107 protein-coding genes and 1 riboswitch (1 of these 108 running past the window's edge) are annotated in these 110,721 nt (G+C 69.7%); of the genes, 43 read left to right on the plus strand and 64 right to left on the minus strand.

Going from position 1 to position 110,721, the window contains the following annotated elements:
* Window positions 1-83: 83 nt before the first annotated feature.
* The 9 genes from AB3X07_RS19380 to AB3X07_RS19420 all read right to left on the minus strand — a co-directional run bounded on the left by AB3X07_RS19380 (window position 84) and on the right by AB3X07_RS19420 (window position 8,661).
* Window positions 84-1,154, minus strand: a complete 1,071-nt coding sequence (locus tag AB3X07_RS19380) for a class I SAM-dependent methyltransferase (RefSeq protein ID WP_369940420.1) — start codon at window positions 1,152-1,154, stop codon at window positions 84-86.
* Window positions 1,151-1,789 (minus strand): CatB-related O-acetyltransferase, encoded by a 639-nt coding sequence (locus AB3X07_RS19385; protein WP_369940422.1) that lies wholly within the window; start codon window positions 1,787-1,789, stop codon window positions 1,151-1,153. The genes AB3X07_RS19380 and AB3X07_RS19385 overlap by 4 nt, the downstream gene beginning before the upstream one ends.
* Window positions 1,776-3,140: an ABC transporter ATP-binding protein gene (locus AB3X07_RS19390; RefSeq protein ID WP_369940423.1), complete on the minus strand. Its 1,365-nt coding sequence runs from the start codon at window positions 3,138-3,140 to the stop codon at window positions 1,776-1,778. Before AB3X07_RS19390 ends, AB3X07_RS19385 begins: the two co-directional genes overlap by 14 nt.
* Complete coding sequence (locus AB3X07_RS19395) at window positions 3,130-3,969, minus strand: ABC transporter permease (RefSeq protein WP_369940424.1); 840 nt, start codon at window positions 3,967-3,969, stop codon at window positions 3,130-3,132. The genes AB3X07_RS19390 and AB3X07_RS19395 overlap by 11 nt, the downstream gene beginning before the upstream one ends.
* Window positions 3,966-5,162: a cystathionine gamma-synthase gene (locus tag AB3X07_RS19400; RefSeq protein ID WP_369940426.1), complete on the minus strand. Its 1,197-nt coding sequence runs from the start codon at window positions 5,160-5,162 to the stop codon at window positions 3,966-3,968. The genes AB3X07_RS19395 and AB3X07_RS19400 overlap by 4 nt, the downstream gene beginning before the upstream one ends.
* An 81-nt stretch (window positions 5,163-5,243) precedes the next feature.
* Window positions 5,244-6,614, minus strand: coding sequence for a pyridoxal-phosphate dependent enzyme (locus AB3X07_RS19405; RefSeq protein ID WP_369940427.1), 1,371 nt, complete (start codon window positions 6,612-6,614; stop codon window positions 5,244-5,246).
* Between the two features lie 199 nt (window positions 6,615-6,813).
* Window positions 6,814-7,038: a YdcH family protein gene (locus tag AB3X07_RS19410; protein WP_263110973.1), complete on the minus strand. Its 225-nt coding sequence runs from the start codon at window positions 7,036-7,038 to the stop codon at window positions 6,814-6,816.
* Window positions 7,039-7,375: 337 nt separating this feature from the next.
* The gene (locus AB3X07_RS19415) at window positions 7,376-8,272 is read right to left on the minus strand and encodes an OmpA family protein (RefSeq protein ID WP_369940428.1); all 897 of its coding nucleotides are present in this window, start codon (window positions 8,270-8,272) and stop codon (window positions 7,376-7,378) included.
* Window positions 8,269-8,661 (minus strand): DUF4398 domain-containing protein, encoded by a 393-nt coding sequence (locus tag AB3X07_RS19420; protein ID WP_369940430.1) that lies wholly within the window; start codon window positions 8,659-8,661, stop codon window positions 8,269-8,271. The genes AB3X07_RS19415 and AB3X07_RS19420 overlap by 4 nt, the downstream gene beginning before the upstream one ends.
* Window positions 8,662-8,760: 99 nt before the next feature.
* Between AB3X07_RS19420 and AB3X07_RS19425 the strand changes: the two genes are divergently transcribed.
* Window positions 8,761-9,900 carry a PilT/PilU family type 4a pilus ATPase gene (locus AB3X07_RS19425; protein WP_369940431.1) on the plus strand — a complete coding sequence of 380 codons (1,140 nt, stop codon included), beginning with the start codon at window positions 8,761-8,763 and terminating at the stop codon, window positions 9,898-9,900.
* Window positions 9,901-10,035: 135 nt separating this feature from the next.
* On the opposite strand, the gene maiA is transcribed toward AB3X07_RS19425, so the two are convergent.
* Window positions 10,036-10,695, minus strand: coding sequence for a maleylacetoacetate isomerase (gene maiA / locus AB3X07_RS19430; protein WP_369940432.1), 660 nt, complete (start codon window positions 10,693-10,695; stop codon window positions 10,036-10,038).
* Window positions 10,696-10,785: 90 nt separating this feature from the next.
* Complete coding sequence (locus tag AB3X07_RS19435; RefSeq protein ID WP_369940434.1) at window positions 10,786-11,775, minus strand: fumarylacetoacetate hydrolase family protein; 990 nt, start codon at window positions 11,773-11,775, stop codon at window positions 10,786-10,788.
* A 372-nt stretch (window positions 11,776-12,147) separates the two neighbouring features.
* Between AB3X07_RS19435 and AB3X07_RS19440 the strand changes: the two genes are divergently transcribed.
* The 3 genes from AB3X07_RS19440 (at window position 12,148) to AB3X07_RS19450 (ending at window position 14,646) form a co-directional block, all read left to right on the plus strand.
* A complete protein-coding gene (locus AB3X07_RS19440) occupies window positions 12,148-13,509 on the plus strand; it encodes a DEAD/DEAH box helicase (protein ID WP_369940435.1) in 1,362 nt (453 codons plus the stop codon).
* A 133-nt stretch (window positions 13,510-13,642) separates the two neighbouring features.
* Window positions 13,643-13,999, plus strand: a complete 357-nt coding sequence (gene queD, locus AB3X07_RS19445; RefSeq protein WP_369940437.1) for a 6-carboxytetrahydropterin synthase QueD — start codon at window positions 13,643-13,645, stop codon at window positions 13,997-13,999.
* A 269-nt stretch (window positions 14,000-14,268) separates the two neighbouring features.
* Window positions 14,269-14,646, plus strand: coding sequence for a phasin family protein (locus AB3X07_RS19450; protein WP_369940438.1), 378 nt, complete (start codon window positions 14,269-14,271; stop codon window positions 14,644-14,646).
* A gap of 305 nt (window positions 14,647-14,951) precedes the next feature.
* Here the strand turns inward: AB3X07_RS19450 and bioD are convergent, their stop codons facing one another.
* Entirely contained in the window at window positions 14,952-15,641 is a 690-nt protein-coding gene (bioD, locus tag AB3X07_RS19455; protein WP_369940439.1) for a dethiobiotin synthase, read from the minus strand.
* Window positions 15,642-15,787: 146 nt separating this feature from the next.
* Between bioD and AB3X07_RS19460 the strand changes: the two genes are divergently transcribed.
* The 3 genes from AB3X07_RS19460 (at window position 15,788) to btuB (ending at window position 19,058) form a co-directional block, all read left to right on the plus strand.
* Window positions 15,788-16,270: a GAF domain-containing protein gene (locus AB3X07_RS19460; RefSeq protein WP_369940440.1), complete on the plus strand. Its 483-nt coding sequence runs from the start codon at window positions 15,788-15,790 to the stop codon at window positions 16,268-16,270.
* A gap of 7 nt (window positions 16,271-16,277) precedes the next feature.
* Complete coding sequence (locus tag AB3X07_RS19465; RefSeq protein ID WP_369940442.1) at window positions 16,278-16,691, plus strand: TfoX/Sxy family protein; 414 nt, start codon at window positions 16,278-16,280, stop codon at window positions 16,689-16,691.
* 163 nt (window positions 16,692-16,854) lie between these two features.
* Window positions 16,855-17,073: riboswitch (cobalamin riboswitch) on the plus strand.
* A gap of 113 nt (window positions 17,074-17,186) precedes the next feature.
* Window positions 17,187-19,058, plus strand: coding sequence for a TonB-dependent vitamin B12 receptor (gene btuB, locus AB3X07_RS19470; protein ID WP_369940443.1), 1,872 nt, complete (start codon window positions 17,187-17,189; stop codon window positions 19,056-19,058).
* Window positions 19,059-19,235: 177 nt separating this feature from the next.
* On the opposite strand, the gene gph is transcribed toward btuB, so the two are convergent.
* Entirely contained in the window at window positions 19,236-19,889 is a 654-nt protein-coding gene (gph, locus tag AB3X07_RS19475) for a phosphoglycolate phosphatase (protein WP_369940444.1), read from the minus strand.
* 326 nt (window positions 19,890-20,215) lie between these two features.
* A complete protein-coding gene (gene dinB / locus AB3X07_RS19480; protein ID WP_369940446.1) occupies window positions 20,216-21,277 on the minus strand; it encodes a DNA polymerase IV in 1,062 nt (353 codons plus the stop codon).
* A 207-nt stretch (window positions 21,278-21,484) separates the two neighbouring features.
* On the opposite strand from dinB, the gene fabA reads away from it, so the two are divergent.
* Window positions 21,485-22,000: a 3-hydroxyacyl-[acyl-carrier-protein] dehydratase FabA gene (gene fabA / locus AB3X07_RS19485; protein WP_369940447.1), complete on the plus strand. Its 516-nt coding sequence runs from the start codon at window positions 21,485-21,487 to the stop codon at window positions 21,998-22,000.
* Entirely contained in the window at window positions 22,000-23,208 is a 1,209-nt protein-coding gene (fabB, locus tag AB3X07_RS19490; RefSeq protein ID WP_369940449.1) for a beta-ketoacyl-ACP synthase I, read from the plus strand. Before fabA ends, fabB begins: the two co-directional genes overlap by 1 nt.
* A 55-nt stretch (window positions 23,209-23,263) precedes the next feature.
* Here fabB and AB3X07_RS19495 read toward each other — a convergent pair whose 3' ends face one another.
* The 6 genes from AB3X07_RS19495 to AB3X07_RS19520 form a co-directional block, all read right to left on the minus strand.
* Window positions 23,264-24,184 carry an SH3 domain-containing protein gene (locus tag AB3X07_RS19495; RefSeq protein ID WP_369940450.1) on the minus strand — a complete coding sequence of 307 codons (921 nt, stop codon included), beginning with the start codon at window positions 24,182-24,184 and terminating at the stop codon, window positions 23,264-23,266.
* Between the two features lie 327 nt (window positions 24,185-24,511).
* A complete protein-coding gene (locus tag AB3X07_RS19500; RefSeq protein WP_369940451.1) occupies window positions 24,512-26,536 on the minus strand; it encodes a M3 family metallopeptidase in 2,025 nt (674 codons plus the stop codon).
* 62 nt (window positions 26,537-26,598) lie between these two features.
* Window positions 26,599-27,702, minus strand: a complete 1,104-nt coding sequence (locus tag AB3X07_RS19505) for a PLP-dependent cysteine synthase family protein (RefSeq protein ID WP_369940453.1) — start codon at window positions 27,700-27,702, stop codon at window positions 26,599-26,601.
* A 139-nt stretch (window positions 27,703-27,841) separates the two neighbouring features.
* Window positions 27,842-28,054: a heavy-metal-associated domain-containing protein gene (locus tag AB3X07_RS19510; protein ID WP_369940454.1), complete on the minus strand. Its 213-nt coding sequence runs from the start codon at window positions 28,052-28,054 to the stop codon at window positions 27,842-27,844.
* A 48-nt stretch (window positions 28,055-28,102) separates the two neighbouring features.
* A complete protein-coding gene (locus AB3X07_RS19515; protein ID WP_369940456.1) occupies window positions 28,103-30,550 on the minus strand; it encodes a heavy metal translocating P-type ATPase in 2,448 nt (815 codons plus the stop codon).
* Window positions 30,547-30,987, minus strand: a complete 441-nt coding sequence (locus AB3X07_RS19520; RefSeq protein WP_369940458.1) for a heavy metal-responsive transcriptional regulator — start codon at window positions 30,985-30,987, stop codon at window positions 30,547-30,549. The genes AB3X07_RS19515 and AB3X07_RS19520 overlap by 4 nt, the downstream gene beginning before the upstream one ends.
* Before the next feature lie 241 nt (window positions 30,988-31,228).
* Here AB3X07_RS19520 and AB3X07_RS19525 point away from each other — a divergent pair, with 241 nt between their 5' ends.
* From AB3X07_RS19525 to AB3X07_RS19540, 4 genes are all read left to right on the plus strand, one after another.
* The gene (locus AB3X07_RS19525) at window positions 31,229-31,663 is read left to right on the plus strand and encodes a CopL family metal-binding regulatory protein (protein ID WP_369940459.1); all 435 of its coding nucleotides are present in this window, start codon (window positions 31,229-31,231) and stop codon (window positions 31,661-31,663) included.
* 112 nt (window positions 31,664-31,775) lie between these two features.
* Window positions 31,776-33,605, plus strand: coding sequence for a copper resistance system multicopper oxidase (locus AB3X07_RS19530; protein WP_369940461.1), 1,830 nt, complete (start codon window positions 31,776-31,778; stop codon window positions 33,603-33,605).
* A 272-nt stretch (window positions 33,606-33,877) separates the two neighbouring features.
* Complete coding sequence (locus AB3X07_RS19535; RefSeq protein WP_369944819.1) at window positions 33,878-34,978, plus strand: copper resistance protein B; 1,101 nt, start codon at window positions 33,878-33,880, stop codon at window positions 34,976-34,978.
* Between the two features lie 335 nt (window positions 34,979-35,313).
* Entirely contained in the window at window positions 35,314-35,478 is a 165-nt protein-coding gene (locus AB3X07_RS19540; protein WP_369940463.1) for a hypothetical protein, read from the plus strand.
* 95 nt (window positions 35,479-35,573) lie between these two features.
* On the opposite strand, the gene AB3X07_RS19545 is transcribed toward AB3X07_RS19540, so the two are convergent.
* Together AB3X07_RS19545 and AB3X07_RS19550 are read right to left on the minus strand one after the other, a co-directional pair.
* The gene (locus AB3X07_RS19545; RefSeq protein ID WP_369940464.1) at window positions 35,574-36,047 is read right to left on the minus strand and encodes a hypothetical protein; all 474 of its coding nucleotides are present in this window, start codon (window positions 36,045-36,047) and stop codon (window positions 35,574-35,576) included.
* Between the two features lie 319 nt (window positions 36,048-36,366).
* A complete protein-coding gene (locus AB3X07_RS19550; protein ID WP_369940465.1) occupies window positions 36,367-37,266 on the minus strand; it encodes a TetR/AcrR family transcriptional regulator in 900 nt (299 codons plus the stop codon).
* Between AB3X07_RS19550 and AB3X07_RS19555 the strand changes: the two genes are divergently transcribed.
* On the plus strand, window positions 37,240-38,325 hold the full coding sequence (locus AB3X07_RS19555) for an FAD-dependent oxidoreductase (RefSeq protein ID WP_369940467.1): 1,086 nt from the start codon (window positions 37,240-37,242) through the stop codon (window positions 38,323-38,325). The genes AB3X07_RS19550 and AB3X07_RS19555 overlap by 27 nt on opposite strands.
* 164 nt (window positions 38,326-38,489) lie before the next feature.
* Here the strand turns inward: AB3X07_RS19555 and glmS are convergent, their stop codons facing one another.
* A complete protein-coding gene (gene glmS, locus AB3X07_RS19560; protein ID WP_369940469.1) occupies window positions 38,490-40,322 on the minus strand; it encodes a glutamine--fructose-6-phosphate transaminase (isomerizing) in 1,833 nt (610 codons plus the stop codon).
* 290 nt (window positions 40,323-40,612) lie between these two features.
* On the opposite strand from glmS, the gene AB3X07_RS19565 reads away from it, so the two are divergent.
* The 11 genes from AB3X07_RS19565 to AB3X07_RS19615 all read left to right on the plus strand — a co-directional run bounded on the left by AB3X07_RS19565 (window position 40,613) and on the right by AB3X07_RS19615 (window position 54,580).
* The gene (locus tag AB3X07_RS19565; RefSeq protein ID WP_369940471.1) at window positions 40,613-41,884 is read left to right on the plus strand and encodes an efflux RND transporter periplasmic adaptor subunit; all 1,272 of its coding nucleotides are present in this window, start codon (window positions 40,613-40,615) and stop codon (window positions 41,882-41,884) included.
* Window positions 41,885-42,043: 159 nt separating this feature from the next.
* Entirely contained in the window at window positions 42,044-42,757 is a 714-nt protein-coding gene (locus AB3X07_RS19570; protein WP_369940474.1) for an ABC transporter ATP-binding protein, read from the plus strand.
* A 28-nt stretch (window positions 42,758-42,785) separates the two neighbouring features.
* Window positions 42,786-44,108: an ABC transporter permease gene (locus AB3X07_RS19575; RefSeq protein ID WP_369940476.1), complete on the plus strand. Its 1,323-nt coding sequence runs from the start codon at window positions 42,786-42,788 to the stop codon at window positions 44,106-44,108.
* Between the two features lie 14 nt (window positions 44,109-44,122).
* Window positions 44,123-45,337: an ABC transporter permease gene (locus AB3X07_RS19580; protein ID WP_369940478.1), complete on the plus strand. Its 1,215-nt coding sequence runs from the start codon at window positions 44,123-44,125 to the stop codon at window positions 45,335-45,337.
* A gap of 13 nt (window positions 45,338-45,350) precedes the next feature.
* Window positions 45,351-46,649, plus strand: a complete 1,299-nt coding sequence (locus tag AB3X07_RS19585) for an ABC transporter permease (RefSeq protein WP_369940480.1) — start codon at window positions 45,351-45,353, stop codon at window positions 46,647-46,649.
* 65 nt (window positions 46,650-46,714) lie between these two features.
* Window positions 46,715-47,941 (plus strand): ABC transporter permease, encoded by a 1,227-nt coding sequence (locus AB3X07_RS19590; protein ID WP_369940482.1) that lies wholly within the window; start codon window positions 46,715-46,717, stop codon window positions 47,939-47,941.
* A gap of 52 nt (window positions 47,942-47,993) precedes the next feature.
* Window positions 47,994-49,295, plus strand: a complete 1,302-nt coding sequence (locus AB3X07_RS19595; protein ID WP_369940483.1) for an ABC transporter permease — start codon at window positions 47,994-47,996, stop codon at window positions 49,293-49,295.
* Between the two features lie 38 nt (window positions 49,296-49,333).
* Entirely contained in the window at window positions 49,334-50,560 is a 1,227-nt protein-coding gene (locus AB3X07_RS19600; protein WP_369940485.1) for an ABC transporter permease, read from the plus strand.
* 16 nt (window positions 50,561-50,576) lie between these two features.
* The gene (locus AB3X07_RS19605) at window positions 50,577-51,758 is read left to right on the plus strand and encodes an ABC transporter permease (protein ID WP_369940486.1); all 1,182 of its coding nucleotides are present in this window, start codon (window positions 50,577-50,579) and stop codon (window positions 51,756-51,758) included.
* A 135-nt stretch (window positions 51,759-51,893) separates the two neighbouring features.
* Complete coding sequence (locus tag AB3X07_RS19610) at window positions 51,894-53,231, plus strand: sigma-54-dependent transcriptional regulator (RefSeq protein WP_369940487.1); 1,338 nt, start codon at window positions 51,894-51,896, stop codon at window positions 53,229-53,231.
* The gene (locus AB3X07_RS19615; RefSeq protein ID WP_369940488.1) at window positions 53,228-54,580 is read left to right on the plus strand and encodes a sensor histidine kinase; all 1,353 of its coding nucleotides are present in this window, start codon (window positions 53,228-53,230) and stop codon (window positions 54,578-54,580) included. The genes AB3X07_RS19610 and AB3X07_RS19615 overlap by 4 nt, the downstream gene beginning before the upstream one ends.
* Window positions 54,581-54,772: 192 nt before the next feature.
* Here AB3X07_RS19615 and AB3X07_RS19620 read toward each other — a convergent pair whose 3' ends face one another.
* Window positions 54,773-55,741: a right-handed parallel beta-helix repeat-containing protein gene (locus tag AB3X07_RS19620; protein WP_369940489.1), complete on the minus strand. Its 969-nt coding sequence runs from the start codon at window positions 55,739-55,741 to the stop codon at window positions 54,773-54,775.
* Between the two features lie 109 nt (window positions 55,742-55,850).
* On the minus strand, window positions 55,851-57,215 hold the full coding sequence (glmU, locus tag AB3X07_RS19625; protein WP_369940491.1) for a bifunctional UDP-N-acetylglucosamine diphosphorylase/glucosamine-1-phosphate N-acetyltransferase GlmU: 1,365 nt from the start codon (window positions 57,213-57,215) through the stop codon (window positions 55,851-55,853).
* Window positions 57,216-57,354: 139 nt separating this feature from the next.
* On the opposite strand from glmU, the gene AB3X07_RS19630 reads away from it, so the two are divergent.
* Entirely contained in the window at window positions 57,355-57,738 is a 384-nt protein-coding gene (locus AB3X07_RS19630) for a GtrA family protein (protein ID WP_369940492.1), read from the plus strand.
* Window positions 57,739-57,867: 129 nt separating this feature from the next.
* On the opposite strand, the gene AB3X07_RS19635 is transcribed toward AB3X07_RS19630, so the two are convergent.
* From AB3X07_RS19635 to AB3X07_RS19680, 10 genes are all read right to left on the minus strand, one after another.
* Window positions 57,868-58,446: a chorismate mutase gene (locus AB3X07_RS19635; protein ID WP_369940493.1), complete on the minus strand. Its 579-nt coding sequence runs from the start codon at window positions 58,444-58,446 to the stop codon at window positions 57,868-57,870.
* A 383-nt stretch (window positions 58,447-58,829) separates the two neighbouring features.
* Window positions 58,830-59,252 carry a F0F1 ATP synthase subunit epsilon gene (locus AB3X07_RS19640; protein WP_369940494.1) on the minus strand — a complete coding sequence of 141 codons (423 nt, stop codon included), beginning with the start codon at window positions 59,250-59,252 and terminating at the stop codon, window positions 58,830-58,832.
* Window positions 59,253-59,396: 144 nt separating this feature from the next.
* Window positions 59,397-60,803: a F0F1 ATP synthase subunit beta gene (atpD, locus tag AB3X07_RS19645; protein WP_369940496.1), complete on the minus strand. Its 1,407-nt coding sequence runs from the start codon at window positions 60,801-60,803 to the stop codon at window positions 59,397-59,399.
* Between the two features lie 119 nt (window positions 60,804-60,922).
* Complete coding sequence (gene atpG / locus AB3X07_RS19650) at window positions 60,923-61,786, minus strand: F0F1 ATP synthase subunit gamma (RefSeq protein WP_369940498.1); 864 nt, start codon at window positions 61,784-61,786, stop codon at window positions 60,923-60,925.
* Window positions 61,787-61,903: 117 nt separating this feature from the next.
* Entirely contained in the window at window positions 61,904-63,451 is a 1,548-nt protein-coding gene (atpA, locus tag AB3X07_RS19655) for a F0F1 ATP synthase subunit alpha (RefSeq protein ID WP_369940499.1), read from the minus strand.
* Between the two features lie 147 nt (window positions 63,452-63,598).
* A complete protein-coding gene (locus AB3X07_RS19660; protein WP_369940501.1) occupies window positions 63,599-64,126 on the minus strand; it encodes a F0F1 ATP synthase subunit delta in 528 nt (175 codons plus the stop codon).
* A gap of 1 nt (window position 64,127) precedes the next feature.
* Window positions 64,128-64,598 carry a F0F1 ATP synthase subunit B gene (locus tag AB3X07_RS19665; protein ID WP_369940504.1) on the minus strand — a complete coding sequence of 157 codons (471 nt, stop codon included), beginning with the start codon at window positions 64,596-64,598 and terminating at the stop codon, window positions 64,128-64,130.
* Window positions 64,599-64,713: 115 nt separating this feature from the next.
* On the minus strand, window positions 64,714-65,013 hold the full coding sequence (atpE, locus tag AB3X07_RS19670) for a F0F1 ATP synthase subunit C (protein WP_046978353.1): 300 nt from the start codon (window positions 65,011-65,013) through the stop codon (window positions 64,714-64,716).
* 77 nt (window positions 65,014-65,090) lie between these two features.
* Window positions 65,091-65,885 carry a F0F1 ATP synthase subunit A gene (atpB, locus tag AB3X07_RS19675; protein WP_369940506.1) on the minus strand — a complete coding sequence of 265 codons (795 nt, stop codon included), beginning with the start codon at window positions 65,883-65,885 and terminating at the stop codon, window positions 65,091-65,093.
* Between the two features lie 26 nt (window positions 65,886-65,911).
* Window positions 65,912-66,277 carry an ATP synthase subunit I gene (locus tag AB3X07_RS19680; RefSeq protein WP_369940507.1) on the minus strand — a complete coding sequence of 122 codons (366 nt, stop codon included), beginning with the start codon at window positions 66,275-66,277 and terminating at the stop codon, window positions 65,912-65,914.
* Window positions 66,278-66,715: 438 nt separating this feature from the next.
* Here AB3X07_RS19680 and AB3X07_RS19685 point away from each other — a divergent pair, with 438 nt between their 5' ends.
* Window positions 66,716-67,543: a hypothetical protein gene (locus AB3X07_RS19685; RefSeq protein WP_369940508.1), complete on the plus strand. Its 828-nt coding sequence runs from the start codon at window positions 66,716-66,718 to the stop codon at window positions 67,541-67,543.
* A gap of 153 nt (window positions 67,544-67,696) precedes the next feature.
* On the opposite strand, the gene AB3X07_RS19690 is transcribed toward AB3X07_RS19685, so the two are convergent.
* The 3 genes from AB3X07_RS19690 to aceF all read right to left on the minus strand — a co-directional run bounded on the left by AB3X07_RS19690 (window position 67,697) and on the right by aceF (window position 71,746).
* The gene (locus AB3X07_RS19690; RefSeq protein ID WP_369940511.1) at window positions 67,697-67,969 is read right to left on the minus strand and encodes a hypothetical protein; all 273 of its coding nucleotides are present in this window, start codon (window positions 67,967-67,969) and stop codon (window positions 67,697-67,699) included.
* Window positions 67,970-68,063: 94 nt separating this feature from the next.
* A complete protein-coding gene (gene lpdA / locus AB3X07_RS19695) occupies window positions 68,064-69,875 on the minus strand; it encodes a dihydrolipoyl dehydrogenase (protein ID WP_369940512.1) in 1,812 nt (603 codons plus the stop codon).
* A gap of 131 nt (window positions 69,876-70,006) precedes the next feature.
* Complete coding sequence (aceF, locus tag AB3X07_RS19700) at window positions 70,007-71,746, minus strand: dihydrolipoyllysine-residue acetyltransferase (RefSeq protein ID WP_369940513.1); 1,740 nt, start codon at window positions 71,744-71,746, stop codon at window positions 70,007-70,009.
* Between the two features lie 233 nt (window positions 71,747-71,979).
* Between aceF and AB3X07_RS19705 the strand changes: the two genes are divergently transcribed.
* Window positions 71,980-72,738, plus strand: a complete 759-nt coding sequence (locus AB3X07_RS19705; protein WP_369940515.1) for a hypothetical protein — start codon at window positions 71,980-71,982, stop codon at window positions 72,736-72,738.
* 5 nt (window positions 72,739-72,743) lie between these two features.
* Here the strand turns inward: AB3X07_RS19705 and AB3X07_RS19710 are convergent, their stop codons facing one another.
* A complete protein-coding gene (locus AB3X07_RS19710) occupies window positions 72,744-73,283 on the minus strand; it encodes a DNA-deoxyinosine glycosylase (RefSeq protein ID WP_369944820.1) in 540 nt (179 codons plus the stop codon).
* Between the two features lie 188 nt (window positions 73,284-73,471).
* Here AB3X07_RS19710 and AB3X07_RS19715 point away from each other — a divergent pair, with 188 nt between their 5' ends.
* Complete coding sequence (locus AB3X07_RS19715) at window positions 73,472-74,101, plus strand: OmpW/AlkL family protein (RefSeq protein WP_369940516.1); 630 nt, start codon at window positions 73,472-73,474, stop codon at window positions 74,099-74,101.
* Window positions 74,102-74,180: 79 nt separating this feature from the next.
* Here AB3X07_RS19715 and AB3X07_RS19720 read toward each other — a convergent pair whose 3' ends face one another.
* The 5 genes from AB3X07_RS19720 to AB3X07_RS19740 all read right to left on the minus strand — a co-directional run bounded on the left by AB3X07_RS19720 (window position 74,181) and on the right by AB3X07_RS19740 (window position 78,460).
* Entirely contained in the window at window positions 74,181-74,744 is a 564-nt protein-coding gene (locus AB3X07_RS19720; RefSeq protein ID WP_369940517.1) for a DUF1453 domain-containing protein, read from the minus strand.
* A 12-nt stretch (window positions 74,745-74,756) separates the two neighbouring features.
* A complete protein-coding gene (locus AB3X07_RS19725; protein WP_369940519.1) occupies window positions 74,757-75,560 on the minus strand; it encodes a MetQ/NlpA family ABC transporter substrate-binding protein in 804 nt (267 codons plus the stop codon).
* A gap of 197 nt (window positions 75,561-75,757) precedes the next feature.
* A complete protein-coding gene (locus tag AB3X07_RS19730; protein WP_369940520.1) occupies window positions 75,758-76,453 on the minus strand; it encodes a methionine ABC transporter permease in 696 nt (231 codons plus the stop codon).
* Complete coding sequence (locus tag AB3X07_RS19735) at window positions 76,450-77,457, minus strand: methionine ABC transporter ATP-binding protein (RefSeq protein WP_369940521.1); 1,008 nt, start codon at window positions 77,455-77,457, stop codon at window positions 76,450-76,452. Before AB3X07_RS19735 ends, AB3X07_RS19730 begins: the two co-directional genes overlap by 4 nt.
* A 106-nt stretch (window positions 77,458-77,563) precedes the next feature.
* A complete protein-coding gene (locus AB3X07_RS19740; RefSeq protein WP_369940522.1) occupies window positions 77,564-78,460 on the minus strand; it encodes a DMT family transporter in 897 nt (298 codons plus the stop codon).
* Between the two features lie 109 nt (window positions 78,461-78,569).
* Between AB3X07_RS19740 and AB3X07_RS19745 the strand changes: the two genes are divergently transcribed.
* Together AB3X07_RS19745 and AB3X07_RS19750 are read left to right on the plus strand one after the other, a co-directional pair.
* Entirely contained in the window at window positions 78,570-79,052 is a 483-nt protein-coding gene (locus AB3X07_RS19745) for a YajQ family cyclic di-GMP-binding protein (protein WP_369940523.1), read from the plus strand.
* 60 nt (window positions 79,053-79,112) lie between these two features.
* A complete protein-coding gene (locus AB3X07_RS19750; RefSeq protein WP_369940524.1) occupies window positions 79,113-79,673 on the plus strand; it encodes a DUF1415 domain-containing protein in 561 nt (186 codons plus the stop codon).
* A 344-nt stretch (window positions 79,674-80,017) separates the two neighbouring features.
* Here AB3X07_RS19750 and AB3X07_RS19755 read toward each other — a convergent pair whose 3' ends face one another.
* Window positions 80,018-80,725, minus strand: coding sequence for a pseudouridine synthase (locus AB3X07_RS19755; protein ID WP_369940525.1), 708 nt, complete (start codon window positions 80,723-80,725; stop codon window positions 80,018-80,020).
* Window positions 80,722-81,795, minus strand: a complete 1,074-nt coding sequence (locus tag AB3X07_RS19760) for a class I SAM-dependent methyltransferase (RefSeq protein WP_369940526.1) — start codon at window positions 81,793-81,795, stop codon at window positions 80,722-80,724. The genes AB3X07_RS19755 and AB3X07_RS19760 overlap by 4 nt, the downstream gene beginning before the upstream one ends.
* Before the next feature lie 142 nt (window positions 81,796-81,937).
* On the opposite strand from AB3X07_RS19760, the gene AB3X07_RS19765 reads away from it, so the two are divergent.
* On the plus strand, window positions 81,938-82,201 hold the full coding sequence (locus tag AB3X07_RS19765; RefSeq protein ID WP_369940527.1) for a hypothetical protein: 264 nt from the start codon (window positions 81,938-81,940) through the stop codon (window positions 82,199-82,201).
* Between the two features lie 355 nt (window positions 82,202-82,556).
* Here AB3X07_RS19765 and AB3X07_RS19770 read toward each other — a convergent pair whose 3' ends face one another.
* The 5 genes from AB3X07_RS19770 to AB3X07_RS19790 form a co-directional block, all read right to left on the minus strand.
* Window positions 82,557-83,891 (minus strand): PQQ-dependent sugar dehydrogenase, encoded by a 1,335-nt coding sequence (locus AB3X07_RS19770; protein WP_369940528.1) that lies wholly within the window; start codon window positions 83,889-83,891, stop codon window positions 82,557-82,559.
* 77 nt (window positions 83,892-83,968) lie between these two features.
* The gene (locus AB3X07_RS19775; RefSeq protein WP_369940530.1) at window positions 83,969-84,292 is read right to left on the minus strand and encodes a DUF3247 family protein; all 324 of its coding nucleotides are present in this window, start codon (window positions 84,290-84,292) and stop codon (window positions 83,969-83,971) included.
* 69 nt (window positions 84,293-84,361) lie between these two features.
* On the minus strand, window positions 84,362-86,362 hold the full coding sequence (locus AB3X07_RS19780) for an ATP-binding protein (protein WP_369940531.1): 2,001 nt from the start codon (window positions 86,360-86,362) through the stop codon (window positions 84,362-84,364).
* Window positions 86,363-86,516: 154 nt separating this feature from the next.
* Entirely contained in the window at window positions 86,517-86,780 is a 264-nt protein-coding gene (locus AB3X07_RS19785) for a hypothetical protein (RefSeq protein ID WP_369940532.1), read from the minus strand.
* Window positions 86,781-86,793: 13 nt separating this feature from the next.
* Entirely contained in the window at window positions 86,794-87,264 is a 471-nt protein-coding gene (locus tag AB3X07_RS19790; RefSeq protein WP_369940534.1) for a hypothetical protein, read from the minus strand.
* 197 nt (window positions 87,265-87,461) lie between these two features.
* Between AB3X07_RS19790 and AB3X07_RS19795 the strand changes: the two genes are divergently transcribed.
* Window positions 87,462-88,031, plus strand: a complete 570-nt coding sequence (locus AB3X07_RS19795) for a DUF3016 domain-containing protein (protein ID WP_369940536.1) — start codon at window positions 87,462-87,464, stop codon at window positions 88,029-88,031.
* Between the two features lie 408 nt (window positions 88,032-88,439).
* On the opposite strand, the gene alr is transcribed toward AB3X07_RS19795, so the two are convergent.
* Window positions 88,440-89,513, minus strand: coding sequence for an alanine racemase (gene alr / locus AB3X07_RS19800; RefSeq protein ID WP_369940537.1), 1,074 nt, complete (start codon window positions 89,511-89,513; stop codon window positions 88,440-88,442).
* Window positions 89,492-90,799, minus strand: a complete 1,308-nt coding sequence (locus AB3X07_RS19805; protein ID WP_369940538.1) for a D-amino acid dehydrogenase — start codon at window positions 90,797-90,799, stop codon at window positions 89,492-89,494. The genes alr and AB3X07_RS19805 overlap by 22 nt, the downstream gene beginning before the upstream one ends.
* A gap of 146 nt (window positions 90,800-90,945) precedes the next feature.
* Between AB3X07_RS19805 and AB3X07_RS19810 the strand changes: the two genes are divergently transcribed.
* A complete protein-coding gene (locus AB3X07_RS19810) occupies window positions 90,946-91,425 on the plus strand; it encodes an Lrp/AsnC ligand binding domain-containing protein (RefSeq protein ID WP_263111051.1) in 480 nt (159 codons plus the stop codon).
* A gap of 510 nt (window positions 91,426-91,935) precedes the next feature.
* On the opposite strand, the gene AB3X07_RS19815 is transcribed toward AB3X07_RS19810, so the two are convergent.
* Both AB3X07_RS19815 and AB3X07_RS19820 read right to left on the minus strand, forming a co-directional pair.
* Window positions 91,936-92,313, minus strand: a complete 378-nt coding sequence (locus AB3X07_RS19815; protein ID WP_369940540.1) for a host attachment protein — start codon at window positions 92,311-92,313, stop codon at window positions 91,936-91,938.
* Between the two features lie 143 nt (window positions 92,314-92,456).
* Window positions 92,457-92,870, minus strand: a complete 414-nt coding sequence (locus AB3X07_RS19820) for a hypothetical protein (protein ID WP_369940541.1) — start codon at window positions 92,868-92,870, stop codon at window positions 92,457-92,459.
* A 135-nt stretch (window positions 92,871-93,005) separates the two neighbouring features.
* Between AB3X07_RS19820 and msrB the strand changes: the two genes are divergently transcribed.
* The 3 genes from msrB (at window position 93,006) to motB (ending at window position 96,166) form a co-directional block, all read left to right on the plus strand.
* A complete protein-coding gene (msrB, locus tag AB3X07_RS19825; protein ID WP_369940542.1) occupies window positions 93,006-93,470 on the plus strand; it encodes a peptide-methionine (R)-S-oxide reductase MsrB in 465 nt (154 codons plus the stop codon).
* A gap of 577 nt (window positions 93,471-94,047) precedes the next feature.
* Window positions 94,048-94,902 (plus strand): flagellar motor stator protein MotA, encoded by an 855-nt coding sequence (gene motA / locus AB3X07_RS19830; RefSeq protein WP_369940544.1) that lies wholly within the window; start codon window positions 94,048-94,050, stop codon window positions 94,900-94,902.
* 7 nt (window positions 94,903-94,909) lie between these two features.
* The gene (motB, locus tag AB3X07_RS19835) at window positions 94,910-96,166 is read left to right on the plus strand and encodes a flagellar motor protein MotB (protein ID WP_369940545.1); all 1,257 of its coding nucleotides are present in this window, start codon (window positions 94,910-94,912) and stop codon (window positions 96,164-96,166) included.
* 255 nt (window positions 96,167-96,421) lie between these two features.
* Here the strand turns inward: motB and AB3X07_RS19840 are convergent, their stop codons facing one another.
* Window positions 96,422-97,258 carry a hypothetical protein gene (locus AB3X07_RS19840; RefSeq protein ID WP_369940546.1) on the minus strand — a complete coding sequence of 279 codons (837 nt, stop codon included), beginning with the start codon at window positions 97,256-97,258 and terminating at the stop codon, window positions 96,422-96,424.
* Window positions 97,259-97,539: 281 nt separating this feature from the next.
* Between AB3X07_RS19840 and AB3X07_RS19845 the strand changes: the two genes are divergently transcribed.
* Window positions 97,540-98,064 carry a hypothetical protein gene (locus AB3X07_RS19845; RefSeq protein WP_369940547.1) on the plus strand — a complete coding sequence of 175 codons (525 nt, stop codon included), beginning with the start codon at window positions 97,540-97,542 and terminating at the stop codon, window positions 98,062-98,064.
* Between the two features lie 8 nt (window positions 98,065-98,072).
* On the plus strand, window positions 98,073-98,357 hold the full coding sequence (locus AB3X07_RS19850) for a DUF4031 domain-containing protein (RefSeq protein ID WP_369940548.1): 285 nt from the start codon (window positions 98,073-98,075) through the stop codon (window positions 98,355-98,357).
* A gap of 327 nt (window positions 98,358-98,684) precedes the next feature.
* On the opposite strand, the gene AB3X07_RS19855 is transcribed toward AB3X07_RS19850, so the two are convergent.
* Complete coding sequence (locus AB3X07_RS19855; protein WP_369940549.1) at window positions 98,685-99,230, minus strand: DUF6630 family protein; 546 nt, start codon at window positions 99,228-99,230, stop codon at window positions 98,685-98,687.
* A 148-nt stretch (window positions 99,231-99,378) separates the two neighbouring features.
* On the opposite strand from AB3X07_RS19855, the gene AB3X07_RS19860 reads away from it, so the two are divergent.
* The gene (locus AB3X07_RS19860) at window positions 99,379-99,621 is read left to right on the plus strand and encodes a DUF3297 family protein (protein WP_369940550.1); all 243 of its coding nucleotides are present in this window, start codon (window positions 99,379-99,381) and stop codon (window positions 99,619-99,621) included.
* A 180-nt stretch (window positions 99,622-99,801) separates the two neighbouring features.
* Here AB3X07_RS19860 and AB3X07_RS19865 read toward each other — a convergent pair whose 3' ends face one another.
* The 3 genes from AB3X07_RS19865 to AB3X07_RS19875 form a co-directional block, all read right to left on the minus strand.
* Window positions 99,802-100,563, minus strand: a complete 762-nt coding sequence (locus AB3X07_RS19865) for an ABC transporter permease (protein ID WP_369940551.1) — start codon at window positions 100,561-100,563, stop codon at window positions 99,802-99,804.
* Complete coding sequence (locus AB3X07_RS19870) at window positions 100,560-101,507, minus strand: ABC transporter ATP-binding protein (protein WP_369940552.1); 948 nt, start codon at window positions 101,505-101,507, stop codon at window positions 100,560-100,562. Before AB3X07_RS19870 ends, AB3X07_RS19865 begins: the two co-directional genes overlap by 4 nt.
* 299 nt (window positions 101,508-101,806) lie before the next feature.
* Window positions 101,807-103,444, minus strand: coding sequence for a Na+/H+ antiporter (locus AB3X07_RS19875; RefSeq protein ID WP_369940553.1), 1,638 nt, complete (start codon window positions 103,442-103,444; stop codon window positions 101,807-101,809).
* 294 nt (window positions 103,445-103,738) lie between these two features.
* Between AB3X07_RS19875 and AB3X07_RS19880 the strand changes: the two genes are divergently transcribed.
* The gene (locus tag AB3X07_RS19880) at window positions 103,739-104,407 is read left to right on the plus strand and encodes a class I SAM-dependent methyltransferase (RefSeq protein ID WP_369940554.1); all 669 of its coding nucleotides are present in this window, start codon (window positions 103,739-103,741) and stop codon (window positions 104,405-104,407) included.
* 47 nt (window positions 104,408-104,454) lie between these two features.
* On the opposite strand, the gene AB3X07_RS19885 is transcribed toward AB3X07_RS19880, so the two are convergent.
* The 3 genes from AB3X07_RS19885 to AB3X07_RS19895 all read right to left on the minus strand — a co-directional run bounded on the left by AB3X07_RS19885 (window position 104,455) and on the right by AB3X07_RS19895 (window position 108,168).
* A complete protein-coding gene (locus AB3X07_RS19885; RefSeq protein ID WP_369940555.1) occupies window positions 104,455-105,903 on the minus strand; it encodes a UdgX family uracil-DNA binding protein in 1,449 nt (482 codons plus the stop codon).
* Window positions 105,904-106,013: 110 nt separating this feature from the next.
* A complete protein-coding gene (locus tag AB3X07_RS19890; RefSeq protein ID WP_369940556.1) occupies window positions 106,014-107,258 on the minus strand; it encodes a putative DNA modification/repair radical SAM protein in 1,245 nt (414 codons plus the stop codon).
* A gap of 103 nt (window positions 107,259-107,361) precedes the next feature.
* Window positions 107,362-108,168 carry a DODA-type extradiol aromatic ring-opening family dioxygenase gene (locus AB3X07_RS19895; RefSeq protein ID WP_369940558.1) on the minus strand — a complete coding sequence of 269 codons (807 nt, stop codon included), beginning with the start codon at window positions 108,166-108,168 and terminating at the stop codon, window positions 107,362-107,364.
* Between the two features lie 183 nt (window positions 108,169-108,351).
* Here AB3X07_RS19895 and AB3X07_RS19900 point away from each other — a divergent pair, with 183 nt between their 5' ends.
* Window positions 108,352-109,263, plus strand: coding sequence for a LysR family transcriptional regulator (locus AB3X07_RS19900; protein ID WP_369940559.1), 912 nt, complete (start codon window positions 108,352-108,354; stop codon window positions 109,261-109,263).
* Between the two features lie 130 nt (window positions 109,264-109,393).
* Window positions 109,394-109,963, plus strand: coding sequence for a flavodoxin family protein (locus AB3X07_RS19905; protein WP_369940562.1), 570 nt, complete (start codon window positions 109,394-109,396; stop codon window positions 109,961-109,963).
* A gap of 80 nt (window positions 109,964-110,043) precedes the next feature.
* Here AB3X07_RS19905 and AB3X07_RS19910 read toward each other — a convergent pair whose 3' ends face one another.
* Window positions 110,044-110,721, minus strand: partial view of a LysR family transcriptional regulator gene (locus AB3X07_RS19910; protein WP_369940564.1) — the 3' portion only. The gene runs 237 nt beyond the window's last position; only the last 678 of its 915 coding nucleotides appear in the window; its start codon lies beyond the right edge, outside the window — the gene reads right to left on this strand; it ends in the stop codon at window positions 110,044-110,046.

Genomic DNA, 110,721 nt, shown 5'->3' on the forward strand with positions numbered 1-110,721 from the left:
CTAATCGTACACGGCCCAGCGTGCCGGGCCTCGCTCAAAGCAGATGCCGAGTAGGTCGCCGGCTTGGCTAGCCGCCGATACGCTCAGCGGCCAATCAAACGGCGCCACCACCTTCGCGGCAGCAACAACTGATCCAGCTTCTGCTCGTTACCCTCCAAACGCGGAACCACAACGGCCATCACTTCGCTTAGCGCCTGTGCACGCTCCTCGACAATGGTGCGCCGCAGCTCAGCGGACGATACCGCGTCCTGCGAGAGCTGCTGTACCCGCAGCTCGAGTTGCTGGGCATGGTCCTGCTGCTGCAGCAGTTCCTGCTGCTGTTGCTGCAGCAGTGCCTGCTGCTGCTGCACCTGCTGCTGCAACTGCTGGGCATGCTCCTGTTGCGCTTGCTCCCGCTGGGCAAGGTCAACCACCTGACCGCGCGCGTCGGCAAGACCTGCATAGACGCGCTCGATCTCCTCCATGTTTTTGACGTTGCGACCGAACGCGTCGAACAACCGATTGATCAATGCGAATCCACCGGAGGCCGCCGCTTCAGCCAGCTTCAACAGCGCAGGATCGCGTTGCTCCCCCACCAACAGCACGCCCAGTCCATGCGTGTGAGTGAACTCGAACGCGGGATACTGCCGGCTGATTTCGGCCCAGTACTGCCAGACACCGAAGCCACGCTCGCGCACGCACGTGTCGTGGAACAGCACCACGCCGCGACCGGAAAGTTTCGGCAGCCACGTTTCGAAATCTTCCCGGACGGCCTCATACGTGTGCAGGCCATCGATGTGCAACAGGTCGACTGAGCCGTCGGCGAAGTACTCCAATGCCTGACTGAACCGCATGCGCAGCATTTCAGAGATGCCGGCATAGTGACGCTGCTGATACTCGCGCAATTCGTTATAGATGTCATCGCCGTAAAAGCCAGCGTGCTCGTCGCCCTCCCAACTATCCACCGCGAACACGCGCGAGGTCAGTTGCTGCTCCTCGACCGCCTGGCAAAAGGCCAGGAAAGACGCGCCGCGATGCGTACCCAGCTCCACGATCGACTGCGGGCGAAGCTGCTCGACCAGCCACGATGCGAACGGAACATGCCCCAACCAGGCGCTGAAGGGCACCGATCGCGGGGCGATCAACATGCTGGGAGACAACGGAATATCGATCATGGAGAAATCTGATGCTTAGAGGAAGAAATGGAGTCGTCATCGCGCGATGCCGCTGCAATGAAGGCAGCGATGTCGCCGGAGCACAGCAGGGATTCGAAGGAACGGATCTTCTCGATCGGCCAGCGCCACCAACGGATCTCCAACAGTCGCGCGACGACCTGCTCGTCGAACCGCATGCGCACCACGCGCGCGGGGTTGCCGGCGACAATTGCGTAAGGCGGTACATCCTTGCTGACGACCGCGCCAGCGCCGATGCATGCGCCGTCGCCTACAGTGACACCGGACAACACCATGGCGCCATGGCCGATCCAGACGTCATTACCGACGAACGTGCGGCCCTTCGTGTGCGGAAGCCCGTCTTGCCCGGCACCCGGGGAGTTAAATGCAATCCGCAGCGGATAGGTGGTAACCCAGTCCGGGCGATGTTCGCCCCCACCGAAGATGATCACGCCGTCGGCGATCGAACAGAACGCGCCAATATCGATCCGCTCGCCTTCGCTCCACACTTTGAACTGCGGATTGCCGTAGGTGAAGCGGCCCACGGATATACGCGGATCGCTCGACACCAATGGCGGGATGAATCCGTGCCGTTCTGTCACCGACAGCGCCGAGACGGCGTGCTCATTGCCTGACACTCGTGCGCTCCATCTTCACTTCATCGAAAGGAATCCCGACCAGCCCATAGCGCAGACGGGGCGATGCGACCCGGATCAGCACCGCGTCATGCAACCAGGCGTGCTGCGTATTGGCGTAAGGATCTCCATCGGCGATGGAGACTGTCATGGAGTACTCGCCGTTAGGCAAAAGCGGCAGGGTAAAACGGAAGGACGCTTCCAGGCCGGTATCGGCCTCCACCTGGATCGGCGGCTGCACATAGGTATAGGTGTGTTCGCCGAACAACGACTGGCCAAGCCGGTCCTTGACGAAGAAGCCGATCAGCGGACTCTGCATCGGCTCGTGAGCGGTGGCGCGGATCTTCAGCACCACGTCTTCGCCACCGGCGAAGGTGGTGAAGGGTTCGCCCTGGTCGTTGCACAGCGTCACCGAATCGATGCTCGCCACGCCAGACTGCCAGCCTCCAGAGTTGGCTACGTTATCGAAGAGTTCGACCTTCAGATCCTTCTCTACGCGAGCCAGCGACGCCGTCTTCGGCTCGGCCTTGCCGGCCTGCCGCGACCGCAGCTTGACCGTATCGCCATAGACCTCCTGGGAGCAGTACTCGATGTAGGCGTTGCATGTCTCCTGTGCGGTGCCATGCATCCGCATCTCGCCCCGATCGAGCCACACCGCGCTCTGACAGAAATTCAGCACCGAGGACGTGTCGTGGCTGACGAACAGAAGTGTGCCGTTCTCGCGGAATTTGCGCAGGAAGCGCATGCACTTCTGCACGAAGATGGCATCCCCCACCGCCAGCGCTTCGTCGATCACCAGGATGTCGGCATCGACGTGGGCGATCACTGCGAACGCAAGCCGCACATACATGCCGCTGGAATAGGTCTTGACCGGCTGTTCAAGGAAGTCGCCGATATCGGCAAATGCCACGATGTCGTCGTACTTTCGATCGACCTCCTCCTTCGACAGGCCGAGGATCGAGGCGCTCATGTAGACGTTCTCGCGGCCGGTGAACTCGGGATTGAAGCCCGCGCCCAGTTCCAGCAACGCCGCGACGCGGCCACGCACGGAAACCTCCCCGCTGGTCGGCTGTAGCGTACCGCAGATGATCTGCAGCAAGGTGGACTTGCCCGAACCGTTACGCCCGATGATGCCCACCGTGTCGCCGCGGCGCACTTCGAAGTTGACGCCCTTCAACGCCCAGAATTCGCGATGGTAGTTGCGGCCGGGCTTGCGCAGGAAACGTGACAGGCGCGGCAGGATGGCCTGCTTGAGCCGATCCTGCGGCTGCGAATAGACCTGGTAGCACTTGGTGACATCCGATACGCGGATGGCAAGCTCTGCCTGGTCTTGCGCCGGGTGCTTAGATGACATCGGCAAATCCTCGGCGCATCTTCTGGAAGCACGCGTAGCCGATCCACGCGACGAACGCGGCGAAGACGGTGTACTTACCCAACCCGATGAAATCGGGCGCCTTGGCCCAGATCAGCACGTCGCGCGATTCCTCGATGATGAAGGTAAGAGGATTGAGATAGATCCACCTGCGGAGGCCCTCGGGCAGCGACGTGACAGGGTAGAAAACCGGCGCCAGGAACAGCAGGATCGTGGTCAGGATGCCGGTCATCTGCCCGATGTCGCGCACGAATACGCCCAATGCCGACAGCAGCCAGGCCAGGCCCATGGTCAGCAGCACCAGCGGGAGCAGCACCAGCGGGAGGTATACGACGGTCAGCGGCAGGACACCGCGAATGAGCAACTGCGCAAGCAGCAATACCGCCAGCGATACCAGTGCATGGAATAGCGCCGCCCCCATTGCCACCCAGGGCAGCGTCTCCAACGGAAACACGACGCGCTTGACGTAGCTCGCGTTGCCAACGATCAGGCTGGGCGCGCGGTTGACGCATTCGGCGAAGATGCCATGCACCAGAATGCCGACGAACAGAATGATGGCGAAATCGCCCTTGTTCGCTGTTTCAACGCCCCAGCGCGCATTGAAGACCACAGAGAACACGAACGTGTAGACGGCCAGCATCAGCAGCGGATTGAAGAACGACCACGCCAGGCCCATCAACGAGCCGCGATAGCGACTGATGACCTCGCGCTTGGCCAATTGATAGATAAGGGCGCGATTGCTGACGAAGCTACGGATCATCGCCATCGGCGAACCGGAGGCAGCGACGGAGGACGAGATCATCTGGTTCATGCGGAAGCGACAGCCAGCGCCAGGTCCAGATCCCTCCGCAAATCCCCCACATCCTCCACCCCGACGCTCAACCGCACCAACCCATCGCTGATGCCCAGCTGCGCGCGACGCTCCACCGGGATCGAGGCGTGGGTCATCACCGCCGGATGGTTGACCAGGCTTTCCACGCCGCCCAGCGATTCGGCCAGGGTGAACAGTTCGGTCTTTTCGCAGAAGCGCTTGGCCGCGTCGAAGCCGCCCTTGAGCACGATCGAGACGATGCCGCCGAAGCCGGACATCTGCCGCTGCGCCAGCGCGTGTTGCGGGTGCGAGACCAGGCCGGGGTAGATCACCTTCTCGATCGCCGGATGGGTGTCCAGCCACTGCGCCAGCGCCAGGGCGTTCTCGCAATGCGCGCGCATGCGCAGCGGCAAGGTCTTCAGGCCGCGCAGCGCCAGGAAGCTGTCGAACGGACCCTGCACGCCACCCACGGAGTTCTGCAGGAACGCCAGTTGCTCGGCGAGTTCGGCGTTGTGGCCGACCACGGCGATGCCGCCGACCATGTCGGAATGGCCGTTGAGGTATTTGGTCGCCGAGTGCACGACGATGTCCGCGCCCAGCGCGAGCGGGCGCTGCAGCATCGGCGAGGCGAAGGTGTTGTCCACCACCACCAGCAGGCCGTGCTGGCGCGCGATCGCGGCGATCGCGGCGATGTCCACGATCTTCAACATCGGGTTGGTGGGGGTTTCGATCCACACCATCCGGGTCTTGGGCGTGATCGCCGCTTCGAACGCGGCCGGATCGGTCAGGTCGACGAAGCTGAATTCCAGCGCGGCCGTGCGCTTGCGCACGCGCTCGAACAGGCGGTAGCTGCCGCCATACAGGTCGTCCATCGCCACCACGTGGCTGCCGCTGTCCAGCAACTCCATCACCGTGGAGGTGGCGGCCATGCCGGAGGCGAAGGCGAAACCGCGCGAGCCGCCTTCCAGCGCGGCCACGCAGCGCTCGTAGGCGAAGCGGGTCGGGTTGTGGGTGCGCGAGTACTCGAAGCCCTGGTGTTCGCCGGGGCTGGACTGGGCGTAGGTGGAGGTCGCATAGATCGGCGGCATCACCGCGCCCGTGGACGGGTCCGGATGCTGGCCGCCATGGATCGCCAGGGTCGCCAGCGACAGCGCAGGGCCGTCGCCATGGGGGTTGGACGTGTGGTCCGTCATGAGGGGTTCCCGGAGAAGGGGCGTGATTCTAGCAGCGAGGTCTGAACGGCCCCATGCACAGGGGCCGTTCCTGAACGGGCGTCACTGCACGCGGCGGCGCAGGTAGTTGAGCAGGTCGATGCGGGTGATCAGCCCCAGGAAGGCGCCCTCGTTCATCACGATGGCGACCTGCCCACGATCGAACACCGGCAGCAGGGCCTCGATCGGCGATTTGACGTCGAGCCGGTCGAGCTTGCTGACCATGGCCGTGGAGACCGGATCGCGGAACCGCGCCTCGTCGCCGTACACGTGCAACAAGACATCGCTTTCGTCGACGATGCCGACCAGTTGGTCGCCATCCATTACTGGCAGCTGCGACACGTCGTACAGCTTCATGCGCTGGTAGGCGGTGGTCAGCAGGTCCCTGGGGCCGACCACCACGGTGTCGCGCTGGCTGTACGGGCGCAGGATCAGGTCGCGCAGGTCGCCGTGCTGCGGGCGCTCCAGGAAGCCGTTGTCCAGCATCCAGTAGTCGTTGTACATCTTCGACAGGTATTTGTTGCCGGTGTCGCAGACGAACACCAGCACGCGCTTGGGCTCGGTCTGCTCACGGCAGTACTTCAGCGCGGCGGCCAGCAGGGTGCCGGTGGAGGAGCCGCCGAGGATGCCTTCCTTGGCCAGCAGCTCGCGCGCGGTATGGAAGCTCTCGGCGTCGCTGATCGAATAGGCCTTCTTCACCCGGGTGAAATCGGAGATGTCGGGCAGGAAGTCCTCGCCGATGCCTTCCACCAGCCAGCTGCCGGACTTCTCGCTGACCGTGCCCTGCTCGATGTACTCGGTCAGGATCGAGCCGACCGGGTCGGCCAGCACCAGTTCGGTGTGCGGCGAGGCGGCGGCGAAGGCGCGCGACAGGCCGGTCATGGTGCCGGAGCTGCCGCAGCCGAACACGATCGCGTCCAGCCGGCCGTCCATCTGCCGCAGGATCTCCGGGCCGGTGCCGAACTCGTGCGCGGCCGGGTTGTCGGGGTTGCCGAACTGGTTGATGAAATAGGCGCCCGGGGTCTCGGCGGCGATCCGCGCGGCCAGGTCCTGGTAGTACTCGGGGTGGCCCTTGGCCACGTCGGAGCGGGTCAGCACCACCTCGGCGCCCATCGCCTTGAGGTTGAAGATCTTCTCCCGGCTCATCTTGTCCGGGACCACCAGGATCAGCTTGTAGCCCTTCTGCTGGGCCACCAGGGCCAGGCCGATGCCGGTGTTGCCGGCGGTGCCCTCGACCAGCACCGCGCCGGGCGTGAGCTCGCCGCGGCGTTCGGCCGCCTCGATCATCGACAGGCCGATGCGGTCCTTGATCGAACCGCCGGGATTGGCGCTCTCCAGCTTCAGGTAGAGCTCGCACACGCCGGTGTCGAGCTTGCTGGCCTTGACGATGGGGGTGTCGCCGATCAGGTCGAGTACGGAGGAGTGAATGGCCATCGAGTCCGGGAGCATCGCGCCGTCGTAGCGGCTGGACCGGTGATTATCCGCGCTATGCGCCGGAATGTCAGACACGGCGCCCGCGCGGGCAAGAAAAAAGCCGCGATCGCGGCTTCGGAGAGGATGACGCGGACGGTGGCAGGCCGACGAGGAGGCCGGCCACCGCCCGCGACAAGTGAACCTGTCGTGGGAGGGTGGATCAGTGCGGCTTCTGCTGCTCGTCGTAGAGCCGCAGGAGCTTTTCCTTGGCTGCGAGCTTCTCCCGCTTCATCTGGGACAGGGTGAGATCGTCGATCGGCAGCACGCCGAGTTCGGCATCCATGCACTTCTTGTCCAGGGTCTTGTGCCGCTGGTAGAGCTGCTTGAACTCGGGATCGGATTTGATCAGCGCGTCGATTTCGGTCTGCGATTGCCCTTCGAACATAGGATGAGCCTCCTTCAGCTGGAAACGAGAACGCCCCGGCCGGAACGGCGCGGGGCGTTGCCTGGGAGCGGAGCCGCGCGGGCCGCCAGCGTTACCACCACAGCGCCCGGGCCTGCGGCCCTGGGTCCATCGTGCTGCGCTGCGTGCCACTGCTTCATCGGCCCGGTGTCTCCGTGGGACCAGGCGACGAAACTGCCGCCTGGGACTTGACCCTACGCCACCCCACCGCTTCCGACAAGGGACCTTCGCCCGCTTTTCCGCATTCAGTTGCTTGCCGCTCAGGCCCAGGGAAAAACCGCGTTAAAACCGTTTCCAGGACCATGACGGCGATCCCGGCTCACGGCGCGATCACCACCTCGGCCGCACGCGCCTTGGTGGCCGGCGCCTTCTTGCCCACCGCCTGCAGCCGGCTCGCCGCGACGCCGCCGCCCACCAGGGCGTCGCGCAGGGCGTCGGCGCGCTTCTGCGCCACCCCGGCGTCGGCGTCGTAGGCCTCGATCCGCACCCGGCCCTTGGACGCGATCTGCAGGTACTGCGCCAGCGCCTTGGCCTGGCCGGCGGCGTCGGCGGTCAGGGCCGACTTGCCGGCGGCGAACGCGCCGCCGGTCACGGTGAACACCTCCCCGCGCGCCTCGAAGCGCGACGCCGGCAGCTTGGCCCCGGCGACCAGTTCGGCCTCCTCGCGCGCCAGCTTGGCCGACTTCTGCTGCGCGGCGCTGAGCTTGGCGGTCTGCTGCCCGGCCACGCTGGTCAGCGCCTGCTCGGCGTCCTGCCGCGCCAGTTGCTCGGCCTCGGCCGCCTGGCGCAGGCTCTCGGCCTCCTCGGCCTGGATCTGCGCCTGCACCCGCAGCCGCTCGGCTTCCTGGCGCGCGCGCGCGGCCTCGCGGCGGCTGGCTTCGACCAGCAGCTCGCTGCGGGTGCGCTCCAGCCGGTCGACCTCGCGTCGCGCCAGCGCCGCGCGGGCGCTGGTCTCGGCGATCTCCACGCGGCGCTCGGCGATGTAGCGCGCATCGTCCTGCTCCTTGCGCTTGGCCGCGGCGAACGCGGCCACCGCCTGCTGCGCCTGCAGCCGCTCGTAGGCGGCCACGTCGGCGCTGAGCGGATCGGCCTGCAGCGCGATCAGGCGCTGGTTGAGCACGGCCACTTCCGGATCCTCGGCGGCGAACGCCGCCAGCGGCGCGACCAGCAACAGCAGCGCGGCCAGGCGGCCGGTCATGCCAGGGCGGCGGCTCATGGACGGCCCTCCCCGGTGCCCAGCGTGCGTTGCAGCTCGGCGACCTCGGCCTTGCGCTGCTGCAGTTGCGCATTCGCCACCGCCTCCTCGCTGCGTGCCCGCGCCAGGTCGGCATCGGCGGCCACGCGCAGCGCCAGCTGCGGGGCGGTCTTGCGCTGGCGGCGGTCCAGCGCCGCCTGCTGCGCCTGTTCCAGACCCTGGCGGGCGGTGGCGATGAGGTCGGGGGCGTACTGATCGGCGTCGGCCTGGATCGCGCGCTGCACCGCCTGCTGCGCGGTCAGCAGCTCCGGCGAGGCGACCTGGGCGAACGCGGCGGGCGCGGCAAACAGCGCCAATGCGCACGCCATCACGTACAGCGGGCAACGGATTTGTGCGAAGCTAGTTTTCATCAAGGGGGGCCGTAGGCGGAGACGTCGAGCGCGGCCATTGTCGGAAGCCTGTGGCGCGCTTGCAACGGGCGGCCGCGGATCGTTGGGGAACCATTGCGCATGGATATCGGCTACTTCCTGAAGCTGATGACCGAAAAGAACGCCTCGGACATGTTCCTGACCACGGGAGCACCGGTCTACATCAAGATCGAAGGCAAGCTGTACCCGCTCGGCGCCACCGGCCTGCCGCCGGGCATGGTCAAGAAGATCGCCTATTCGCTGATGGACGAGGGCCAGGTGCCGCAGTTCGAGCGCGACCTGGAGTTGAACATGGCCATCGCCCTGCAGGACGCCGGGCGCTTCCGCGTCAATGTGTTCAAGCAGCGCGGCGAGGTCGGCATGGTGATCCGCGCGATCCGCAGCAAGATCCCCAGCATCGAGGAACTGCACCTGCCGCAGGTGCTCAAGGATGTGATCATGACCCCGCGCGGGCTGGTCCTGGTGGTCGGCTCGACCGGCTCGGGCAAGTCCACCTCGCTGGCGTCGATGATCGACCACCGCAACAGCACCACGACCGGGCACATCCTCACCATCGAGGACCCGATCGAGTACCTGCACAAGCACAAGATGTCCATCGTCAACCAGCGCGAGGTCGGCCTGGACACCCACGCCTTCCACAACGCGCTGAAGAACGCGATGCGCGAGGCGCCGGACGTGATCCTGATCGGCGAGATCCTGGACGCGACCACGATGGAGGCGGCGATCGCCTTCGCCGAGACCGGCCACCTGTGCCTGGCCACGCTGCACTCCAACAACGCCGACCAGACCATCGAGCGCATCCTCAACTTCTTCCCGGAAAGCGCGCACAAGAACGTGCTGATGAACCTGGCGCTGAACCTGCGCGCGGTGATCTCGCAGCGCCTGGTCAAGGACAAGAACGAGCGTCGCCGCCCGGCCACCGAGGTGCTGCTGAACACGCCGATGATCCGCGACCTGCTGCGCCGCGGCCAGGTCCACGAGATCAAGGCGGCGATGGAGGAGTCGCTGGAGGAAGGCATGGAGACCTTCGACCAGTGCCTGTTCCGAATGGTCAAGCAGGGCCAGATCGAGCAGGAGGAAGCGCTGCGCGCGGCCGATTCGCGCGACGGCCTGGCGCTGAAGTTCCGCCTGTCCGAGGGCTCCAGCGGCGAGCACGATCCCTACGCCGACTACGACGCCGGCGCCGCCAGTTCGCCGCGGATTACCCACGGCTTCGGCTGAGCCGCGCGCACGGCGCCGCGGTGTAGGAGCGGCTTCAGCCGCGACAGGGACCCGCGTCGTCGCGCCACGCACCTGCCGGCGCCTGATGGTGCCTGTCGCGGCTGAAGCCGCTCCTACGACGGCGGTGCGTTGCGCTCAGACTTGCGCGTCCGGCTGCCGTTCCGGGCGCGCCGCGTCGAACGCCGGCAAGGCCAGGCAGGCCTGTTCGATCCGCTCCAGGGTCGGGTAGGCCTGCAGGTCCAGGCCGAAACGGCGCGCGTTGTACACCTGCGGGACCAGGCAGCAATCGGCCAGCCCCGGCTGTTCGCCATGGCAATAGCGGCCGGTGTCGGGCGATTCGGCGAGCAGTTGCTCCAGCGCATCGAAGCCCAGTGCGAGCCAGTGCAGCATCCATTCCTCGCGCTCGGACTGCGGCACGCTCCACACGTTCTCGAAGAACTGGCCCACGCGCAGGTTGTTGAGCGGGTGGATGTCGCAGGCGATCAGTTGCGCCAGCCCGCGCACCCGCGCGCGGTCGATCGCCGCGTCGGGCAGCAGCGGCGGCTCCGGCCAGCGTTCGTCCAGGTACTCCAGGATCGCCAGCGACTGGCGCAGCGGCTGGCCGTCGTGGCACAGGGTCGGCACCAGTTCCTGCGGATTGAGCCGCGCGTACTCCGGCGCGTGCTGCTGGCCGCCGTCGCGCACCAGGTGCACCGGGATCGCCTGATAGGCCAAGCCCTTCAGGTTCAGACCGATGCGCACGCGGTAGGCGGCGCTGGAGCGCCAGTAGGTGTACAGCTGCAACGCCTCTTCCACGCCCCATCCCCTCGTCCCCGGAACACCGAAGATACCGCGGACGCGGCAACGCGCGCGCCGCCGGTCGTCCGGTTGCCGCCGCCGGCCGGCTCAGGGCCGGGACGCGGGCTCGATGCGCTGCTCGATCGCGCCGAAGATGCTCGCTCCGTCAGGGTCCAGCATCTCGATCCGCACCACGTCGCCGAATTTCATGAACGGCGTGCTCGGCTTGCCGTCGCGCAGGGTTTCCACGGTGCGCTGCTCGGCGAAGCAGGACGCGCCACGCGCGGTGTCCTGGTTGGCGATGGTGCCCGAGCCGATCACCGCGCCGGCCGCCAGCGGCCGGGTCTTGGCGGCGTGCGCGATCAGCTGCGCGAAGTCGAACTGCATGTCCTCGCCGGCCTCGGGCGCGCCGAACCAGGCGCCGTTGATGTGGGTCAGCAGCGGCAGATGCACCTTGTTGTCGCGCCAGGCCTCGCCCAGCTCGTCGGGGGTCACGAACACCGGCGACAGCGCCGAGCGCGGCTTGGACTGCACGAAGCCGAAGCCCTTGGCCAGTTCGGCCGGGATCAGGTTGCGCAGCGACACGTCGTTGACCAGCCCAACCAGTTGGATATGCGCGGCCGCCTGCTGCGCATCGACCGCCATCGGCACGTCGTCGGTGACCACCACGATCTCCGCCTCCAGGTCGATGCCGTAGTCCTCGCTGACCACCTTGACCGCATCGCGCGGGCCGTAGAAGCCGGCGCTGACCGCCTGGTACATCAGTGGGTCGGTGTAGAAGCTCTCCGGCACCTCGGCGCCGCGCGCGCGGCGCACCCGCTCCACGTGCGGCAGGTAGGCGCTGCCGTCGAGGAACTCGTAGGCGCGCGGCAGCGGTGCCGCCAGCGCCGCCATGTCCAGGTCGAACTGGCCGTCGGCGCTGCCGTCGTTGAGCGACTCGAACAGGGCGTTCAGGCGCGGGGCCAGGTTGCTCCAGTCCTCCAGCGCGCGCTGCAGGGTCGGGGCGATGCCGGTGGCGCGCACCGCGCGGGTCAGGTCGCGCGACACCACGATCAGGGTGCCGTCGCGGCCGCCTTCCTTCAGGGAACCTAGCTTCATGTCCGTCCAGTGCTGGGGAGCCGAGCGGGCGATTGTACGGCCACAGCGGAGATTGGTTGCAAGTGAAACGGAGGCGCCGGCCGTCGGCCCGATCGCGACGCCTTTTGTGCAATGCGCCAATTCAGCGTAGACTGCGCCGGTCTGCATGCGGCCGTCCGTTTCCCTCAGGGACCGCCGGCGAGTCCAGGATCGCGAGGATCCGCTCGCCCGCCCCGCCCGACGCCTTTCGTGGTGCCGACGAACCCGAGCGCTGTTGCTCCGGGTTGATCCACCCTCTCGCAGCGCGGTTCACGGGAACGCTCCGAGCCTCACCCTACTTGCGTCTGCACGCCGGGCACGTCCCGGCGACGGCGCGTTATCTGGAGCGTCCTGATGTCGTTCGAATCCCTGGGCCTGGCGCCCTTCCTGCTGCGTGCGTTGGCCGAGCAGGGCTATGAAACCCCCACCCCGATCCAGTCGCAGGCGATTCCGCTGGCGCTGGAAGGCCACGACCTGATGGCCGGCGCGCAGACCGGCACCGGCAAGACCGCCGCGTTCGGCCTGCCGCTGCTGCAGCACCTGGGCACCTCGCCGCAGCCGGTCAGCAGCGGCGGCCCGCGCAAGCCGCGCGCGCTGATCCTGACCCCGACCCGCGAGCTGGCCACCCAGGTGCACGACAGCCTGCGCGGCTACAGCAAGTACCTGCGCATCCCCAGCGCCACCATCTACGGCGGCGTGGGCATGGGCAACCAGCTCGACGCACTGCGCCGCGGCGTGGACCTGCTGATCGCCTGCCCGGGCCGCCTGCTCGATCACCTCGAGCGCCGCAGCGTGGACCTGTCGGGCATCGAGATCCTGGTGCTGGACGAAGCCGACCGCATGCTCGACATGGGCTTCCTGCCCTCGATCAAGCGCATCCTGGCCAAGCTGCCCAAGCAGAACCGGCAGACCCTGCTGTTCTCGGCGACCTTCGAAGAAGGCATCAAGCAGCTGGCGCGCGAGTTCATGCACGACCCGCAGGAAATCCAGGCCACGCCGAGCAACACCGTCGCCGACACCATCACCCACCGCGTGCACCCGGTCGACGGCGCCCGCAAGCGCGAGTTGCTGCTGCACCTGCTGGCCGCCGATTCGCGCATGCAGACGCTGGTGTTCGCGCGCACCAAGCACGGTGCCGACAAGCTGACCATGTTCCTGGACAAGTCCGGGATCAAGACCGCCGCGATCCACGGCAACAAGAGCCAGGGCCAGCGCCTGCGCGCGCTGAGCGACTTCAAGGCCGGCCGCATCACCGTGCTGGTGGCCACCGACATCGCCGCGCGCGGCATCGATATCGACCAGTTGCCCAAGGTCATCAACTACGACCTGCCGATGGTCGCCGAGGACTACGTGCACCGCATCGGCCGCACCGGCCGCAACGGTTCGACCGGCGAGGCGATCTCGCTGGTGGCGCAGGACGAGGCCAAGCTGCTGCGCGCGATCGCGCGCATGCTCAAGCGCGACATGGACATCCGCGACGTGCCGGGCTTCGAGCCGGTCACGCCGATCCGCTGGGGCAACAACAACCCGCCGGACGAGCGTCCGGGCGGCCAGCGCCCGCCGCGCCGCGGCAGCCACGCGCGGCGTCCGCACGGCGATGCGCCGCGGCATGCGCATGCCCATGCCGGGGCCAAGCCGGCCGGCGGCACCCAGCCCGGCGGCGCGCGCCGCCAGGGCGAGCGCCGGCGCGGCGGCGGCCAGCCCGGCGCGCGCTGAGCCACGTCAGCCCGCCCCGCCACGAACGCCGCCTCCGGGCGGCGTTCGTGTTTCGATGACGCGACGCCCTCGCGTCTCCAGCACCCGCGCGCCGGCCGACGTCGGCGCGCGCCCTGCCACCTACAATGACCCCATGGACATCTTCAAGATCTTCACCCTGGAGGCGGCGCACCGCCTGCCCAACGTCCCGCCCGGCCACAAGTGCGCGCGCCTGCACGGCCATTCGTTCCGCATCGAACTGCACGTCAGCGGCGAGCCCGGCGCGCAGACCGGCTGGGTGATGGACTTCGGCGACATCAAGGCCGCGTTCGCGCCGATCTACGAACAGCTCGACCACCACTACCTCAACGACATCGCCGGACTGGAGAACCCGACCAGCGAACGCCTGGCGATGTGGATCTGGGAACGGCTCAAGCCGGCACTGCCGTTGCTGAGCGAGGTCGTGGTGCATGAGACCTGTACGTCGGGGTGTCGCTATCGGGGGGCTTGAGGGCTTGGAGCGGGGAATGGGGAATGGGGAATCGTAAAAGCGGCTCCTCGGCACCTGATGGGCTTCGTGGTGGCAGGCTTCCCCGGCGCAATGGGTGCCTGGCGGGTGTGTTGGCGGCTTGCGGAACAGCCGGTAGTGGATGGGCAAGTCACTGATCCGAAAAGCAGTTTGAACGAATCCTGAGCGGCTTCAGAAAATTTTGTTGCATCGCAGCAGAATCGGCGTATGTTGCACTGCAACAGCAAGTCGGCATTCCCTGGAGTCGCACGATGTCCGCTCAGTTCAACGATCAGTTCAGCAGCTATACCCAGCAGTTCGCCGCCGCCGCCGCGCGGGCCAATCGCCTGGCGCTGGAAAGCGCCGAGAGCGTGTTCGGCGTGCAGTTGAAGACCTTCGAGAAGAACGTCGCCGCCACCACCGGGTTCCTCGGCGAGCTGACCGAAGCGCGCGACCTTGGCAGCGTCCAGTCGCTGTGGCCGAAGGGCCTGCAGGTCGCCCGCGACAACTTCGAGCGGCTGGCCACGGCCAATCAGGAAGTGTTCGGTCTGAGCCTGAAGACCTCCGAAGCCATCGGCCAGCTCGCCAAGAGCCAGTTCGAGGCCGCCACCGAGCAGGCCGCGCCGAAGGCGAAGAACACCGCCAAGTAACCCCGTATCGCCGTCGCCGCGGCACGCCGCGCGACGCACGCTCGGTTTGCATGGGTCCCTCCCCCCGTGCAACCCCCAGGCCCGGTAGATCCCTCCCTCTACCGGGCCTTTTTATGGGCGGGATTCGGGATTCGGGATTGGGGATTCGCTGCTGTACCGCGCGCGCCGGCAACGCTGGGCGAACTGGGGTTTCGTTGTAGGAGGGGCTTCAGCCCCGACACCTCGGCAGCGGGGCGCTAGGGCTGAAAGCCACTTTTCGACAGCATCTTCGGCATGCCAGCGGCGCGACGCGCGCCCCTCCCGGCTCAGCCCGCCGGCATTCCCGCCCACGGCTGCAAGGCCGCCGCGAGGTGCGCGGCCTGCGGCTGCGGTCGGTGCGGCAGGCGCCCCCAGCACGGCATCGGCAGCCGTTCGCGCAGCATCGCCATGTTGTCGTCGATGCGCTCCATCGCCGGGTCGATCTCGTTGCCGATCCAGCCGATGCACCGCAGGCCGTCGGCGGCGATCGCCGCGGCGCTGAGCCGGGCGTGGTTGATGCAGCCCAGGCGCAGCCCGACCACCAGCAGCACCGGCAGGTCCAGGGCGCGCGCCAGGTCGGCCTGGTCCAGCGTCGCCGACAGCGGCGCCGCCCAGCCGCCGACGCCTTCGACCACCACCACGTCGGCCTGCGCGCGCAACCGCGCGAAGGCGGCGGCGATCGGCGCCAGTTCCAGCTCGACGCCGGCATCGGCGGCGGCCAGTTCCGGCGCCAGCGGCGCCGGCAGCGCATAGGGATTGAGGTCGGCATAGTCCGGGCGCGGCGCGCTGGCCGCCTGCAGCGCCAGCGCATCCTCGTTGCGCCAGCCGTCGGCGCCGCGCTCGCAGCCGCTGGCGACCGGCTTCATGCCTACCGCGCTTTGTCCGTGCGCGCGCAATGCGTGCAGCAGCGCGGTGCTGGCGATGGTCTTGCCGATACCGGTATCGGTGCCGGTGACGTAGAACGCGGGAACAGCCATCGCAACACATCCTCTCTTCGAGTCCGCTACATGCGGCGCGGCCGCGCAGGATAGCCGGCGCCGTGCGCCGCGTCAGCGCCGCCGCAGTCGGCGATAGCGACCGCGTTGGCGCCCAAGCCATGAGCAGCCGCTGCTAGACTCGCCGGATGTTCGCTTCCTCCACGCTCACCGGCAGCAAGCCGGAACAGTACGCCCAGTTGCTCGATCAGGCCCGCGCCCTGGTCGCCGGGGAGCCCGACCGCATCGCCAATGCCGCCAACCTGGCGGCGCTGGTGTACCACGCGCTGCCGCGGCTGAACTGGGTCGGCTTCTATCTCTACGACGGCAAGGAACTGGTGGTCGGCCCGTTCCAGGGCCTGCCGGCCTGCGTGCGCATCCCGCTGCACAAGGGCGTGTGCGGCGCCGCGGCCAGCACCGGCCAGACCCAGCGCATCGACGACGTCGAGGCGTTTCCCGGGCATATCGCCTGCGATGCGGCCTCGCGCTCGGAACTGGTGGTGCCGCTGCAGCGCGACGGCACCCTGATCGGCGTGTTCGACCTGGACAGCCCGGATCTGGCGCGCTTCGATGCCGACGACCAGCGCGGCCTGGAAGCGATCGCCCGGGTCTTCGTCGACAGCCTGCAGTGAGCCGGCGATGAGCACCGAAAAGCTGCGCAACATCGGTCCCAAGAGCGCGGCCTGGCTGCGCCAGGTCGGCCTGCGCACGCAGCAGGACCTGGCCGCGGCCGGGGCGGTCGGCGCCTTCCTGAAGGTCAAGCGCGCCGGCTTCAAGCCCAGCCTCAACCTGCTGTACTCGCTGGAGGGCGCGCTGACCGGCTGCCACTGGCAGGAACTGCCGGAGGCGCGGCGCACGCAGTTGCTCGCCGAGCTGGACCTGGCGGCGGCGCAACTGCCGGCGCAGCGCGGGCTGCCGGTGGCCGGACCGGTGGCGACCACCCATTTCGATCGCGACGGCGACGGCGGCGATGCGCCGTCTACGGACGACGCCCCGTTCGGCGGCCATGCGTTCGACGCCGACCACCATGCCGGCGAGCGCGACGACGACTGATCCGCGCACCGCGTGCTATCGGCGACAACCGGCGGCGGCTTCGCCACAGCGAGGCCGCCGCAAGGCCCGGGCAAGCGCATCTCCGCCCTGGCCTCTTGCGCCACCAGCCCCCAAGCGCCGGCGCGATCCGGCCGCACTCGGCGCCACGCCCCGGCAATCGCGTACAATCGCGCCGCTTCAAGGTGACCTGCCGGCCCCGGCCTGCAGGTTGAAACGGGAAGCCGGTGCGTCTTGCGACAAGGCCGGCGCTGCCCCCGCAACGGTAAGCGATCCGCGCTGACGACTTGCGCCACTGTGCCTTGGGCATGGGAAGGCGTCGCAGCCGGGAGTTTCGGCTCCCAGATCGCCAGCCCGGAGACCGGCCTTGCAGTTCACTGGTTGCGATGCGGAGGGCGTCGCGGCGTGCCGCGCCGCGTTTGGCGCCGTCCGCTTGCACCTTCCGTTCGCGACTCCCTTGCCGTCACAGCGCGCCGCCGCGCGCCGGAGTTGCCACCCATGTCGTCCCGCCTGCTTTCGGTCGCGATCGCGTCCGCCCTGTCCCTGCCCTCGCTGGCGCTCGCCGCCGATGCCGCCACCGACCTGGACCAGGTCCTGGTCACCGCCACCCGTACCCAGATCTCGGTGGAGGACAGCGTGGTCCCGGCGCAGGTCATCGACCGCGCCGAGATCGAGCGCAGCCAGGCCACCTCGTTGGCGCAACTGCTGCAGGGCCGCGCCGGCATCGGCATTTCCAACCAGGGCGGCCTGGGCAAGCTGACCACGCTGAACCTGCGCGGCAGCGAATCGGACCACGTGCTGGTACTGGTGGACGGCGTGCGCATCGGCTCGGCCAGCGCCGGCCTGGCCGCGTTCCAGGATCTGCCGCTGAGCCAGATCGAGCGCATCGAGATCGTGCGCGGCCCGCGCTCGAGCCTGTACGGCTCCGATGCGATCGGCGGCGTGATCCAGATCTTCACCCGCCACGGCGGCCAGGGCCTGCAGCAGAACCTGAGCCTGGGCGCCGGCAGCGACGGCCTGCGCCAGGCCAGCGCCGGCTTCAGCAACCGCGGCGAGCGCGGCTGGTTGTCGGTGCAGGGCGGCTACCAGAAGACCGACGGCATCAACGCCTGCAACGGCTCGGCCACGCTGTTCGCCGGCTGCTTCGTCGACGAGCCGGACCGCGACGGCTACCGCAACGTCTCGCTCAGCGCGCGCGCCGGCTATGCGCTCAGCGACACCCTGCGCATCGAGGGCCAGGCGCTGAACATCGACAGCCGCAACGAATACGACGGCGATGCGCTGTTCGCCGGCAACGAAGCCGACAACACCCAGCAGGTGTTCGGCGGCAAGCTCGACTGGACCCCATCCGAGCGCGTGCACCTGGCCGCGCAGGTCGGCCGCAACACCGACAAGGCCGACAGCTACTACCACGCCGCCGGCAGCGACACCCGCAGCTTCGTCAGCACCTTCGACAGCCGCCGCGACACGGCCGCGCTGCAGGGCGACTTCGGCCTGGCCGACGGCCACCTGCTGAGCGCCGGCGTGGACTGGCAGCGCGAGCAGGTCACCGGCACCACCGCGTTCGACGTGGACGAGCGCGACAACACCGGCGTGTTCGCCGAGTACCAGGGCCGTTTCGGCGCGCAGCAGGTGCAGGCCAGCGTGCGCAGCGACGACAACGAGCAGTTCGGCGAGCACACCACCGGCAGCCTCGGCTGGGGCCTGGCGCTGGACGGCGGCTTCAAGCTCACCGCCAGCATCGGCACCGGCTTCAAGGCGCCGACCTTCAACGACCTGTACTTCCCGTTCTCCGGCAACCCGGACCTGAAGCCGGAGAAGTCAAAGAGCGGCAACCTGGGCGTGGCGCAGTACGCCGATACCTGGAACTGGACCTTCAACGTCTACGAGACCCGCGTCGACGACCTGATTTCCTACGACGCCGCCACCTTCCTGCCGGTCAACGTGGACGAGGCGCGGATCCGCGGCGCCGAACTGACCGGCTACGCCGATCTGGCCGGCTGGGAACTGTCGGCGCAGCTCAGCCACACCGACCCGCGCAACCGCAGCGACGGCGCCAACCGCGACAACTGGCTGGCGCGGCGCGCGCAGAACACCGCGCGGCTGGACGTGGACCGCGGCTTCGGCCCGGTCAAGCTGGGCGTGACCGCGTTCGGCAGCGGCCACCGCTTCGACGACGCGGCCAACCGCACGCGTCTGGCCGGCTACGGCACCGTCGACCTGCGCGTGGAGTACGCCTTCGCGCCGGACTGGACGCTGCAGGCCAAGGCCAGCAACGTGTTCGACCGCGATTACCAGACCATCAACTGGTACAACCAGCCGGGCCGCGAGTACGCGCTGACCCTGCGCTACGCGCCGGCGGCACGCTGAGTAGGCAAGGGCTGCGCCGTGCGGCGCAGCCCTTGGGTTGGCTCCCTGGCCTCCGCGCCAGCGCATCCAGTAGGAGCGGCTTCAGCCGCGACCGGGCGTTACCGGTAAAGCGTCGCGGCTGAAGCCGCTCCTACACAAGATCCTGCCGGGTAGTGCGGCACCGGCACCACACTGGCCTCAGCGCAGGTGCAACAGCTCGCGCATGTCGTCCATCAGCAGCACCACGTCGGCGGTGGCCAGGTCCAGGTCGCGCGGATAGCCGTAGCGCACCAGCGCCACCGGCATGCCAGCGGCGTGCCCGGCCTGCAGATCGGTGGGCGAGTCGCCGACCATCAGGCAACGCGCCGGCGCTTGACCGAATTGTTGCGCCAGATGCAGCAGCGGTTCCGGACGGGGTTTGCGCTCGGGCAGGCTGTCGCCACCGAGCACCGCGGCGAAGGCATCGGCCACGGCGAGATGGTGCAGCAGCGGCTGCACGAACGCCGATGGTTTGTTGGTGCACAGCGCCAGCGTCACGCCGCGCGCGCGCAACTGCGCCAGCGCCTCGGCCACGCCCGGATACAGCTGCGGGCTACGCAGCAGGCATTCCTCGTAGTGGCGCATGAAGGTCGGCATCACCGCGTCGAGCGGCGTGGCGTCGCCGGCGTGCCGCCATGCGGCCTCGACCAGCTTGCGCACGCCATCGCCGATCCAGCCGAGCACGGTGGTTTCCGGCACGCGCGGCAGGCCGAAATCGGCAAGCGTGCGGTTGAGCGCTTCGGCGATGTCCGCGCCGCTGTCCACCAGGGTGCCGTCCAGATCGAACACCACCAATGCGTACGGGAATGTCATCGCATACCTGCGCGGGGAAGGAAGCGCGCATTTTAGCGGCGGCGCAGCGTTGCGCCGTCGCGCCGCCTACGCGGCCGGCGGCATGGCCGCAGCGCCCCTGTTTCGCAGCACGCGCCGGCACGGCGTGCAGATCGTCTGCGACCACGCACCAATCAGGGCGCTGGCTTTACCTCGACGGCAACGCCGCACTCCACGCCTCTACCAGGACGCCTGCGGTCCGCGCGCGCTCGCGATCGTGCGAACGCAGCGACCGGCAACGTGGCGATGACAGCGCCGAGGCGTCGATCCAAGCAGCCGGCGCTGCACACATGCCCACCTCCACCGGATCAGCGGAACAGCCGCCCCTGCGTCTGCACCGGCTCGGGTTCGTGAAAGCCGGACAGGCCCACGCCGACCAGGCGATAGCGCGTGGTCGCGGGCAGCTCCACGCGCTGGCGCAAGGCCAGCGCGATGTCGGTCAGCGCCTGCAGCGAGTCCGGCGGTTGCTCCGGGGTGAAGCTGCGGGTCAGGATGCGGAACTGGGCGGTCTTCAGCTTCAGCACCACGGTGCGCGCGACGCGCTCGGTGCGGCGGGTCGCGCTCCAGGTCTTTTCCGCCAGTTGCCGGATCGCCGGCTCCAGCGCCTCCAACGCCAGATCCTCGGCGAACGTGTCTTCGGAGGAGATCGACTGCACCGGCTGGTCCGATTCCACCGGGCGCTCGTCGATGCCGCGTGCGCGCTGGTACAGGCGCAGGCCGAAGCTGCCGAAGCGCGCCTCCAGTTCCGCCTCGCTGCGCGCGCGCAGGTCGCCGACGGTGGCGATGCCCAGTTCCGCCAGCTTGGCCTCCATGACCTTGCCCACGCCGGGCACCTTGTTCACCGGCAACGGCATCAGGAACGCTTCCACGCGATGCGGGCGGATCACGAACTGACCGTCGGGCTTGCGCCAGTCCGAGGCGATCTTGGCCAGGAACTTGTTCGGCGCGATCCCGGCCGAGGCGGTCAACCGGGTTTCCTCGCGGATCTGCGCGCGGATGGTCTGCGCGATCTCGGTGGCGGTGGCGAGTTCGCCCTTGGGCACGGTGACGTCTAGATACGCCTCGTCCAGCGACAGCGGTTCGATCAGGTCGGTATGGCGCTGGAAGATCTCGCGCACCTGCCGCGATACCGCTTTGTAGCGCGCGAAATCCGGCGGCACGAAGATCGCGTCCGGGCACAGCCGCTCGGCGCGCAACGCCGGCATCGCCGAGCGGATGCCGAACACGCGCGCCTCGTAGGACGCGGCGCACACCACCGAGCGCATCCCGCGCCAGGCCACCACCACCGGCTTGCCGCGCAATGCGGGATCGTCACGCTGCTCCACGGACGCGTAGAACGCATCCATGTCGACGTGAATGATCTTGCGCATCGGCTCTGCACCCTACGCCAGCGAACGGTATTGGCATGATAAGCCACGCCTGCGCACGGACCGAGAACGCGCGCCTTGATTTCGCGCAGCGCGCCGCGGCGCAGCAGCGCCTACGCTACGCGTGCGTACGGATAAAACGTTTGATTGAACGCGCGCGCATCGTGCACGCTTGCGCGCCTCGACTGTCTGCCCTGGGAACTGTTGCTCATGAGCCGTCTCACTTCGTATTCACGCGAACAGCTTCTCGCCAGCGCACGCGGCGAACTGTTCGGCGCCGAGGCTGGACGCCTTCCCAACGATCCGATGCTGATGTTCGACCGCATCGCCGCGATCGACGAAACCGGCGGCGCGCACGGCAAGGGCGCGATCCGCGCCGAACTGGATATCCGTCCGGACCTGTGGTTCTTCGGCTGCCACTTCATCGGCGACCCGGTGATGCCCGGCTGCCTGGGCCTGGATGCGATGTGGCAGTTGACCGGCTTCTTCCTCACCTGGCTGGGCGCGCCCGGTCGCGGCCGCGCGCTCGGCGTGGGCGAAGTGAAGTTCACCGGGCAGGTGCTGCCCAGCGCCAAGCAGGTGGTCTACGAGATCGACATCAGCCGGGTGATCAACCGCAAACTGGTGATGGCGGTGGCCGACGGCCGCATGTCGGTGGACGGACGCGAGATCTACACCGCCAAGGATCTGCGCGTGGGCCTGTTCACGTCGACGGAGGCGTTCTGATGCGCCGCGTCGCGATCACCGGCATGGGCATCACCTCGTGCCTGGGCAACGACCTGGACACGGTGTCGCGCGCGTTGCGCGAAGGCCGTGCCGGCATCCGCGCCAACCCCGAGGCAGCCGAACACGGCCTGCGCAGCCAAGTCGCCGGCGACGTGCAGCTGGACCTGGATGCGCTGATCGATCGCAAGCTCAAGCGCTTCATGGGCGATGCATCGGCGTACGCTTACCTGGCGCTGCGCGATGCGATCGCCGATGCCGGCCTGGACGAGGCCGCGGTCAGCGACGTGCGCACCGGCCTGATCGCCGGTTCCGGCGGCGGCTCCAGCCATTGGCAGGTGGAAGCGGCGGACCTGCTGCGCAACCGCGGCGTGCGCAAGGTCGGCCCGTACATGGTGCCGCGCACGATGTGTTCGGCGGTCTCGGCCAGCCTGGCCACCGCGTTCAAGATCAAGGGCGTGAGCTATTCGCTGTCGGCGGCGTGCGCGACCTCGGCGCACTGCATCGGCGCGGCCGCGGACCTGATCCGGCATGGCCAACAGGATGTGATGTTCGCCGGCGGCGGCGAGGAACTGGACTGGACCATGAGCCTGATGTTCGACGCGATGGGCGCGCTGTCCAGCGGCTTCAACGATCGTCCCGCGGTGGCCTCGCGTCCCTACGACGCCGAGCGCGACGGCTTCGTCATCGCCGGCGGCGGCGGCATGCTGGTGCTGGAGGACTACGAGCGCGCGGTGGCGCGCGGCGCGCGCATCCATGCCGAGCTGCTCGGCTACGGCGTGACCTCCGACGGCGCCGACATGGTCGCGCCGTCCGGCGAAGGCGCGGTGCGCTGCATGCACATGGCGATGCAGGGCGTGCAGGCGCCGATCGACTACCTCAACACGCACGGTACTTCCACGCCGCTGGGCGACGTCACCGAACTGGACGCGGTGCGCGCGGTGTTCGGCGACTCGGTGCCGCCGCTGTCCTCGACCAAGGCGCTGTCCGGGCACTCGCTGGGCGCGGCCAGCGTGCACGAGGCGATCTACTGCCTGCTGATGCTGCGCGACGGCTTCATCGCCGGCTCGGCCAATATCGACGCGCTCGATCCGCGCGCCGAGGGGTTCCCGATCGTGCGCGAGACGCGCGAGGCGACGTTGCGCACGGTGATGTCCAACAGCTTCGGCTTCGGCGGCACCAATGCCGCGCTGGTGTTCGGCAAGGTGTGATCGCCGCGGCGCGTGGCGGCGGCAGGTGCGTCCTGTCGCCGGCCGGCGGTGCGATTCAGCGCTCCAGTTGCTTGCCGTCGCGGCGCCGTGACGCGTCTTCGTCGCGCACGTGGTCTTTCTTCGGCGGCGGCGGCGTGGAGGGCGCCTGGGGTTGCGCCGGAGCAGGTGGCGACGGCGGTGGCGGGGTGTGCTTGACGGCCAACGCGACCGCCTCCGGCGTCGGCGGCCACCCTGACGACGACGATGACGTTGGCTGAGTCGGGTTCTGCACGGACTCGCGCCAGCGTCGTTCGTCGTCTGCGCGTCGCTGCTGCGGCGACGGAGACGACGCCCATGGCGTTGGCTCGATCGTGCCGTGCCCGGACTCGCGCCAGCGCCGTTCGGCTTCGTCGCGCCGCTGCTGCTCGGCCAGTTCCTTGTTGCGCTTGGGGTTGAGCGCATCCGGTGGCGGCACCTGGTACATGCGTTCGCCCGGCGGCACCCACTGCGGCTGCACCGGCGCCGACGCGGGCGGCGGCGACGGCTGGGCATAGGCGTCGGCGATGCGCGCGGGAATCAGTTGCCGCTTGAGCGCCTCGGGCACGGGTGCCGCCGCGGACGGTGCGGCCTGCGGTGTCTGCCGCCAGCGCGCGCGCTCGCGCGCCCACGGCTTGCCGCGGTAGTGCGCGTCCCAATAGGGATCGACGGCGAACGCGACGACAGGCGGCACGCCGCCGTCGCGCCGGTTGAACTCGACCACGCCGGCCGGCAGCCAGCCGCGCGCCTCGCGCCAGCGCACGTCGCACCATGACCAGTCGTTGACGCAGCCATAGACGGTGAGGCTGTCGCCGCCCACCACCGTCGCCACGCGCGGATAGGCGTTGGCCGGGCCCGCGCGCAGATTGGCGCCACTGCGGGCGAAGCCGCTGTCGTCCTGCGCCAGGACCGGCGCGGCCATCGTCAACAGCAACAGCGTCCACCACATTGCGCGCTTCATGCGGTCCTCCTTGTGCGGTGCGGCTGCGTTCCTGGCCGCGATCGCGGTGGCGAACATCGCCGCTCCGCTGCGCCATGTTCTAGCACAGTGGCGGGAGGGCGGGAGGCCGGGAATCGGGAATCGGGAATCGAAAGGCAGCGTGCCGCGCTGGCGTTGGCAAGCGATTCCTGGATTCCTGTAGGAGCGGCTTTAGCCGCGACGGGCTTTAGCGGGAACGCTTCGTCGCGGCTAAAGCCGCTCCTACAGCTACGCCGGAACCGCCGAAGATGCCGCACACTCGCGAAAAATCCCGAATCCCGAATCCCGAATCCCGAATCCCGAATCCCGCTATCCAGCCATGCCGCTATGCCGCAGCAACGCCTCCAGCTCCGGCGCGCGGCCGCGGAAGGCGGTGAAGTTCTCCAGCGCCGGGCGGCTGCCGCCGCGCGACAGGATCTCCTGCAGGAAGCGCGCGCCGGTGGCGGCCAGTTGGTCCGGCGCTTCCTCGAACGCGGCATAGGCGTCGGCGCTGAGCACCTCGGCCCATTTGTAGCTGTAATAGCCAGCCGCGTAGCCGCCGGCGAAGATGTGGCTGAACTGATGCGGGAAGCGGTTCCAGGCCGGCGGCCGGTTGACCGCCACTTCGTCGCGCACGCGCTCGATCAACTGCAGCACGCTATCGGCCTGCGCATCGAAGCCGTGATGCAACTGCATGTCGAACAGCGCGAATTCCAGTTGGCGCACGGTGAACATGCCGCTCTGGTAGTTCTTCGCCGCCAGCATCCTGTCGAACAGCGCGCGCGGCAACGGCTCGCCGCTGTCCACATGCGCGGTCATCGCCTGCAATCGCGGCCATTCCCAGCAGAAGTTCTCCATGAACTGGCTGGGCAGCTCCACCGCATCCCACTCCACGCCGTTGATGCCGGCCACGCCGAGTTCGCCGACCTGGGTCAGCAACTGGTGCAGGCCATGGCCCATTTCATGGAACAGCGTGGTGACCTCGTTGTGGGTGAACGTGGCCGGCTTGCCGTCGCCGCCACGGCCGAAGTTGCACACCAGGTACACCAGCGGCGTCTGCACGCCGTCGGCGCGGTCGCGGCGGTTGCGGCAGTCGTCCATCCAGGCGCCGCCGCGCTTGCCCTCGCGCGCATACAGGTCCAGGTAGAACTGCCCGACCAGGCGCCCCTGCGCATCGCTGAGACGGAAGAAGCGCACGTCCGGATGCCACACCGGCGCGCTGTCGGCCTCCACGCGCAAGCCGTACAGGTCGTGGATCAGGCCGAACAGGCCCTCCAGCACCTTCGGCTCGGTGAAATAGCGCTTCACCTCCTGCTCGGAGAAGCTGTAGCGCGCCTGCTTGAGCTTTTCGCTGGCGTAGGCCAGATCCCAGGCCTCCAGCGTGTCCAGGCCCAGGTGCTCACGCGCGTAGGCCTCCAGTTCGGCGCGATCGCGCTGCGCGTACGGCTTGGCGCGCGCGGCGAGGTCGCGCAGGAAGCCCAGGACCTCGTCCGGACTCTGTGCCATCTTCGTTGCCAGCGAGTACTCGGCATAGCTGGCGAAGCCGAGCAGGCCGGCCAGTTCGGCGCGCAGCGCGAGGATGCGTTCGATCGCGGCGCTGTTGTCCAGCGCCGCGTCGCCGAATTCCGAGGCGCGGACGGCGTTGGCGCGGTACAGGGTCTCGCGCAGCGCGCGGTCGTCGGCGTACATCTGCACCGGCAGGTAGCACGGCATCTGCAAGGTCAGCTTCCAGCCGGCCTGGCCGTCCTGCTCGGCGGCCGCGCGCGCCGCGGCCACCACGTCCTCGGGCAGGCCGGCCAGGCGCGTCGGGTCGTCGATCGACAGCGACCATGCGTCGGTGGCGTCGAGCACGTTCTGCGAGAACTTGGCCGACAGCGCCGACAGTTCCTCCTGGATCGCGGCGAAACGCCGCTTGTCGGCCTCGCCCAGTTCGGCGCCGCCCAGGCGGAAGTCGCGCAGCGCGTTGTCCAGCACCTTGCGCTTGGCGGGCGTGTACGCCGCGGCCTCGGGCGCGGCGGCGAGAGCGCGGTATTGCGCGAACAGCGCCAGGTTCTGTCCCAGCGCGCTGGAGAAGCGCGTCACCTTGGGCAGGTTGGCGTTGTAGGCCTCGCGCAGCGCCGGGGTGTTGACCACCGCCTGCAGGTGGCTGACCTGGCCCCAGGCGCGCCACAGGCGCTCGGTGGCGTCGTCCAACGGCGCCAGGAAGCTATCCCAGTGCGGCGGCGTCACCTGCTCGGCATGGGCGACCGCCGCCTCGGCCTGCGCCAGCAGCGTGTCGATCGCCGGGCCGACGTGCTCGGGCTGGATCGCGTCGAAGCGCGGCAGGCCGGAAAAATCGAGCAGGGGATTGGTCATCGCGGAAGTCTCGGTCGCAAGGGGGAAGGCCGACGGCGCCGGCCATGGTGCAGAGATGGCGGTCAGTTCAGCGCGGCACAAGGCAGCGGCGGCAACCCGGCGCCGGCCACCGCCGCGGCCAGTTGCGCGTCGGCCTGGTCCACGTCGATGCCGTGCTCGGCGTACCACTGCGGCCGGTAGTAGCTGTGCACATAGCGCTCGCCGCTGTCGCACAGGATGGTGACGATGGCGCCGCCACGGCCCTGCTCGCGCATGCGCGTGGCCGCCTGCAGCACGCCGACGAAGTTGGTGCCGGTGGAACCGCCCACGCGCCGGCCCAGGCGCGCGCTGACGTAGCGCATCGCCGCCAGGCTCAGCGCGTCGGGTACCTTGACCATCGCGTCGACGCAACTGGGGATGAAGCTCGGCTCCACCCGCGGCCGGCCGATGCCTTCGATGCGCGAACCGCCGGTGCTTTCCAGGCCGGCGTAGTCGCGCCCGGCCAGCGCCTCGCGGTAGCCGTCGAAGAACAACGACACTTCCGGGTCGGCGCACAGGATGCGGGTGGGATGGCGCCGATAGCGCACGTAGCGGCCGAGCGTGGCCGCGGTGCCGCCGGTACCGGGGCTGCACACGATCCACTCCGGGATCGGATGCGGCTCTTCCTGCATCTGCCGGAAGATCGATTCGGCGATGTTGTTGTTGGCGCGCCAGTCGGTGGCGCGCTCGGCGTACAGGAACTGGTCCATGAAGTGGCCGCCGGTCTCGCGCGCCAGTTGCACCGAATCGGCATGCAGGTCGCAGGCGCGCTGCACCAGGTGGCAGCGGCCGCCCTGGAACGCGATCGCCGCGATCTTCTCCGGCGACGTGCTGGCCGGCATCACCGCGATGAACGGCAAGCCCAGCAGGCGCGCGAAATACGCCTCGGAGACCGCGGTGGAGCCGCTGGAGGCCTCGATCACCGGCCGTCCCTCGCGCAGCCAGCCGTTGGCCAGCGCGTACAGGAACAGCGAGCGCGCCAGGCGGTGCTTGAGGCTGCCGGTGGGGTGGCTGGATTCGTCCTTGAAGTACAGGTCGATGCCGGGGAAACCGGGCAGGTCCAGCGGGATCAGATGGGTGTCGGCCGAGCGGTTGAAGTCGGCTTCGATCTTCTGGATGGCGGCGGCCACCCAAGCGCGATGGGTCATGGCGGTGTGCAGGGCGGAAACATCGCGCCCACGATACACGCCCGCTCCCGCCCTGGGGTGCCGCGCGACCGCGCGGTCGCGGCGGCGTTCACCCGACGGCCCGCGCCGCCATGGCGGCGGGCATGCCGCGGCGCCGCGTTCAGTGCGCCGCGACCTCGAACCCGGCATCGGCGATGGCGCGCGCGATCGCTGCCGGGTCGATGCGGGCGTCGTCGTACTCCACGCCCACGCGGCCGCCCTCCAGCACGACCTCGGCCGCGGCGATGCCGGGGCTGGCTTGCAGCACCCGTTGCAGCCGCGCCGAGCAGCCGCCGCAGGTCATGCCGTGGACGATGAGGTCGAGATGGCGCATGCAGGAATCCTCCTTCAGGAAAAATCGCGGTGTTCGGCGGCGGCGCGCTCAGCGCGGCCGCCAGCGGTTCAGCAGCAGCGAGTTGCCGAGCACGGACACCGAACTCAGCGCCATCGCCGCGCCGGCGATCACCGGGTTGAGCAGGCCGAACGCCGCCAACGGAATGCCGAGCACGTTGTAGACGAAGGCGAAGAACAGGTTCTGGCGGATCTTGCGCAGGGTCGCCGCGGACAGGTCGATGGCGGTCGCCACGCCGTCCAGGTCGCCGTGCACCAGCACCACGTCGGCCGCTTCCACGGCCACGTCCGAGCCGGCGCCGATGGCGAAGCTGACGTCGGCCGCGGCCAGCGCCGGCGCATCGTTGATGCCGTCGCCGACCATACCCACGTGCGCGCCGCGTTCGGCCTGCAGGCGCCGCACTTCCGCGGCCTTGTCCTGCGGCAGCACCTCGGCCAGCACCCGCTGGATGCCGGCCTGCGCGGCCACCGCCTGCGCGACCTGGCGGTTGTCGCCGCTGAGCATCGCCACCTCGATGCCGCGCGCCTTGAGCCGCGCGACCGCCTCGACGGCGCCGTCGCGCAGCGGATCGGCGATGGCGACGATCCCGGCGAGTTCGCCGTCCAGCGCCACGCCGACCACGCTCTGCCCGCGCGCCTGCGCCGCCGCTGCCGTCTGCAGCAGGGCCGCGTCCGGTACCTGCACCGCCAGGTCGCGCATCCAGGCCAGCGACCCCAGCGCCACGTCCCGGCCCTCGATACGGCCGCGCACGCCCTGGCCGGGCAGCGTCTGCACCGCCTGCGGCCGTGGCGCGGGCACCGCGCCGCGCACGCCGGCGTCGGCCGCACGGCGCACGATCGCCTGCGCCAGCGGATGCGTCGACCCGGTCTCCAGCGCCGCGGCCAGGCGCAGCAGCGCCGCGGCGTCGCCGCCCTGCGCCACCTGCAGCGCGGTCACCTGCGGCCGGCCCTCGGTCAGGGTGCCGGTCTTGTCCAGCACCAGCGTAGTCAGCGTGCGGGCGCGCTCCAGCACCTCGGCGTTGCGGATCAGGATGCCGGCGCGGGCGCCGACCCCGGTGCCGACCATGATCGCGGTCGGCGTGGCCAGGCCCAACGCGCACGGGCAGGCGATCACCAGCACCGCCACCGCATGCACCAGCGCGGTGGCGAAGCTGCCGCTCAGCCCCCAGGTCGCGGCCAGGGTCAGCGCGGCGATGGCGATCACCGCCGGCACGAACACCGCGGCGATGCGATCGACCAGACGCTGCACCGGCGCCTTGGAGCCCTGCGCGGCATCGACCATGCGCACGATCTGCGCCAGCAAGGTGTCGGCGCCGACGCCGGTAGCGCGCGCGCGCAGCATGCCGAGCTGGTTCACGGTGGCCGCGAACAGGCGGCTGCCCGGCGCCTTGGCCACCGGCATGGCCTCGCCCGACAGCATCGCCTCGTCCACGCTGGAGCGGCCCTCGAGCACCTCGCCGTCCACCGGCACGCGCTCGCCGGCGGCGACCACGAAGACGTCGCCGACCGCCAGTTCGGCCACATCGACCTCCACGATCGCGCCGTCGCGCTCCACCCTGGCCGTGGTCGGCTTGAGCGCGAGCAGGGCGTGGATCGCCGCCGAAGTCCTGCGCCTGGCGCGCGCTTCCAGCAGGCGCCCGAGCAGGATCAAGGTGATGATCGCGGCGCTGGCCTCGAAATACACGTGCTGCCCGGCCAGGCCGAACACGGTGACCGCGGCGCTGTACAGATAGGCCATGCTGGTGCCGAGCGCGACCAGCACGTCCATGTTGGCGCGGCCGTTGCGCAGCGCCGCGACGCCGCCGCGGTAGAAGCGCGCGCCGAGCCAGAACTGCACCGGCGTGGCCAGCAGCAGCTGCAGCCAGCGCGGCAACGGCTCGGCGTGCCGGCCATCGAGCGCGTGGCCGATGGCGGAGAGGTCGAACATCCCGGCCATCTGCGCGACCAGCGGCAGGGTCAGCAGCAACGCCGCGGCGAACCGCACCAGCTCGTGCCGCCAGGCGCGGCGCTCGGCCTGCGCGCGCGCCGCCGTCTGCGCCTGGTCCAGTTCGCGGACCACGCTGGCGCCGAAGCCGGCCTTGCCGATCCGCGCGATCAGCTCGGCCGGGGCGACCGTGTCGGGCACGTAATCCACGCGCGCCCTGGCCGAGGCCAGATTGACCGCCACGGCGATCACCCCGGGCGTGCGCGCCAGAACCGTGTCGATCGCGGCCGCGCAGGAGGCGCAGCTCATGCCCTCCAGGTCCAGCGTCGCGGTCTGGGTCGGCACCGTGTAGCCGGCCTGGCCGATGTGCTGCAGCAGGGCGCGCGCGTCCACCTGGTGCGGGTCGTAGTCCAGGCGCAGGCGCGCGGCGGCGAGGTCGGCCTGGGCGCTGACCCCGGGCACGCGGTTGAGCGCCTGCTCCAGGTCGGCGGCGCCGGCGGCGTCGCGCAGGCCGGGCACGGGCAGGCTCAGCGTGATGCTGGCGGACGCGTTCATGCCGGCGCCTTGGCGGGCGCGGCGCCGCGAATGTCGCCGAGAATAGGGCAGCCCTCGGGCGCGCCGCGGCCCGGGCATTCCTCGACCAAGACCGCCAGCGCATCGCGCATCTCGGTCAGTTGGGCGATGCGCTGGTCCAGCGCGTGCAGGCGTTCGCTGGCGCGCTGCTTGATGCCCTCCACGCCGTGCAGGCGATCGTCCTGCAAGGCGAGCAGGTCCGCGATCTCCTCCAGCGAAAACCCCAGCTCCTTGGCGCGGCGGATGAAGCGCACCCGCTGCACGGCGGCGACATCGTAGTCGCGGTAACCGGAGGCGCGCCGCGGCGGCGCCGGCAGCAGGCCCTGGCGCTCGTAGTAGCGGACCGTGTCGATGGCGACGTCGGCCTGGCGCGCCAGCGTGCCGATGGTGAAGCGGGACGGAGGAGTGACCGGTTTCATGCGCCCACGCTACTCCCTGGAGCGTGGTCCAGGGTCAAGACGGGATCGCCGACGCACGCGACGCGTTCATTGACCGCTCACATGGGAACGGCGCCTTGCCGGACAAGCGCTTGCGGGCACGCACGGCCGCCCTGGAGCCGGGTCCAGGGTGAGCGGAACGGGCGCCCCTTCGGCGCCGATGCGCTTGCCGGCGGCGATCGCTCCAGTATCCTGCGTGCATCGCCCGCTTCGCTCGTCCTCCGTGCCGATCTTCGCCCTGCTGACCCGCCTGCTGTTGTGCCTGAGCCTGGTGCTCAATGGCACCGGCGTGGCCGTGGCGATGCCGGGCATGAGCGCCGCGCCGCACGCAGCGGCCGAGGCGGATGTCCCACGCCACGCCGCCGCGCCCGCGCATGACGCACGCAGCGCGGATGCGGCGATGCCCTGCCACACGCAGGACGCGGCCGCGGCGCCCGCCGCGGACCCGGACGCCGCGCCCCACCACGCGCATTCCGGCAAGCCTGGCTGCTGCGGCAGCGCCGCCGGCTGCCAATGTCCGCATGCGCAGCCGCTGCCGGCACTGATCGCACTGCCCATGGCAATGCCGATCGCCGCGCAACGCCTGTTCCCCGCCGGCCGCGCCGATGGCCGCGGCGCCCCCGGCCTGCCGCGCCTGGAACGACCTCCCAGCGCCTGATCGCGACGCGGCCGCCCGCCGGCGGCACCGCCGTGGCCGCGCGCCTGCGCGCCGCCGCTCCCTGCGCGCATCGCCCTGGCGGTGGCGCATCGCATCGCATCGAGGTTCGTCCATGACATTCCCCTCCTCCGGCCAGCCGGCGCTGCCGTCGCGGCGCCGTTTCGTCACCGGCCTGGCGCTGGGCGCCGCCGCCGGCCTCGGCGGCCTGTCGCTGCGCCCGGCCCAGGCCGCGGCGCTGGCGCGCAACGGCGCCCTGCCCTACCAACTGCACGGCACCGCGTTCGACCTGAGCATCGGCAGCGCACGGGTCAACTTCACCGGGCGCGAGCGCCCGGCCATCACCGTCAACGGCAGCCTGCCCGCGCCGATCCTGCGCTGGCGCGAAGGCGACACCGTCGAGGTGCGCGTGGCCAACCGCCTGCCCGGCCACACCCAGACCTCCGTGCATTGGCACGGCCTGCTGCTGCCGGCCGACATGGACGGCGTGCCCGGCATGAGCTTCGACGGCATCTACCCGGGCGAGAGCTACCAGTACCGCTTCACCCTGCGCCAGTCCGGCACCTACTGGTATCACAGCCATTCGCTGCACCAGGAGCAGGCCGGCCTGTACGGCGCCATCGTGATCGAACCGCTGCAGCCGCCGCCCTACCACTACGACCGCGAGCACGTGCTGTTGCTGTCGGACTGGACCGACCTGGACCCGGCCGCGCTGTTCCGGCGGCTGAAGAAGATGCCGTCCTACGACAACACCTACCAGCGCACCGTCGGCGACTTCCTGCGCGACGCGCGAACGGACGGACTGCGCGCCACCCTCGCCGACCGCGGCATGTGGGGACGCATGCGGATGACGCCCAGCGACCTGTCCGACGTCAATGCCAACACCTACACCTACCTGCTCAACGGGGTCGCCCCCGGCGGCAACTGGACCGGCGAATTCCGCCCCGGCGAGAAGCTGCTGCTGCGCCTGATCAACGCGTCCAGCATGACCTACTTCGACGTGCGCATCCCCGGCCTGAAGCTGACCGTGGTCGCCGCCGACGGCCAGTACGTGCATCCGGTGAGCGTGGACGAACTGCGCATCGCCGCGGCCGAGACCTTTGATGTGCTGGTCGAACCCGACGGCCAGGACGCCTACACGGTGTTCGCGCAGGACATGGGCCGCACCGGCTACGCGCGCGGCACCCTGGCGGTGCGCCAGGGACTGGAAGCACCGGTGCCGGCCAACGATCCGCGCCCGCTGCTGCGCATGCAGGACATGGGCCACGGCATGGACATGCATGCGGGCATGGCGCACGGCACTGGCGGGGCGGCGGGAATGAAGGGCATGGAAGGCGGCTGTGGCGCCAGCATGGGCATGGCCGGCATGGACCATGCCGCGATGGAGCACACGGCGCACGCGGCGGCCGCCACCGGCGCCGCGCCCCGGCATCCGCGCAGCGAGCGCGGCAATCCGCTGGTGGACATGCAGTCCTCCGCCACCGCGCCGAAGTTGGACGATCCCGGCATCGGCCTGCGCGGCAACGGCCGCCGCGTGCTGACCTACGCCGACCTGCACAGTCTGTTCGACGATCCCGACGGGCGCGACCCCGGGCGCGAGATCGAACTGCACCTGACCGGCAACATGGAGAAGTTCGCCTGGTCCTTCGACGGCATTCCGTTCGCCGGCGCCGCGCCGTTGCGGTTCAACTACGGCGAGCGCCTGCGCATCGTGCTGGTCAACGACACGATGATGCAGCACCCGATCCATCTGCACGGCATGTGGAGCGACGTGGAGGACGCCGCGGGCCGCTTCCAGGTGCGCAAGCACACCGTGGACATGCCGCCGGGCACGCGCCGCAGCTACCGCGTGCGCGCCGACGCGCTGGGGCGCTGGGCCTACCACTGCCACCTGCTGTACCACATGGACGGCGGCATGATGCGCGAAGTGCGGGTGGAGGCATGAGCGCCACCACGCGCGCCACGCTGACGCAGGCGGTCGGCCTGGCACTGCTGCTGGTCCATGGCGTCGCCCCCGCGCAGCATACGCACCCACATGAGCAGATGCAGATGCCGGCAATGTCTGACGCAGGGAGTACTGTGGCCCCAGCCGAAGGCACCACTGCGCCTGTCGTCGCGGCGGCGCCGATGGCGGCTGCGTGTGTCTGTCCGGATGCCGACGCTGCGACGCGCCCGCAGGCCCAAGCGGCGCCGAGCGCCGTCGCCGACCACACCGGAATGGTGCATGCGCACGACGCCCAAGCGGAAGGGGTGGCGCACGGCGATGTCCATGCGCGCGCTGTGCGGGGCGACGCCACGCCTGCCGACACGGCATCGACGGCACCGATGGCGCGCGGCAAGGCGTTGCGGCGCGCGGACGTGGGACACGCTGCTCACGCCGTGACGATGCACGCTGACATGCCGCCAGCCGACGCGGATCCTGCCGTTACCCCGGTTGGCGCGGGTCAAGCGGCGGACTCAACGCATTCCGACCACGCCGATCACACGACGCGGGATCGCGCCATGCCGGACCACGGCGGAAGGCAACACCCCGCGACGGCACCGGCAGCGCCGACACAGCCCAGGACCGCCTGCACCTGCGCCGCCGCAGCCACCACGGCGCTGCCGCGCGAGCCGATCCCTCCGATCACCGACGCCGACCGCGCCGCCGCGTTCCCGGTCCTGCGCGAGCACACGATGCAGCACGGTCCATCGCGCGTCGGCTACCTGCTGCTCGATCGTCTCGAGGGCTGGGACGCCGAACGCGGCAACGGCCAGGGCTGGGAAGCCAGCGCCTGGTATGGCGGCGACATCCATCGCCTGTGGTTGCGCAGCGAAGGCGAGCGCAGCGGCGGCCATACCGAGGCGGCGGACCTGGAAGCGCTGTACGGTCGCGCGGTGTCGCCGTGGTGGGATGTGCTGATCGGCGTGCAGCACGCCATCGCCCCGGGCGACGCGCGCACCTCGGCCGCGTTCGGCGTGCAGGGCATGGCGCCGTACAAGTTCGAGGTCGCCGCCACGCTGTACGTCGGCGAGGATGGCGACGCCAGCGCGCGCCTGCAGGGCGAGTACGACGTGCTGCTGACCAATCGCTGGATCCTGCAGCCGCGACTCGAAGCGGACATCGCCTTCGCCGACGACCGTGCGCGCGGCGTCGGCAGCGGCCTGTCCACGCTCGAGGCCGGCTTGCGCCTGCGCTACGAGGTCAGCCGCCGCTTCGCGCCCTATCTGGGCGTGGTCCACGAGCGCGCGTTCGGCGCCACCGCCGACTATCGCCGCGACGCCGCGGAAGCCGCGCGCGACACGCGCGTGGTGGCAGGCGTGCGCGTGTGGTTCTGAGCGCACGTCGCCCCTGTAGGAGCGGCTTCAGCCGCGACAGGCCCGACCGATGGCACCTGTCGTGGCTGAAGCCGCCCCTGCAGCACTTCGCCTGCGTTGCGGGATCAACCGCCGCATGGTCCACGAACGCACGTTCGGCGCCACGGCCAAGCATCGCCGCGACGCGGCGGAAGCGGCACACGACACGCGCGTGGTGACGGGCGCGCGGATGTGGTTCCAGGCGCACGTCGCCCCTGTAGGAGCGGCTTCAGCCGCGACAGGCCCGACCGATGGCACCTGTCGTGGCTGAAGCCGCCCCTGCAGCACTTCGCCTGCGTTGCGGGATCAACCGCCGCATGGTCCACGAACGCACGTTCGGCGCCACGGCCAACCATCGCCGCGACGCGGCGGAAGCGGCACACGACACGCGCGTGGTGACGGGCGCGCGGATGTGGTTCCAGGCGCACGTCGCCCCTGTAGGAGCGGCTTCAGCCGCGACAGGCCTGACCGATGACAGCTAGCGCCTGTCGCGGCTGAGGCCGCTCCTGCAGCGACGCGCGCGATATGTCGGCTCACCGTCGCCGCAGGGCACGAACCGATGCCGGCGCCAAGCTCCTCAGGCGTGCAGCGAACCCTCCATGCCGACCCGCCACCCACGCGGCGGGCGCAGCGCGCCCAGCGTGCGCACCAACTCCTGGTAGCTGCGCGCCAGTTGCGCGAACAAACCGGCGTCGCTGGCGCGGGTTTCGGCGACTTCGTAGTAGGCGCCGCGGCCCAGGTCGATGAAGTAGTCCACGCTGACCCGGCGCCGCGCGGCGACGCCCGGGAACAGGCCGGCGATCAGCAGGCAGCCGTCGCCGACTTCGCGCAGTGCGTCGGCGCGGGCGCGTCCGACCTGCTCCTGCGCATGCAGCCAGGCCAGCGCCTGGGTGCGCGACAGCAGGTGTCCATCGGCCTGGTAGCGCAGCAACACGAACACCAGGTAGCTCTCGCGCGATTCGTCCAGCGGCCGGCCCAGCCGCTGCCCTGCCTCGTGCACCAGCGCCTGCCACAGTTCGGCCGGCGCCCCCTGTCTGAAAGACTCGTACATGCGTCCTCCTGCGTGGTGGGAACCCTCGCCAGGAGCTTATGCATAACCCGGGCCACTGCGTTGGCAGCCGGCCGCCGCGGCTGCCAATCCGGCGTGCGTGCACCGCGAACGCGCCGCGCAACCCCGGCGGAGACGCGGAGGCGATGCGCATCGCCATCACCCGAACCTGCGCGCAGGACATCGGTGCGGCACGCCGCGACGCGCAGCGACGATCCGGTAGCCGCAGGCTCGCGATCACGGTGCGGGCATGGGGCGCCATGCATGTCGCCCGGAACCTGTCCTTTTCACGCGCCGACACCGCGACGCGGCGGCAACCACGCTACTTCTTCCTGGCGGCGACCTTGCGGCCCGAGACAGGGGCCGGCGGCGCCTGGGCGCGCCGTGCCGCCAGACCGTGCAGGATCAGGTCGATGCCGGCCAGGAAATCCATCCGGTCGTCATGCGTGCGCAGTTGGACGGCCATGCCGCGCACGAACGGGTAAGCGTCCGCATCCAGCCGCGACCACGCGTCCGCCACCGCATCCAGGAACTCGGACCTGACGATGCCGCGCACGCGCGCGATCTGGGTGTTGGCCGCGTTCTGCCCGGCAACGCCGAGGATGTAGCTCAACAATGCGGCGACCGCCGCCCACTGCGCGTGCTCCGGCACGCCGAGCGCGCGCACCTGTTGGCCGATGCGCTCGACGACGCGCACGATCGGCAACTCGCCGGGCGCGCGGGTGAGCGCCGAGCCCATCCACGGATGCGCATCGATCGCATCGAACATGCCCAGCGCCAGCGCACGCAACGCCGCCTCCGGCGTGGCGTCGGCGCACGGCGCCTGCAAGGTGCGCGCGACGATGGCGTCGCAGGCGGCGGTCAGCAGATCGCGCTTGTCGGCGACATGCCAGTAGAGCGCGCCGGGCCCGGTGGCGAGCCGTTCGGACAGCGCGCGGAAGGTCAGCCCGCCCTCGCCGCCGCTGTCCAGCAGTGCGATCGACGCGTCCACGATCTGTTCGCGCGAGAGCGATGCCTCGCGCCGCGGGGTACCGCGGTTTGTCTTGGCCATGCCCCATGTTGACACGCATGGAACGACATTCCAATATATTGGAATGACGTTCCATGCCTCCTCGCGTCCATCCCGGCGCCTCCTCGACCAAGGATTCAGATGCACACTCCCATCGCGATCATCGGCGCCGGGCTGGGCGGGCTCATGCTCGCCCGCGTGCTGCACGTGCACGGCATCGCCGCGACGCTCTACGAAGCCGAGGCCTCGGCGGAGGCCCGCCCGCAAGGCGGCCTGCTCGATATCCACACCTACAACGGCCAGCGCGCGCTCCAGGCCGCCGGCCTCTACGACGCGTTCCTCGACCTCGTGCTTCCCGGCGCGGACGCAAAGCGGATCGTCGACAGCCAGGGCGCGATCCTGATCGACCGGCCCGACACGGGCGGCGGCACCCGCCCCGAGGTGGATCGCGGACACCTGCGCCGGCTCCTGCTCGACGCGCTTCCCGCGGACACCATTCGCTGGGGACGCAAGCTGGCCACGGCCACCCCGCTCGCCGGTGGGCGCCACCTGCTGCGCTTCGCCGACGGCGCGGCCGTGACCACCGACCTGCTGGTGGGCGCGGACGGCGCCTGGTCGCGCGTGCGTCCGCTGCTGTCCGCCGCGGTGCCCGTCTACACCGGCACCTCGTTCATCGAGACCTACCTGTTCGACGGCGAGACCCGCCACCCCGCCAGCGCGCGGACGATCGGCGGCGGCACGCTGATGGCAGTCGCGCCGGGCAAGGGCATCCTCGCCCACCGCCATGCCGACGGGACCCTGCAGGGCTACGTGTCGCTGAACCGGCCGGAAGACTGGTTCGCGCGCCTGGACTTCGCCGATCCGGCGACCGCGCTGGCCCGCGTCGCCGCGGAATTCGATGGCTGGGCCCCGGCCTTGACCGCACTCGTCACCGACAGCGACACCGCTCCGGTGCTTCGCCCGATCCATGCGCTGCAGATCGAGCACCGCTGGGAGCGCCGGCCCGGCGTGACGCTACTGGGCGATGCGGCGCACCTGATGTCGCCGTTCGCCGGCGAGGGCGCCAATCTGGCGCTCCACGACGGCGCCGAACTCGGCAAGGCCATCGCCGCCCATCCCGACGCGCTCGACGCCGCGCTCGACGCCTACGAAAGCGCGCTGTTCCCGCGCAGCGCGGCCTTCGCCGAAGAGTCGGCGCAGAACCTGGCGATGTTCTTCGACGCCGACGCGCCACGGGGCCTGGTCGCGTTCTTCGACAGCGTGACCAGGTAACCGCAGCGGCTACGCAGAAGCGGTCGTGCCGCCTCGCGCCGGCGCGACGGCATCGGCCAACGGCTGCGGACGTCTCACACCAGCGCTGCGTCAGCGCAATCCATGCGCGGCGCGTGCCAGCCTGCCAAGGCGCGCAGGCCGGCCCGGGCGACGCACACCGGCAATTATTCCACCGTCACCGACTTGGCCAGGTTGCGCGGCTTGTCCACGTCGGTGCCGCGCGCCAGCGCGGTGTGGTAGGCCAGCAACTGCACCGGGATGGTGTGCACCACCGGGCTCAGCAGGCCGGCGTTGCGCGGGGTGCGGATCACGTGCACGCCTTCGGATTCGCTGAAGTTGCTGTCCTGGTCGGCGAACACGAACAGTTCGCCGCCGCGCGCGCGCACTTCCTGCATATTAGACTTCACCTTCTCCAGCAGCGCGTCGTTGGGCGCGATCACCACCACCGGCATGTTCGCGTCGACCAGCGCCAGCGGGCCATGCTTGAGTTCGCCTGCCGGGTAGCCCTCGGCGTGGATGTAGGTGATCTCCTTGAGCTTGAGCGCGCCTTCCAGCGCGATCGGGTAATGCAGGCCGCGGCCCAGGAACAGCGCGTTGTGCTTGTCGGCGAAGCGCTCGGCCCACACCGCGATCTGCGGCTCCAGGTTCAATGCGTGCTGCACGCTGCCCGGCAGGAAGCGCAGTTGCTCCAGGCACTCGGCCTCCTGCTCGGCGCTCAGCCGGCCGCGCAGCTTGGCCAGCACGCAGCTCAGCTGGAACAGCGCCGCCAGCTGCGTGGTGAAGGCCTTGGTCGAGGCCACGCCGATCTCGGCGCCGGCGCGGGTGTACAGCACCAACGCACTGGCACGCGGAATCGCGCTCTCGGGCACGTTGCAGATCGACAGGGTCTTGGCGTGGCCCAGCGACTTGGCGTATTTCAGCGCCTCCATCGTGTCCAGGGTTTCGCCGGACTGGGAAATGGTGACGATCAGTTGCCGCGGGTTCGCGTAGGCGGCGCGGTAGCGGTATTCGCTGGCGATCTCCACGCTGCACGGCAGGCCGGCGATCGACTCGACCCAGTAGCGCGCGGTCAACCCGGCGTAGTAACTGGTGCCGCAGGCGATGATCTGCACGCCCTCGACGTCGGCCAGCAACGCATCGGCCTTGCCGCCGAACAGCGCGGTATCGAAGCCGCCGGCGTCGAACAGCGCCTCCAGCGTGTCGGCCAGCGCGCGCGGCTGCTCGTGGATCTCCTTCTGCATGAAGTGGCGGTACGGGCCCAGTTCCAGCGAAGCCAGCGACACTTCGGACATGTGCACGTCGCGCTGCACCGGCCGGTCCTCGGCGTCGTAGACCTGCACCGCGGTGCGGCTCAGTTCAGCGGTGTCGCCCTCCTCCAGGAACATCACCCGGCGCGTGGCCTGGATCACCGCCGACACGTCGGAGGCGATGAAGTTCTCGCCCTCGCCCAGGCCGATCAGCAGCGGGCAGCCCATGCGCGCGCACACCAGCACGTCCGGGCGCGACAGGCTGACCGCGGCCAGCGCATAGGCGCCGGTCAGTTCCTTCACCGCGGCCTGCAGCGCCGCCAGCAGGCTCAGGCCCTGCGCCGCGTGGTGGTGGATCAGGTGGGCGATGACCTCGGTGTCGGTCTGCGACTCGAACACGTAGCCCAGCGCGCGCAGGCGCTCGCGCTGCTGTTCGTGGTTCTCGATGATGCCGTTGTGCACCAGCGCCAGGTCGCCGTGGCTGATGTGCGGATGCGCGTTGGCCTCGGTGACGCCGCCATGGGTGGCCCAGCGGGTGTGGCCGATGCCCAGCAGGGCGTGGACGTCCTCGGCCAGCGCGGCGCTCTCCATCTCCGCCACGCGCCCGGTGCGGCGCACCCGGCGCACGCCGTCGGCGGCGACCACGGCGATGCCGGAGGAGTCGTAGCCGCGATATTCCAGACGCTTCAGGCCCTCGATCAGGACCGGCACCACGTCCCGTTCCGCTATCGCCCCCACGATCCCGCACATAGCCGCATACCCTGCATCGAAAGATCGCCATTCTAGCTTTGTCCGCTGAATGTCCCATGCGGCCCGCCGGCGCGACTCGACCAGGCCATGGCGTGGTCGCGGCCGGCGCTGGCGCGCCGCGCGCGCGGCGTCCGTCCCCGCCGGCGGACGCGGACAGGGTGTCCGCGAACGTGTCCGCGGACACGCGGACAGCCGTCCGCCGCAAAAATAATTCAACCCTTTCAATCGCTTGCGATTGGCACGCGGCGTGCTTTGGAAACGTTCATCCTTCCACTGCGCGACCCGACCCGATGATCCGCGACACTTCCGCCCAGGACCAGGTTCTCGCCCGCCCCCGCTCCGCCGCCGTCTGGCGCCGCTGGTTGTGGCCGGGGCTGATCGGCCTGGCGGTGCTGGTCGGCATCGTCTTCGCCGCGCGCGGCTGGATCGCCGGCAGCCGCTCGTTCGACGCGCAGCGCGTGCGCATCGCCACGGTGACCCGCGGCGATCTGGTCCGCGACATCTCCGCGGACGGCCGCCTGATCGCCGCCAACAGCCCCACCCTGTACGCCATCTCCGGTGGCACCGTGACCCTGAAGGTGGTGGCCGGCGACGTGGTCAAGCAGGGCCAGGAACTCGCCGAGATCGACAGCCCGGAACTGCGCAGCAAGCTGGCCCAGGAAGAGGCCACCCTGGCCGGCCTGGAAGCCGAGGCCGGCCGCGCCGACCTGGATGCGGTGCTGGCGCGCGCCAATGCCAGCAAGCTGGTCGACCAGGCGCAGATCGAGCGGCAGGCCGCCAGCCGCGACCTGGAGCGCTACCAGCGCGGCTTCGACGGTGGCGCGGTGCCGCAGGTGGAACTGGCCAAGGCGCAGGACGCGCTGAAGAAGGCCGACATCGCGATGAGCCACGCGCAGAAGGACTCCGGCCTGCAGAGCCAGGGCGCGGGCCTGGATGCGCGCAACAAGCGCCTGCTCGCCGAACGCCAGCGCGCGGTGGTCGCCGAGGTGCGGCGCCAGGTGGATCTGCTGACCCTGCGTTCGCCGTTCGACGGCCAGGTCGGCCAGGTGCAGGTGTCGCAACACACCAATGTCGCCGCCAACGCGCCGGTGCTGAGCGTGGTCGATCTGTCCAAGTTCGAACTGGAGATCAAGGTGCCGGAGAGCTTCGCCCGCGACCTGGCGATCGGCATGCCGGCGCAGTTGACCAGCGGCGCCGGCGAACCGTTCGCCGGCGCGATCTCGGCGGTGTCGCCGGAAGTGGTCAACGGCGAGGTCAATGCGCGCATCCGCTTCACCGACAAGCAGCCGCCGGGCCTGCGCCAGAGCCAGCGCATGAGCGCGCGGGTGCTGCTGGACACCCGCAGGAACGTGCTCAAGGTCGAGCGCGGCCCGTTCGTCGAGCAGTCCGGCGGCCGCTACGCCTACGTGATGGACGGCAGTTCGGCGATCCGCCGTCCGGTCGAGCTGGGCGTCACCAGCCTGGGCGAAGTCGAGGTGCGCTCGGGCCTGCAGCCCGGCGATCGCGTCGTCGTCTCCGGCAGCGACCTGTTCGGCGATGCGCCGCAGGTGACGGTGCATTGAAAGCTGGGATTGGGGAATCGGGAATGGGGAATTGGAAAAGCCAAGGCCGTTGCTGCTTCAGCCTCTCCCTTTCGATTGTCGTGCCGAGTTCCGATCCTTCGTCGTAACCATCGCAGCGGTTCGTCGGCTGCAACCAACCACCACTCCAAGGACTACGTCATGCTGGAAATGCGCTCCGTCTCCAAGGTCTTCCGCACCGAACAGGTCGAGACGCACGCGTTGCGCTCGCTGGACCTGCATGTCCGCGAGGGCGAGTTCGTCGCCGTCACCGGGCCGTCGGGTTCGGGCAAGACCACCTTCCTCAACATCGCCGGGCTGCTGGAGACCTTCACCAGCGGCCAGTACGTGCTCGATGGCCAGGACGTCAGCAACCTCAACGACGATGCGCGCTCGCGCATGCGCAACCAGAAGATCGGATTCATCTTCCAGGGCTTCAACCTGATCCCCGACCTCAACCTGTTCGACAACGTCGACGTGCCGCTGCGCTACCGCGGCATGGCCGCGGCCGAGCGCAAGCAGCGCATCGAGGAGGCGCTGGGCCGGGTCGGGCTGGGTTCGCGCATGAAGCACTACCCCTCCGAACTGTCCGGCGGCCAGCAGCAGCGCGCGGCGATCGCGCGCGCCCTGGCCGGCAGCCCGCGCCTGCTGCTGGCCGACGAACCGACCGGCAACCTCGACTCGCAGATGGCGCGCGGGGTGATGGAACTGCTGGAGGAGATCAACGCGCAGGGCTCGACCATCGTCATGGTCACCCACGATCCGGAACTGGCCGCGCGCGCGCAGCGCAACGTGCACATCGTCGACGGCCAGGCCACCGACCTGCAGCGCGAGCCGGTGCTGGCGCGCGGCGGCGACGCGACGGCGCGTCCCTGACCGGCCCGGCGGAAGGCGAGAACGAGGCATGTTCGGCTATCACCTGCAGCTGGCGCTGCGCAGCCTGCGCCGCAGTCCGGTGCTCACCGCGCTGATGGTGCTGTCCATCGCCGTGGGCATCGGCGCGGCGATGACCACGCTGACGGTGATGCGGCTGCTGTCCGGCGATCCGCTGCCCGGGCACAGCCAGCGGATCTTCTACCCGCAGCTCGATCCGCGCCCCGCCGGCGACGTCGGCGCGCAGCCGTACGACAAACTCGACTACCGCAGCGCGATGGACCTGTGGCAAAGCGCGCGCGCCGATCGCCAGGCGATCGTCGCCGAGAGCCAGATCAAGCTGCGCGCGCCCGAGCGCGGCGGCCCGGCGTTCATGGCGCAACTGCTGTCCACGCAGGCCGACTTCTTTCCGATGTTCCAGGTGCCCTTCGCGTACGGCAGCGGCTGGCGCGCGCAGGACGACCGCGACCGCGCGCGGGTGGTGGTGATCTCCTCCGATCTCAACAACGCCCTGTTCGCGGGCCGCAACAGCGTCGGCCGCAGCCTGCTGGTGCGCGGCAACGCGGTGCGCATCGTCGGCGTGCTGGCGCCGTGGCGGCCATCGCCGCAGTTCTACACGCTGGCCGGCGGCAGCTTCGCCCATGGCGATACCGGCAGTTTCTACGGCAAGCCGCAGGACGTGTTCGCGCCGCTGTCCACCAGCCTGGAACTCAACGACGGCCACATCCAGCCGTGGACCTGCTACGGCGATCCACCGCGGCCGCTCGACCTGCGCAGCGCGCCGTGCGTGTGGGTGCAGCTGTGGGTGCAGTTGGACACGCCGGCCAAGGTCGCCGACTACCGGCGCCTGCTGGCCGACTACGCCGCGCAGCAGCGCGCGGCCGGGCGCATCGGCCGCAGCGACACGGCGCGGCTGCTGTCGCTGCCGCAATGGCTGGACCACAACCGGGTCGTGCCCGGCGACGTGCGCCTGCAGAGCTGGCTGGCACTGGCGTTCCTGGGCCTGTGCCTGTTCAACAGCGTCGGCCTGCTGCTGGCCAAGTTCCTGCGCCGCGGCGGCGAGATCGGCGTGCGCCGTGCGCTCGGCGCAGCACGCGGCGCGATCTTCGCCCAGTGCCTGACCGAAGCCAGCGTGATCGGCCTGCTCGGCGGCGTGGGCGGATGGCTGCTGACCCTGCTCGGCCTGTGGAGCGTGCGCCAGCAACCGACCGCCTACGCCGATCTGGCGCATCTGGATCTGCCCGCATTCGCCGGCACCTTCGCGCTCGCCATCGGCTGCGCCCTCGCCGCCGGACTGTTCCCGGCCCTGCGCGCCAGCCGGATCGCCCCGGCGCTGCAACTCAAGAGCCTGTGACCGGGACCCCCACGATGCACATCCGCCCCATCCTGCGCGCCCTGTCGCGCCACCGCATCGCTGCCAGCCTGATCGCGCTGGAAGTGGCATTGGCCTGCGCGGTGCTGTGCAACGCGTTCTTCCTGATCGGCAACCGGCTGCAACTGGTGCAGTTGGACAGCGGCATCGACGAAGCCGCGCTGGGGCTGGTGTCGCTGTCCGGCTGCGATGGTTGCAGCGACGCCGATCTCAACGCGCGCGTGCTCGATGCGCTGCGCCGCATTCCCGGGGTCCGCGCGGCCGGGACCATCAACACGGTGCCGTTCGCGCCGGCGGCCGGCAACAGCGGCGTGTGCCTGGACCAGGCCTGCACCCAGGTCGGTGGCGTGCCGCACTTCTACACCGCCAGCGCGGGCGCCATCGCCGCGCTGGGCCTCAAGCCCGACAGCGGCCGCGCGTTCGGCGCCGGCGACTACCAGGCATTCGAGCATTTCGCGCCGGCCACCGCCGACGTGTGGATCACCCGCGCCCTGGCCGAGCACCTGTGGCCGGGCCAGGACCCGCTGGGGCGCGACCTGTGGGCCGGCGGCCACTATCGCGTGGTCGGCATCCTGCGCCACCTGGCGCGGCCCGATCCCGGCCGCAGCGAGGACGGCGCGATCGGCGGCGACTGGTCGGTGCTCATCCCGGTACGCGAGGCCTCGCAATCCGGCACCTACGTGCTGCGCGCCGATCCGCGCGAACTGCCGCGCGTGGTCGCGCAGGCGCGCAGCGCCGTGGCCCGCGCGGCGCCCGATGCGGTGCTGGATGGCGAATACAGCAAGCCGCTGGACGAACTGCGCCAGCGCTATTTCCAGAGCGACCGGGCGATGGCCAAGCTGCTGCTGGCGGTCATCGCCGCGATGCTGTTGGTCACCGCGCTGGGCATCGTCGGGCTGGCCAGCTTCTGGGTGCAGCAACGCACCCGGCAGATCGGCGTGCGCCGCGCATTGGGCGCCACCCGCCGCGACATCCTGCGCCACTTCCAGACCGAGAACCTGCTCATCGTCGGCGCCGGCGTGGCGCTGGGCATGCTCCTGGCCTACGCCGGCAACGTCGTGCTGATGCGTTTCTTCGAACTGGAACGGCTGCCGGCAGCCTACCTGCCGGTCGGCGCGGCCTTGCTGTGCGCGCTCGGCCAACTCGCCGTCCTCGGCCCGGCGCTGCGCGCCGCCGCCGTCCCTCCCGCTACCGCCACCCGCAGCGCCTGAACCCGGAGCTCCTATGTTCGGCTATTACGTCCGCCTCGCCTTGCGCAGCTTCCGCCGCAACAAGGTCCTCACCGCCCTCATGGTGCTGGCCATCGCCCTGGGCATCGGCGCCAGCATGACCACGCTGACCGTGTTCTACGTGCTTTCCGGCGATCCGATCCCACAGAAGAGCGACACGTTGTTCTACGTGCAGGTCGATGCCGATTCCAAGGCCGGCTTCCAGCCCGGCGACGAGCCCGACTTCCAGATCCGGCGCTTCGACGCCGAGACGCTGCTGCGCGAGAAGCGGGCCAAGCGGCAGGCGATGATGACCGGCGGATCGGTGGCGGTCGAACCGAGCAGGAGCGGACTGAAGCCGTTCAAGTCCGAAGCGCGCTTCACCTCGGCGGACTTTTTTCCCATGTTCGATACGCCGTTCCTCTACGGCCACGGCTGGAGCGGCACCGAAGACGAACGCCACCAGCGCGTGGCGGTCATCAGCAAGAAGCTCAACGAAAAGCTCTACGACGGCGCCAACAGCGTCGGCCGCGAACTGCGCATCGACCAGAACACCTTCCGCATCGTCGGCGTGCTGGATACCTGGGAACCCAACCCGCGCTTCTACGACATCACCAACACCTACGGCGCGAACGAACAGCTGTACGTGCCGTTCGCGGTGGCGATGGACCTGAAGATGGACCGCAACGGCAGCATGAACTGCTCCGGCGAGAACGACGGCGACCCGACCGCGCTCAATGCGCCCTGCACCTGGATCCAGTACTGGACCGAACTGGAGAACGCGACCCAGGTCGCCGACTACAAGGCCTACCTGGAGAACTATTCCAACCAGCAACGCGCCGCCGGCCGCTTCCAGCGCCCGAACAACGTGCGCCTGCGCAACGTGATGCAGTGGCTGGACCACAACGAAGTGGTGCCGGGCGACGTGCGCCTGCAACTGTGGCTGGCGATGGGTTTCCTGCTGGTGTGCCTGCTCAACACCGTCGGCCTGCTGTTGGCCAAGTTCCTGCGCCGCAGCGGCGAGATCGGCGTGCGCCGCGCCCTGGGCGCGTCGCGCCGCGCGATCTTCGCGCAATGCCTGGTGGAGGCCGGCACCATCGGCCTGGCCGGCGGCATCGGCGGACTCGGCCTGTCCCTGCTCGGCCTGTGGGCGGTGCGCCAGCAGCCCACCGGCTACGCCAAGCTGGCCCACCTGGATCCCACGATGCTGGCGATGACCTTCGCCCTGGCCCTGGTCGCCAGCCTGCTGGCCGGCCTGCTGCCGGCCTGGCGCGCGATCCAGGTCGCACCGGCGCTGCAGCTCAAATCGTCCTGACTCCCACGCGCGGCCGTCACCCGCCGCGCAGACCGCCATCCAAGGTCCCCTACAAGGTTATCGCCATGGACATCCGCCCCATCCTCTCCACCCTGCGCCGCCACAAGACCGCGGCCGCGCTGATCGTGCTCGAGATCGCGCTGGCCTGCGCGATCGTGTGCAACGCCCTGTTCCTGATCGGCAACCGCATCGAGACCCTGCAGCGGCCCAGCGGCATCGCCGAGTCGGAACTGGTGACGATCTCGCTGGGCGGCATCGGCCAGCAGGTCAACGCCGCCGCGCGCACCCGCGAGGACCTGGCCGCGTTGCGCGCGGTGCCCGGCGTGCGCGCCGCGACCTTGCTCAACCAGGTGCCGTTCGTGAGCTACTCCTGGAACACCGGCCTGGCGCTGACCCCCGACCAGGAGCGTTCGACGCTCAACGCCGCGCAATACATGGCCGAGGAAGGGTCGCTACGCACCCTGGGCCTGCGCCTGATCGCCGGGCGCGACTTCGCCCCCGACGAGTACATCGACTTCGAGGCCGCGATGACCGACAAGACGGTGCACGACAAGGGCACCGCGGTGATCCTCAACCGCGCCACGGCGGAAAAGATGTTCCCCGGGCAGAACGCCCTCGGCAAGACCGTCTATACCGGGCCGATCGCATTGCGCGTGGTCGGCATCGTCGACACGCTGGCGCGTCCCAACATGGCCGGCGGCCTGGCCCAGATCGACTACGCGATGCTGATGCCGCTGCGCCTGAACTACACCGACGGCCTGTACGTGCTGCGCGTCACCGACCCGGCGCGGCGCCAGGAAGTGCTCGCCGCGGCGACCGCGGCGCTGATGAAGGTCGACAGCAGCCGCCTGGTGCTCAAGCAGCAGACCTACGACGAGATCCGCGAGGCCTACTTCCAGGGCGACCGCGCGATGGTGTGGCTGCTGGGCGCGGTGTGCGTGGCGCTGCTGATCGTCACCGCACTGGGCATCGTCGGCCTGGCCAGCTTCTGGGTGCAGCAGCGCACCAAGCAGATCGGCATCCGCCGCGCGCTCGGCGCCACCCGCGGGCAGATCCTGCGCTACTTCCAGACCGAGAACTTCCTGCTGGCCAGCACCGGCATCGTGCTCGGCATGCTGCTGGCCTACGCGATCAACCAATGGCTGATGGGCAGGTACGAACTGCCGCGGCTGCCGCTGTACTACCTGCCGTTCGGCGCGGCGACGCTGTGGCTGCTCGGCCAGCTCGCGGTGTTCGCCCCGGCGCGGCGCGCCGCGGCGGTGCCGCCGGCGGTGGCCACGCGCAGCGCCTGACCGGTCCCCTTGGCCGGCGTCGCCGCCGGCCTTTTTTCTTCAGGACATCCCGATGTTCGGCTACTACTGCAAACTGGCGCTGCACAGCTTTCGCCGCAACCGGCTGCTGACCGCGCTGATGGTGCTGGCCATCGCCGTGGGCATCGGCGCATCGATGACGACGTTGACCGTGTTCCATGTGCTGGCCGCGGATCCGATTCCGGGCAAGAGCGCGCAGCTGTTCTATGTGGAGATGAACGTCTATCCGGACGAAAAGTACGAACCGGGCGCAACCGAACCGTTGCAGCTGACCAGACGCGACGCCGAAGCGCTGTTGCGCGACAAGCGCGGCGATCGCCAGGCGATGATGTCCGCCGGCGGCGTCAGCGTGGTGCCGGCAGACCCGCAGCAGACCCCGTTCTCGCTGGAAGCGCGCTACACCAGCGCCGATTTCTTTCCGATGTTCGGCGTGCCGATGCGGTACGGGCATGCCTGGACCGCCGAGGACGACGGCCGGCGCGCGCGGGTCGCGGTGATCTCGCGGCGCCTGAACGAAAAGCTGTTCGGCGACGTCGACAGCGTCGGCAAGGACCTGCAGATCGGCGACGCGGTGCTGCGCATCGTCGGCGTGGTCGACGACTGGAGCATGAATCCGCGCTTCTACGACATGACCAACGAAACCTATGCCGACAGCGAGGACGTCTTCATTCCCTTCTCCACCTCGCGCGACCTGGAGCTCGGCACCAGAGGCACCATGGATTGCTGGAGCGACAGTCCCGATGGCCCCACCGGCGAGAACGCTCCTTGCGTGTGGATCCAGTACTGGGTGGAACTGGCCGATGCGGCCAAGCATGCCGATTACCGCGCCTATCTCGAACGCTACGCCCGCCAGCAGCACGATGCCGGGCGCCTCAGCCATCCGGCCGACAACCGGCTGAGCGACGTGATGACGTGGCTGGACAGGAATCACGCCGTGCCTGCAGACGTGCGCCTGCAACTGTGGCTGGCACTCGTGTTCCTGGGCATCTGCCTGCTCAACACCGTCGGCCTGATGCTGGCCAAGTTCATGCGCCACAGCGGCGAGACCGGCGTGCGCCGCGCGCTGGGCGCATCGCGTCGCGCGATCTTCGCCCAGCATCTGGTCGAGGCCGGGATGATCGGCGCGGCCGGGGGCGCGGCCGGCCTGCTGTTGGCCTGGATCGGCCTGTGGCTGGTGCGTCGCCAGCCGGCCGACTACGCCGGGCTGGCGCATATGGACGGCAGCATGCTGCTGGGCACGCTCGTGCTGGCCCTGGCCAGCAGCCTGCTGGCCGGCGCGCTGCCGGCGTGGCAGGCCATGCGCGTCCCCACCGCGCTGCAACTCAAGTCGCAATGACGCGACCGCGCATCCTCCTTCCCGCCAGGAACGCTCCCGTGGACATCCGCCCCATCCTCTCCAGCCTGCGCAAGCACAAGATCGCCGCCGTGCTCATCGTGCTGGAGATCGCCTTCAGCTGCGCGGTGGTGTGCAACGCCCTGTTCCTGATCCACCTGCGCCTGGAACGCGTGCAGCGTCCCAGCGGCGCGGCCGAGCAGCAGATCGTGCAAGTGCGTATCCGCAGCGTGACCAAGAACGGCGACAGCGCCGCACTGACCCGCGCGGACCTGGACGCCTTGCGCGCGATCCCCGGCGTGAGCAAGGCCAGCGTCGTCAACCAGCCGCCGTTCGGCAGCACGGTCACCTACAGCGGCATCTCGCTCAACGCCGAGCAGCAGCGCAGCACCATGCGCGCGACCAACTACATGGGCGATGCGCAGTTGCTGGACACGCTGGGGCTGACCCTGGTCGCCGGGCGCCGCTTCCACCCCGACGAGTTCCTCGACTACGCGCGGCTGCAGGATCCCAACGACACCGGGACGGTGCCGTCGGTGATCCTGAGTCAGTCGTTGGCGCAACGCCTGTTCCCCGACGGCACCGCGCTGGGCCGCACCATCCGGGTGTTCGGCGAGCACCGCATCGTGGGTATCGTGCAGCGCCTGGTGCAGCCGCGCGACTTCGGGACGCCGGCCGACTACCAGGACGCGATGCTGCTCCCGGTCAACATGCCCTACACCAACGGCACCTACCTGCTGCGGGTGCGCGATCCGGCGCAGCGCGAGGCGGTGCTGCGGCAGGCGCGCAGCGTGCTGCTGGCACACGGCCCCAGGCGCATGATCCAGGAAAACGGCACGATGACCTTGCAGCAGGCGCGCGCGAACTACTACCGCAACGACCGCGCGATGGCCTGGTTGCTGGTCGGGGTGTGCGCGATGCTGCTGCTGGTCACCGCGCTGGGTATCGTCGGCCTGGCCAGCTTCTGGGTGCAGCAGCGCACCAAGCAGATCGGCGTGCGCCGTGCGCTGGGCGCCACCCGTGGGCAGATCCTGCGCTACTTCCAGTTGGAGAACTTCCTGCTCGCCAGCGCCGGGATCGGCCTAGGCATGCTGCTGGCCTATGCCGCCAACCTGTACCTGATGAGCGCCTACGAACTGCAGCGCCTGCCGCTGTGGTACCTGCCGGTCGGCGCGGTGACGCTGTGGCTGCTCGGCCAGCTCGCGGTGCTCGGCCCGGCGCGGCGCGCCGCCGGCGTGGCGCCGGCCGTCGCCACGCGCAGCGCGTGAGCGGCGGCGCACGCGCATGGACCGCATGCTGATCTCGCTGCGCCAGCACAGACTGCTGGCCACGCTGATCGTGCTGCAGATGGCGATCGGCTATCCGCTGCTGCTGGGCCTGATCGCGCTCGCCAGCCAGGCGCATGCGCAGCTGCACCTCGCCAGCGGCATCGACGACGACACGCACCTGCTGACCCTGCGCCTGGACGGCCGCGTCTCCGCCGCGGCCGCGCGGCGCGAGGCCGCGGCGTTGCGCGCCGTGCCCGGCGTGCTGCACGTCGCGGCGGTCAACCAGTTGCCGTTCGGGCCCGAGCGCTGGGACGCCCTGCTCGGGCCGCGCGCCGACGGCAGCGGCGGACAGTTCCGCGCCGCCGTCTACCTCGGCGATCCCGGCCTGGTGCCGGCGCTGGGCCTGCGCCTGCAGCGCGGCCGCGATTTCGCCAGCGACGAGTATCGCGATTTCGTCGCGCCCAGCGCGCTGGACCTGGCGCAGCGGGTGATCCTGACCCGCTCGCTGGCGGCGCGGATGTTCCCCGATCGCGACGCGCTGGGACAGGCGGTGTATCTGGGCGACAGGCCGCCGGCGCGCGTGGTCGGCGTCGTCGAGCGGTTGCGCGCGCCCGGCGACGGCGACAACGACGACAGCGCGATCCTGGCGCTGCGCTCGCCCGATCCCGGCAACCCGCTGTACGTGCTGCGGATCGCGCCCGGCGATCCGGCGCGGGTGCGCGCGCGGCTGGCGGCGGACGCGGCGCGAATCGTGCCGGGGCGGCTGCTCGAAGTGGACAGCGCCGGCGCGCTGCGCCAGCAGCATCAGCGCCTGCAGCGGCATCGGCTGCGGCTGTGGGCGGCGGGCGCGGCGCTGTGGCTGTTCGGCACCGGCGGCATGGTCTACGCGCTCAGCGAGGCGATGGTGCGCCAGCGCGACCGGCAGATCGCATTGCGGCGTGCGCTGGGCGCGCGCGCGGCGCAGATCCAGCGCCAGCTGCGCCGCGAAAACCTGCTGCTGAGCGGCCTGGGCATCGCCCTCGGCGCGACCATCGCGGCACTGCTGCGCCGCGTCCTGTTCGATGCGTCGTTGCTGTCGCCGCCGGCGCCGGCACCGCTGCTGGTCGCGCTGCTGTTGCTCGCCACCGGCTGGCTGGCGATGCGCGGCCCGGCGCGGCGCGCGGCGCGGTTGTCACCCGCCGCGTATCCGGCGCCATGAGCGCGTCCGCCGCCGCGCGCCCCCCGGCCTCGCAACGGCCCGCGCCGCGCACACGACAAGCCGCGCCGGGGCTGCGATGATGCCGCCTCGTCCTGTCTTCGCCGGTTCCGGCCCGGCCATCCGCCAAGGTATCCGATGCCCTGCATCCTGATCATCGACGACAACCCCGCCGTCGCCACCGCGCTCGAAGTGCTGTTCTCCCTGCACGACATCGAGACGGCGCACGCGGACAGCCCGGATGCCGGCCTGCAACGCCTGGCCGAGGGCGACATCGACTTGGTGCTGCAGGACATGAACTTCAGCGCCGACACCACCTCCGGCGAGGAAGGCGTGGCCTTGTTCGACGCGATCCGCGCGCGCCATCCGGACCTGCCGGTGATCCTGCTGACCGCCTGGACCCAACTCAGCAGCGCGGTGGAACTGGTCAAGGCCGGCGCCGCCGATTACCTGGCCAAGCCCTGGGACGACCGCAAGCTGCTGACCACGGTCAACAACCTGCTGGAACTGTCCGAGGCGCGCCGCGAACTGGAGCGGCGCCGCGACGGCGAACGCCGCCATCGCCAGCAACTGGCGCAGCGCTACGACCTGCGCGGGGCGGTGTTCGCCGACCCGGCCAGCGAGCGCGCCATCGCCCTGGCCTGCCAGGTCGCGCGTTCGGAACTGCCGGTGCTCATCACCGGCCCCAACGGCAGCGGCAAGGAGAAGATCGCCGAGATCATCCAGGCCAATTCGCCGATGCGGCAGGGCGCGTTCGTGGCGCTGAACTGCGGGGCGATTCCGGCCGAACTGATCGAGGCCGAACTGTTCGGCGCCGAGGCCGGCGCCTACACCGGCGCCAACAAGGTGCGCGAGGGCAAGTTCGAGGCCGCCGACGGCGGCACTCTGTTCCTGGACGAGATCGGCAACCTGTCGCTGGCCGGGCAGATGAAGCTGTTGCGCGTGCTGGAAACCGGCCGCTTCGAGCGCCTGGGCTCCAACCGCGAGCGCCAGGTCAAGGTGCGGGTGATCAGCGCCACCAACGCCGACCTGACCGCGATGATCCGCGACGGCAGCTTCCGCGAGGACCTGTACTACCGGCTCAACGCGGTGGAACTGTCGCTGCCGGCGCTGGCCGACCGGCCTGGCGACATCCTGCCCTTGGCCGAGCACTTCCTGTCCGGCGCCAAACCGCTGTCGGCCGGCGCCATCCAGGCGCTGCAGCGCCACGCCTGGCCCGGCAACGTGCGCGAACTGCGCAACGTGATCCAGCGCGCCGAGCTGCTCGCCGGCGGCCGCCAGATCGAGGCCGCCGACCTCAACCTGCCCAAGCCGGCGCCGCCGCGCCCCGCCGCAGGCGCCGAACCGGACCGCGAGCGCATCGTCGCGGTGCTGGGCCGCGCCAACGGCGTCATCGCCCAGGCCGCGGCCGAACTGGGCATGAGCCGACAGGCGCTGTACCGGCGCATGGACCGCTACGGAATCCCGCGCGAATGAAGCTGCGTCGCTCCTTCACCGTCGACCTGTTCCTGCGCCTGCTGCCGGTGCTGGCGCTGGCGGCGGCGATGCCGTGGCTGCTGGCGTACTGGATGGACCGCGGCTGGGAAGTGGTGGCCTGCTCGGCGCTGCTGTTGCTGGCGCTGATGTGGTGGACGCTGCGCCGCGCCACCGCGCCGATGCGCTCGCTGTTCCGCGCCCTGGCCGGCACCGTCAGCAGCTACCGCGATGGCGAATACAACTTCGGCGTGCACTGGCGCGGCGACGACGAACTCGGCGAAATGGTGGTCGCCCACCGCCAGTTGGGCGAGATCCTGCGCGAACAGCGCCAGGGCCTGGCGCAGCGCGAACTGATGCTCGACACCATGGTGCAGAACACGCCGGTGGCGATGCTGCTGACCTCCAGCGGTGGCGACGGCCTGCGCCGCGTGGTGTTCTCCAACCTGGCCGCGCGCAAGCTGCTGCGCGGCGGCTGGAAGCTGGAGGGCCAGCGCTTGGACGACCTGCTGCTGGACATGCCGCCGGCGCTGCGCGAAGCGGTCGCGCGCGGCGGCGACAGCCTGTTCACCATCGTCGACGAGGACGACCCGGAAGAGGAGCAGGTCTACCACCTGTCGCGGCGCCGTTTCCGCCTCAATGGCCGCCCACACGACCTGCTGCTGATCCGCCTGCTCACCGCCGAACTGCGCCGGCAGGAAGTGCACACCTGGAAGAAGGTGATCCGGGTCATCAGCCACGAATTGAACAACTCGCTGGCGCCAATCGCCTCGCTGGCCCACTCCGGCGCCGAACTGGTGCGCCGGCAGAAGGTGGAGCGGCTGGAGGAAGTGTTCGGCACCATCGAGGAGCGCGCGCGGCATCTGGAGGGCTTCATCCGCGGCTACGCGCGCTTCGCCAAGCTGCCGCAGCCGCAGTTGCAGACCGTGGCGTGGGCGCAGTTCCTCGGCGGGCTGCAGCAGCAGATCCCGTTCGTGCTGGAACTGGAAGCGCCCGACCTGCACAGCCGGGTCGATCCGGCGCAACTGCAGCAGGCGCTGCTCAACCTGGTCAAGAACGCGCACGAATCCAGCCCCGAAGGCCAGGCGCCGGCCGACAGCGTGCGCATCCGCGTCTCCACCCGCCCGGAATGGCTGCGCATCGAAGTGCTGGACCGCGGCAGCGGCATGAACGAAGCGGTGCTGCACAACGCGCTGATGCCGTTCTATTCGACCAAACGCAACGGCACCGGCCTGGGCCTGGCGCTGACCCGCGAAATCATCGAGGCGCACGGCGGCCGCCTGTCGCTGCAGAACCGCGACGAAGGCGGACTGTGCGTGGCGGTGCAACTGCCGCTGACGCCGGCAAGCTAGCGCACCGCGCACGTCTGTAGGAGCGGCTTCAGCCGCGACAAGGTGCCGATCGACACGTCCTGTCGAGGCTGAAGCCGCTCCTACAGAGAGCGCCAGCCTCGCGGCCCCAGCAGCGCGAATGACCCTGTGGGAGCGACTTCAGTCGCGACAGCCTTCCCGATACACCCCGACATGCCATCGCGCACACGCGCCTCACTCGCGCACCGTCCCGCTCTCGACGATGCGCGGCGTGGCGAGCGCGCCGCAGGCGTCGTCGGCGCCGGTGGTGGCGGTGGCGGGAATCGCGCCGTAGTAGCCGGCGCCGACCGTGTTGTCGAGGAAACGCCCGCCCTGCGACGGGCATTCGCCCTGGTCGAGGGAGAACCAGTCGGAGAACGCGGCGTACTTGCCGGCGCGCACGAAGCGGTTGCCGCGCACCTCGGTGGCATCGGAGGCGTCGCGGGTCCGCACCACGTCGCCGTTGACGTCGGTGAAGCCGTTGTCCTTCACCACGTTGCCGGTCGAATGCCGCGCCAGGTACAGCGCATGGATGTAGCCGGAGGTTTCCTTGCTGTTCTCGATCGCGCTGAACTGGTTGCCGACGATCAGGTTGTCGCGCGAGTTCTGCAGGCGGATCGCCGCGTACGAGTACGCCGGATTGCCCTGGCCGTGGATGCCGCCGATGCGGGTGAAGCGCATGCCGCGGATCTCGTTGCCGGCGTTGCCGTCGGCCGCCGCGTTGCTGCTGCCCAGGTCCATCGCCATCCAGTAGTCGCTGACCTCCAGACCGACGAACTGAAGCTGCGTGGACTGGTTGCCGCCGCCGCGCAGGGTGAACCAGGTGCCGCCGCCGCGGCCGTCGAAATGCGGCATCGTCGCCGCGCCCGGCGCGGCGACGATGCGCAGCGGCGCGCCGGCGTTGCGGTAGGTCCAGCGCACCGATTGGCCCACATAGGTGCCCGGCGCGACCACGATCTCCACCTCGGTCTGCGCCGGCGGCGGCGTCGCCTGCAAGCGCTTCTGCGCCTCGGCCAGGGTCTTCAACGCGGCCGCCGCAGTGGTGCCGGTCGCGGTGTCGTCGCCATCCGGCGCCAGGTACAGGCGATAGGTCTGCGCCTGCACGGCGCCGGCCGCGATCAGCAGCAGAACCAGCATCCACCAACGCGCGTCTCGTGCCTGCATCGAACACCTCCATCGGTCGTCGCGACGCTGGCCCCGTGTGCCGCCAGCCGCGCCACCTTAGCGCGACCCTGCCGCGCCGGTTGCGACACCCGTCACGCGGCGCGGCCGGCTACTTCTTCTTCGGCCGCTTCCACTCCTCATGCGTACTCTGCCGCACGCGCGCCACGGTGAGCTGGCCGGCCGGCGCATCGCGGGTGATCACCGACCCGGCGCCGATGGTGGCGCCGCTGCCGATCGTCAGCGGCGCCACCAGCGCGCTGTTGGAGCCGACGAAGACGTCGTCGCCGATCGTGGTCGGCCACTTGTTCACGCCGTCGTAGTTGCAGGTGATGGTACCGGCGCCGATGTTGACCCCGGCCCCGATCGTCGCGTCGCCGAGATAGGTCAGATGGTTTGCCTTGCTGCCGACGCCGAGCACCGCGTTCTTGGTTTCGACGAAGTTGCCCACGTGCACACCGTCGGCCAGCACCGTGCCGGGCCGCAGCCGCGCGAACGGACCGATCATCACCGCGCCCTCGGTGACCACGCCGTCCAGGTCGCAATGCGCGCGCACCTCGGTGCCCGGCCCCAGGACCACGTCCTTGAGCCGCACGAACGGACCGATGCTGACCCCGTCGCCCAGCTCCACGTCGCCTTCCAGCACCACGTTGACGTCGATGCGCACGTCGCGACCGACGCGCACGCGGCCGCGCTGGTCCAGGCGACCGGGGTCGAGCAGGTACGCGCCTTGCTCGCACAGCGCGCGCGCGGCGCGCAGTTGCCAGGCGCGCTCCAGCTGCGCGAGCTGCCACGGATCGTTGGCGCCTTCGGCCTCGGTCGGATCGGCCACCAGCACCATCTCCGCCGGGGTGAATTCCGCGGTGGCGGAAGCGAACACGTCGGTGAGGTAGTACTCGCCCTGCGCGTTGTCGCTGCGCAACTGCGCCAGCCAGCGCTTGAGCGCGGTGGACTCGGCGGTGACGATGCCGGTGTTGATGGTGCGGATGCGACGCTGTTCGTCGTCGGCGTCCTTCTGCTCGACGATCGCGGCGACCTTGCCGGCGGCGTCGCGCACGATGCGGCCGTACCCGCTGGGGTCCTCCGGCTCGGCCACCAGCACCGCCAGCCGTCCGGGCGAGTGCAGCAGGCGCAGCAGGGTCTCGGCGCGGATCAGCGGCACGTCGCCATACAGCACCAGCACGGTGGCGGCATCGGGGATCGCGCCCATCGCCTGCTGCACCGCATGGCCGGTACCCAGCTGCTGCACCTGCTCGGCCCACAGCAGGTCCGGCTGCGCGGCGAACGCGGCGCGCACCGCCTCGCCGCCGTGGCCGTAGACCACGTGGATCGCCGCCGGCTGCAACTGGCGCGCGGTCTCGATCACGTGCGCCAGCATCGGCCGACCGGCGATCGGATGCAGCACCTTGGGCTTGGCCGACTTCATCCGCTTGCCCGCGCCGGCGGCAAGGATCACGACGTGCAGGGGCAGGCTCATGGCAGGTTCCATTCCGGGGAAGACGGGAATTCTAGAGGCAGCCGCCGCGCCGTGCCGTCATGACGCCGTCCGCGCCGGCGGCATTTACATCCGCGCCGCAATCGCTAGCATGCGCGCTTGATCCCCACCCTGGACTCCCATGAGTCTGCTGCGCCAGGGCAGTCAATTCGTCGTGATCGGATTGCTGCAACTGCTGATCGACTGGAGCGTGTTCGTCGCCGCCACCGCCGCCGGCATGCCGACGATCCCGGCCAATGTGCTGGGCCGCGTGTGCGGCGCGCTGCTCGGCTTCTGGCTCAACGGCCGCATCACCTTCGCCAGCGACGACGCGGCGCGCCTGGGCTGGCGGCGCTTCGGCCGCTTCCTCGCCATATGGCTCATGCTGACCCTGCTCAGCACCTGGCTGGTGACGCTGTGCGCGGACGCGCTGGGCCTGCGCCTGGCCTGGCTGGCCAAGCCGGTGGTCGAAGGCGTGCTCGCGGTCGTGTCCTTCTTCCTGGGGCGGCATGTGGTGTACCGCTAGCGGCGAGATGCCGCGCCCCCTGTAGGAGCGGCTTCAGCCGCGACCGGTAGTCCCTGTCGCGGCTGAAGCCGCTCCTACATGGATGAACCCGGGCCGCGTCTACGCGATCCAAGTCCACACGCGCCCCGCTCAGCGGCAGAAATCGCCCAGGCTGCGCACCAGCGCGGTGCGGTGCAGTTGGTCGAGCTGCCAGCGCAGCGCATAGGCCTCGGCCGCGCGCGCGGTCGTGGCCGGGCAATCCGGGGCCTGGCGCACCGCGGCGCTGGCCTGCAGCGCATCCAGCATCTCGCCCTGCAGTTGATCCAGGCGCGCACGCAGCGCGGCCAGGTCCGGGCGCGGGCTGTCGGGCGCGCGGCCGCGCAGGTGCCAGCGCGCCAACAGTTCGTACTGCACCAGCTTGTTGGATTCGATCTGCATGCCGAAGAAGCGCGCGGCATCGTCCGCATCCACGCCGTGCGCCGGCGCCTGCGCGCGCACGCCCGCCAGCACCGCGGCCTCGCGCGCGGCGTCCAGCACCGGCTTGCCGCTGTCCCACTTGCTCAGCGCGACCTGGTCGCCGATCGCGTTGCGCTCGACGATGCGGTCCAGCAACGGTTCCAGCGGGGTGGCGCTGCGCGCGGGCAAGGCGCATCCCATCAGCATGGCGCTGGCCAGCACAGCGGTCAGCGCATGCACGCAGGGACGAGGACCGGAAGCGGACAGGGGCATCTCGGCTCTCCAGTAACCGTCTGCGGGTGGGGGATGGACCGCAGATCGGGCGGCCATCTTGCCGCAGTCCATGGACCGGACGATGACCGCACGCGCGTCTCGTCGCATGGAGACACCACCGAGTCAGCGACCAGCAAGCCAGCGCCGTGCGCTGCGTCGCATTCCACCTCGATCGCGGACTGCGCCGCAGGAATGCGATCTTCGCGGCGATCTATGCGCCTGCGCGTCAGCAGCGTGCGGCAAGCCGGGTCGCGCGGTGATCCCCAACATGCGCGCGGAGGCAGCGTACGAAGGAGACCAACTCCTCTCCCCGACACGACAACGCCGGCGTTTGCCGGCGTCGTCGTCGCGCATGCGGCCGCTGGGCCGGCGTGGCGGTGAACTCAGTGCTTGAGGTTCTTGCGCAGGCGTTCCAGCGCCTGCAACTGCGCGGTGACCTCGGCCAGCTTGGCCTGCGCCTCGGCCACGTCCATGCCTTCGCCGCGGTTGGCGAGCATGCGCTCGGCATCTTCCTTGGCCTTGCGCACCGACGCCTCGTCGATGTCCTGGGCGCGGATCGCGGTATCGGCCAGGATGGTCACCACCTGTGGCTGCACCTCGAGGATGCCGCCGGAAATGGCGAAATCCAGCTGCTCGCCGCTGGCGGTGGTCACCACCACCTTGCCGGGCTTGAGCCGGGTGATCAACGGCGCGTGCTTGGGCGCGATACCCAGCTCGCCCAGCTCGCCGGTGGCGACCACCAGGGTGGCGTCACCGTGGTAGATCTCGTGCTCGGCGCTGACGATGTCGCAACGGATGGTGCTCATGGTTACCTCGCTGGCGCGAGGCGGGAGTGGGGAGTGGGGAATGGGGAATGGCCAAAGCGGTCGCGCCGCCCTGCCCTTGCTCCCAACCCGTGGTCCTCGATGCCGCCTCGCGTATCCCTAATCCCGAATCCCGAATCCCGGCTGTTACGCCTTCTCGGCCATCTTCTTGGCCTTCTCGACCGCTTCCTCGATGCCGCCGACCATGTAGAAGGCCTGCTCCGGCAGGTGGTCGTACTCGCCGTCGACGATGGCCTTGAAGCCGCGAATGGTGTCCTTCAGCGACACGTACTTGCCCGGCGAGCCGGTGAACACTTCGGCCACGTGGAACGGCTGGCTGAAGAAGCGCTCGATCTTGCGCGCGCGCGACACGGCCTGCTTGTCCTCTTCGGACAGCTCGTCCATGCCCAGGATCGCGATGATGTCCTTCAGTTCCTTGTACTTCTGCAAGGTGGACTGCACGCGGCGGGCGGTGTCGTAGTGTTCGTGGCCGATCACGTTCGGGTCCAGCTGACGGCTGGTCGAATCGAGCGGATCCACCGCCGGATAGATACCCAGCGAGGCGATGTTACGCGACAGCACGACGGTGGCGTCGAGGTGGGCGAAGGTGGTCGCCGGCGACGGGTCGGTCAGGTCGTCCGCGGGCACGTACACGGCCTGGATCGAGGTGATCGAGCCGGACTTGGTCGAGGTGATGCGCTCCTGCAGCACGCCCATTTCCTCGGCCAGGGTCGGCTGATAGCCCACCGCCGACGGCATGCGGCCCAGCAGCGCCGACACTTCGGTACCGGCCAGGGTGTAGCGGTAGATGTTGTCGACGAACAGCAGCACGTCCTTGCCCTTGCCCGAGGCGTCCTTCTCGTCGCGGAAGTACTCGGCCATGGTCAGGCCGGTCAGCGCGACGCGCAGGCGGTTGCCCGGCGGCTCGTTCATCTGGCCGTACACCATCGCCACCTTGTCCAGGACGTTGGAGTCCTTCATCTCGTGGTAGAAGTCGTTGCCCTCGCGGGTACGCTCGCCCACGCCGGCGAACACGGACAGACCCGAGTGCGCCTTGGCGATGTTGTTGATCAGTTCCATCATGTTGACGGTCTTGCCGACGCCGGCGCCGCCGAACAGGCCGACCTTGCCGCCCTTGGCGAACGGGCACATCAGGTCGATGACCTTGATGCCGGTTTCCAGCAGCTCGGTGGCCGAGGACTGGTCCTCGTAGGTCGGCGCCGCGCGGTGGATTTCCCAGTGGTCGCTGGCCTGCACGTCGCCGGCTTCGTCGATCGGGCGACCCAGCACGTCCATGATGCGGCCCAGCGTGCCGGCACCGACCGGCACCGAGATCGCGCGACCGGTGTTGGTGGCGATCAGGTTGCGCTTGAGGCCGTCGGTGGAACCGAGGGCGATGGTGCGCACGACACCGTCGCCCAGCTGCTGCTGCACTTCCAGCGTGATGGCGGTGCCTTCGACCTTCAGTGCGTCGTAAATCTTCGGCACATCGGCACGCGCGAATTCGACGTCGACGACCGCGCCGATGATCTGAACGATCTTGCCCTGACTCATTTGGATAACTCCACTAATGTCTGTTCGAAACTGGTGTCGGGAATGGGGAACGGGGAATCGGGAATGGGAAGATCGAGCGATGCTGCGACCATTCCCGTTTCTCCATTCCCCATTCCCGGCTACACAGCGGCTGCGCCGCCGACGATTTCGGAAATTTCCTGGGTGATCGCGGCCTGGCGCGCCTTGTTGTAGACCAACTGCAAGGTGCTGATCAGCTTGTTGGCGTTGTCGCTGGCCGCCTTCATCGCGACCATGCGCGCCGCATGCTCGGACGCCACGTTCTCCAGCACCGCCTGGTACACCAGCGACTCGATGTAGCGCGTCATCACGTGCTCGAGCACGGTCGCGGCATCGGGTTCGTACAGGTAGTCCCAATCGTGGTGCGCGACCTGGCTCTCGGCCGCCGGCAGCGGCAGCAACTGGTCGAAGCTGGCCTTCTGCGTCATCGTGTTGACGAAGCGGTTGTAGACCAGATAGACGCGGTCGATCTTGCCCTCGGTGAACGCATCCAGCATCACCTTGATCACGCCGATCAGCTGTTCAAGCTGCGGCACGTCGCCGAGGTGGCTGACGCTGCCGACCATGTCCACCTTGAGCCGGCGGAAGAACACCGAGGCCTTCTGGCCGATGGTGACCACGTCGATGCCCGCGCCCTTGTCCTGCCACTGGCGCACTTCGCCCAGCATTTTGCGGAACAGGTTGTTGTTCAGGCCGCCGGCCAGGCCGCGATCGGAGGAGATCACGATGTAGCCGACGCGCTTGACCGTCTCGCGCTGCAGCAGGAACGGATGCGTGTAGTCGGTGCTGGCCTGCGCCAGATGCCCGATCACCTGCTTCATCGCCTGCGCATACGGGCGCGAGGTCTTCATCCGATCCTGCGCCTTGCGGATCTTGGAGGCCGAGACCATCTCGAGCGCGCGCGTCACCTTGCGGGTGTTCTGCACGCTCTTGATCTTGGATTTGATTTCGCGTCCGCCTGCCATGCTCTCGCTCGCTTTGCTCGCTTCGTGGGAATGGGGAATGGAGAATCGGGAATGGGCAATGCCCGGATCCCGCTCCTACGATTCCCTATTCTCGATTCCCGATTCCCTGCAGTTGGATTACCAACTGCCCGTGGTCTTGAACTCGCCGATGCCCTTCTTGAACGCGGCCTCGATATCGCCGTTCCAGTCGCCGGTGTCGTTGACCTTGGCGATCAGGTCGCCCTGGGTGTTGGCGAAGTGGGCGTGCAGGCCCTCTTCGAACGCCAGCAGCTTGTTGACCGGCACGTCGTCCAGGAAGCCTTCGTTGACCGCGTAGATCGACAGCGCCTGGTTGGCGATGGACATCGGCAGGTACTGCTTCTGCTTCATCAGCTCGGTGACGCGCTGGCCGCGCTCGAGCTGCTTGCGGGTAGCTTCGTCCAGGTCCGAGGCGAACTGCGCGAACGCCGCCAGCTCGCGGTACTGCGCCAGCGAGATGCGGATGCCGCCGGAGAGCTTCTTGATGATCTTGGTCTGCGCGGCGCCGCCGACGCGCGACACCGAGATGCCGGCGTTCACCGCCGGGCGGATGCCGGCGTTGAACAGGTCGGTTTCCAGGAAGATCTGGCCGTCGGTGATCGAGATCACGTTGGTCGGCACGAACGCGGACACGTCGCCGGCCTGGGTCTCGATGATCGGCAGCGCGGTCAGCGAACCGGTCTTGCCCTTGACCTCGCCCTTGGTGAACTGCTCCACGTACTCCTCGGACACGCGCGCGGCGCGCTCCAGCAGGCGGCTGTGCAGGTAGAACACGTCGCCCGGGTAGGCTTCGCGGCCCGGCGGGCGCTTCAGCAGCAGCGAGATCTGGCGGTAGGCCACGGCCTGCTTGGACAGATCGTCGTACACGATCAGCGCGTCTTCGCCACGGTCCATGAAGTACTCGCCCATGGTGCAGCCGGCGTAGGCGCTGATGTACTGCATCGCCGCCGATTCGGAGGCGGTCGCGGCGACCACGATGGTGTGGGCCAGCGCGCCGTTCTCTTCCAGCTTGCGCACGATGTTGGCCACGGTCGAGGCCTTCTGCCCGATCGCCACGTACACGCACTTGATGCCGGTGTTCTTCTGGTTGATCACCGCGTCGATGGCCAGCGCGGTCTTGCCGGTCTGGCGGTCGCCGATGACCAGCTCGCGCTGGCCGCGGCCGATCGGAATCATCGCGTCGACCGACTTGTAGCCGGTCTGCACCGGCTGGTCGACCGACTTGCGCCAGATCACGCCCGGCGCCACGCGCTCCACCGGCGCGCTCTGGCTGGTGCCCAGCGGGCCCTTGCCGTCGATCGGCTCGCCCAGCGCGTTGACCACGCGGCCCAGCAGTTCCTTGCCGACCGGCACTTCCAGGATGCGGCCGGTGGTCTTGGCCACGTCGCCTTCGCGCAGGTTCTCGTAGTCGCCGAGCACCACCGCGCCGACCGAGTCGCGCTCCAGGTTCAGCGCCAGGGCGTAGGTGTCGTTCGGCAGTTCGATCATTTCGCCCTGCATCACGTCGGCCAGGCCGAAGATGCGCACGATGCCGTCGGACACGCTGGTGACCGTGCCTTCGTTGCGCGACTCCGCGGCCAGCTTGACCTGCTCGATGCGGTTCTTGATCAGTTCGCTGATTTCGGAGGGGTTGAGCGTGGTTGCCATCTTGGTTTCCTTCGGATCGTCCATCGCGCAAGGGCGGATGGCGACGTGTGGTTAGCTTCTTTGAGAATCGGGAATGGGGAATCGGGAATCGCGGGTGGCGTCGCCGCCGGGCCGGGTTCTCTCCTCTCTATTCGCCATTCCCGTTTCTTAGTGGGCCAGTGCGGATTGCAGACGCGACAGCTTGCCTTTCAACGACCCGTCGATGACCACGTCGCCGGCGTCGATCACCGCGCCGCCGATCAGCGAAGCGTCCACCGCCGTGGTGATCTCGACCTCGCGGCCGAAGCGCTGCTTCAGCGCCACCTTCAGCGAGGCCACCTCGGCATCGCTCAGCGCCGTCGCGGAGGTCACGTTGGCCTGCACCACGCGCTCGGCCTCGGCCCGCAGCTGGTCGTACAGCCCGGCGATCTCCGGCAGCAGCGGCAGCCGCTGGCCTTCGGCCAGCAGGCTCAGGAAGCGCTGGTACTGCTCGTCGACCGCGTCCGGCGCCAGCAGCGCCACCGCCTGCTCCCGCTGCAGCAGCGGGTTGTGCAGCAGCGCGGCCACGCGCGGATCGGCGGCGACCTGGGCGGAGAACGCCAGCGCGTCGGACCACGGCGCGAGCTTGCCGGCATCGCTGGCCGCGGCGAACGCGGCGCGGGCATACGGACGCGCCAGTGTGAGGGCCTGGCTCATCTCAGATCTCCGCCGCCAGCTCGTCGAGCAGCGCCTTGTGGGCGTTGGCGTCGATTTCGCGCCTGAGCAGCTTCTCCGCGCCGGTCACCGCCAGCAGCGACACCTGGCGACGCAGATCCTCGCGCGCACGGGTCGCGGCGGCGTCGATCTCGGCCTGGGCCAGTTCCTTCTGCCGGTTGGCTTCGGCGATCGCTTCCTGCTTGGCCGCTTCGACGATCTGGTTGGCGCGGGCGTGGGCCTGGTCGATGATCTCGTTGGCCTTGGTGCGCGCGTCCTTCAACGCTTCGTTGACCTTCTCCTGCGCCTGCGCCAGATCCTTCTGGCTGCGATCGGCGGCGGCGAGGCCTTCGGCGATCTTCTGTTGGCGCTCTTCGATGGCCCGCATCAGCGGCGGCCAGATCTTGGTCGCGACGATCCAGATCAGACCGGCGAAGGCCAGCGCCTGGGCAAAAAGGGTGAGACCGATATTCATTGGGTACGCTCAGCCAAAGGTGACGGGGTGGACGCGCCGCCCTGCGGCGAACGCGTCCGAACCTTCATCCGCAGCGGCGGCCGCACTGCTGCGGCCGCTCGCCGGTACTACTGGATCAGCCGCCCTGCGGCAGGCGCGACACGAACTCGCCGATCATCGGGTTGGCGAACGCGAACAGCAGGCCGACCGCGACGCTGATGATGAACGCGGCGTCGATCAGGCCGGCGGTGATGAACATGCGGACCTGCAGCACCGGGATCAGTTCCGGCTGGCGCGCGGCCGATTCCAGGAACTTGCCGGCCATGATGGCCAGACCGAGGCCGGCGCCCAGCGCGGCCAGGCCGATCATGATGCCGACGGCGAGGACGGTGGAGCTCTGGACTTGGGCGAGGTTGGTCAGGACGGCGAAGTACATGGTTTTCTCCAGGAACAAAGTTGCTTGAGGATGGTGAATCGAACGAAGGGTTGCTTATAACGCGTGAAACAGAAACGTCAGTGGCTGTCTTCCGCCAGGCTCAGGTACACGATCGACAGCATCATGAAAATGAACGCCTGCAGCGGAATCACCAGCAGGTGGAACAGCATCCAGCCGAAGCCGAACGCGCCGCCGGCCAGCGCACCGAAGATGCCGGCACCGCCCAGCACCCAGATCAGCAGGAACACGATCTCGCCGCCGAACATGTTGCCGAACAGTCGCATCGCCAGCGACACCGGCTTGCTCAGCCACTCGACGATGTTGAGGATCAGGTTGAACGGCAGCATCCACTTGCCGAACGGCGCGGTCAGGAATTCCTTGGTCATCCCGCCCACGCCCTTGGAGCGCAGCGAGAAGAAGATCATCAGGAAGAACACGCTGATCGACATGCCCAGGGTGGCATTGACGTCGGCGGTGGGCACCGGCTTCCAACTGTGCACGCCGAACAGTTCCAGCGGCTTGGCGATGAAGTCCGCCGGAACCATCTTGATGAGGTTCATCATCAGGATCCAGAAGAACAGGGTGATCGCGATCGGGGTCACCAGCTTGCTGGTCCCGTGGTAGGTGTCCTTGGCCTGGCGGTCGACGAACTCCAGCAGGATCTCCACGAACGCCTGCCACTTGCCGGGCACGCCGGCGGTGGCCTTGCGCGTGGCCAGCCAGAAGCCGAACACCATCAGCAGGCCGGACAGCAGCGACATCACCAGGGTGTCGACGTGCAATTGCCAGAACCCGCCTTCCTGCACCTGGAAGGTGAGGTTCTTGAGGTGGTGCTGGATGTAGGAGGTAGGGGTTAGTGCCTCGCCCGCCATGAGTCCTGAGCCTTATCTTGATTCGATCAACGCCTGGCCAGAGCCAGAACCTGAAACATGAGCCCGGTGGCGATACCCGCCAACAGGGCCAGAGGAGGCAGCCGCCACCAGGCAAAGCCCAGCGCCAGTACCGCGAACACCAACACCCACTTCAGCACCATGGCCACGATCAACCGCGCCATCGCCGTACCGGCCGCCTGCACGCCCCCGCCCAACGCGGTGCGTGCCGCCAGCCATCCCCCCGCCACCGTCGCCAGCCCGGTTGCGGCGGCGCCCATGGCGTACTTCGGCCCCAGCAGCAGGAACGCCAGGGAAACCACGGCCACCGCCACCAGCGGGTAAATCGCTGCGCGCAGCATCAGCCGCCGACCCGCTTCAACGGAGTTCAGCACAGAAAATCCTGCAGTTGGTGGTGGATTGAGGACGTCTTCGCGTCCGTCGAGCCGCGGAATTATAGCAATGGGACAATTTCCGAGACAACCGCCAAAGGTTGCGGCCATCCCGAATCGCGCCGGGCGAGGCACCATACCATGCCGAACGCCCTGGACCGCGGCCCGGATTGTCGCATCGCAGCAACATTCCGCGTCGGGAACTTTCGCGCGTGCGCCGGGTCGGAGTTGCAGGGACTGCGCCCATCCTCGTCGATCCGCCGCGCAGGCCTATGGAGCCCCGGGCAACCGGGGCTCTTCTTTTGCCGGTCGGATCTGTGATGAACGCCGCCCGCGAATATCCGTACCTTCACGAATGGTGGACACGGTCTTAAGGATAGTTGCGGCACGCGGTGGCGCTGCCATCGGCGCATCCATACCAGACCACGGAGCCTTGCCCCCATGAAACACTTGCTAGCCCTGGCGTTGCCATGCGCGCTCGCCGCCGCATACGCCCTTCCCGCCCACGCCGAAGACGGCGACGACCGGTTCACCATCCGCCTCGGCGCGATGAACGTGGACAACGACAACACCCTGCGCGGCAACACCAACATCGGCGGCAACGAGATCTCCGGATCGCAGGACTTCGATTTCGGCGGCAAGGAATGGGAGCCGCGCGTGGACGGCATGTTCCGCATCAGCACCCGCCAGCGCCTGATCTTCGACTACTTCAAGTACGACAAGGACCGCCGCGAGGCGCTGGGTGAGGACGTCAGCTACGACGGCGTCACCGTGCCGAGCGGCAGCTTCGTCAAGGGCGAGCTGAAGTACCAGGTCGCCAGCCTGGTGTACGACTACTCGGTGATCGACAACCCGCAGTTCAGCATGGGCCTGCAGATCGGCGCCGAGTGGGCCAAGGTCCAGGCCAATGCCTACGCCGACCTGGGCGACCTGTATTCGGGCACCTTCATCGACGAAAGCGAAGATGGCGCCGCGCCGGTGGTGGGCCTGCGCTTCACCGCGCAGCCGAACGAGCACTGGCTGTTCAACGTGCAGGGCCAGTACCTGAACACCAAGTGGGGCGATTTCGGCAAGTACGACGGCGACCTGAGCCGTGCCAACGCGATCGTCGAGTACCGCTTCACCCCGAACTTCGGCATCTTCGCCGGCTACGATTGGTTCAAGCTGGACGTGGACCGCGAGACCGACTCCAACGCCGCGTCGCTGACCAAGGTCGGCCTCAAGCAGGAGTTCAAGGGCCCGGTGGCCGGCGTGACGTTCGCGTTCTGATCTTCCGGGTCCCGGGATCCGGGACCCGCACGCGATACGGACAGAACCCCGCAGCGATGCGGGGTTCTGTCGTTTGGGAGGGTGCGCTGGCGCGGTGCCGCATCGAGGGCGACCACGAGGCCGCGCTGCGGCGCGGTTGCGCCGGCACGACGTTCACGGTGGCTTGGTCGCGCCCGCCACCAGCAGGTGCCTGTGCGTCTCGCAATAGCACTCGTCGTGCCAGCCGTAGTGCGCATCGCGGCATACCGCATGGCTCACCGCCGCCGGCAGGCCGGCGACGCCACTGCGCAAGTCGTACTTCAAGGCGACGAACACCGAACCCGGATGGGGCCAGTCGGTCAGGCGCGGCGGCTCGTGCATGCGGTTGCCGGCACCGAGCTCGCGCTCCAGCAAGGCCTGCAGTTCGGGACATAACGGTCGCTGCATCGCATGCTCCGCCAGCGTGGCAACGTCGCCGCGCAGACGCGACGACGCCCCGCGAACGGGGCGTCGTCGGCGCGCGCCAGGCGGCGCGTGGCGCCTACTTCTTCTTCGGGATGTACAGGTCGGTGATGGTGCCGTCGTAGATCTCGGCGCTCATGCCGACCGACTCGCTGAGGGTCGGGTGCGCGTGGATGGTGTGGCCGATGTCCTCGGCCTCGGCGCCCATCTCGATCGCCAGGCCGATCTCCGCCAGCAGGTCGCCGGCGTGCACGCCGACGATGGCGCCACCGATGACCCGGTGCGTCTCCTCGTCGAAGATCAGCTTGGTGAAGCCCTCGGTGCGGCCGATGCCGATGGCGCGGCCGCTGGCCGCCCACGGGAACTTGGCCACGCCGACCTTCAGGCCCTTGGCCTTGGCCTCGGTCTCGGTGACGCCGACCCAGGCGATTTCCGGGTTGGTGTAGGCCACCGACGGGATCACCCGCGCCACCCATTCCTTCTTCTCGCCCGCCGCCACTTCGGCCGCCAGCTTGCCCTCGTGGGTGGCCTTGTGCGCCAGCATCGGGTTACCGACGATGTCGCCGATGGCGAAGATGTGCGGCACGTTGGTGCGCATCTGCCGATCGACCGGGATGAAGCCGCGCTCGGTGACGTTGACCCCGGCCTTGTCGGCGCCGATCTTCTTGCCGTTGGGCGCGCGCCCCACCGCGACCAGCACGCGGTCGTAGGTGGTGGCGGCCAGCGCCGGCGTCTCGCCCGCGGTGGCGGCCTCGAAGGACACGGTGATGCCCTTCTTGTCGGCCTTGACCTCGGCCGCCTTGGTCTTGAGATGGACGTCCACGCCCTGCTTCTTCAGGCGATCGGCCAGCGGCTTGACCAGGTCCTTGTCGGCGCCCGGCATCAGCTGATCCATGAACTCGACCACGGTGACCTTGCTGCCCAGCGCGCTGTACACGGTGGCCATTTCCAGGCCGATGATGCCGCCGCCGACCACCAGCAGGGTCTTGGGAATCTCCTGCAGTTCCAGCGCGTCGGTGGAGTCCATCACCCGCTTGTCGTCCCACGGGAAGTTCGGCAGCTTCACCGCCTGCGAGCCGGCGGCGATGATGCAGTGCTCGAAGCGCAGCAACTGGGTCTTGCCGTCGGCACCGACGATCTCCAGTTCGTTCGGCGACACGAACGACGCCACGCCGGTGACGGTGCGCACCTTGCGCTGCTTGGCCATGCTGGCCAGGCCGCCGGTGAGCTTGCCGACCACCTTCTCCTTGTACTCGCGCAGCTTGTCCAGGGTGATCTTGGGCTTGCCGAAGTCCACGCCGAAGTCGCCGGCGTGGGCGACCTCGTCGATCACCGCGGCCGCGTGCAGCAGCGCCTTGGAGGGAATGCAGCCGACGTTGAGGCAGACGCCGCCGAGGCTGGCGTAGCGCTCGATCAGCACCGTGTCCAGGCCCAGGTCGGCGGCGCGGAACGCGGCGGTGTAGCCGCCGGGGCCGGCGCCGAGCACCACCATCTTGCACTCGATGTCGGCCGGCTTGCCGCTGGCCAGCGCCGGCTTGGGCGCCGGCGGCTCGGCCGGCGCGCGGTGCGACGGCGCCACCGGCGGCTTGCTGGCCGGCGCCTCGGCCTTGGCCGGCGCCGGCGCGGCGGCCGGCGTGGCACCCGCAGCGGCGTCGGCGGTTTCCAGCAGCGCGATCACCGCGCCCTCGGACAACGTGTCGCCGAGCTTGACCCTCAGCTCCTTGATCACGCCGGCCGCCGCGGACGGCACCTCCAGCGTGGCCTTGTCCGACTCCAGCGTCACCAGGCCCTGGTCCTTCTTGACCGTGTCGCCGACGGCGACCAGCACCTCGATGACCGGAACGTCGCTGTAGTCGCCGATATCCGGGACCTTGACCTCAATGACCGCCATGCAGCTTCTCCTGTGGCCCGGCCGGCGCGCCGGCGGGCGATTGCAGTTCTACGGCGGCGCCGCGATGGACGCGGCGCACGCAGGTGGGGGAAACACGGGCCGCGCCAGGCGCGGCGCCGTCGCGGCAGGACTTACAGCAGCACGCGGCGCATGTCCGCCAGCACCTGGCTCAGGTAGGTGGTGAAGCGCGCGGCGGCGGCACCGTCGATGACGCGGTGGTCGTAGCTCAGCGACAGCGGCAGCATGAGCTTGGGCGCGAATTCCTTGCCGTTCCAGACCGGCTGGATCGACGACTTGGACACGCCCAGGATCGCCACTTCCGGCGCATTGACGATCGGAGTGAAGGCGGTGCCGCCGATGCCGCCGAGCGAGCTGATCGAGAAGCAGCCGCCGCTCATCTCGGCCGGGCCGAGCTTGCCGTCGCGTGCCTTCTTGGCCAGTTCGCCGCTCTCGCGCGCCAGCTCGACCACGCCCTTCTTGTCCACGTCGCGGATCACCGGCACCACCAGCCCGTTCGGGGTGTCGGCGGCGAAGCCGATGTGGAAGTACTTCTTCAGGGTCAGGTTCTCGCCGGCCGCGTCCAGCGAGGCGTTGAAGTCGGGGAACTGCTTCAGCGCCGCGGCGCTGGCCTTGAGCAGGAAGGCGAGCATGGTCAGCTTGATGCCGGCCTTCTCGTTCTCCTTGTTCAGCGCCACGCGCAGGGCTTCCAGCTCGGTGATGTCGGCCTGCTCGAACTGGGTGACGTGCGGGATCATCGCCCAGTTGCGCGCCAGGTTGGCGCCGGAGATCTTCTTGATCCGCGACAGCGGCTTGACCTCGACCTCGCCGAACTTGGCGAAGTCCACCTTCGGCCAAGGCAGCAGGTTCAGGCCGTTGCCGCCGGCGGCGGGCGCGGCACCTGCCGCCGCCGGCGCGGCGCCGGACAGCGCGGCCTTGACGTAGCGCTGCACGTCGTCCTTGGTGATGCGCCCGCCCTGCTCGGAGCCGCCGACCTGGAACAGGTCCACGCCCAGCTCGCGCGCGAACACGCGCACCGCCGGGCTGGCGTAGGGCACCTTCTGCGGCAGCACGCTGTCGGCGTTGAACTCCACCGGCGGGCTGCTCTGGGTAGCGGACGGCGCGGCCGCCTTGGCCGGCGCCGTCGCCTGCACCTGCGCGATCTCGCGCTGGGCCAGCTTGTCAGGCGCCGACGAGGCCGGCACCGGCTCCACGCCGCCGCCGGTCTCGGCGCTGGGCGCGACCGCGGACGGCGCGTCGGCATCGCTGCCGGCCACTTCGATCAGCGCCACCACCTTGCCCTCGGACAGGCTGTCGCCGACCTTGACCTTGAGTTCCTTGACCACGCCGGCCACCGACGCGGGCACTTCCATCGTCGCCTTGTCCGACTCCAGGGTGACCAGGCTCTGGTCCTTCTTCACCGTGTCGCCGACCGCGACCAGCACCTCGATCACCGGCACGTCGCTGTAGTCGCCGATGTCCGGCACCCGCGCCTCGACCACGCCGGTGGCAGCGGCAGCGGCCGGCGCCGGCTTGACCGCGTTCTGCGCGGGGGCCGCCGGCGCGGCCTGCTGGGCCGGGGCGGGCGTGGCTTTGGCGGCCGCCGGCGCGGCGGCGGCACTGGCGCCAACCTCGGCTACTTCGATCAGCGCCACCACCTTGCCCTCGGACAGGCTGTCGCCGACCTTGACCTTGACCTCCTTGACCACGCCGGCGAACGGCGACGGCACTTCCATCGTCGCCTTGTCCGACTCCAGGGTGACCAGGCTCTGGTCCTTCTTCACCGTGTCGCCGACGGCCACCAGCACTTCGATTACCGGGACGTCGCTGTAGTCACCGATATCGGGGACAAGTGCTTCCTTGATTTCGGCCATGCGGGGAACTCCGGCAACTGATGAGGGGGGAAACCCCTATTGTGGCGGCCCGCAGCCGCAGCGCCAACCTTTACCGGGAAAAAACCCGGCGTGGCCGCGCTGCAGGCGCCGCAACGCGGTCGCGCGCGGCATCCGCGGCGGACTGTACGCCGGCGCATTGTTCGCCGCCCGCGGCGGCGCGCGCGCTTCACGGACGGGCGCCTAACATGCGCGCACCCGACCGGAGTGCCGCCATGCGTGTGTTCGTGCTGTTGATGTCGCTGGCGATGCCGCTGGTCGCCTGGTTCGCGCAGCGCGGCGCGTTCGGCCCGACCAACGGCGCGATCTCCGATCGCTACCCCACCCTGATCGTCGCGGCCGGCTACGCCTTCGCGATCTGGGGCGTGATCTTCCTGCTCGATGTGGCCTTCGGCCTGTGGCAGGCCTCGCCGCGGCGCCGGCGCGGCAGCGCGCTGGCGCGGGTGCGGCTGCCGGCGGCGCTGGGCTTCGGCCTCACCGCGCTGTGGATGCCGGTGTTCTCGCAACAACACTTCCTATTGGCGCTGGCGGTGATCTGGGCGGCGCTGGCCTGCCTGGCGCTGGCCGCGCTGCGCCTGTCGCGCGACCGGCATGCCGAGCCATGGCAGGCGCTGTGGGCGTGGTTGCCGCTGTCGCTGCATGCCGGCTGGCTGTCGCTGGCCGCGTTCCTGAACACCGCGCAGGTGATCGTCGCCTTCCGCTGGCTGTCCACCACGCACATGCTGCCGTGGAGCCTGGTGCTGTTCGCACTCGCCGCCGCCCTGCTGCTCGGCCTGAACCAGGCCATGCGCGGCAACCTGGCGTATGTGGCGGCGGCGGCATGGGCGCTGCTGGCGGTCTACGTCAAACAGGCCGGCAGCGGACTGGACGGGGCGCGCAGCGCCGCCTGGATCGCGCTGGCGCTGGCGGCGGTGCTGCTGGTGCAGACCGTGTGGCTGCGGCTGCGTGCGCCGGCGCCGCGCGCACTGCATTGACGCCGCTACGATGCCGGCGGGCGCGACGCCGGCATGAGCCAGGCCTGCAGCGGCGCCCATGCCGCCTGCAGCCGCGGCAGCGAACACGCGGCGTTGGCCGGACTGGTCGAGGGCAGCGCCAGCACCGTCAGCGGCGGCACGCGCGAGGGCAACTGCGGCTGCACGAAGCGCGCGAACGCCTGCGCCGCGGCGGCGCCGTTGCAGGCGATCGCGCGCAACCGCGGCAGGCGCGCGATGTAGTCGGGCAAGGGATTGGGCACTTCGCTGCCGCGCACGATCGCCGCATCCAGGCTGCCGCGGCGCCGGCACTGGCCGATCACGTCCCACAGGCCGACGCCGCAGGCCTGAATGGCCTGCAACCGCGCCGCGTAGTCCAACTGCGGATCCACGCCGCACAGCGCGCCCAGCAGCGGCCAGAAGCGATTGCGCGGATGCGCGTAGTAGCGCGCCTCTTGCAGGGACTGCGCACCGGGCATCGAGCCGAGGATCAGCACCCGGCAATCGTCGCGTATCTGCGCGGGCAGGCCATGCAGCACGTCCTGCATCGTCACGACGCACGCACGCGGATGAATGTCGGCAACTCTTAAAACCTCGTTATTTCGGGCCTCGGCGGCGCATGCCTGAACATGCGCTGCATTCGCTCGGCCGGGGTCGGCGTCGATTCATCTTCTCATCGATACGGTGTGCGCGCCCACTCCGGTGGCCCCACAAGAAAAGACTGAGGAGATTCCCCATGCGGTCCATTCAAATGCTGAGCCTGGCTGTCGTTTCCGCCCTTGCGTTCGCGCCCGCCGCGTTCGCGCAGGATGGCGATACCGCATCCGGCAAGCGCTTTTCCGTCGTCGGCAGCGCGACCCTGCTCGACCCCCATTCCAAGCCGGCCAACGGCCTCGACGTCGACGGCGGCCCGGCGCCGACCATCAGCGCCAGCTGGCTGATCAACGACAACTGGGCGGTCGAACTGTGGGGCGCTGCCGACAAGTTCAACCACCGCGTCAAGGCCGACGGCATCGGCAAGGTCGGCACCGTCGAACAGCAGCCGATCGCGCTGAGCGGTCAGTACCACTTCGGCCAGGCGGACAACGTGTTCCGTCCGTTCGTCGGCGTCGGCTACTACGAGTCCAACTTCAGCAACGAGAAGCTCGACGGCCTGGGCAGCGACCAGCACATCGGTCTGGACACCGCCAAGGGCGCGATGGGCACCGTCGGCGTGGACATGAACATCAACTCCACCTGGTTCGCCCGCGCCGACGCGCGCTACATGCACTCGCGTCCGGAGCTGAAGGTGGCCGGCGAAGGCACCGGCCAGGACCTGAAGCTGGATCCGTGGCTGGTCAGCTTCGGTATCGGCGCGCGCTTCTAAGCGCATCTGCGACGCGACACACGCAAACGGGCCCGATCGGGCCCGTTTGTTTTTGCGTGCGCACCTCGTGGCGCGGCGCTCAGTGCGGCGAGCGGTCGTAGCCGCGATGGCGATCGAAGCGGCGTACGCGACGCCGCAGCAGCCACGCATAGGCGCAGGCGTAGCCGAGCAGCAAGGCGGCGGCGGCCAGCAGGCTGGCATGGCTCATCCATCCCTGCGCCGGCCAGGCCGCGTCCTGCGCCACGCTGCGCCAGCCCTGCACCACGCCGGCGCCGATCCGCGCCACCACCAGCGCCGTCATCGCCAGCACCAGCCACAGGTTCGGGGTGTAGAACAGCCCCTGCGGCAGCGGCTCGAAGCGGCTCAAGGCGATGCCCAACGCCCCCAACGCCAGCCCCGCGATCCAGCCCAGGCAGGCGTACGCCGCGGCATTGGGCCACCAGTGCGCGGCGATCGCGGCGAAGCCGAGCAGCAGGACGCTGGACAGCAGCGCCGACCAGAACTGCACGCCGGCCAGCCAGGCCCGCGCCTGGCGCCGCGAGGTGCCGTAGCGGAAGCGCTGCAGCAACGACAGCGGCAGCAGCACAGCGGTCACCGCCAGCGCGATCACGATCGCCAGCGGGATGACGAGCAGCAACGGCATCGGCGGCTCCGCTCAGAACGCCGGCAACACCGCGCCCTGATACTTGCGCTCGATGAAGGCCTTGACCTCCGGACTGGTCAGCGCCTTGGCCAGCTTCTGCACGCGCGGATCGTCCTTGTTGTCGGCGCGCGCCACCAGGAAGTTCACGTACGGCGAGTCCTTGCTCTCGATCGCCAGCGCGTCGCGGGTCGGGTTGAGCCCGGCATCCAGCGCGTAGTTGGTGTTGATCAGCGCCAGGTCGACCTGATCCAGCACCCGCGGCAGCATCGCCGAATCCAGTTCGCGGAACTTCAGCTGCTTGGGGTTGGCGACGATGTCGCGCTGGGTGGACAGCGCGTTGCTCGGATCCTTGAGCTTGATGACCCCGGCCTTGTCCAGCAGGATCAGCGCGCGGCTGTTGTTGCTGGGGTCGTTGGGGATCACCACGTCGGCGCCCTGCGGCAGCGCGTCCAGCGATTTGAAGCGGCGCGAGTAGGCGCCGAACGGCTCGATGTGCACGCCGACCACGGTGACCAGGTTGCTCTTGCGATCGCGGTTGTAGGCGTCCAGGTACGGCTCGGTCTGGAAGTAGTTCACGTCGATCTGCTTCTGCACCACCTGGTCGTTGGGCTGCACGTAATCGTTGAACACGCGCACGTCCAGGGTCACGCCCTGTTTCTCCAGAAGCGGCTTGACCACCTCCAGGATCTCGGCATGCGGCACCGCGGTGGCGGCGACGCTCAGGCGCGCCGGATCGGCGCCGGAGGTGGACTTGCCGCAGGCGGCCAGGGCCAGCACGGCGGTGGCGAACAGCAGGCGAAGCGGGAGCTTGGTCATGGCAGGAAATCCGCGAACGTGGGGAAGAGGGGCAGCGGGCGGCGCTGCGGGCAAGCTAGCAGACCCGGCCGCGTCGTGCGGCGAAAGGCCCGCGAATCGCCTCCTGTAGGAGCGGCTTCAGCCGCGACCGCTTCACCGGGAAGGCCCGGTCGCGGCTGAAGCCGCTCCTACAGGAGAGCGCGGGAGGGCGCTGCGGCTCAGCGCCGGCTGTAGTAGGCGACCAGGCGGTCGCCGAGCATCTGCAGCGCCTGCACCAGCAGCAGCAGGATCACCACCGTCACCAGCGCCACGTCGGCATGCGAGCGCTGGTAGCCGTCGCGGTAGGCCAGGTCGCCGAGGCCGCCGGAGCCGATCGCGCCGCCCATCGCGGTGAAGCCGATCAGGGCGATGGTGGTCACCGTGGCGCCGGCGATCAGGCCCGGCCGCGCCTCCGGCAGCAGCACCCGCGTCACCAGTTGCCAGGTGGTCGCGCCCATCGCCAGGCTGGCCTCGACCACGCCGCGGTCCACTTCGCGCAGCGCGGTTTCCACCAGCCGCGCGTAGAACGGCGCCGCCCCCACCACCAGCGGCAGGATCGCGCCGCGCACGCCCAGCGAGGTGCCCATCGCCCACAGCGTCAGCGGGATCATCGCGATCATCAGGATGATGAAGGGCACCGAGCGCAACACGTTGATGACCAGCGCCAGGCCGCCGTAGAGCAGCGGCTTCTGGTGGGTCTGGCGGGGACCGGTGAGGAACAGCAGCACGCCCAGCGGCAGGCCGATCAGCAGGGTCAGCGGCAGCGAGCCGCCGAGCATCAGCAGCGTGTCCACGGTGGCGCGGCCGATCTCGCTCCACTTGCCGGCGTCGAGATTGCGGAAGAAGCCGCTGGCGGCGGTGGCGAAGGGCATCATCGGCGCAGTTCCTCCACGTGCACGCCGGCGGCGACGAAGGCGGCCTGGGCCGCGTCCAGGTCGCCGTCGACCAGGGCCACGGTCAACTGGCCGTACGGGGTGTCCTTGATCCGGTCGATGCGCCCGGACAGGATGTTGTAGTCCACCGCGGTCGCGCGCGCGATGCGCCCGAGCAGCGGCGCGTAGGTGTCGGTGCCGAGGAAGGTCAGGCGCAGGATGCGCCCGTCCACCGCGGTGAGGTCGCGGTGCAGCTCGCCCTCGTCCACGTGTTCGGCCTCGGAGACGAAGCGCCTGGTGGTCGGATGCCGCGGATGCAGGAACACCTCGGTGACCGGCCCGCTCTCGACCAGGTGCCCGGCGTCGAGCACCGCCACGCGGTCGCAGACGCGGCGGATCACTTCCATCTCGTGGGTGATCAGCACGATGGTCAGCCCCAGCTCGCGGTTGATCTGCGCCAGCAGGCTCAGCACCGAGGCGGTGGTCTGCGGGTCCAGCGCGCTGGTGGCCTCGTCGCACAGCAGGATCCGCGGCCCGGTCGCCAGCGCGCGGGCGATGCCGACGCGCTGCTTCTGCCCGCCCGACAACTGCGCCGGATACTTGCCGGCGTGCGCGGCCAGCCCGACCCGTTCCAGCAACTCGGCCACCCGCGCGTCGACCTGCGCGCGCGGCGTGCCGGCCAACTCCAGCGGGAAGGCGACATTGCCGGCGACCGTGCGCGAGGACAGCAGGTTGAAGTGCTGGAAGATCATGCCGATGCGCTGGCGCAGCGCGCGCAGGCCGGCGCGGTCCAGTGCGGTGACGTCCTCGCCGTCGATCCGCAGGCGTCCGCCGCTGGGCTCTTCGAGCCGGTTGATCAGCCGGATCAGGGTCGACTTGCCGGCGCCGGAATGGCCGATGATGCCGAACACCTCGCCGGCGCGGATGTCCAGGTCGAGCGGATGCAACGCCACGACCGCCTGGCCGGCAACGGAGTAGGACTTGTGCAGGTGCTCGAACTGGATCAACGCGCGGGGACCGGCAGCGGAAAGGGGGGCGCAAGCCTATCAGGCCGGGGTTGCGGCCGTTATTCCATTCGATTCTAACGCCTGCGCCTGCGTGCGGCGGAGCCGGCTACGGGTGCGCCTGCGGCGGCGGCCGCACGGCGGCGCGGACCCGTTCGCGGTGCAGCAGGTACAGCCCGCTGGCGACGATGATCGCCGCGCCCACCCAGGTCCAGGCGTCGGGCAGCTTGCGCCACAGCAGCCAGTCCCAGGGGATCACCCAGATCAGGCCGCTGTACTCCAGGGGGGCGATCAGCGAGGCGTCGCCGCGGCGGAACGCCTGGGTCAGCGCCACCTGGCCCAGCGCCCCGGCCAGGCCCATGCCGGCGATCCAACCGGCGTCGGCCAGGCGCAGCGGGGTCCAGTCCGGCAACGCCAGCGCGCCGGCGCCCAGCGCCATGATCAGCAGGAACCACACCACCAGCGACTGCGGCGTGTCGGTGCGCGCCAGCAGGCTGACCAGCACAGAGGCGACCGCGTAGGCGATGGCCGCCAGCAGCACCATCAGCCCCGGCAGCGAGACGAACCCGTTCATGCCCGGGCGCAGCACCACCAGCACGCCGACCAGGCCGACGCCGATCGCCGCCCAGCGCCGCTGCCCGACGTATTCGCCGAGCAGCGGCACCGACAGCGCCGCCACCAGCAATGGCGCGACGAAGTAGATCGTGTACGCGGTGGACAGCGGCAGGCTGCGCAGCGCCCAGGCGAAGCAGCCGATCATGGCGATGCCGAGCACGCCGCGCAGCAGATGCAGGCCCCAGCGCACCGGCAGGATCGAGCGCGGGCCGGCGGTGACCAGCACCCACAGCAGCACGAACGGCAGCGAGGCGGCGCCGCGCAGCGTGGCGACCTGCAAGGCCGGGTAGTGCGCGGCCAGCATCTTCATCGCCGCATCCATCAGCGCGAAAAAGGCGACCGCCGCGACCATCCAGGCGGCGGCCGCGGTGTTGGAGCGTAACGTGGGCATCCACCGATTATCGCCGCGATCGCCCTCGCCCGCCCAGCGCCGCGGTCGCGCCGACAGCGCCGCCGTGGCGACATCGGTAGGATAGAGGGTCTTTCCCCGAGGAATTGCCATGCCTTCCTTCGATGTCGTCTCCGAGATCGACAAGCACGAACTGACCAACGCGATCGACCAGGCGAACCGCGAACTGTCGACCCGCTTCGACTTCAAGGGCGTGGACGCCAGCTTCGCGCTCGACGAGCAGGTCATCACCCAGTCGGCGCCCAGCGATTTCCAGCTCAAGCAGATGACCGACATCCTGCGCGCGCGGCTGATCGCGCGCGGCATCGACGTGCGCTGCCTGGAGTTCGGCGACGTGGAGACCAACCTGGCCGGCGCGCGGCAGAAGGTCACCGTCAAGCAGGGGATCGAGCAGAAGCTGGGCAAGAAGATCGTCGCCACCATCAAGGACGCCAAGCTCAAGGTGGAAGCGCAGATCAACGGCGACAAGTTGCGCATCAGCGGCAAGAAGCGCGACGACCTGCAGGACGTGATCGCGCTGCTGAAGAAGAGCGATTTCGAACTGCCGCTGCAGTTCGACAACTTCCGCGACTGACCCCGCGCGGCGCCACCGCGTCGCCGATCGCCGCCCGCCCCCCCACCCGCTGGAACCGCCTTGAACGACCTCGCCCCCGCCGCCGATCCGATCGCCGCGACCCGCCTATGGCTGGAACGCGCGGTGATCGGCCTGAACCTGTGCCCCTTCGCCAAGGCGGTGCACGTCAAGCAGCAGATCCGCTACGTGCTCAGCGACGCGAGCACGCCCGAGGCGCTGCTCGAGCAGCTGGCCGAGGAACTGGTGCTGCTGCGCGACACCCCGGCCGAGCAGATCGACACCACACTGATCGTGCACCCGGACGTGCTGCAGGACTTCCTGGACTACAACGACTTCCTCGACAACGCCGACGCCGCGGTCGAGGCGCTGGACCTACAGGGCATCCTGCAGGTGGCCAGCTTCCATCCGCAGTACCAGTTCGCCGGCACCGCGCCGGACGACATCGGCAACTACAGCAACCGCGCGCCCTACCCCACCCTGCACCTGCTGCGCGAGGACAGCGTGGAACGCGCGGTGGCGGCGTTCCCGGACGCGGACGTGATCGTGGAGCGCAATCTCCAGACCTTGGAGAAGCTGGGGCTGGAGGGCTGGCAGCGGGTCATCGAGGGGCGGGATGCGTGATTGGGATTCGGCAGCGGAAAAGGCAGCACGCGCGGCCGTTGCCTTTGCCACTCCTCAGTCCTCGTCGCGCATCCCGCGTAGGAACGGCTTCAGCCGCGACCGGGCGTTACCGGCGATGCCCGGTCGCGGCTGAAGCCGCTCCTACAAAAACGCAGCACTTCAGTTCGATCTGCTCAGGCCTGCCATTCAAACGCGATCGTCCAGCGCAAGCCGCAGACGTGGCGGACAGTTGGGATTGGACGGCGGCAAGCGGACGTTCGAGGACAAAGGCCCCAGGATCGGACGGGGATCGGCGAAGGCACGCCTGCGGCCATACGCCTTTACTAATCCCCACTCCCGAATCCCTAATCCCGGCCCTCAAACAACTGCGCGACGTCCGCCGCCTCCAGCACCCGCCACTGGCCGGACGGCAGATCGCCCAGGCCGAAGCCGCCGATGCGACCGCGATGCAGCGCCACCACGTGGTTGCCGACGGCGGCGAACATGCGCCGTACCTGGTGGTAGCGGCCCTCGTGCAGGGCCACGCGCACCTGCCGCGGCCCCAGCGTTTCCAGTGCCACCGGCAGCAGCGGCGTGGTCTCGCCGTCGAGCAGCAGCGTGCCGCTGGCGAACTGCGCGGCTTCATCGCCGCGCAGGTCCTCGGCCAGGATCGCCTCGTAGACCTTGGCCAGGCGCGCCTTCGGCGAGACGATGCGATGCAGCAGCGCGCCGTCGTCGGTCATCAGCAGCAACCCGCTGGTGTCGCGGTCCAGCCGCCCCACCGTGGACAGCAGCGGCGCGCGCAGGCGGAAGCGCGGCGGCAGCAGGTCGTAGACGATGCGTCCCGGATCCTTGGTCGAGCAGGTGTAGCCGGTCGGCTTGTGCAGCGCCAGGATCAGCCCGGGGGGCGGATCCAGCGCTTCGCCATCGACCCGGATCGCCGCGTGCGGCACCTGGTCGTCGGCGTACAGCACCTCGCCCTCGGCATCGGTGACGCGGCCTTCGCGGAACAGCAGCGCCACCTGCTTGCGGCTGCCGTAGCCCAGGTTGGCCAGATGCTTGACCAGTTTCATCGGCGTGCGCCGCCGCGGCTGCGCACCGCGGCGATCAGCTTGAAGCCGTCGCGGGTGGCGATCACCTCGGTCTCGCCGAAGCTGGCATCGAGCACCGCCTCGTAAGGCAGGTGCCGGTTGGCGACCAGGAACAGCGTGCCGCCGGGCTTGAGCGCCTGCGCCGCCACGGCGATGAAGCGGCGGCCGATGTCCGGGCGCTCCATCCGGCCGGGCGCGTGGAACGGCGGATTGGAGACGATGACGTCGTACTGCGCGGGCAGCCCGGTGGTCACGTCGTGCCAGTGGAAGCCCAGCGTCACCCCGGCCGGCGCCTGCGCCAGGTTGGCGCGCGCCAGCGCCAGTGCGCGCGCGTCGGCCTCGAACAGGTCCAGCGCGGCGATCTTCGGGCAGCGCGCGAGCAGCTCCGCCGACAGGTAGCCGTAACCGGCACCGAGATCGGCGGCGCGCCCGGCCAGATCCGGCGGCAGATGCTCGGCCAGCAGCGCCGAGGCCGGGTCGATGCGGTCCCAGGCGAACACCCCGGGACGGCTGCGGAAGCGCCCGTCCAGGATCGGCCGCACCGCGTCCAGCTTCGCCCAGCGCTGCTGCAGCGCGGCGTCGTGGCCGCCCTGCAGCGGCGCGGTCCAGTACACGCGGCAATGGTGCTTGGTCAGTTTGCCGCCGAGCCCGGCCAACTGCTGCAGGTCGTCCTCGCCGGAACGCGCGCCTTCGTTGTTGGCCTGGCAGGCGACCACGATGCCGCCCGGCGCGGCCAGCGCCACCGCGCGTGCCAGCAGCGCCCGCGCCTCGTCGCGCTGGCGCGGCGGCAGCACCAGGATCAGCGCGTAGCCGCCGGCATCGTCGTGGTCGCCGGCGTCCTCGGCCCGGACCTGCCAGCCGCTGTGCTGCAACGCGGTCGCGAACGGGCGATAGCCCTGCTCGCAGACCAGTTGTGTCGGCTGCGCGTGCTGGCGCAGCGCCCAGCCGTCGCGGGCGCGCAGGAACAGCACCCTGCCGGCCGGCCAGCGCAGCGCGCCCTGGGCGAAGGGCAGGAACAGGGTCTCGAGGGGAGCGTCTTGCAAGGCCGGCATGGGATCGGAAATGGACGGGGAATGCGCATTCTACCGGCAGCCCGGCGCCGCCCCGGTTTTGCGCTAAGCGAACGCATCATTGATGCGACGGCAACATTGTCGCGCCTAGGCTGCAAGCCACCCCGAACGGATGGAGAGGCATATGCGCGCAGTGTTCATCGGTGGCGTCGTCGACAACAGCGAAGTGGACCTGGACGGCAGCCAACCGCCACTGCACTACCCGGAGAACACCGGTACAGGGCGTCCACGCTACCGCCTGCACCAGCGCGGCGAGCGCGACGACGGCAGCGTGGTGTATGCGGTCTATGCCGCGCCGGAGCTGGGCGCCACCGAGGTGGAGCGCGTGTTCAACGAACGCGGCTATGCGCGTCGTTTCGGCGTGGAACCGGCGCCGGTGGAGCAATAGCGCCCGGTAGGCGGCGCAGAGAGCCAGTTTGCGAAAAGGTGGTTGAGCGTCGGCTGGTAGCCGCTGCGGAAGCGCAGCGGCAAATTCCCCAATGTAGGAGCGGCTTCAGCCGCGACGCGTCCCTGTAAGGTTGCGTCGCGGCTGAAGCCGCTCCTACAGGTACGTCTGCAGTGCAACTGCTTTGCTTGAGCGGCCCAGCGCCGCTAGTCCCATCGCACCTACCGGGATCACCGCACGCCCCAACAGCTCTTCTGTAGGAGCGGCTTCAGCCGCGACCCGAAGTCCTTCGACCAACCCCTGTCGCGGCTGAAGCCGCTCCTACAGCAGCGCGACACAGCGCGCCGGCAGTTGCTTTTTACTTGCCCGCGCCCGGCTTGGGCGTCACCCGCCAGATCACGTTGCCGACGTCGTCGGCCACCAGCAGCGCACCCGGCTTGTCCACCGCCACGCCGACCGGGCGCCCCTGCGCCTTGCCTTCCGCGTCGAGGAAACCGGTCAGTACGTCCTGCGGCTTGCCGGTCGGCTTGCCGTCGGCGAACGGGACGTAGACGACCTTGTACCCGGACGGCGGATCGCGATTCCACGAGCCATGCTGACCGATGAAGGCGCCGCTCCGGTAGGCCGGCGGCAGCAGCGTACCCTCGTAGAAGGCCAGGCCCAGCGAGGCGGTGTGCGCGCCCAGCGCATAGTCCGGCTTGATCGCGCTGGCCACCATCTCCGCGTTCTGCGGCTGCACGCGTTCGTCCACGTGCTGGCCGTAATAGCTGTAAGGCCAGCCGTAGAAGCCGCCCTCGCGCACCGAGGTCAGGTAGTCGGGCACCAGGTCGCTGCCGATCTCGTCGCGTTCGTTGACCACCACCCACAAGGTGTCCGCGCCCGGCTGCCAGGCCAGGCCCACCGGATTGCGCAGGCCGCTGGCGAACACGCGGGTGGTGCCGCTCTGCGCGTCCACTTCCAGGATCGCCGCGCGGTTGAGCTCGGCATCCATGCCGTTCTCGGCGACGTTGCTGTTGGAGCCGACGCCGACGTAGAGCTTCTTGCCGTCGCGGCTGGCCAGCAGGCTCTTGGTCCAGTGATGGTTGATGCCGCCGGGCAGGTTGGCGACGAAGCTGGGCGCGGCGTTGATCTGGGTGTCGCCGTCCTTGTACGGAAAGCTGACCAGCGCATCGGCATTGGCGACGTACAACCGATCGCCGATCAGGGCCATGCCGAACGGCGAATACAGGCCCTTGAGGAACTGGGTGCGCACTTCCGCCACGCCGTCGCCGTCGGCGTCGCGCAGCAAGGTGATGCGGTTGGCGCTGGGCACGGTGGAGCCGGCCTTGGCCATCATCGCGCCCTGGATCTTGTCGCGCAGGCCGCTGCTCTCCTTCTCCGGCGCCGGTGGCGCCGCGGTCTCGGCCACCAGCACATCGCCGTTGGGCAGCACGTACAGCCAGCGCGGATGATCCAGTTCGCGAGCGAAGGCCTTGACCTCCAGGCCGGCGGCCGGCACCGGCGCGGCGCCGTCGGCCCAGCGCTTGACCTCGGCGACCTTCACCGTGGGAATCATGCGCTTCACCGGGTCGGGCAGTACCGGATCCGGCCCCGAGCCTTCCTCGATGGAATGCTTGGCGGTGTCGCCGCAGGCGGCGAGCAGGGCGGCGGCGAGGACGCCGACGATCCAGCGGGCATGAGGTGGCGAGGGCATGGTCATTCGTGGAGGACATCCGGACTCGGGGGAATCCGATGATGCACAGCCGCGCCGCGGCAAAAGTGAAAGACGCGTCAAGACGCGGCGTCGCCGCGCGGATCCTCGTCCCAGGGGCGAGCCGGGAGCTGGCGCACGCTGCGGATCTCGTCCAGCCAGAGGAAATGGTGTTCGGCCGGGTCGTCGAGCCCGTCGATCCGCACCTGCGCGTTGCTGCCTTCGCGCTCGTCCGCGTCGCGGAACTGCTGGATGCTCGGGCGAATGCTGACCGTGCCCAGGAACGTGCTGCCGTCGACGAGTTCGATCTGCACGTCGGACTGCTCGGGCAATTGCAGGATCAGTTCCTCCAGCGCCTGGATCTGCGCCTGGTCGGTGTGGACGCGCTTGGCATACTTGGTCATCGGCGGACTCCGTGCGGGGGAGCGCCTACCCTAGCGCCGCCGGCGTGAGCCGGCGGACAAGGGCGCCGCTCAGGCCTGCCTGGCGAAGCGCACCGCGGACACCAACTGCGCCACGCTGTACGGCTTGGCCAGGTGTTCCTGGAAACCGGACTGCAGCGCGCGATCGCGGTCGTCGGCACGCGCCAGCGCGGTCACCGCCACCGCCGGCAGGTCGGCGGCCTGCAGGCCCATGTTCTCGCGGATGGTGCGGATCAGGCCGTAGCCGTCCATGCCCGGCATGCCGATGTCGGTGACCATCACGTCGATGTCGGCGTGGCCGCCGCCATCGAGCACTTCCAGCGCCTCGCTGGCCGAGCCCACCGCCAGCACCTCCGCGCCCTGCTCCTGGAGCAGGCGGCGCAGGTAGTCGAGCATGTCCGGCTGGTCCTCGACCGCGAGCAGGCGCATGCCCTTCAGCGCATGCGCCTCCACGATCTGTTCGGCCATCGCGAAGGCACGCACCTCTCGCAGCGGCCGCTTGCCCGGCACGTCGCGGTGCAGCGGCAGGCGCACGGTGAACACCGAACCGCAGCCGCGGCCGTCGCTGGCCGCGCTGACTTGGCCGCCATGCATTTCCACCAGTTGCTGCACGATCGCCAGGCCCAGGCCGAGGCCGCCGTGCAGGCGCGTGGTGGTGCCGTCGGCCTGGCGGAAGCGGCCGAACAGATGCGGCAGGAATTCCGGCGGGATGCCGTCGCCGGAGTCGCGCACCGCCACCGTCACGTGCTCGCCGTCCGCATCGGCATCGATCGACAGGTCGATGCGCCCGTGCGCCGGCGTGAACTTGATCGCGTTGGACAACAGGTTCCAGAACACCTGCTGCAGGCGCGTGGCGTCGCCCAGCACCATGCACGGCTGCGGCGGCGCCTGCAGGGTCAGCGACTGCGCCTTGCCTTCGGCCACCGGCTCCTGCGCGCGCAACGCCTCGCGCACCTGTTCGGCCAGATCCAGCTGCTCCACTTCCAGTTGCACCTTGCCCAGCAGCATGCTGCTGAGATCGAGCATGTCCGAGATCAGCCGCTGCTGCGCGCGCGCGCTGCTGGCGATCACCGACAGGCCCTTGCTGCTCGGATCGCCGGGCGGCAGCCGCTGCAGCAGCAGGTCGCTCCAGCCGAGGATGGTGGTCAGTGGCGTGCGCAGTTCGTGCGACAGCGTGGCCAGGAACTCGTCCTTCAGCCGCGCCATGCTCTCGGCGGCATTGCGCGCGCTGCGCTCGGATTCCAGCAGTTGCTCGCGCGCCAGTTCGATGTCGCGGCGCTCGGTGACGTCCGGGCTGCTGCCGGCCAGGCCGATGAACTCGCCCTCGGCGGAATAGCGCGGCACCGCGGTCATCTCCACCCAGCGCCATTCGCCGTCGTGGCGGCGCGCGCGCACCAGCGCGCGCAGGTTGCGCTGCTCGCTCAGCGCCAGGCGCAGTTCGAATGCGAAGGGGCCGGCGTCCTCCGGATGCAGCACATCGCCCCAGCCGGGCTGTGCGTCGTCCGATTCCGGATTGATGCCGAAGAACTCGGCATAGGCGGTATTGGTGAAGCGCAGGTGGCCGGTGGCGTCCAGCACCCATACCGGCATCGGCAGGCCCTCGGCGAGCGCGCTGAAGCGGGCCTCGCTTTCGGCCAGGTCGCGCTCCACGCGCTTGCGCTCGGTGATGTCGAGGAACTGCACGGCCACCTGGTGGCGTTCCGGCGCGCCGACCCGGAATGCATCGACCGTCCACCACCGATCCAGTCCCACCGAAAAGTTCTCGGTCTTGCCGCGGCGGCCGCTGCGCGCCACCTCGCCGTACAGTTCGAACCAGTGTTCCTCGTGGGCCGGCAACATCTCGCACACGCGGCGGCCGACGACGTCGCGCAGACCGGTTTCGCGCTCGAACGCGGCATTGACCTCCAGGAACACATAGTCCACCGCGCGCTCGCCGTCGAACAGCACCTGCACCACGCAGAACCCGGAATCGATCTTGTCGAAGATCTCGCGGTAGTGCAGGTCCGACGCCGGCGCGCGCGACAAGAGAGGCGATTCGGTACTGACATGCATGGCGTGGTGTGCTCTGGAGAACGACGGCGCGGCGATGAAGAAGCGACACGGCGCGTGCCCGGGGCGTGAAGACGCCCGGGGCACGCGCAGCGCATCCCGCATCTTGTTAAGCCGCTCCGCCGCCGTCAAGCCAAGTGGCGGTGGCGACGCGCGCTCACCACAGGAAGGCGACGACCAGCACGATCCCCAGCAGCGACAGCGCGATGCCGCCGATGACGCCCCATTGCGTCAGGCGCGCGCTGCGCAGGGCCTGCTCCTCCAGCCAGCGCTCGGCCTCCTCGCGCCAGGACGGCGGCGAGCGTTCCAGCATCTGCTGCACGCGGGTCACGCCCAGTTGCCGGCATTGCTGGCGGCACTGCTCCGGCGCAGCGGCCTGCTCCGGGGCGATGGTGTCTTCGGGGGCGATGGCATAGGACATGGGCGGCGCTCTCCTAGCCCAGCGTGAAGCGCGGGCTGTCGTTGCTCAGTTCGTGCTCCACCGCCATCCGCGCCAGGCGTGTGTAGTTGGCACGCGGGCCTGCGCCGCGGCCGACGATCAGGCCCAGGTACTCCAGTCCGGTCCATACCCGCGCCTTCCATTCGACGCCGTGCTCGGCCAGCACCAGGGTCAGCGAGTAGCGGAAGCTCTGGCCCTGCGGGCTGCGGAACGCGTAGATCGGCGGGAACTGCACGGCCACGTCCCGCTGCTCGCCGAGCGAGGCCAGGTAGCGGCGCAGTTCCTGCCGCACGTCCTCGCCCGGGGACAGCCGCAGTTGCCGCGCCGCCTCGTCCAGATTCGCCTGCTGCTCGACGAAACTGGCCGCGCCGCTGGCCGGGCTGTGGCCGTGGCGCTTGGCCCAGTCGATGAACTGCAGGCGCACGTCGCCTGCGGCGTGCGCGTGGTGGAACAGCGGCATCTTCATGCGATCCCCGAATCCCGTATGTGCGGCCATGGTGGGGCGCGTGCCGTGAAGCACGCGGCGAGGCAGCGTGAACCGCACGTCACGTGCCGAAACAGGATGAATCGGTGGCGAACGCGCGCCGGCGCGGCCGCCGTGGCGATTGCGGCCGCGCCGGCGCAGGCACACACTTGCGAGGGCACCCCTCGTGGAGATCCGTCATGAAGATCCGATACGCCTGGACGGCGCTGGCGCTGGCCTGCCTGTTGGCGGGCGGAGCCTCCGCCGAGACCCGCAATGTCACCGATCCGCAGGCCCCGCGCAGCGTCGAGCGCGATGGACCGGTGCAGGTCCGCTGGGCCGACCCGGCCACGTTCACCGAACTGCGCTACAGCCGCAACCGCTGGGAAGCGCAGCGCGGCGACTGGGTGCGGCAGCTGGCCGACTACCTGCAGGAGCGCGCAGGCAAGCGCCTGGCGCCCGGGCAGCGGCTGGACGTGGAACTGACCGACATCAAGCGCGCCGGCGACTACGAGCCGTGGCACGGCGTGCAATGGAACGACGTGCGGGTGATGCGCGATATCTACCCACCGCGCATCAGCCTGACCTTCACCTTGCGCGGCGCGGGTGGGCAGGTGCTGGACCAGGGCGAGCGCAAGCTGATCGACAGCAGCTACCTGTTCAACAGCAGCATCGGCATGAGCAACGACCCGCTGCGCTACGAGAAGCGGCTGCTCGACGATTGGGTGCGCCGCGAGTTCCGTGGCGATGCCGAGATGGCTGGGCGCTGAGGGGCGGCATGCACAGGAGGGGTGACCCGAGGTGCTGTGCGTGCGCTCCGGTGGCCGGGCGATCGTCCTGTCCGACTGGCGGGGTGAGGCGGGCGATGTCGCGTCATCCGGTTTTTCCGCGGCCGGTGGGCGCCGCCTTCGTTCGTCGCGGCTGAAGTCGCTCCCACAGAGGCCATGCGGCGAGCTGACTGGAGTTGTGTCGTCGTGCCCTCGGCCTTGATGCTTGCCCTGCAGTTGCAAGCGTGCGGCTGCGTTCGTCGCGGCTGAAGCCGCTCCTACAGGGACTTTGCAGGCGGGCTGGTGTTGTTTTGCTGGGGCCTCGGCCTTGATGCTCGCCCTGCATTTGCAGGCGTGCGGCTTCGTTCGTCGCGGCTGAAGCCGCTCCTGCAGGAGCGGCGAGTTCGGCGCTCAGCCGTGCAGATACGCGCGCGGCGCACGCTTGAGTCCGCACAGCAGGCGGTAGGCGCTGGAGGCGCAGCGCGCGGCCAGGGTGTCGATGCGCGGCTGCGCGCCCCACAGCTGGACCTCGCTGCCGAGTCCGGCCTGCGGGTGGTCGGTCAGGTCCACGGTCAGCATGTCCATCGAGACGCGCCCGATCAGTTGCCCGGGTGCGCCGTCGATCAGCACCGGCGTGCCGTTCGGCGCGAACTGCGGATAGCCGTCGGCATAGCCCATCGCCACCACGCCGACCCGGGTCGGGCGCGGCGCGACGAAGCGCGCGCCGTAGCCGACCGGCTCGCCGGCGGCCAAGTCGCGCACCGCGATGACCCTGGACTGCAGGGTCATCACCGGACGCAATTCGCCCGGCAATTCGGCGCCGGCGGCGAACGGGTCGGCGCCGTACAGCATCAGCCCCGGCCGCGCCCAGCCGTTGCGCAACTGCGGCCAGCCCAGCAGGGCCGGGGAGTTGCACAGGCTGATGTCGCCGGCCAGGCCGGCGGTGGCCTGGCGGAAGACGTCGACCTGCTCCAGGGTGCGCGCGCTGTCCAGTTCGTCGGCGCGGGCGAAGTGGCTCATCAGCACCAGCCGCTCGACCTGCGGCAGCGCGCTCAGCCGCGCATGCGCGGCGCGGAATTCGTCCGGCGCCAGGCCCAGCCGGTGCATGCCGCTGTCCAGCTTCAACCACAGGCACAGCGGCCGCGGCGCGGCGAACGCGGCGATCGCCTCGACCTGCCACGGCGAGGCGACCGCGCACCACAGCCGGTGTTCGGCGACCAGCGGCAGTTCGTCGGCGTCGAAGATGCCTTCCAGCAGCAGGATCGGCGCGGCGATGCCGGCCTGGCGCAGTTCCAGCGCCTCCTCGATGCAGGCCACCGCGAAGCCGTCGGCCTCCGCCTCCAGCGCGCGCGCGCAGGCAACCGCGCCGTGCCCGTAGGCATCGGCCTTGACCACCGCCAGCGCCTTGCCGCCGCCCAGGCGTTTGGCCAGGCGATAGTTGTGGCGCAGCGCCTCGAGGTCGATCAATGCACGGGCTGGGCGCACGCGACGGCCTCGGCGGTGGACGCGGCGGACCCGCGCGAGTAACGGAAGATGTCCAGGCCCTCGCCGCTGATCTGCGGCTGGCGCGAGGCGATCAGGTCGGCCAGGTAGCGGCCGGAACCGCAGGCCATGGTCCAGCCCAGCGTGCCGTGGCCGGTGTTGAGGAACAGGTTGCGGTAGCCGGTGGCGCCGACCACCGGGGTGCCGTCGGGCGTGGCCGGGCGCAGCCCGGTCCAGAATTCGGCGCGGGCCAGGTCGCCGCCGCGCGGGTACAGGTCGTTCACCACTTTCTCCAGGGTCGCGCGGCGCCGCGCCGGCAGCGACAGGTCGAAGCCGGCCAGTTCGGCCATGCCACCGACGCGGATGCGCTGGTCGAAGCGGGTGATCGCCACCTTGTAGGTTTCGTCGAGGATGGTGGAAGTCGGCGCCAGCGCCGCGTCGCGGATCGGCAGGGTCAGCGAATAGCCTTTCAGCGGGTACACCGGCAGGCGGATGCCCAGCGGCGCCAGCAAGCGCGGGGAATAGCTGCCCAAGGCGACCACGTAACGGTCGGCGCGCTCCAGCCGGCCGCCGAGGCGCACGCCGTCCAGGCGGTCGCCGTCGGCCTGCAGGCCGTCGATGGTCTCGCCGTAGCGGAATTGCACGCCGGCGGCCGCGGCCAGCGCGGCCAGGCGCTGGGTGAACAGGCGACAGTCGCCGGTCTGATCGTTGGGCAGGCGCAAGGCGCCGACCAGGCTGGCCGGCGCGCTGGCCAGCGCCGGCTCGACCCGGGCGATGCCGGCGCGGTCCAGCAGTTCGTAGGGCACGCCGTACTCGCGCAGCACCTCGATGTCCTTGGCCGCGCCATCCAGTTGCTGCTGGGTGCGGAACAACTGGGTGGTGCCGAGCTGGCGGCCTTCGTATTCGATGCCGGTCTCGGCGCGCAGTTGGTCCAGGCAGTCGCGGCTGTACTCGGACAGGCGCACCATCCGCGCCTTGTTGATCGCATAGCGCTCGGCGGTGCAGTTGCGCAGCATCTGCGCCAGCCACAGGTACTGCTGCAGGTCGGCGGTGGGGCTGATCGCCAGCGGCGCATGGCGCTGGAACAGCCATTTCAGCGCCTTCAGCGGCACCCCGGGCGCCGCCCACGGCGACGCGTAGCCGGGCGAGACCTGGCCGGCATTGGCATAGCTGGTCTCCAGCCCGGCCGCGGGCTGGCGATCGACCACCGTCACCTCGCAGCCGCTGCGGGCCAGATACCACGCCGTGGCCGTGCCGATCACACCGCTGCCGAGAACCAGAACCCGCATGCGCATACCTCGTCGGATCAAATCCCTGGCTGGCTGGCGCCAGGGATGGAGTTAGGCGCAGTATAGGAAGCGCAACCCAGGATTTTCCCCTGTTTTTTCTCCGCATACCAGCCCAATCCCCTGCCCCGCCCCACCGAGACCGCGCCATGGCCGCACGCGCCCGCGAACTGGACAAGATCGACCGCAAGATCCTGCGCATCCTGCAGCAGGAAGGCCGCATCTCCTTCACCGAACTGGGCGAGCGGGTCGGCCTGTCGACCACGCCCTGTACCGAGCGCGTGCGCCGGCTGGAACGCGACGGCGCCATCACCGGCTACTACGCGCGGCTGGACCCGCATTACCTCAAGGCCAGCCTGCTGGTGTTCGTGGAGATCAGCCTGGCCTACAAGTCTGGCGACATCTTCGAGGAATTCCGCCGCGCCGCGCTGAAGCTGCCCAACGTGCTCGAGTGCCACCTGGTCTCCGGCGACTTCGACTATCTGCTCAAGGCGCGGATCAGCGAGATGGCGTCCTACCGCAAGCTGCTGGGCAGCACCCTGCTGACCCTGCCGCACGTGCGCGAGTCCAAGAGCTACATCGTGATGGAAGAGGTGAAGGAGACGCTGAGCCTGCCGATCGCCGATTGAGCAACAGCCCTTTTCCCATTGGGAGAGGGGTTGGGGTGAGGGTCTGGCGCGAAAGCGTCTCGCGAAGGTTGGGATGCGCAGGCTACGCCCGTACCCTCATCCGCCCCTGCGGGGCACCTTCTCCCGACGGGAGAAGGAACAGCGTGAGCCCCTCTCCCATCGGGAGAGGGGTTGGGGTGAGGGTCCGGCGCGAAAGCGTCTCGCGAAGTTTGAGATGCACGAGGCTGCGCCCGTACCCTAATCCGCCCCTTCGGGGCACCCTCTCCCAACGGGAGAAGGAACAGCGTGAGCCCCTCTCCCACCGGGAGAGGGGTTGGGGTGAGGGTCTGGCGCGAAAGCGTCTCGCGAAGGTTGGGATGCGCAGGCTACGCCCGTACCCTCATCCGCCCCTGCGGGGCACCTTCTCCCGACGGGAGAAGGAACAGCGTGAGCCCCTCTCCCATCGGGAGAGGGGTTGGGGTGAGGGTCCGGCGCGCAGCATCTCGCGAAGTTTGGGTGCGACGTAAGCGCTTACGCCAACAGTTTTTCCAGCTCGTCGCGCGGAGTGTGCGCGTGGTTCTTGGCCAGTTCCGACACCACCCGCTTCTGGACTTCCTTGTGCAGCAACGGCCGCAGCTGGCCGAGGGTCTGCGGATCGGCGACCAGCACCAGATGCTCGAAGTCGCTGCGCAGCGCGCCCTGGTACAACCGCTCGGCGAGCTGACGGACGAAGCCGGCCTCGTCCATCGTCATCGGCCGGTCGCCGTCCTCCACGCCCTCGATCGGCGTGGGGGTCAGCACCTCGGTCTGCTCCAGCAATGTGGTCTCGCCGGCCAGCGTGCTGCGGAACACGCGCGCGCTGACACGATCGGCGACGACCACCAGGGTGTTGTCGGGAAGCTTGCTCATCGGTTCTCCTAGCGAAGGTACGGCGCAGACACCGACGGCGCCCGCGTGTTCCGCAGTCTAGGAAGCGATTCGTGAGGATCGCGAGCACGGAACGTTCGCCATGCGTTCACGCCGCGAGGCCGCACGCGCCGCAAGCCCTGCGCTCAGTCGTCGATGCGCTGTCCGTCGCCGCTGGGCACGGTGCTGTGGTAGCGGCCGCTGCGCGTGTCCAGCACCCGGTTGGGGCCGACCTGGACCGCGCCGGGAATGAGGCGGCCGCCGCGGTCGTACACCTTGGCCGGCGTCGGCGTCGTAGCGGGCGCCGTCGTGGCCGGTGCGAGCGAGGCTGGGCGCGATGGTCCCTGCTGCGGAATCGGTGCAGGTTGCGCGCGCTGGCCCAATCCGCTGGGGATTGGCGCGGCCGACGACGGCGGCGCGGATGCAGGCGAGGGGACCGGTTTGAGGCTGGTGGCCTGACGCGTGGCGGTGGGCGATTGCGGCGCCGGCTGAATTCCCTGCGCGGCCAGCATCGGGCTTGCGGCGCATAGCGCGAGCAGCCAAAGACGGGATCTCGACATAGCGACGCGCCCTGCACTTCGGAGGCGTCCAGCCTAGCGCGCGGCGCCTGCGCAGCGGGTGAACGCCGCGGCTTGATCGCTGCCGCGCCGCCCTCATAGTTCAAGGACCTTCTTCGACGCGAAAGGCGCCCCGCCATGAGCCGATTCGACCTCACGCCCCCCACCGCGTCCGAACGCGAACGCCTGATCGCCGGGCTCGATGCCGAAGAGCGGCGGGTGCTGCTGCAGCACGGCACCGAAGCGCCGTTCTGCGGCGTGTTCTTGGACAACAAGCTGGAGGGCGTCTACACCTGCCGGCTGTGCGGGCTGCCGCTGTTCCGTTCCAGCGCCAAGTTCGATTCGGGCACCGGCTGGCCCAGCTTCTTCGCGCCCTACCATCCGGCGCACGTGCGCGAGATCCGCGACACCAGCCACGGCATGATCCGCACCGAGATCGTCTGCGCACGCTGCGACAGCCATCTTGGCCACGTGTTCCCGGACGGCCCGCCGCCCAGCGGCGAACGCCACTGCCTGAATTCGGTGTCGCTGCAGTTCACCGAGCAAGGCCAGGCCCTGCCCAATCCGCTGCGGCGCCAGGGCGGCGACACCGAACCGGCCTGACCGGCGGCGCGCTTCCGCAGCAAGGCGGAAGCCCCGGGGCAGACAGTGGCCGCATGCCGCTTCCGCCGCCAATGCCGGCGCGCGCTGCACTCCGCACCGGGCACTGACGGGGCCACCGTCCGCTGCGCCCGCGCCGACCATCGGCGCAACCGCGCAAGCCAGCGCCTTGCGTGTGCAATCGCGGCGTCGGCGCCATGCCACCATGACGCCGACGCGATCCCAGCGTGGCGCTGCTGCGCATGGTCGCAGCCGGATGCGGCAGGTCGTTGCGGAAGACAGCACGACGGATGCGCCCGCCATGGGCGTTCGCTGCGCGGCACGTGTCCCGGACAGTCGCGCGATCGCGTCACCCTGCGTACTCACGACCCGCCTGGGGTCGTTCCCACGCACATCGCGGCGCAACATGGCGGCGGCGCGTACGGCGCCAGGACGCCATCCGCACGCCAGCGTACGTTGGGGCCATGGCGCCTTCACAGGGCTTGCGCCGTTCACGCAACCATAACGCCACCGCCTTCAGAAAGCCGCCGCCGCGCCGAAATGGTGGTATCCCCGTTCCGGCTCGCAGGCTGCTTCCGCCATGCTCATCATCGTTGGCTTCCTTGTCGTCATCATCAGCGTGGTCGGCGGCTACGTGCTCTCGCACGGCAAGCTCGGCGCGCTGTGGCAGCCCTACGAGCTGATGATCATCGGCGGCGCGGCGCTGGGCGCGTTCCTGGTCAGCACCCCCGGCAAGATCGTCAAGGCCACCCTCGCCGACGTCGCCGGCGTGTTCAAGGGCCCGAAGTACAAGTCCGACGACTACCGCTCCACCCTGACCCTGATCTACGAACTGTTGAACAAGGCGCGGCGCGACGGCTTCATGGCGCTGGAAGACCACGTGGAGAAGCCGGCCGAGAGCGCGATCTTCGGCACCTATCCGAAGGTGCTGGCCGATCACCACCTGCTCGACTTCATCACCGACTGCCTGCGCCTGATGATCGGCAGCAACATCGAGCCGCACGAACTGGAACCGCTGCTGGAACTGGAGCTGGAGAAGCACCACCACGAGGCGATGGCGCCGGCGCATGCGCTGAGCAAGGTGTCCGACGGCCTGCCCGGCTTCGGCATCGTCGCCGCGGTGCTGGGCATCGTGATCACCATGGGCTCGATCGGCGGGCCGATCGAGGAGATCGGCCACCACGTCGGCGCCGCGCTGGTCGGCACCTTCCTCGGCATCCTGCTCGCCTATGGTTTCGTCGCGCCGCTGGCGGCGGCGATGGAAGCGCGCGCCGAACAGGACAGCCGCATCTTCGAATCGGTGAAGACCGCGCTGCTGGCCTGCCTGCGCGGCTACAACCCGAAGATCGCGCTGGAGTTCGCGCGCAAGACCCTGCCGAGCGACGTGCGGCCGAGCTTCGCCGACTTCGAGACGCATCTGAAGACGATCAAGTAGCGCCGCCATGCCCGAGACCAAACCCACTGTCGTCATTCGCCGGGTCAAGAAGATCCAGGGCGGCGGCCACCACGGCGGCGCCTGGAAGGTCGCCTTCGCCGATTTCGTGACCGCGATGATGGCGTTCTTCCTGGTGCTGTGGCTGGTCGCGGCCACCACCAAGGAACAGCGCATGGCGATCTCGGAGTACTTCCGCAATCCCAGCCCGCTGGAAGGCAAGAGCCCGGCGCCGAGCCCCGGCATGGCCGGCCCCGGCGGCGCCAGCACCTCGATGATCAAGCTCGGCGGTTCCGGCGACATCCAGCGCGGCGACAACAAGGATCCGTTCGGCAGCAAGAGCCTCATCGGCGAGGAACAGGACAAGGCGACCGAGCGCGAGAAGGAGAAGCAGCGCCTGGAAACGCTGATGCAGGACCTCAAGGAAGCGATCGACAAGAGCCAGGCGCTGGAGCCGTTCAAGGACCAGTTGCTGCTGGACCTGACCCCGGACGGCCTGCGCATCCAGATCGTGGACAAGGAGAACCGGCCGATGTTCGATCTGGGCAGCGCCGCGCTCAAACCGTACACGCGCGACATCCTCCACGAGCTGGCCGGCTTCATCAACGAAGTGCCCAACCACATCAGCATCACCGGCCACACCGACGTCACCCAGTACAGCGCCAAGAACGGCTACAGCAACTGGGAACTGAGCGCGGACCGCGCCAACGCGGCGCGGCGCGAACTGGTGGCCGGCGGCATGAGCGAGGACAAGGTCTCGCGCGTGGTCGGCCTGTCCTCCTCGGTGCTGTTCGACAAGCAGGCGCCGGATAGCCCGATCAATCGCCGCATCAGCGTGGTGGTGATGACCAAGGACGCCGAGGACGCGGCGCTGGTCGGCAGCGGCCATGCCGTGGCGCTGGGCGCGCCGCAGCCCGACGCCGACACCAAGGTGCCGGACCTGAGCGCGGTGGCGGCCGCGGCGGTACCCGCGTCGGCGACTGCGCCAGCGCCGGCGAAAGCCACGGCGCCTGCCGCCACCGACAGCGCTGCCGCTGCCGCGCCGGCAGCGAATGCGGCCAAGCCGGCGACGGTGACCATCGCGCCGCCACGCACCACCTCGCCGGAAGCGGCGGCCGATGCCGCCCGCGAAGCGATCCGCGCGGTCAACAGCGTCACCGGCGGCAAACCACGCAGCACGGCAGCGGCAGCGCCCGCGCCCGCGGCCGCACCAGCGAGCACGAGTGCCGGGGTGACGGCGGCGGCCGAAGGCCCGGCGCGACGCTGATCGCGCCAGGCCCGGCGACGCGTGCCTGCCGACAGTGGCCGCGCCGGCGAGCGCGAGTGACGGCGTCACGGCGGCGGCCGAAGGTTCGGCGCGACGCTCGCGCCAGGCCCGGCGACGCGTAACTGCCTGCAGTGGCGCGGACCGTCGCGGCGCGAGCGTCCGGCCACACGCCGCGCATTGCCGGCGGCGGACCTGGCGCGGACGCCGATGCCGCGTGCCCTTCGCCACCTAGACATCATCGCGCCGCCGCTCCGCTCATCGCGGCAGCGGTTGTGCCACGCCTTGCGCGATCGCTTGCTGGACGATGCGGTCGAGGTCGCGTCGCAACACCACATTGGCGGCCTGCTGGCGTTGCGCCAGCGCCCCCTGGCGTTGGGCGAAGTCTTCCTGCTGCTCGGCGAACGCGGCCTGGCGTTCGCCCAACGCCGCCATCTGCTGCGCATAGTCGGCACAGGCCGCGTCGCGACCCGCGGTGGCTGCCGCACCCTGGGCGCCGCCATCGGCTTGCCGGGCGCGCTCCCGCGCCAGCCTGGCGTCCTCCCTGGCCAGACTGGCCTGGCGGCGCGCGAGTTCGCCCTGCTGCGCGCCGAGTTCGCCCTGGCGCCGGCCCAGCAATCCCTGCTGTTCACCGAGCGCCGCCTGTTGCCGCCCCAGCGCCTCGACCGGGGCGTGGGCGGCCTTCATCTGCCGGATGGTGGCCGCATCGCGCACCACGTAGCGCTTGTCGTCCCGACGGATCCACCACAGCGTCTCCTCGCCGCGCCGCACGCGCCGCGCCTCGCGCAGGTCATCGCTGCTGCCGTACACGGTGGCGTTTCCCGCTTCCAGCAGCACCGAGGCATTGCGGAGATCGTCGGACACGGTGGTGATGCTGGACACCGTCGTGCGCGGCGCGCCGGTGGCTGGCGTGGGCGGCAATAGTGCCGGCGGCGGCGCGGGTGCCGCCGGGATTGCCGGTTCGGCCGGTTCGGCGATCGCCGGCACCGCCTCCTGCGCGTGCACGCGTCCGCTCGGAAGCGCGGCGACAGCGGCGCCGGCCAGGACCAGCATGGCGGCGCCGCGGCGCCAGAGCGTGAAGTTCGGGTACGGCATGACGCGTCTCCTTGGGAGCGGAATGAGGAGCGAAGCTCGGCCTCGCTGTCGGCCTTCGCCCGTCTGCGCCGCATCGCATTGGCGGCGCAGACGCGGGGCCGCCGCGATACACGGCCCGCGCGTCGCGCTACGGCGGCGATGGGCTGCGTTTCACGGTACGACAACTGCGTGACGACAGACGTAGTCAAACTACGAATTGACTACAACTGTCGTCAAGCCTGTCGAAAGTCATGCACCGCGGTGCCGCTTACAATGGCCGTCAATCCGAGAACGAGACGACCGTGTCCAAGCATTCCAAAGCCAAGCGCGACAAGCGCAAGAAGCAGCAGCCCAAGCGCGCCTTCGCCCGACTGGGCCGCGATCAGCCGATCGCCAACCACGCCGTGCTGCAGAACGACAGCGGCCGCGTCCTGGCCGCGATCGGCCTGCAAGGCACCGAATGGCTGCTGTCGGTCGGCGGCCAGACCATGGGCAACGCCGACAACCCGGTGCCGATGCTGGCGATGCTCAAGCATCTGGCCAACGTGCAGGAGCAGGAAGGCAACACCATCACCCTGGACTATTCGACCCAGTTGCAGCAGATGATCGACGACCTGGCGGCCGATGAAGGCAAGACCGCGGCCGAGTATCTGGACGATCTGGTCGCCGAGTTCGCCGAGGCCGACGCGCCGGCCAGCGACGACGACCAGGCCGAGGACGGCGCACGCCCCGACGCGGACGCGGCCAGCGACGCGGCGCCTGCGGCAGCCACGGAAGCCGAGGCCAAGGCGGACACCGACGCCGACGGCGAACACAAGCCGGCCTGACCGGCGCGATGGCGGTCTACATCGACGACGCGGTGCATCCCTGGCGCGGCCAGCGCTGGGGGCATCTGCTCGGCGATACGCTGGACGAACTGCATGCGATGGCGGCGCAGTTGGGCATTCCCCGCCGCGCCTTCCAGAACAAGCTCAGCGGCGCGCACTACGACGTGCCCGCCGCGCTGCGCGCCGAAGCGATTCGCCTCGGCGCGGTGCCGGTGTCGCGGCATACCGATCGCGCGTTGATGAAGGCGCTGATCCGCCAGGCGCGTGCGCAAGCGCGTGGGGAAGCGGGTTGAACCGGTGGAGGGAGCTTCGGCTGCCGCGCAGTCGCTGTGCTAGGGGCGTTTTTCCGATGGGTTTTCGGCCCCCCCGGCGCCGTCGTGGGCGGGGCGGGTTTTCCGACGCCGATCGTCGCGACTGAAGTCGCTCCCACAGCGGGCTGCGTATGCTTGGCTGATGCGGTGTAGGCGGGGTTTCGGCCTCAGCATTTACCGAAGCCGGTGCAGGCCGGGATGCCTTTTGTCGCGGCTGAAGCCGCTCCTACAGGAGCCGCGGAGCGCGATGCGCGCTGTTTGTAGGAGCGGCTTCAGCCGCGACAGGCTGCATGCCCGCCGGAATCGCAGCTAGAACGGATCGCTGCCCGGGCGCAGGTCGATGCCCAGGATCGCCGCCAGGCGCTGCATGTCCTCGTCGTCGCGGCTGAGCGCCATCCAGCCGGCGCGGTCGTCGCTGCCGGTGTCCCAGCACCACAGGCTGTAGCCGTGTTCGCGCAGGCGGTCGTAGGCCACGCCCAGCAGCGAGGCGGTGTCGTGGGCGTCGAGGAAGTCCTCGTCGTCGAGGTCGCCGCCCCAGTCGATGCGCAGGTTCCAGCGCGCGGCCAGTTCGTCGATCGCGGCGATCAGCGCTTCGCGGTCGCGGCCGTCGACGTGGAAGCCGGAACTCCAGTCGATGGCGTCCTTCAGCGTCCATAGCCAGCCGTCGCCCTCGCCGTCCGCCTCGCCCGCGGCCTCGCGGTAGGCGTTGAACTGGCGCAGCGCGGTCTCCTCGTCGCCGGGGTTGATCAGCAGCAGCAGATTCCAGATCAGGCCCTGCTGGGTGTCCGGATCGTCCTCGTCGAGGTCGGCACCGAGGTCGTCGGGCTCGTCGTAGTCGGCGCTGTTGTCGGGCATGGCGGCGGTTCGGGACAGGGCGGGACGCGCAGTGTGCCGCGCCGGGCGCGGCGACGCCAAGCGCGGCGACGCTCGGCAAGGGCGCCGCGGGCGTTTATCCTGCGCCCCCGGAAGACGGCGCTGTCCGCCGCCACGCGAATCCACGACCATGAGCGATACCCCTCCCGACCACCTGGCGATCAGCCCGCAGAGCCCGTTCCACGATGCCGAGGCGCTGGCGCGCGGCGTCGGCATCCGCTTCAACGGCGTGGAGCGCGACAACGTGGAGGAATACTCGATCAGCGAAGGCTGGATCCGCGTGCAGGTCGGCAAGGCCCGCGACCGCCGCGGCAATCCGATGACGATGAAGATCAACGGTACCGTCGAGGCGTACTACCTCAAGACCAACTGATCGCCCGGGCACGGCCAACGCCGCAGCCCGCGCGCGGCGCTCTTGCCGCGCGACCAATGGCTGGCCATGCCCACCACGGCAGCGGGCGGAACAGCCCACGCATGGCGCTCCCGAGCCGCTGCGGCGAGCAATCGAGGACCGGCCACGACGGACCAGCGATCCCGCGATGGCGCCGACGGCTCAGGCCTTGAGCCGGTAACCGCTGCGGAAGATCGCCCACACCACGGCCAGGCACACCGCCAGGAACACCGCGGTCATGCTCGCGCTGACCGCGATGTGCACGTCGGCCTTGCCGAAGAACGCCCAACGGAAGCCGCTGACCAGGTACACCACCGGGTTGAACAGGCTGATCTTCTGCCACAGCGGCGGCAGCATGGAGATCGAATAGAAGCTGCCGCCGAGGAAGGTCAGCGGCGTCACCACCATCAGCGGGATCACCTGCAGCTTCTCGAAACCGTCGGCCCAGATGCCGATGATGAAGCCGAACAGGCTGAAGGTCAGCGCGGTCAGCACCAGGAAGCCGAACATCCACAGCGGATGCGCGATCTCGTACGGCACGAAGCAGCGCGCGGTGAGCAGGATCAGCAGGCCCAGCAGCACCGACTTGCTCGCCGCCGCGCCGACATAGCCGATCACCACCTCCCACCACGCCACCGGCGCCGACAGCACCTCGTAGATGGTGCCGGCCCAGCGCGGCATGTAGATGCCGAAGGAGGCGTTGGAGATGCTTTCGTTGAGCAGCGACAGCATCACCAGGCCGGGAATGATGTAGGCGCCGTAGCTGATGCCGTCGATGGCGCCCATGCGCGAGCCGATCGCCGCGCCGAACACCACGAAGTACAGCGAGGTCGACAGCACCGGCGAGGCGATCGACTGGGTCAGCGTACGGAAGGTGCGCGCCATCTCGAAGCGGTAGATCGCGGCGATCGCGTGCAGGTTCATGCGCGCGCCTCCGCGCCGGCGGCGGCCGGTCGCACCAGGTTGACGAAGATCTCCTCCAGCGAGCTTTCGCTGGAATGCAGGTCCTTGATCTCCACGCCGTGGTCCTCCAGTTGCCGCAGCAGGCTGCCGATGCCGGTCTGTTCGGCCTGCACGTCGTAGGTATAGGTCAGCACCGTGCCATCGGCGGACAGCTCCAGCGGCTGCGCTGCCAGCGCCTGCGGCAGCGTCGGCAGCGGCGCCTGCAGGGTCAGCGCCAGCTGCTTCTTGCCGAGCTTGCGCATCAGCGCGCGCTTGTCCTCCACCAGCACCAGTTCGCCGCGGTTGATCACGCCGACACGGTCGGCCATGTCCTCGGCCTCCTCGATGTAGTGCGTGGTCAGGATGATGGTGGTGCCCTGCTCGCGCAGGCGCCGCACCATCTGCCACATATCGTGGCGCAGTTCCACGTCCACCCCGGCGGTGGGCTCGTCCAGGAACAGGATGGACGGCTCGTGCGCCAGCGCCTTGGCGATCAGCACGCGCCGCTTCATGCCGCCGGACAGGGTGGAGATCCTGCTGTCGCGCTTGTCCCACAGCGACAACTCGCGCAGCACCCGCTGCAGGTGCGCGTCGTCCTTCGGCTTGCCGAACAGGCCGCGGCTGAAGCGCACCGTCGCCCACACCGTCTCGAACGCGTCGGTGGCCAGTTCCTGCGGCACCAGGCCGATCTTGCCGCGCGCGGCGCGGTAGTCGCGGACGATGTCGTGGCCGTCGGCCAGTACCGTGCCGGAACTGGGATTGACCAGGCCGCAGACCACGCTGATCAGCGTGGTCTTGCCGGCGCCGTTGGGCCCGAGCAGGGCGAAGATCTCGCCGCGCCGGATGTCCAGGTCGATGCCCTTGAGCGCCTGGAAGCCACCGGCGTAGGTCTTGGTGAGCTGTTGGATGGAAATGATCGGCGACACGGGAACTCCCGGAGCGGCGCGGAAACGACCCCCAGGGTAGAAGCCGGCACGTGATGGATAAATCCCGATCCGGCGGAAGCACTCTCCCGTGTGCGGGATAGTTGGGGGCCGGGAGTGGGGAATGGGGAATGGGGAATGGGGAATCGAAAAGCCTGCAGCGCCACGCTCAGCCCAGCTTTCCCATTCCCGATTCCCCTCTCCCCATTCCCAGCTTCAAAGCGCCCTGCATGCAGACTGCATCACGTCGCAGCGAATCCCGCTCTTCCCATTCCCGTTTCCCCATTCCCGATTCCCAACCGTCAACTCTTCCGCCGCGCCTCCAGCAGATCCAGATTGCGGATCAGGCGGCGCGCGATCTCGTCGGAGATCTTGCGCTGGCGGGTCAGCTTGAACAGTTCCTGTCGCTCGGCCTGCAGGCCGGCCTGGCGCAGTTGGCGCAGCACGTCGTCCAGCCGCCGCGCCTCCTCCGGATCGCTTTCCATCGCCTCGCCGTGGTCGAGGTGGCGTTGATACAGGGCGCTGACCCGGGTCGCCGCCTCGTTGTACAGATCGGCGTGCTCGCTGTCCTGCACCAGCCGCTGCCGCAGTTTTTCCACCGCCGCCAGCGCCGCGCGCGAGGATTCGCGCCGCGCCAGGTCTTCCTCCAGGCGGTCGCTCGGTTCCTCCGGCAGTTCCAGGCCGCGCAGCAGTCGCGGCAGCGCCACGCTGGCGACCAGCAGCGAGGTCACGATCACCGCGCTGGCCAGGAAGATCGCCAGGTCGCGCGCCGGGAACGCCGCGCCGCTGGGCAGCGCCAGCGGCAGGGTCAGCACGCCGGCCAGGGTGATCGCGCCGCGCACCCCGGCCAGCGAGGTCGCCACCACGATCCGCCACGGCGGGCTCTGCCGGGCTTCGCCGCGGCGGCGCGCCTTGAGCAGGTTCCAGCGCAGCGACAGCCACACCCACAGGAAGCGCAGCAGCAGCAGGCCGACGTAGATCACCAGCGCGTAGCCGAGCAGCCACCACGGATCCAGGTGCCCGGCCTCGTCCATGTTGTGCATGGCGCCCTGCACGATGCCCGGCAACTGTTCGCCGAGCAGCACGAACATGATGCCGTTGAGGGTGAACTGCACCATGTCCCACACCGCCGAGCGCTGCACGCGCATGCTGCCCGGGGCGCGGCCGCTCAGTTCCACGTAGCTCATGGCGATGCCGGCGGCGACCGCGGCGAGGATGCCGGACGCGTGGATCGCCTCGGCCAGCAGGTAGGCGGCGAACGGCAGCAGCAGGTTGACCAGGATCGCCGCGCCCGGCTCCTCGCCGACCTGGCGCCAGATCCAGCGCTGCGCCAGGCTGGTGCCGATCACCACGGCGATGCCGGAGGCCACGCCGACCAGCGCCACCCACAGGAAGGTCAGCGAGGCGTCGGCCAGCGAGAACGTGCCGGTGATCGCCGCGGCCACCGCGAACTGGAAGCAGACCAGGCCGGAGGCGTCGTTGAGCAGCGACTCGCCTTCCAGGATGTGCATCAGCCGCTTGGGGATCGGCGCGCGCGCGGCGATCGAGGAGACCGCGATCGGATCGGTCGGCGACACCACCGCGGCCAGCGCGAACGCCACCGCCAGCGGCATGGTCGGGATCATCCAGTGGATCAGGAAGCCGGCGCCGATCACGGTGAACACCACCAGGCCCAGCGCCAGTTCCAGGATCGCGCCCTTGTCGCGGAACAGGCCCTGCTTGGGAATGCGCCAGCCGTCCAGGAACAGCAGCGGCGGCAGGAACAGCAGGAAGAACAGTTCCGGCTCCAGCGCGTAGCCCTTCTTGAACACGCCGGCGATCACCGCGCCCAGGCCGATCTGCACCAGCGGCAACGGCAGCGAGAACGGCAGCACGCGCACCAGGTAGCCGCTGGCGACCACCGCCAGCAACATCGCCAACACCACTTCGATCGAATGCATGCTCGTCCGGACGCCGGCGCGCGCCGGCGGCGGCGCACCATGAATGGGGGAGACGGCAAGCAAACCGCACCGCAGGCGCGATGTCCAGTGGCGGCGCCGCGCGGCATCGGCTGGCCGCTGCAAGGGGCGGTCGCGCCGCCGATGCCCAATGCCGCGCGGGCGGCGGCGGCCATGCCCGCTCCTCGCGGCAGCGCGCGGACGGGCACGACCGGGCCACGGCGCGCGCTAGTATCGCGCCATCCCCCTCCCCATCCGCCCCCGTACCTGGCGCCCCGCGCCGCCGCCGGAGATTCCATGCTCACCATCCGCGACCTCAATGCCTTCATCGACGACCCGACGGTCAGCGACAACATCGCGCAGGTCTGGACGCTGATCGGCCAGCATTTCGAGCAGGCGCAGGCGACCCTGCCGGCCGAGCAGGCGATGCCGCGGCGCGAACTGTCGTTCCACGACCACGTGCGGCTGCTCGGCTACCTGTGCCTGCTGCTGGAGGGCGTTCCCGGCGATCTGGTGGAGATCGGCGTGTGGAAGGGCAAGTCGCTGGTGCTGATGAACGAGATCAGCAATCGCCAGCGGCGGGTGATCGGGCTGGACCCGTTCGCCCTGCCCAACCAGTTCGAGGAGTTCAACCACTACCGGCAGCTGCTGCTGCCCAATGCGCAGTTCATCCGCGGCTATTCGGAATTCTGCGCGCAGCACTTCTTCAACATGAAGCCGGAGGTGGCGCTGCTGCACATCGACGGCGGCCACACCGGGCGCAACGTCTTGCTGGATTTCCTGCTGTACGCGCCGAGCGTGGTCTCCGGCGGGTTCGTGGTGTTCGACGACTATGGCGACTGGGAGCATTCGCCGGAGGTCGGTCCGGCGGTGGATCTGCTGCGCGCCTCCGGCTACTTCGGCGACTTCCACGTGCTCGGCTGCGCGCACGGCTTCGAGAACAGCTACGTGCTGCAGCGGCGATGACGCGTCGCTGACCGCCGTCCCGCGCCGAACGCACCCGTGCGCGGCGCTCAGCGCGGGACCGGCGCAACCACCGCGCGCGGCGTGTCCGGAGCCTGCGCCAGCGTCCGCAGGTCGTCGACGAAGCCGCGATAGGCGCTGGCCGCGTCGGCCTCGCCCCGCTGGCGCAGCACCCACGACGGATGCACGGTGGCCAGGGCACGGGTGCCATCGTCCAGCGCCTGCCACTGCCCGCGCTGGGCCATCAGCGCGAAGCCGCTCCCCAGCACCGCGCGCGCCGCGGTCGCGCCCAGGCACAGCACGATCCGCGGACGCACCCGTGCCAGTTCGCCGGCCAGCCACATCCGGCAGGCTTCGACATGGGCACGCTCGGGATTGCGGTGCAGCCGCGCCTTGCCGCGCTGCTCGAAGCGGAAATGCTTGACCGCGTTGGTGACGTACAGGCCGGCACGGTCGACGCCCAGCTCCTGCAGCGCGCGGTCGAACAGGCGCCCGGCCGGGCCGACGAACGGGCGCCCGCTCAGGTCTTCCTCGTCGCCGGGTTGCTCGCCCACCACCATCACCGCGGCGTTCGGCGGGCCGTCGCCGAACACGGTCTGGGTGGCCGGCTGCCACAGCGGACAGCGGCGGCAATCGCGCGCCGCCGCGCGCAGCGCATCCAGGCTGTCGTCGTCGGCCACGACCGGCGCCGGGGCCGGCGCGGGAATGCGCCGCCGCACCGGTTCCGGCGCACGCTCGGCCATCGCGTGCACGCGCTGGCCGGCCTCGCGGATCAGGGTCGGCAACAGTTGCGTCTCCGGCAGGTGCTTCCAGTACTTCTGCGGCATCTCCTGGCGCATCATCGTCGGGTTGAGCCGCGCCGGGTTGAAGATGTTGGCGTAGTAGGTCCGCCACAGCGCGTCCTGCGCATCGTCGGCCGGCGCATCGGCGCGCTGCGCGCCGGCGCCGAACCGCAGCGCCGCACCGTCCCATTGCACGCTGCGGTACGGGGTGAGGATCGCCCAGCGCATGCCGGCGAAGCGCCGCGCGAAGAACGGCGCGATGCGATCGACGATGTGGTGCTCCGGCTCGAACCAGGCGATGTAGGCCTCCTGCTCGCCCGGCACTTCGCGGAAGCGCACGAACGCCTTCATCTTGTGGCTGTCGCGGCGCACCGCCTGCGCCCACTGCTGCGCGCGGTGCACGTCGGCATCGGTGACCCGCTGCAGCAGCGCGCGCTCGCCGCCGGCGATGCGCCATAGCAGCCGGTACAGCAAGGCATGCCGCTGCGGATCGCGATGGCACAGCACCGCGCCGGCCAGCGCCAGGAACTCGGCCGACACGCGCGGCGGCGGTACCGTCGCCGCCAACCCGGTCACATCCGCGCCCGCCAGCAACCCGCCCTGCGCATCGCCGTCCCAGCGGATGTGCTCCGGCGCCGCTTGTGCGCACCACGCCGCGCGCGCCGCGTCGCGCCAGGCCTGCAGGCTCCAGGGCGGATGGACCTCAGCCTGGAACACTGTCCCGCCCTCGCCGCCGCGCATGCCATGCGCAGCGCCCGCCGGCGCCATCGCATGCGCCGGCCGTCGCGCCGGCACGAGCGGCCGCAAGCCACCGCCTCCACCCGCGCTCAGTCAAACAATCCCCCCTGGCGCGGCGCCGGTGCCAACTGCGCGCGCAGCCGCTGCGGATCGTCCAGCCGCCGCCGCGGATGATGGTCGAGCACGCTGACGAACGGCAGCAGCTTCTTCAGCGGCACCCGCAACCGCGCCAGGTCGCCGACCCGCAGCCGCGCGTGCCGGCGCGCCAACAGCAACCGTTCGACATTGCCCGTGCCCAGCCCCGGCACCCGCAGCAGCAACTCGCGCGCGGCGGTGTTGAGATCCACCGGGAAGCGCTCGGGGTTGCGCAGCGCCCAGGCCAGCTTGGGGTCCACATCGAGATCGAGCATGCCGCTGGTGGTCGGCGGGGCGATCTCCTCCACCGAGAACTCGTAGAAGCGCAGCAGCCAGTCGGCCTGGTACAGGCGGTGTTCGCGCTGCAATGGCGGCGCCAGCAGCGGCAGCTTGGCCGAGGCGTCGGGAATCGGACTGAACGCGGAGTAGTAGACGCGGCGCAGGCGGTAGTTGCCATACAGATTGTGGCTGGTGTGCAGGATCGCGCGGTCGTCGGCGCCATCGGCGCCGACGATCATCTGCGTGCTCTGCCCGGCCGGGGCGAAGCGCGGCGGCTTGGCGCGCACCCGGGTCTCGGCCTTGCGCGCCTCCTTGCCTTCCTCGATGCGCCAGCGCAGCTCGCCCATCGCCGCGCGGATGCCGCCGACGTTCTTCTCCGGCGCCAGTTGCGCCAGGCCGCGCTCGGTCGGCAACTCCACGTTGATGCTGAGCCGGTCGGCGTAGCGGCCGGCGGCGGCGAGCAGTTCCGGCGCCGCGTCGGGAATGGTCTTGAGGTGGATATAGCCGGCGAAGCGGTGCTCCTCGCGCAACAGCCGCGCCACTTCCACCAGTTGCTCCATGGTGTAGTCGCTGTTGCGGATGATGCCGCTGGAGAGGAACAACCCTTCGATGTAGTTGCGCTTGTAGAAATCCAGGGTCAGCTTGACCACTTCCGCCGGCGTGAAGCGCGCGCGGCGCACGTTGCTGGACACGCGGTTGACGCAGTAGGCGCAGTCGAACACGCAGAAGTTGGTCAACAGGATCTTCAGCAGCGACACGCAACGCCCGTCCGGCGTGTACGAATGGCAGATGCCCATGCCCTCGGTACTGCCGATGCCGCCGCTGCGCAGCGAATCGCGCTTGCCGGCGCCGCTGGAGGCGCAGGACGCGTCGTACTTGGCCGCGTCGGCGAGCACGGCGAGCTTTTCGAGGGTATTCACCCGCCGACGGTGCCGGCTCCGCGTCTCAAACGGTGAGACGCGGAGCAGCGATGGCCTTCACCGCCATGAACCGCTCAGTTCGACCCGACAGGACCGGCGGCGTTCAGGCCGCCGCGCGCGCTGCGGCGCCGTCGAAGCGGTAGATGTCCATCGCCAGCAGCCCGGCATCGATGCCGGCATCGATGCGCTGCGCGCCGAGTCCATCCGCGCCGGCCGCGCCCATCGCGAAGTAGATCGGCTGCCAGTGCTCGTCGGTGGGATGCGCGCGTTCGGCGAAGGGCGCCTGGCGGCGATAGTCGAGCAAGGCCGGCACGTCCTCGCGCAGCAAGGCCTGCTCCACCCAGTCGATGAACGGGCGCACGTAGGGCGCGTCCTTGCCGTCGGCGTAGCGGCCGAAATCGTGCAGGTTGTGGGTGATGCTGCCCGACCCGACCAGCAGCACGCCCTGCGCGCGCAGCGGCGCCAGCGCGCGGCCGACCGCCAGTTGGTGCGCCGGCCCCAGCTCGGGCTGGATCGACAGCGGCACCACCGGGATGTCGGCCTGCGGATACAGCAGCGACAGCGGCACCCACACGCCATGGTCGAGGCCGCGGCGCTCGTCCACGTACGGCTGCAGACCGGCGCGTTCGAGCCGTTGCGCGATCTCCTGCGCCAGCGCCGGCGCGCCCGGCGCCGGGTACTCCATCGCGTGCAGTTCGCGCGGGAAACCGCCGAAGTCGTGGATGGTCGGCGGCTGCGCCGCCGCGCCGATCAGCGGCCGCCGCCCCAGCCAGTGCGCCGAGGCGACCACGATCGCGCGCGGCCGCGGCAGCGTCCGCGCCAGCTCGGCCAGGCGCAGGCCGACCTGCCCCGGATGCAGCGCGGTCATCGGCGAACCATGCGAGATATACAGCGACGGCAGACGGGACATGACGGATCTCCAGAGGATGCGGCAATCGCGACGCGCCCGCCGCGGCAAGGCATGACAGGCCGTTGCGGGCGGCGCCCGCGGGTGCCGCGCGGCGCGGCATCGGCACCAGGAGCACAGGGTATTCCCGACAGCAGGGGAGATAAATTACGCTCGGCCCGGATATCTGTTTCAGGAACAGCAACAATGGATACGCTGGACGCGATGCGTGTGTTCGTCACCGTGGTCGATCGCAACGGCTTCAACGCCGCCGCCGAGGCGCTGGGCATGTCCACCGCCAGCGTCACCCGGCAAGTGGCGTGGCTGGAAAAGCGGCTCGGCCTGCGCCTGCTCAACCGCACCACCCGCCGGGTCAGCCCGAGCAGCGTCGGCACCGCCTACTACCAGCGCTGCCAGGTGCTGCTGGCCGAGTTCGACGACATGGAGGCGGCGGTCGGCGAACAGGCGCTGACGCCCTCGGGCACCCTGCGCATCAACGCCCCCTTCAGCTTCGCCATCGCCCGGCTGGGACCGCGCCTGGCCGGCTACCGGGCACGCCATCCGCAGGTGGCGCTGGACCTGTCGCTGTCGGACCGGCTGGTGGACATCGTCGAGGAAGGCTACGACATGGCGATCCGCATCACCCGCCAGGTCACCCCGACCCTGATCGCGCGCAAGCTCGGCGAGGTGCAGGCGTATCTGTGCGCGGCGCCGGCCTACCTGGAACGCGCCGGCACGCCGCGCCTGGCCGCCGACATTGCCGGGCACGAATTCCTGAACTACAGCTATTCGCCGCTGGGCGACGAACTCGCCCTGCAAGGTCCCGACGGCGAGACCCGGGTGCGCATCCAGGGCGGGTTGCGCGCCAACAGCGGCGACGTGCTGCGCGAGGCCGCCGTCGCCGGCATGGGCATCGTCCTGCAGCCGGACTTCATCGCGGAGAAGGAACTGGAGGACGGGCGCCTGGTGCGCGTGCTGCCCGACCACCAACTCGCCCCGATCGGCGTCTACGCGGTCTATGCCAACCGCAGCCACCTGGCGCCGAAGGTGCGCAGCTTCATCGACTACCTGGTCGAAGTCGGCATCGAGCGCGAGATGCGGGGCGACGCGGCCCCCTGAGGAACGTCGCCCGGCCGCCGCAGCGCCGGTCGGACACAACATCCTGCGCGTGGCGCTGATCGGAGCGGCGGCGCATGCGCACAATGCCCGCGCTTCCCCCCTCCCTTCATTCGATTCCAGGAGTTCGCCCATGAGCAAGATCGCGATCGTCTACTTCAGCGGCTACGGCCATACCGTCAAGCAGGCCGAGGCGGTGCACGCCGGCGCCGCCAGCGTCGGCGAGGCCACGCTGTACCGCATCGACGAGGACGGCAATCTGCCCGAAGACGCCTGGGACGCCATCGGCCAGGCCGATGCGATCATCTACGGCAGCCCGACCTACATGGGCGGCCCGGCCTGGCAGTTCAAGAAGTTCGCCGACGCCAGTTCCAAGCCGTGGTTCGCGCAGGCCTGGAAGGACAAGGTCGCCGCCGGCTTCACCAACTCCGCGTCGGTCAATGGCGACAAGTTCTCCACCATCGAATACTTCTGGACCCTGTCGCAGCAGCACGGCCAGATCTGGATCGGCACCGGCCTGCCGCCGGCCAACACCAAGGCGCACGGCCCGGCCGACGTGAACTGGACCGCCGGTTTCGCCGGCGCGCTGGCGATCTCGCCGTCGGATGCGTCGCCGGACGAAGCGCCGCGTGCCGGCGACCTGGAAACCGCGCGCCTGCTCGGCAAGCGCGTGGCCGAATACGCGGCCAAGCTGAAGGGCTGAGCCCAGTAGCGCCGTCGCCACCGCCACGGTGGCGACGGCCGTTCCCCGCCCCCCCGCGCGGCAGCGCCGGGATCGGCCGATCATCGCGGCGGCGACTCCGCCGCCGCGTTCGCCGCGCGCAGATGGTCGATGAACACGCGCAGTTTCGGCGCCAGGTGTTCGCGCGCCGGGTAGTACAGGTAGAAGCCCGCGAAGGGCTGCTGCCAGTCGTCGAGCACGCGCAGCAAGCGGCCGGCGGCGACGTCGGCGGCGACCACCGATTCGAAGCCCTGCGCCAGGCCCAGCCCTGCCAGCGCCGCGGCATGGGTCAGCCCGCTGTCGTTGAACACCAGGGTGCCGGTCACCTCCACTTCGAAATCGCGGCCATCGCGGGTGAATTCCCAGGCCATGCGCCGGCCATTGCTCATGCGATGCACGATGCAGTCGTGCTCGACCAGGTCGGCCGGCGTCTGCGGCGGCGGATGGCGCCGGAAATAGTCCGGTGCCGCGCAGATCACCTGGCGCTGCATCGGCCCCAGCGGCACCGCGATCATGTCGCGCGCCAGGCATTCGCCCAGGCGGATGCCGGCATCGAAGCCCTCGGCCACCACGTCCACCAGCGCCGGATCCACGCACAGTTCCACTTCGATCTGCGGATAGCGCGCCAGGAACGACGGCAGCCATGGCATCACCAGTTGATCCGCGGCGACCCGCGGCAGGGTGATGCGCAGATGCCCGGCCGGACGGTCGCGCACCGCGTCCAGGTCCAGGAACGCCGC

The organism is Xanthomonas sp. DAR 35659, from assembly GCF_041242975.1.
GTDB classification, from domain to species: Bacteria; Pseudomonadota; Gammaproteobacteria; order Xanthomonadales; family Xanthomonadaceae; genus Xanthomonas_A; species Xanthomonas_A medicagonis.

What these genes read in the sequence shown, in the direction of transcription:
- AB3X07_RS19380 (WP_369940420.1), bottom strand. Translation starts at nt 1,154, where the DNA reads ATGATCGATATTCCGTTGTCTCCCAGCATGTTGATCGCCCCGCGATCG.
- AB3X07_RS19390 (WP_369940423.1), bottom strand. Translation starts at nt 3,140, where the DNA reads ATGTCATCTAAGCACCCGGCGCAAGACCAGGCAGAGCTTGCCATCCGC.
- AB3X07_RS19395 (WP_369940424.1), bottom strand. Translation starts at nt 3,969, where the DNA reads ATGAACCAGATGATCTCGTCCTCCGTCGCTGCCTCCGGTTCGCCGATG.
- AB3X07_RS19400 (WP_369940426.1), bottom strand. Translation starts at nt 5,162, where the DNA reads ATGACGGACCACACGTCCAACCCCCATGGCGACGGCCCTGCGCTGTCG.
- AB3X07_RS19405 (WP_369940427.1), bottom strand. Translation starts at nt 6,614, where the DNA reads ATGGCCATTCACTCCTCCGTACTCGACCTGATCGGCGACACCCCCATC.
- AB3X07_RS19410 (WP_263110973.1), bottom strand. Translation starts at nt 7,038, where the DNA reads ATGTTCGAAGGGCAATCGCAGACCGAAATCGACGCGCTGATCAAATCC.
- AB3X07_RS19415 (WP_369940428.1), bottom strand. Translation starts at nt 8,272, where the DNA reads ATGAGCCGCCGCCCTGGCATGACCGGCCGCCTGGCCGCGCTGCTGTTG.
- AB3X07_RS19420 (WP_369940430.1), bottom strand. Translation starts at nt 8,661, where the DNA reads ATGAAAACTAGCTTCGCACAAATCCGTTGCCCGCTGTACGTGATGGCG.
- AB3X07_RS19425 (WP_369940431.1), top strand. Translation starts at nt 8,761, where the DNA reads ATGGATATCGGCTACTTCCTGAAGCTGATGACCGAAAAGAACGCCTCG.
- AB3X07_RS19435 (WP_369940434.1), bottom strand. Translation starts at nt 11,775, where the DNA reads ATGAAGCTAGGTTCCCTGAAGGAAGGCGGCCGCGACGGCACCCTGATC.
- AB3X07_RS19440 (WP_369940435.1), top strand. Translation starts at nt 12,148, where the DNA reads ATGTCGTTCGAATCCCTGGGCCTGGCGCCCTTCCTGCTGCGTGCGTTG.
- queD (WP_369940437.1), top strand. Translation starts at nt 13,643, where the DNA reads ATGGACATCTTCAAGATCTTCACCCTGGAGGCGGCGCACCGCCTGCCC.
- AB3X07_RS19450 (WP_369940438.1), top strand. Translation starts at nt 14,269, where the DNA reads ATGTCCGCTCAGTTCAACGATCAGTTCAGCAGCTATACCCAGCAGTTC.
- bioD (WP_369940439.1), bottom strand. Translation starts at nt 15,641, where the DNA reads ATGGCTGTTCCCGCGTTCTACGTCACCGGCACCGATACCGGTATCGGC.
- AB3X07_RS19460 (WP_369940440.1), top strand. Translation starts at nt 15,788, where the DNA reads ATGTTCGCTTCCTCCACGCTCACCGGCAGCAAGCCGGAACAGTACGCC.
- AB3X07_RS19465 (WP_369940442.1), top strand. Translation starts at nt 16,278, where the DNA reads ATGAGCACCGAAAAGCTGCGCAACATCGGTCCCAAGAGCGCGGCCTGG.
- btuB (WP_369940443.1), top strand. Translation starts at nt 17,187, where the DNA reads ATGTCGTCCCGCCTGCTTTCGGTCGCGATCGCGTCCGCCCTGTCCCTG.
- gph (WP_369940444.1), bottom strand. Translation starts at nt 19,889, where the DNA reads ATGACATTCCCGTACGCATTGGTGGTGTTCGATCTGGACGGCACCCTG.
- dinB (WP_369940446.1), bottom strand. Translation starts at nt 21,277, where the DNA reads ATGCGCAAGATCATTCACGTCGACATGGATGCGTTCTACGCGTCCGTG.
- fabA (WP_369940447.1), top strand. Translation starts at nt 21,485, where the DNA reads ATGAGCCGTCTCACTTCGTATTCACGCGAACAGCTTCTCGCCAGCGCA.
- fabB (WP_369940449.1), top strand. Translation starts at nt 22,000, where the DNA reads ATGCGCCGCGTCGCGATCACCGGCATGGGCATCACCTCGTGCCTGGGC.
- AB3X07_RS19495 (WP_369940450.1), bottom strand. Translation starts at nt 24,184, where the DNA reads ATGAAGCGCGCAATGTGGTGGACGCTGTTGCTGTTGACGATGGCCGCG.
- AB3X07_RS19500 (WP_369940451.1), bottom strand. Translation starts at nt 26,536, where the DNA reads ATGACCAATCCCCTGCTCGATTTTTCCGGCCTGCCGCGCTTCGACGCG.
- AB3X07_RS19505 (WP_369940453.1), bottom strand. Translation starts at nt 27,702, where the DNA reads ATGACCCATCGCGCTTGGGTGGCCGCCGCCATCCAGAAGATCGAAGCC.
- AB3X07_RS19510 (WP_369940454.1), bottom strand. Translation starts at nt 28,054, where the DNA reads ATGCGCCATCTCGACCTCATCGTCCACGGCATGACCTGCGGCGGCTGC.
- AB3X07_RS19515 (WP_369940456.1), bottom strand. Translation starts at nt 30,550, where the DNA reads ATGAACGCGTCCGCCAGCATCACGCTGAGCCTGCCCGTGCCCGGCCTG.
- AB3X07_RS19520 (WP_369940458.1), bottom strand. Translation starts at nt 30,987, where the DNA reads ATGAAACCGGTCACTCCTCCGTCCCGCTTCACCATCGGCACGCTGGCG.
- AB3X07_RS19530 (WP_369940461.1), top strand. Translation starts at nt 31,776, where the DNA reads ATGACATTCCCCTCCTCCGGCCAGCCGGCGCTGCCGTCGCGGCGCCGT.
- AB3X07_RS19535 (WP_369944819.1), top strand. Translation starts at nt 33,878, where the DNA reads ATGGTGCATGCGCACGACGCCCAAGCGGAAGGGGTGGCGCACGGCGAT.
- AB3X07_RS19540 (WP_369940463.1), top strand. Translation starts at nt 35,314, where the DNA reads ATGGTCCACGAACGCACGTTCGGCGCCACGGCCAACCATCGCCGCGAC.
- AB3X07_RS19545 (WP_369940464.1), bottom strand. Translation starts at nt 36,047, where the DNA reads ATGTACGAGTCTTTCAGACAGGGGGCGCCGGCCGAACTGTGGCAGGCG.
- AB3X07_RS19555 (WP_369940467.1), top strand. Translation starts at nt 37,240, where the DNA reads ATGCTCGCCCGCGTGCTGCACGTGCACGGCATCGCCGCGACGCTCTAC.
- glmS (WP_369940469.1), bottom strand. Translation starts at nt 40,322, where the DNA reads ATGTGCGGGATCGTGGGGGCGATAGCGGAACGGGACGTGGTGCCGGTC.
- AB3X07_RS19565 (WP_369940471.1), top strand. Translation starts at nt 40,613, where the DNA reads ATGATCCGCGACACTTCCGCCCAGGACCAGGTTCTCGCCCGCCCCCGC.
- AB3X07_RS19570 (WP_369940474.1), top strand. Translation starts at nt 42,044, where the DNA reads ATGCTGGAAATGCGCTCCGTCTCCAAGGTCTTCCGCACCGAACAGGTC.
- AB3X07_RS19575 (WP_369940476.1), top strand. Translation starts at nt 42,786, where the DNA reads ATGTTCGGCTATCACCTGCAGCTGGCGCTGCGCAGCCTGCGCCGCAGT.
- AB3X07_RS19580 (WP_369940478.1), top strand. Translation starts at nt 44,123, where the DNA reads ATGCACATCCGCCCCATCCTGCGCGCCCTGTCGCGCCACCGCATCGCT.
- AB3X07_RS19585 (WP_369940480.1), top strand. Translation starts at nt 45,351, where the DNA reads ATGTTCGGCTATTACGTCCGCCTCGCCTTGCGCAGCTTCCGCCGCAAC.
- AB3X07_RS19590 (WP_369940482.1), top strand. Translation starts at nt 46,715, where the DNA reads ATGGACATCCGCCCCATCCTCTCCACCCTGCGCCGCCACAAGACCGCG.
- AB3X07_RS19595 (WP_369940483.1), top strand. Translation starts at nt 47,994, where the DNA reads ATGTTCGGCTACTACTGCAAACTGGCGCTGCACAGCTTTCGCCGCAAC.
- AB3X07_RS19605 (WP_369940486.1), top strand. Translation starts at nt 50,577, where the DNA reads ATGGACCGCATGCTGATCTCGCTGCGCCAGCACAGACTGCTGGCCACG.
- AB3X07_RS19610 (WP_369940487.1), top strand. Translation starts at nt 51,894, where the DNA reads ATGCCCTGCATCCTGATCATCGACGACAACCCCGCCGTCGCCACCGCG.
- AB3X07_RS19615 (WP_369940488.1), top strand. Translation starts at nt 53,228, where the DNA reads ATGAAGCTGCGTCGCTCCTTCACCGTCGACCTGTTCCTGCGCCTGCTG.
- AB3X07_RS19620 (WP_369940489.1), bottom strand. Translation starts at nt 55,741, where the DNA reads ATGCAGGCACGAGACGCGCGTTGGTGGATGCTGGTTCTGCTGCTGATC.
- glmU (WP_369940491.1), bottom strand. Translation starts at nt 57,215, where the DNA reads ATGAGCCTGCCCCTGCACGTCGTGATCCTTGCCGCCGGCGCGGGCAAG.
- AB3X07_RS19630 (WP_369940492.1), top strand. Translation starts at nt 57,355, where the DNA reads ATGAGTCTGCTGCGCCAGGGCAGTCAATTCGTCGTGATCGGATTGCTG.
- AB3X07_RS19635 (WP_369940493.1), bottom strand. Translation starts at nt 58,446, where the DNA reads ATGCCCCTGTCCGCTTCCGGTCCTCGTCCCTGCGTGCATGCGCTGACC.
- AB3X07_RS19640 (WP_369940494.1), bottom strand. Translation starts at nt 59,252, where the DNA reads ATGAGCACCATCCGTTGCGACATCGTCAGCGCCGAGCACGAGATCTAC.
- atpD (WP_369940496.1), bottom strand. Translation starts at nt 60,803, where the DNA reads ATGAGTCAGGGCAAGATCGTTCAGATCATCGGCGCGGTCGTCGACGTC.
- atpG (WP_369940498.1), bottom strand. Translation starts at nt 61,786, where the DNA reads ATGGCAGGCGGACGCGAAATCAAATCCAAGATCAAGAGCGTGCAGAAC.
- atpA (WP_369940499.1), bottom strand. Translation starts at nt 63,451, where the DNA reads ATGGCAACCACGCTCAACCCCTCCGAAATCAGCGAACTGATCAAGAAC.
- AB3X07_RS19660 (WP_369940501.1), bottom strand. Translation starts at nt 64,126, where the DNA reads ATGAGCCAGGCCCTCACACTGGCGCGTCCGTATGCCCGCGCCGCGTTC.
- AB3X07_RS19665 (WP_369940504.1), bottom strand. Translation starts at nt 64,598, where the DNA reads ATGAATATCGGTCTCACCCTTTTTGCCCAGGCGCTGGCCTTCGCCGGT.
- atpE (WP_046978353.1), bottom strand. Translation starts at nt 65,013, where the DNA reads ATGTACTTCGCCGTCCTGACCAACCTCGCCCAAGTCCAGAGCTCCACC.
- atpB (WP_369940506.1), bottom strand. Translation starts at nt 65,885, where the DNA reads ATGGCGGGCGAGGCACTAACCCCTACCTCCTACATCCAGCACCACCTC.
- AB3X07_RS19685 (WP_369940508.1), top strand. Translation starts at nt 66,716, where the DNA reads ATGAAACACTTGCTAGCCCTGGCGTTGCCATGCGCGCTCGCCGCCGCA.
- AB3X07_RS19690 (WP_369940511.1), bottom strand. Translation starts at nt 67,969, where the DNA reads ATGCAGCGACCGTTATGTCCCGAACTGCAGGCCTTGCTGGAGCGCGAG.
- lpdA (WP_369940512.1), bottom strand. Translation starts at nt 69,875, where the DNA reads ATGGCGGTCATTGAGGTCAAGGTCCCGGATATCGGCGACTACAGCGAC.
- aceF (WP_369940513.1), bottom strand. Translation starts at nt 71,746, where the DNA reads ATGGCCGAAATCAAGGAAGCACTTGTCCCCGATATCGGTGACTACAGC.
- AB3X07_RS19705 (WP_369940515.1), top strand. Translation starts at nt 71,980, where the DNA reads ATGCGTGTGTTCGTGCTGTTGATGTCGCTGGCGATGCCGCTGGTCGCC.
- AB3X07_RS19710 (WP_369944820.1), bottom strand. Translation starts at nt 73,283, where the DNA reads ATGCAGGACGTGCTGCATGGCCTGCCCGCGCAGATACGCGACGATTGC.
- AB3X07_RS19715 (WP_369940516.1), top strand. Translation starts at nt 73,472, where the DNA reads ATGCGGTCCATTCAAATGCTGAGCCTGGCTGTCGTTTCCGCCCTTGCG.
- AB3X07_RS19720 (WP_369940517.1), bottom strand. Translation starts at nt 74,744, where the DNA reads ATGCCGTTGCTGCTCGTCATCCCGCTGGCGATCGTGATCGCGCTGGCG.
- AB3X07_RS19725 (WP_369940519.1), bottom strand. Translation starts at nt 75,560, where the DNA reads ATGACCAAGCTCCCGCTTCGCCTGCTGTTCGCCACCGCCGTGCTGGCC.
- AB3X07_RS19730 (WP_369940520.1), bottom strand. Translation starts at nt 76,453, where the DNA reads ATGATGCCCTTCGCCACCGCCGCCAGCGGCTTCTTCCGCAATCTCGAC.
- AB3X07_RS19740 (WP_369940522.1), bottom strand. Translation starts at nt 78,460, where the DNA reads ATGCCCACGTTACGCTCCAACACCGCGGCCGCCGCCTGGATGGTCGCG.
- AB3X07_RS19745 (WP_369940523.1), top strand. Translation starts at nt 78,570, where the DNA reads ATGCCTTCCTTCGATGTCGTCTCCGAGATCGACAAGCACGAACTGACC.
- AB3X07_RS19755 (WP_369940525.1), bottom strand. Translation starts at nt 80,725, where the DNA reads ATGAAACTGGTCAAGCATCTGGCCAACCTGGGCTACGGCAGCCGCAAG.
- AB3X07_RS19760 (WP_369940526.1), bottom strand. Translation starts at nt 81,795, where the DNA reads ATGCCGGCCTTGCAAGACGCTCCCCTCGAGACCCTGTTCCTGCCCTTC.
- AB3X07_RS19765 (WP_369940527.1), top strand. Translation starts at nt 81,938, where the DNA reads ATGCGCGCAGTGTTCATCGGTGGCGTCGTCGACAACAGCGAAGTGGAC.
- AB3X07_RS19770 (WP_369940528.1), bottom strand. Translation starts at nt 83,891, where the DNA reads ATGCCCTCGCCACCTCATGCCCGCTGGATCGTCGGCGTCCTCGCCGCC.
- AB3X07_RS19775 (WP_369940530.1), bottom strand. Translation starts at nt 84,292, where the DNA reads ATGACCAAGTATGCCAAGCGCGTCCACACCGACCAGGCGCAGATCCAG.
- AB3X07_RS19780 (WP_369940531.1), bottom strand. Translation starts at nt 86,362, where the DNA reads ATGCATGTCAGTACCGAATCGCCTCTCTTGTCGCGCGCGCCGGCGTCG.
- AB3X07_RS19785 (WP_369940532.1), bottom strand. Translation starts at nt 86,780, where the DNA reads ATGTCCTATGCCATCGCCCCCGAAGACACCATCGCCCCGGAGCAGGCC.
- AB3X07_RS19790 (WP_369940534.1), bottom strand. Translation starts at nt 87,264, where the DNA reads ATGAAGATGCCGCTGTTCCACCACGCGCACGCCGCAGGCGACGTGCGC.
- AB3X07_RS19795 (WP_369940536.1), top strand. Translation starts at nt 87,462, where the DNA reads ATGAAGATCCGATACGCCTGGACGGCGCTGGCGCTGGCCTGCCTGTTG.
- AB3X07_RS19805 (WP_369940538.1), bottom strand. Translation starts at nt 90,799, where the DNA reads ATGCGGGTTCTGGTTCTCGGCAGCGGTGTGATCGGCACGGCCACGGCG.
- AB3X07_RS19810 (WP_263111051.1), top strand. Translation starts at nt 90,946, where the DNA reads ATGGCCGCACGCGCCCGCGAACTGGACAAGATCGACCGCAAGATCCTG.
- AB3X07_RS19815 (WP_369940540.1), bottom strand. Translation starts at nt 92,313, where the DNA reads ATGAGCAAGCTTCCCGACAACACCCTGGTGGTCGTCGCCGATCGTGTC.
- AB3X07_RS19820 (WP_369940541.1), bottom strand. Translation starts at nt 92,870, where the DNA reads ATGTCGAGATCCCGTCTTTGGCTGCTCGCGCTATGCGCCGCAAGCCCG.
- msrB (WP_369940542.1), top strand. Translation starts at nt 93,006, where the DNA reads ATGAGCCGATTCGACCTCACGCCCCCCACCGCGTCCGAACGCGAACGC.
- motA (WP_369940544.1), top strand. Translation starts at nt 94,048, where the DNA reads ATGCTCATCATCGTTGGCTTCCTTGTCGTCATCATCAGCGTGGTCGGC.
- motB (WP_369940545.1), top strand. Translation starts at nt 94,910, where the DNA reads ATGCCCGAGACCAAACCCACTGTCGTCATTCGCCGGGTCAAGAAGATC.
- AB3X07_RS19840 (WP_369940546.1), bottom strand. Translation starts at nt 97,258, where the DNA reads ATGCCGTACCCGAACTTCACGCTCTGGCGCCGCGGCGCCGCCATGCTG.
- AB3X07_RS19850 (WP_369940548.1), top strand. Translation starts at nt 98,073, where the DNA reads ATGGCGGTCTACATCGACGACGCGGTGCATCCCTGGCGCGGCCAGCGC.
- AB3X07_RS19855 (WP_369940549.1), bottom strand. Translation starts at nt 99,230, where the DNA reads ATGCCCGACAACAGCGCCGACTACGACGAGCCCGACGACCTCGGTGCC.
- AB3X07_RS19860 (WP_369940550.1), top strand. Translation starts at nt 99,379, where the DNA reads ATGAGCGATACCCCTCCCGACCACCTGGCGATCAGCCCGCAGAGCCCG.
- AB3X07_RS19865 (WP_369940551.1), bottom strand. Translation starts at nt 100,563, where the DNA reads ATGAACCTGCACGCGATCGCCGCGATCTACCGCTTCGAGATGGCGCGC.
- AB3X07_RS19875 (WP_369940553.1), bottom strand. Translation starts at nt 103,444, where the DNA reads ATGCATTCGATCGAAGTGGTGTTGGCGATGTTGCTGGCGGTGGTCGCC.
- AB3X07_RS19880 (WP_369940554.1), top strand. Translation starts at nt 103,739, where the DNA reads ATGCTCACCATCCGCGACCTCAATGCCTTCATCGACGACCCGACGGTC.
- AB3X07_RS19895 (WP_369940558.1), bottom strand. Translation starts at nt 108,168, where the DNA reads ATGTCCCGTCTGCCGTCGCTGTATATCTCGCATGGTTCGCCGATGACC.
- AB3X07_RS19900 (WP_369940559.1), top strand. Translation starts at nt 108,352, where the DNA reads ATGGATACGCTGGACGCGATGCGTGTGTTCGTCACCGTGGTCGATCGC.
- AB3X07_RS19905 (WP_369940562.1), top strand. Translation starts at nt 109,394, where the DNA reads ATGAGCAAGATCGCGATCGTCTACTTCAGCGGCTACGGCCATACCGTC.